This window comes from Zobellella denitrificans (assembly GCF_002407485.1).
GTDB classification, from domain to species: Bacteria; Pseudomonadota; Gammaproteobacteria; order Enterobacterales; family Aeromonadaceae; genus Oceanimonas; species Oceanimonas denitrificans.
The window spans coordinates 3,062,932-3,173,872 of sequence record NZ_CP012621.1 but is presented as its reverse complement, the minus strand read 5'-3'; the positions used below and the strand labels follow the sequence as shown (position 1 = coordinate 3,173,872).

108 protein-coding genes, 1 tRNA gene, 1 pseudogene and 1 other annotated feature (2 of these 111 running past the window's edge) are annotated in these 110,941 nt (G+C 64.7%); of the genes and pseudogenes, 85 read left to right on the top strand and 25 right to left on the bottom strand.

The features are described 5' to 3' along the window. The 16 genes from flgG to AN401_RS14900 all read left to right on the top strand — a co-directional run. On the top strand, window positions 1–56 hold the 3' end of the coding sequence (gene flgG, locus AN401_RS14975; protein ID WP_094040711.1) for a flagellar basal-body rod protein FlgG. The gene continues 730 nt to the left of window position 1, outside the view; 56 of the gene's 786 nt are visible here — the last part of the coding sequence; its start codon lies off the left edge, out of view; its stop codon occupies window positions 54–56. Next, window positions 53–727, top strand: a complete 675-nt coding sequence (gene flgH / locus AN401_RS14970; protein WP_094040712.1) for a flagellar basal body L-ring protein FlgH — start codon at window positions 53–55, stop codon at window positions 725–727. The genes flgG and flgH overlap by 4 nt, the downstream gene beginning before the upstream one ends. Window positions 728–741: 14 nt before the next feature. Next, on the top strand, window positions 742–1,845 hold the full coding sequence (gene fgIL / locus AN401_RS14965) for a lateral flagellar basal body P-ring FlgIL (RefSeq protein ID WP_408645776.1): 1,104 nt from the start codon (window positions 742–744) through the stop codon (window positions 1,843–1,845). 8 nt (window positions 1,846–1,853) lie between these two features. Beyond that, complete coding sequence (locus AN401_RS14960; RefSeq protein ID WP_096779789.1) at window positions 1,854–2,240, top strand: rod-binding protein; 387 nt, start codon at window positions 1,854–1,856, stop codon at window positions 2,238–2,240. A 5-nt stretch (window positions 2,241–2,245) separates the two neighbouring features. After that, complete coding sequence (gene flgK, locus AN401_RS14955; protein WP_096779788.1) at window positions 2,246–3,568, top strand: flagellar hook-associated protein FlgK; 1,323 nt, start codon at window positions 2,246–2,248, stop codon at window positions 3,566–3,568. A gap of 24 nt (window positions 3,569–3,592) precedes the next feature. Beyond that, on the top strand, window positions 3,593–4,489 hold the full coding sequence (gene flgL, locus AN401_RS14950; protein WP_096779787.1) for a flagellar hook-associated protein FlgL: 897 nt from the start codon (window positions 3,593–3,595) through the stop codon (window positions 4,487–4,489). Between the two features lie 18 nt (window positions 4,490–4,507). Beyond that, on the top strand, window positions 4,508–5,506 hold the full coding sequence (locus AN401_RS14945; RefSeq protein WP_096779786.1) for a hypothetical protein: 999 nt from the start codon (window positions 4,508–4,510) through the stop codon (window positions 5,504–5,506). 303 nt (window positions 5,507–5,809) lie between these two features. Beyond that, the gene (lafA, locus tag AN401_RS14940; protein WP_096779785.1) at window positions 5,810–6,643 is read left to right on the top strand and encodes a lateral flagellin LafA; all 834 of its coding nucleotides are present in this window, start codon (window positions 5,810–5,812) and stop codon (window positions 6,641–6,643) included. Between the two features lie 210 nt (window positions 6,644–6,853). Then, a complete protein-coding gene (gene fliD / locus AN401_RS14935; RefSeq protein ID WP_232513328.1) occupies window positions 6,854–8,185 on the top strand; it encodes a flagellar filament capping protein FliD in 1,332 nt (443 codons plus the stop codon). Window positions 8,186–8,204: 19 nt separating this feature from the next. Then, entirely contained in the window at window positions 8,205–8,600 is a 396-nt protein-coding gene (fliS, locus tag AN401_RS14930) for a flagellar export chaperone FliS (protein WP_094040719.1), read from the top strand. A gap of 88 nt (window positions 8,601–8,688) precedes the next feature. Beyond that, entirely contained in the window at window positions 8,689–9,018 is a 330-nt protein-coding gene (locus tag AN401_RS14925; protein ID WP_094040720.1) for a hypothetical protein, read from the top strand. Then, the gene (locus AN401_RS20330) at window positions 9,015–10,073 is read left to right on the top strand and encodes a flagellar hook-length control protein FliK (RefSeq protein ID WP_269769023.1); all 1,059 of its coding nucleotides are present in this window, start codon (window positions 9,015–9,017) and stop codon (window positions 10,071–10,073) included. Before AN401_RS14925 ends, AN401_RS20330 begins: the two co-directional genes overlap by 4 nt. Window positions 10,074–10,087: 14 nt before the next feature. Then, a complete protein-coding gene (locus AN401_RS14915; protein ID WP_176442082.1) occupies window positions 10,088–10,579 on the top strand; it encodes a flagellar basal body-associated FliL family protein in 492 nt (163 codons plus the stop codon). An 8-nt stretch (window positions 10,580–10,587) separates the two neighbouring features. Further along, window positions 10,588–11,310, top strand: coding sequence for a FliA/WhiG family RNA polymerase sigma factor (locus AN401_RS14910; RefSeq protein ID WP_094040721.1), 723 nt, complete (start codon window positions 10,588–10,590; stop codon window positions 11,308–11,310). Then, entirely contained in the window at window positions 11,310–12,176 is an 867-nt protein-coding gene (gene motA, locus AN401_RS14905; protein ID WP_096779784.1) for a flagellar motor stator protein MotA, read from the top strand. Before AN401_RS14910 ends, motA begins: the two co-directional genes overlap by 1 nt. Further along, a complete protein-coding gene (locus AN401_RS14900) occupies window positions 12,176–13,117 on the top strand; it encodes a flagellar motor protein MotB (protein ID WP_094040723.1) in 942 nt (313 codons plus the stop codon). The genes motA and AN401_RS14900 overlap by 1 nt, the downstream gene beginning before the upstream one ends. Before the next feature lie 319 nt (window positions 13,118–13,436). Here AN401_RS14900 and AN401_RS14895 read toward each other — a convergent pair whose 3' ends face one another. Next, window positions 13,437–14,360, bottom strand: coding sequence for a lytic transglycosylase domain-containing protein (locus AN401_RS14895; RefSeq protein ID WP_096779783.1), 924 nt, complete (start codon window positions 14,358–14,360; stop codon window positions 13,437–13,439). A 98-nt stretch (window positions 14,361–14,458) separates the two neighbouring features. On the opposite strand from AN401_RS14895, the gene AN401_RS14890 reads away from it, so the two are divergent. From AN401_RS14890 to AN401_RS14880, 3 genes are all read left to right on the top strand, one after another. Continuing rightward, complete coding sequence (locus AN401_RS14890; RefSeq protein WP_096779782.1) at window positions 14,459–14,752, top strand: hypothetical protein; 294 nt, start codon at window positions 14,459–14,461, stop codon at window positions 14,750–14,752. 128 nt (window positions 14,753–14,880) lie between these two features. Then, window positions 14,881–17,454, top strand: coding sequence for a putative bifunctional diguanylate cyclase/phosphodiesterase (locus AN401_RS14885; protein WP_096779781.1), 2,574 nt, complete (start codon window positions 14,881–14,883; stop codon window positions 17,452–17,454). Window positions 17,455–17,525: 71 nt separating this feature from the next. Further along, window positions 17,526–17,678, top strand: coding sequence for an entericidin A/B family lipoprotein (locus tag AN401_RS14880; protein WP_232513327.1), 153 nt, complete (start codon window positions 17,526–17,528; stop codon window positions 17,676–17,678). 77 nt (window positions 17,679–17,755) lie between these two features. Here AN401_RS14880 and AN401_RS14875 read toward each other — a convergent pair whose 3' ends face one another. Next, a complete protein-coding gene (locus tag AN401_RS14875) occupies window positions 17,756–18,592 on the bottom strand; it encodes an HpcH/HpaI aldolase/citrate lyase family protein (protein ID WP_096779780.1) in 837 nt (278 codons plus the stop codon). Window positions 18,593–18,715: 123 nt separating this feature from the next. Beyond that, complete coding sequence (gene hmpA / locus AN401_RS14870; RefSeq protein ID WP_096779779.1) at window positions 18,716–19,912, bottom strand: NO-inducible flavohemoprotein; 1,197 nt, start codon at window positions 19,910–19,912, stop codon at window positions 18,716–18,718. 200 nt (window positions 19,913–20,112) lie between these two features. Here hmpA and AN401_RS14865 point away from each other — a divergent pair, with 200 nt between their 5' ends. Continuing rightward, the gene (locus AN401_RS14865) at window positions 20,113–20,703 is read left to right on the top strand and encodes a DUF4202 domain-containing protein (RefSeq protein WP_096779778.1); all 591 of its coding nucleotides are present in this window, start codon (window positions 20,113–20,115) and stop codon (window positions 20,701–20,703) included. 9 nt (window positions 20,704–20,712) lie between these two features. Here AN401_RS14865 and AN401_RS14860 read toward each other — a convergent pair whose 3' ends face one another. Then, on the bottom strand, window positions 20,713–21,693 hold the full coding sequence (locus AN401_RS14860) for an AraC family transcriptional regulator (protein WP_096779777.1): 981 nt from the start codon (window positions 21,691–21,693) through the stop codon (window positions 20,713–20,715). A 300-nt stretch (window positions 21,694–21,993) separates the two neighbouring features. Here AN401_RS14860 and antA point away from each other — a divergent pair, with 300 nt between their 5' ends. From antA to AN401_RS14790, 14 genes are all read left to right on the top strand, one after another. After that, window positions 21,994–23,379: an anthranilate 1,2-dioxygenase large subunit gene (gene antA / locus AN401_RS14855; RefSeq protein ID WP_096779776.1), complete on the top strand. Its 1,386-nt coding sequence runs from the start codon at window positions 21,994–21,996 to the stop codon at window positions 23,377–23,379. 3 nt (window positions 23,380–23,382) lie between these two features. Continuing rightward, window positions 23,383–23,868 carry an anthranilate 1,2-dioxygenase small subunit gene (gene antB, locus AN401_RS14850; protein ID WP_094040059.1) on the top strand — a complete coding sequence of 162 codons (486 nt, stop codon included), beginning with the start codon at window positions 23,383–23,385 and terminating at the stop codon, window positions 23,866–23,868. Window positions 23,869–23,885: 17 nt separating this feature from the next. Further along, entirely contained in the window at window positions 23,886–24,899 is a 1,014-nt protein-coding gene (gene antC, locus AN401_RS14845) for an anthranilate 1,2-dioxygenase electron transfer component AntC (RefSeq protein WP_096779775.1), read from the top strand. A 39-nt stretch (window positions 24,900–24,938) separates the two neighbouring features. Further along, complete coding sequence (locus AN401_RS14840; protein ID WP_096779774.1) at window positions 24,939–25,847, top strand: acetaldehyde dehydrogenase (acetylating); 909 nt, start codon at window positions 24,939–24,941, stop codon at window positions 25,845–25,847. 13 nt (window positions 25,848–25,860) lie between these two features. Beyond that, window positions 25,861–26,892: a 4-hydroxy-2-oxovalerate aldolase gene (dmpG, locus tag AN401_RS14835; protein ID WP_096779773.1), complete on the top strand. Its 1,032-nt coding sequence runs from the start codon at window positions 25,861–25,863 to the stop codon at window positions 26,890–26,892. Further along, the gene (dmpH, locus tag AN401_RS14830; protein WP_096779772.1) at window positions 26,889–27,680 is read left to right on the top strand and encodes a 2-oxo-3-hexenedioate decarboxylase; all 792 of its coding nucleotides are present in this window, start codon (window positions 26,889–26,891) and stop codon (window positions 27,678–27,680) included. The genes dmpG and dmpH overlap by 4 nt, the downstream gene beginning before the upstream one ends. 68 nt (window positions 27,681–27,748) lie before the next feature. Further along, entirely contained in the window at window positions 27,749–27,940 is a 192-nt protein-coding gene (locus tag AN401_RS14825; protein ID WP_096779771.1) for a 2-hydroxymuconate tautomerase, read from the top strand. 48 nt (window positions 27,941–27,988) lie between these two features. Next, window positions 27,989–28,324 (top strand): 2Fe-2S iron-sulfur cluster-binding protein, encoded by a 336-nt coding sequence (locus tag AN401_RS14820; protein WP_094040053.1) that lies wholly within the window; start codon window positions 27,989–27,991, stop codon window positions 28,322–28,324. Between the two features lie 13 nt (window positions 28,325–28,337). Continuing rightward, window positions 28,338–29,261, top strand: a complete 924-nt coding sequence (locus AN401_RS14815; protein ID WP_096779770.1) for a catechol 2,3-dioxygenase — start codon at window positions 28,338–28,340, stop codon at window positions 29,259–29,261. Between the two features lie 119 nt (window positions 29,262–29,380). Then, window positions 29,381–30,841 (top strand): 2-hydroxymuconic semialdehyde dehydrogenase, encoded by a 1,461-nt coding sequence (locus tag AN401_RS14810; protein ID WP_096779769.1) that lies wholly within the window; start codon window positions 29,381–29,383, stop codon window positions 30,839–30,841. Window positions 30,842–30,850: 9 nt separating this feature from the next. Continuing rightward, window positions 30,851–31,636: a 2-oxopent-4-enoate hydratase gene (gene dmpE / locus AN401_RS14805; RefSeq protein ID WP_096779768.1), complete on the top strand. Its 786-nt coding sequence runs from the start codon at window positions 30,851–30,853 to the stop codon at window positions 31,634–31,636. Between the two features lie 87 nt (window positions 31,637–31,723). Then, complete coding sequence (locus AN401_RS14800; RefSeq protein ID WP_096779767.1) at window positions 31,724–32,710, top strand: TRAP transporter substrate-binding protein; 987 nt, start codon at window positions 31,724–31,726, stop codon at window positions 32,708–32,710. A 59-nt stretch (window positions 32,711–32,769) separates the two neighbouring features. Further along, a complete protein-coding gene (locus AN401_RS14795) occupies window positions 32,770–33,321 on the top strand; it encodes a TRAP transporter small permease (RefSeq protein ID WP_096779766.1) in 552 nt (183 codons plus the stop codon). Beyond that, window positions 33,318–34,577 (top strand): TRAP transporter large permease, encoded by a 1,260-nt coding sequence (locus tag AN401_RS14790; protein WP_096779765.1) that lies wholly within the window; start codon window positions 33,318–33,320, stop codon window positions 34,575–34,577. The genes AN401_RS14795 and AN401_RS14790 overlap by 4 nt, the downstream gene beginning before the upstream one ends. 63 nt (window positions 34,578–34,640) lie before the next feature. Here AN401_RS14790 and AN401_RS14785 read toward each other — a convergent pair whose 3' ends face one another. Further along, window positions 34,641–35,621 carry an AraC family transcriptional regulator gene (locus AN401_RS14785; protein ID WP_096779764.1) on the bottom strand — a complete coding sequence of 327 codons (981 nt, stop codon included), beginning with the start codon at window positions 35,619–35,621 and terminating at the stop codon, window positions 34,641–34,643. A 332-nt stretch (window positions 35,622–35,953) separates the two neighbouring features. On the opposite strand from AN401_RS14785, the gene AN401_RS14780 reads away from it, so the two are divergent. Genes AN401_RS14780 through AN401_RS14760 form a run of 5 tightly spaced genes read left to right on the top strand, consistent with a single transcriptional unit; the run spans window position 35,954 to window position 40,771 of the window. Beyond that, window positions 35,954–37,189, top strand: a complete 1,236-nt coding sequence (locus AN401_RS14780) for a dienelactone hydrolase family protein (RefSeq protein WP_096779763.1) — start codon at window positions 35,954–35,956, stop codon at window positions 37,187–37,189. Between the two features lie 14 nt (window positions 37,190–37,203). Then, window positions 37,204–37,992 carry an SDR family oxidoreductase gene (locus AN401_RS14775; protein ID WP_096779762.1) on the top strand — a complete coding sequence of 263 codons (789 nt, stop codon included), beginning with the start codon at window positions 37,204–37,206 and terminating at the stop codon, window positions 37,990–37,992. 35 nt (window positions 37,993–38,027) lie between these two features. Further along, window positions 38,028–39,269, top strand: coding sequence for a styrene monooxygenase/indole monooxygenase family protein (locus AN401_RS14770; protein ID WP_096779761.1), 1,242 nt, complete (start codon window positions 38,028–38,030; stop codon window positions 39,267–39,269). 1 nt (window position 39,270) lies between these two features. After that, window positions 39,271–39,801 carry a flavin reductase family protein gene (locus AN401_RS14765; protein ID WP_198401741.1) on the top strand — a complete coding sequence of 177 codons (531 nt, stop codon included), beginning with the start codon at window positions 39,271–39,273 and terminating at the stop codon, window positions 39,799–39,801. Between the two features lie 58 nt (window positions 39,802–39,859). Further along, window positions 39,860–40,771 carry a SphA family protein gene (locus tag AN401_RS14760; RefSeq protein ID WP_096779760.1) on the top strand — a complete coding sequence of 304 codons (912 nt, stop codon included), beginning with the start codon at window positions 39,860–39,862 and terminating at the stop codon, window positions 40,769–40,771. Here the strand turns inward: AN401_RS14760 and AN401_RS14755 are convergent, their stop codons facing one another. Then, the gene (locus AN401_RS14755; protein ID WP_096779759.1) at window positions 40,772–41,674 is read right to left on the bottom strand and encodes a LysR family transcriptional regulator; all 903 of its coding nucleotides are present in this window, start codon (window positions 41,672–41,674) and stop codon (window positions 40,772–40,774) included. A 103-nt stretch (window positions 41,675–41,777) separates the two neighbouring features. On the opposite strand from AN401_RS14755, the gene kynA reads away from it, so the two are divergent. From kynA to AN401_RS14735, 4 genes are all read left to right on the top strand, one after another. Continuing rightward, window positions 41,778–42,635 carry a tryptophan 2,3-dioxygenase gene (kynA, locus tag AN401_RS14750; RefSeq protein WP_094040045.1) on the top strand — a complete coding sequence of 286 codons (858 nt, stop codon included), beginning with the start codon at window positions 41,778–41,780 and terminating at the stop codon, window positions 42,633–42,635. Window positions 42,636–42,645: 10 nt separating this feature from the next. Beyond that, window positions 42,646–43,278 carry an arylformamidase gene (gene kynB / locus AN401_RS14745; RefSeq protein WP_094040044.1) on the top strand — a complete coding sequence of 211 codons (633 nt, stop codon included), beginning with the start codon at window positions 42,646–42,648 and terminating at the stop codon, window positions 43,276–43,278. Beyond that, window positions 43,275–44,513 carry a kynureninase gene (gene kynU, locus AN401_RS14740; protein WP_096779758.1) on the top strand — a complete coding sequence of 413 codons (1,239 nt, stop codon included), beginning with the start codon at window positions 43,275–43,277 and terminating at the stop codon, window positions 44,511–44,513. Before kynB ends, kynU begins: the two co-directional genes overlap by 4 nt. A 388-nt stretch (window positions 44,514–44,901) precedes the next feature. Further along, window positions 44,902–46,305, top strand: a complete 1,404-nt coding sequence (locus AN401_RS14735) for a sodium-dependent transporter (protein ID WP_096779757.1) — start codon at window positions 44,902–44,904, stop codon at window positions 46,303–46,305. A gap of 26 nt (window positions 46,306–46,331) precedes the next feature. On the opposite strand, the gene AN401_RS14730 is transcribed toward AN401_RS14735, so the two are convergent. Continuing rightward, on the bottom strand, window positions 46,332–47,237 hold the full coding sequence (locus tag AN401_RS14730; RefSeq protein ID WP_096779756.1) for a LysR family transcriptional regulator: 906 nt from the start codon (window positions 47,235–47,237) through the stop codon (window positions 46,332–46,334). Window positions 47,238–47,342: 105 nt separating this feature from the next. Here AN401_RS14730 and AN401_RS14725 point away from each other — a divergent pair, with 105 nt between their 5' ends. The 7 genes from AN401_RS14725 to AN401_RS14695 all read left to right on the top strand — a co-directional run bounded on the left by AN401_RS14725 (window position 47,343) and on the right by AN401_RS14695 (window position 56,126). After that, on the top strand, window positions 47,343–48,488 hold the full coding sequence (locus tag AN401_RS14725) for a CaiB/BaiF CoA transferase family protein (RefSeq protein ID WP_096779755.1): 1,146 nt from the start codon (window positions 47,343–47,345) through the stop codon (window positions 48,486–48,488). Window positions 48,489–48,597: 109 nt separating this feature from the next. Further along, window positions 48,598–49,737 (top strand): acyl-CoA dehydrogenase family protein, encoded by a 1,140-nt coding sequence (locus AN401_RS14720; RefSeq protein WP_094041441.1) that lies wholly within the window; start codon window positions 48,598–48,600, stop codon window positions 49,735–49,737. 12 nt (window positions 49,738–49,749) lie between these two features. Then, window positions 49,750–50,499 (top strand): electron transfer flavoprotein subunit beta/FixA family protein, encoded by a 750-nt coding sequence (locus AN401_RS14715; protein ID WP_096779754.1) that lies wholly within the window; start codon window positions 49,750–49,752, stop codon window positions 50,497–50,499. After that, window positions 50,499–51,431 (top strand): electron transfer flavoprotein subunit alpha/FixB family protein, encoded by a 933-nt coding sequence (locus AN401_RS14710; protein ID WP_096779753.1) that lies wholly within the window; start codon window positions 50,499–50,501, stop codon window positions 51,429–51,431. The genes AN401_RS14715 and AN401_RS14710 overlap by 1 nt, the downstream gene beginning before the upstream one ends. Window positions 51,432–51,550: 119 nt before the next feature. Continuing rightward, window positions 51,551–52,894, top strand: coding sequence for a YjiH family protein (locus AN401_RS14705; protein WP_096779752.1), 1,344 nt, complete (start codon window positions 51,551–51,553; stop codon window positions 52,892–52,894). Between the two features lie 51 nt (window positions 52,895–52,945). Next, window positions 52,946–54,592, top strand: a complete 1,647-nt coding sequence (locus AN401_RS14700; RefSeq protein WP_096779751.1) for an electron transfer flavoprotein-ubiquinone oxidoreductase — start codon at window positions 52,946–52,948, stop codon at window positions 54,590–54,592. A 193-nt stretch (window positions 54,593–54,785) separates the two neighbouring features. Continuing rightward, the gene (locus AN401_RS14695) at window positions 54,786–56,126 is read left to right on the top strand and encodes a Na+/H+ antiporter family protein (RefSeq protein WP_096779750.1); all 1,341 of its coding nucleotides are present in this window, start codon (window positions 54,786–54,788) and stop codon (window positions 56,124–56,126) included. A gap of 22 nt (window positions 56,127–56,148) precedes the next feature. Here the strand turns inward: AN401_RS14695 and AN401_RS14690 are convergent, their stop codons facing one another. After that, entirely contained in the window at window positions 56,149–57,048 is a 900-nt protein-coding gene (locus AN401_RS14690) for a LysR substrate-binding domain-containing protein (RefSeq protein WP_094039989.1), read from the bottom strand. Between the two features lie 92 nt (window positions 57,049–57,140). Here AN401_RS14690 and AN401_RS14685 point away from each other — a divergent pair, with 92 nt between their 5' ends. Then, the gene (locus AN401_RS14685; RefSeq protein WP_094039988.1) at window positions 57,141–57,953 is read left to right on the top strand and encodes a phytanoyl-CoA dioxygenase family protein; all 813 of its coding nucleotides are present in this window, start codon (window positions 57,141–57,143) and stop codon (window positions 57,951–57,953) included. Here AN401_RS14685 and AN401_RS14680 read toward each other — a convergent pair. After that, the gene (locus AN401_RS14680; RefSeq protein WP_094039987.1) at window positions 57,950–58,795 is read right to left on the bottom strand and encodes an AraC family transcriptional regulator; all 846 of its coding nucleotides are present in this window, start codon (window positions 58,793–58,795) and stop codon (window positions 57,950–57,952) included. The two genes, AN401_RS14685 and AN401_RS14680, sit on opposite strands and share 4 nt — an antisense overlap. A 120-nt stretch (window positions 58,796–58,915) precedes the next feature. On the opposite strand from AN401_RS14680, the gene AN401_RS14675 reads away from it, so the two are divergent. After that, complete coding sequence (locus AN401_RS14675; protein ID WP_094039986.1) at window positions 58,916–59,548, top strand: HAD-IA family hydrolase; 633 nt, start codon at window positions 58,916–58,918, stop codon at window positions 59,546–59,548. Window positions 59,549–59,699: 151 nt separating this feature from the next. Here the strand turns inward: AN401_RS14675 and AN401_RS14670 are convergent, their stop codons facing one another. From AN401_RS14670 to AN401_RS19850, 5 genes are all read right to left on the bottom strand, one after another. Next, the gene (locus AN401_RS14670) at window positions 59,700–60,011 is read right to left on the bottom strand and encodes an AzlD family protein (RefSeq protein ID WP_094039985.1); all 312 of its coding nucleotides are present in this window, start codon (window positions 60,009–60,011) and stop codon (window positions 59,700–59,702) included. After that, window positions 60,008–60,718 (bottom strand): AzlC family ABC transporter permease, encoded by a 711-nt coding sequence (locus AN401_RS14665; RefSeq protein WP_094039984.1) that lies wholly within the window; start codon window positions 60,716–60,718, stop codon window positions 60,008–60,010. The genes AN401_RS14670 and AN401_RS14665 overlap by 4 nt, the downstream gene beginning before the upstream one ends. A gap of 216 nt (window positions 60,719–60,934) precedes the next feature. Continuing rightward, on the bottom strand, window positions 60,935–62,602 hold the full coding sequence (gene ettA / locus AN401_RS14660) for an energy-dependent translational throttle protein EttA (RefSeq protein ID WP_094039983.1): 1,668 nt from the start codon (window positions 62,600–62,602) through the stop codon (window positions 60,935–60,937). A gap of 330 nt (window positions 62,603–62,932) precedes the next feature. Then, entirely contained in the window at window positions 62,933–63,991 is a 1,059-nt protein-coding gene (locus tag AN401_RS14655) for a BMP family protein (protein WP_094039982.1), read from the bottom strand. 234 nt (window positions 63,992–64,225) lie between these two features. Further along, a complete protein-coding gene (locus AN401_RS19850; protein WP_142995611.1) occupies window positions 64,226–64,417 on the bottom strand; it encodes a hypothetical protein in 192 nt (63 codons plus the stop codon). Window positions 64,418–64,677: 260 nt separating this feature from the next. Here AN401_RS19850 and AN401_RS14650 point away from each other — a divergent pair, with 260 nt between their 5' ends. The 21 genes from AN401_RS14650 (at window position 64,678) to AN401_RS14550 (ending at window position 84,812) form a co-directional block, all read left to right on the top strand. Continuing rightward, the gene (locus tag AN401_RS14650; RefSeq protein ID WP_094039981.1) at window positions 64,678–65,541 is read left to right on the top strand and encodes a sugar phosphate isomerase/epimerase family protein; all 864 of its coding nucleotides are present in this window, start codon (window positions 64,678–64,680) and stop codon (window positions 65,539–65,541) included. A gap of 225 nt (window positions 65,542–65,766) precedes the next feature. After that, the gene (locus AN401_RS14645) at window positions 65,767–66,555 is read left to right on the top strand and encodes an IclR family transcriptional regulator (protein ID WP_096779749.1); all 789 of its coding nucleotides are present in this window, start codon (window positions 65,767–65,769) and stop codon (window positions 66,553–66,555) included. Between the two features lie 234 nt (window positions 66,556–66,789). Then, window positions 66,790–67,098 (top strand): non-heme iron oxygenase ferredoxin subunit, encoded by a 309-nt coding sequence (locus AN401_RS14640; RefSeq protein ID WP_094039979.1) that lies wholly within the window; start codon window positions 66,790–66,792, stop codon window positions 67,096–67,098. A 14-nt stretch (window positions 67,099–67,112) separates the two neighbouring features. After that, a complete protein-coding gene (locus tag AN401_RS14635) occupies window positions 67,113–67,412 on the top strand; it encodes a recombinase-like helix-turn-helix domain-containing protein (RefSeq protein ID WP_094039978.1) in 300 nt (99 codons plus the stop codon). Window positions 67,413–67,444: 32 nt separating this feature from the next. After that, window positions 67,445–68,479, top strand: coding sequence for an aromatic ring-hydroxylating oxygenase subunit alpha (locus tag AN401_RS14630; RefSeq protein ID WP_094039977.1), 1,035 nt, complete (start codon window positions 67,445–67,447; stop codon window positions 68,477–68,479). After that, entirely contained in the window at window positions 68,472–69,230 is a 759-nt protein-coding gene (locus tag AN401_RS14625) for an SDR family oxidoreductase (RefSeq protein ID WP_094039976.1), read from the top strand. The genes AN401_RS14630 and AN401_RS14625 overlap by 8 nt, the downstream gene beginning before the upstream one ends. Before the next feature lie 29 nt (window positions 69,231–69,259). Beyond that, window positions 69,260–70,192, top strand: coding sequence for a VOC family protein (locus tag AN401_RS14620; RefSeq protein WP_094039993.1), 933 nt, complete (start codon window positions 69,260–69,262; stop codon window positions 70,190–70,192). A gap of 3 nt (window positions 70,193–70,195) precedes the next feature. Next, a complete protein-coding gene (locus AN401_RS14615) occupies window positions 70,196–71,416 on the top strand; it encodes an NAD(P)/FAD-dependent oxidoreductase (protein WP_094039975.1) in 1,221 nt (406 codons plus the stop codon). Between the two features lie 22 nt (window positions 71,417–71,438). Then, window positions 71,439–72,695, top strand: coding sequence for an MFS transporter (locus tag AN401_RS14610; protein WP_094039974.1), 1,257 nt, complete (start codon window positions 71,439–71,441; stop codon window positions 72,693–72,695). A gap of 88 nt (window positions 72,696–72,783) precedes the next feature. Continuing rightward, window positions 72,784–73,305, top strand: a complete 522-nt coding sequence (locus tag AN401_RS14605) for a cupin domain-containing protein (RefSeq protein WP_096779748.1) — start codon at window positions 72,784–72,786, stop codon at window positions 73,303–73,305. A 2-nt stretch (window positions 73,306–73,307) separates the two neighbouring features. Continuing rightward, window positions 73,308–74,156 (top strand): alpha/beta fold hydrolase, encoded by an 849-nt coding sequence (locus AN401_RS14600; RefSeq protein WP_096779747.1) that lies wholly within the window; start codon window positions 73,308–73,310, stop codon window positions 74,154–74,156. Then, the gene (locus AN401_RS14595; protein WP_096779746.1) at window positions 74,153–74,947 is read left to right on the top strand and encodes an SDR family oxidoreductase; all 795 of its coding nucleotides are present in this window, start codon (window positions 74,153–74,155) and stop codon (window positions 74,945–74,947) included. The genes AN401_RS14600 and AN401_RS14595 overlap by 4 nt, the downstream gene beginning before the upstream one ends. An 8-nt stretch (window positions 74,948–74,955) precedes the next feature. Beyond that, window positions 74,956–75,747, top strand: a complete 792-nt coding sequence (locus tag AN401_RS14590; protein ID WP_096779745.1) for an aspartate dehydrogenase — start codon at window positions 74,956–74,958, stop codon at window positions 75,745–75,747. A gap of 11 nt (window positions 75,748–75,758) precedes the next feature. After that, window positions 75,759–77,225 carry an aldehyde dehydrogenase gene (locus AN401_RS14585; protein WP_096779744.1) on the top strand — a complete coding sequence of 489 codons (1,467 nt, stop codon included), beginning with the start codon at window positions 75,759–75,761 and terminating at the stop codon, window positions 77,223–77,225. Window positions 77,226–77,262: 37 nt separating this feature from the next. Beyond that, entirely contained in the window at window positions 77,263–78,903 is a 1,641-nt protein-coding gene (locus AN401_RS14580) for a thiamine pyrophosphate-binding protein (protein WP_096779743.1), read from the top strand. A gap of 736 nt (window positions 78,904–79,639) precedes the next feature. Beyond that, window positions 79,640–80,620 (top strand): Bug family tripartite tricarboxylate transporter substrate binding protein, encoded by a 981-nt coding sequence (locus tag AN401_RS14575; RefSeq protein ID WP_094039300.1) that lies wholly within the window; start codon window positions 79,640–79,642, stop codon window positions 80,618–80,620. A 102-nt stretch (window positions 80,621–80,722) separates the two neighbouring features. Continuing rightward, complete coding sequence (locus tag AN401_RS14570; RefSeq protein ID WP_094039301.1) at window positions 80,723–81,172, top strand: tripartite tricarboxylate transporter TctB family protein; 450 nt, start codon at window positions 80,723–80,725, stop codon at window positions 81,170–81,172. Between the two features lie 87 nt (window positions 81,173–81,259). After that, window positions 81,260–82,780: a tripartite tricarboxylate transporter permease gene (locus AN401_RS14565; protein ID WP_094039302.1), complete on the top strand. Its 1,521-nt coding sequence runs from the start codon at window positions 81,260–81,262 to the stop codon at window positions 82,778–82,780. A 132-nt stretch (window positions 82,781–82,912) separates the two neighbouring features. Further along, window positions 82,913–83,749, top strand: a complete 837-nt coding sequence (locus AN401_RS14560; RefSeq protein WP_094039303.1) for a hypothetical protein — start codon at window positions 82,913–82,915, stop codon at window positions 83,747–83,749. 165 nt (window positions 83,750–83,914) lie between these two features. Beyond that, window positions 83,915–84,514: a YitT family protein gene (locus AN401_RS14555; RefSeq protein WP_094039304.1), complete on the top strand. Its 600-nt coding sequence runs from the start codon at window positions 83,915–83,917 to the stop codon at window positions 84,512–84,514. A gap of 49 nt (window positions 84,515–84,563) precedes the next feature. Beyond that, on the top strand, window positions 84,564–84,812 hold the full coding sequence (locus AN401_RS14550) for a hypothetical protein (protein WP_094039331.1): 249 nt from the start codon (window positions 84,564–84,566) through the stop codon (window positions 84,810–84,812). Between the two features lie 15 nt (window positions 84,813–84,827). On the opposite strand, the gene AN401_RS14545 is transcribed toward AN401_RS14550, so the two are convergent. From AN401_RS14545 to AN401_RS14535, 3 genes are read right to left on the bottom strand one after another with little or no spacing between them, the layout of a single operon-like run. Beyond that, complete coding sequence (locus AN401_RS14545) at window positions 84,828–85,253, bottom strand: ExbD/TolR family protein (RefSeq protein WP_094039305.1); 426 nt, start codon at window positions 85,251–85,253, stop codon at window positions 84,828–84,830. Further along, window positions 85,250–85,870 carry a MotA/TolQ/ExbB proton channel family protein gene (locus AN401_RS14540; RefSeq protein WP_094039306.1) on the bottom strand — a complete coding sequence of 207 codons (621 nt, stop codon included), beginning with the start codon at window positions 85,868–85,870 and terminating at the stop codon, window positions 85,250–85,252. Before AN401_RS14540 ends, AN401_RS14545 begins: the two co-directional genes overlap by 4 nt. A 5-nt stretch (window positions 85,871–85,875) precedes the next feature. After that, entirely contained in the window at window positions 85,876–86,520 is a 645-nt protein-coding gene (locus AN401_RS14535) for an energy transducer TonB (protein ID WP_198401740.1), read from the bottom strand. A 272-nt stretch (window positions 86,521–86,792) separates the two neighbouring features. Between AN401_RS14535 and AN401_RS14530 the strand changes: the two genes are divergently transcribed. Beyond that, a complete protein-coding gene (locus AN401_RS14530) occupies window positions 86,793–87,233 on the top strand; it encodes a CBS domain-containing protein (RefSeq protein ID WP_094039307.1) in 441 nt (146 codons plus the stop codon). A gap of 65 nt (window positions 87,234–87,298) precedes the next feature. Here AN401_RS14530 and AN401_RS14525 read toward each other — a convergent pair whose 3' ends face one another. Both AN401_RS14525 and AN401_RS14520 read right to left on the bottom strand, forming a co-directional pair. Continuing rightward, complete coding sequence (locus AN401_RS14525; protein ID WP_096779742.1) at window positions 87,299–87,892, bottom strand: DUF502 domain-containing protein; 594 nt, start codon at window positions 87,890–87,892, stop codon at window positions 87,299–87,301. Window positions 87,893–87,987: 95 nt separating this feature from the next. Continuing rightward, window positions 87,988–88,281 (bottom strand): hypothetical protein, encoded by a 294-nt coding sequence (locus tag AN401_RS14520; protein ID WP_094039309.1) that lies wholly within the window; start codon window positions 88,279–88,281, stop codon window positions 87,988–87,990. 240 nt (window positions 88,282–88,521) lie between these two features. Between AN401_RS14520 and AN401_RS14515 the strand changes: the two genes are divergently transcribed. Both AN401_RS14515 and tyrA read left to right on the top strand, forming a co-directional pair. After that, window positions 88,522–89,592 (top strand): 3-deoxy-7-phosphoheptulonate synthase, encoded by a 1,071-nt coding sequence (locus AN401_RS14515; RefSeq protein WP_094039310.1) that lies wholly within the window; start codon window positions 88,522–88,524, stop codon window positions 89,590–89,592. Between the two features lie 126 nt (window positions 89,593–89,718). Next, the gene (gene tyrA / locus AN401_RS14510; protein ID WP_094039311.1) at window positions 89,719–90,849 is read left to right on the top strand and encodes a bifunctional chorismate mutase/prephenate dehydrogenase; all 1,131 of its coding nucleotides are present in this window, start codon (window positions 89,719–89,721) and stop codon (window positions 90,847–90,849) included. A gap of 856 nt (window positions 90,850–91,705) precedes the next feature. Here the strand turns inward: tyrA and AN401_RS20175 are convergent. Both AN401_RS20175 and hpf read right to left on the bottom strand, forming a co-directional pair. After that, a pseudogene (locus AN401_RS20175) lies at window positions 91,706–92,854 on the bottom strand (chorismate mutase); the annotation flags it as partial. Between the two features lie 32 nt (window positions 92,855–92,886). Continuing rightward, window positions 92,887–93,008: a sequence feature (Phe leader region), on the bottom strand. A 143-nt stretch (window positions 93,009–93,151) separates the two neighbouring features. After that, a complete protein-coding gene (gene hpf, locus AN401_RS14500) occupies window positions 93,152–93,478 on the bottom strand; it encodes a ribosome hibernation-promoting factor, HPF/YfiA family (RefSeq protein ID WP_096779741.1) in 327 nt (108 codons plus the stop codon). A 357-nt stretch (window positions 93,479–93,835) separates the two neighbouring features. Between hpf and AN401_RS14495 the strand changes: the two genes are divergently transcribed. Beyond that, on the top strand, window positions 93,836–95,719 hold the full coding sequence (locus AN401_RS14495) for a transglycosylase SLT domain-containing protein (protein WP_232513326.1): 1,884 nt from the start codon (window positions 93,836–93,838) through the stop codon (window positions 95,717–95,719). Beyond that, window positions 95,709–96,521 (top strand): NAD(P)-binding domain-containing protein, encoded by an 813-nt coding sequence (locus AN401_RS14490; RefSeq protein WP_094039314.1) that lies wholly within the window; start codon window positions 95,709–95,711, stop codon window positions 96,519–96,521. The genes AN401_RS14495 and AN401_RS14490 overlap by 11 nt, the downstream gene beginning before the upstream one ends. Here AN401_RS14490 and yjjX read toward each other — a convergent pair. Then, window positions 96,487–97,026 (bottom strand): inosine/xanthosine triphosphatase, encoded by a 540-nt coding sequence (gene yjjX / locus AN401_RS14485; RefSeq protein ID WP_094039315.1) that lies wholly within the window; start codon window positions 97,024–97,026, stop codon window positions 96,487–96,489. The two genes, AN401_RS14490 and yjjX, sit on opposite strands and share 35 nt — an antisense overlap. Window positions 97,027–97,113: 87 nt before the next feature. On the opposite strand from yjjX, the gene yciA reads away from it, so the two are divergent. Next, window positions 97,114–97,545, top strand: coding sequence for an acyl-CoA thioester hydrolase YciA (gene yciA / locus AN401_RS14480; protein ID WP_094039316.1), 432 nt, complete (start codon window positions 97,114–97,116; stop codon window positions 97,543–97,545). Between the two features lie 107 nt (window positions 97,546–97,652). Here the strand turns inward: yciA and AN401_RS14475 are convergent, their stop codons facing one another. Beyond that, window positions 97,653–98,897: a LysM peptidoglycan-binding domain-containing protein gene (locus AN401_RS14475; protein WP_232513325.1), complete on the bottom strand. Its 1,245-nt coding sequence runs from the start codon at window positions 98,895–98,897 to the stop codon at window positions 97,653–97,655. 225 nt (window positions 98,898–99,122) lie between these two features. Then, a complete protein-coding gene (gloB, locus tag AN401_RS14470; protein WP_094039318.1) occupies window positions 99,123–99,893 on the bottom strand; it encodes a hydroxyacylglutathione hydrolase in 771 nt (256 codons plus the stop codon). A gap of 46 nt (window positions 99,894–99,939) precedes the next feature. Between gloB and AN401_RS14465 the strand changes: the two genes are divergently transcribed. Continuing rightward, complete coding sequence (locus AN401_RS14465; protein WP_094039319.1) at window positions 99,940–100,656, top strand: class I SAM-dependent methyltransferase; 717 nt, start codon at window positions 99,940–99,942, stop codon at window positions 100,654–100,656. Here the strand turns inward: AN401_RS14465 and rnhA are convergent. Continuing rightward, the gene (gene rnhA, locus AN401_RS14460; RefSeq protein ID WP_094039320.1) at window positions 100,644–101,105 is read right to left on the bottom strand and encodes a ribonuclease HI; all 462 of its coding nucleotides are present in this window, start codon (window positions 101,103–101,105) and stop codon (window positions 100,644–100,646) included. The two genes, AN401_RS14465 and rnhA, sit on opposite strands and share 13 nt — an antisense overlap. 132 nt (window positions 101,106–101,237) lie before the next feature. Here rnhA and dnaQ point away from each other — a divergent pair, with 132 nt between their 5' ends. The 5 genes from dnaQ to hsdR all read left to right on the top strand — a co-directional run. Next, window positions 101,238–101,975, top strand: coding sequence for a DNA polymerase III subunit epsilon (gene dnaQ / locus AN401_RS14455; protein WP_094039321.1), 738 nt, complete (start codon window positions 101,238–101,240; stop codon window positions 101,973–101,975). Continuing rightward, a complete protein-coding gene (locus AN401_RS14450; protein WP_094039322.1) occupies window positions 101,972–103,102 on the top strand; it encodes a hypothetical protein in 1,131 nt (376 codons plus the stop codon). The genes dnaQ and AN401_RS14450 overlap by 4 nt, the downstream gene beginning before the upstream one ends. A gap of 151 nt (window positions 103,103–103,253) precedes the next feature. Beyond that, window positions 103,254–103,330 (top strand) — tRNA-Asp (locus tag AN401_RS14445). A gap of 502 nt (window positions 103,331–103,832) precedes the next feature. Beyond that, window positions 103,833–109,334 carry a DUF4011 domain-containing anti-phage protein Hhe gene (hhe, locus tag AN401_RS14440; RefSeq protein ID WP_232513324.1) on the top strand — a complete coding sequence of 1,834 codons (5,502 nt, stop codon included), beginning with the start codon at window positions 103,833–103,835 and terminating at the stop codon, window positions 109,332–109,334. Between the two features lie 151 nt (window positions 109,335–109,485). Then, window positions 109,486–110,941, top strand: the beginning of a protein-coding gene (gene hsdR / locus AN401_RS14435) for a type I restriction-modification system endonuclease (RefSeq protein WP_096779740.1). It continues 2,048 nt past the right edge of the window; only the first 1,456 of its 3,504 coding nucleotides appear in the window; it begins with the start codon at window positions 109,486–109,488; the stop codon falls past the right edge of the window.

The following is a 110,941-nucleotide window of genomic DNA, read 5'->3' as shown; positions in this document are numbered from 1 at the left end:
CCAAGGTGGTGTCCGCCGCCGATCAGATGCTCAAGTTCGTGAGCCAGGCACTCTGATGAAAAAGCTCAGACACTGGCTCTGGGCCGGCCTGCTGGGGCTGGCCGGTTGCACCACCTATGAACTGATCCCGCCGGAGCCGGGCGAGGAGGACTGGGCCCCGACCCTGGGCCAGACGTCGCAGGCGGAGCCGGGCCGCGACGGCAGCGCCTTCAGCCAGAACTCCATGATCACCCTGTTCCAGGACCGGCGGGCCTACCGGGTGGGCGATATCCTGACCATCACCCTGGAAGAGCGCACCCAGTCCAGCAAGAAGGCCGACACCAGCATGGGCAAGAACAGCGGCATCGACATCCCGGCACCCATGGTGGGACGCAAGCTCAGGACCAACCTGACCCTGGAGGGATCGGTGGACCGGGATTTCCGGGGCTCCGCCAGCACCAGCCAGCAGAACACCCTGTCCGGCTCCATCACGGTGACGGTGGCCGAGGTGCTGCCCAACGGCGTGCTGCGGGTGCGGGGCGAAAAGTGGATACGCCTCAACCAGGGCGACGAATACGTGCGCCTGAACGGCCTGGTGCGGGTGGACGACATCGACGGCCAGAACCGGGTCTCCTCCCAGCGCCTGGCCGATGCCCGCATCACCTACGCCGGTCGCGGTGCCCTGGCGGACACCAACCAGGCCGGCTGGCTGACCCGTTTCTTCAACAGCAGTTGGTTCCCCCTCTAGGAGTTGTCATGAGAATGCCGATATTGATGGTGCTGTTGCTGGCCTGGCTGCCGGTGCTGGCCGAAGCCCAGCCCCGGGTGCGCCCGCTGCTGGACGTGGTGGACGTGCAGGGCATCCGCGACAATCAGCTGGTGGGCTACGGCCTGGTGGTGGGCCTGTCCGGCACCGGCGATCGCAGCCAGGTCAAGTTTACCGGCCAGTCCATGACCAACATGCTGCGCCAGTTCGGGGTGCAGCTGTCCGACAGCACGGATCCCCGCCTGAAGAACGTGGCGGCGGTGTCGGTGCACGCCACCCTGCCGGCCCTGGCCGGGCGGGGCCAGACCCTGGACGTGACCGTTTCCTCCATCGGCGATGCCCGCAGCCTGCGCGGCGGCACCCTGCTGCTCACCCCCCTGCGCGGGGTGGACGGCCAGGTTTACGCCGTGGCCCAGGGCAACCTGGTGGTGGGCGGCCTGCAGGCCGAGGGCAACAGCGGCTCCTCGGTCACGGTCAACGTGCCCACCGCCGGCATCATCCCCAACGGGGCGCTGATCGAGCAGGAAATTCCCTCCACCTTCGCCAGTGCCCCCATGGTGACCCTCAACCTCAAGGACGCCAACTTCCGCACCGCGCGCAATGTGGAGCAGGCCATCAACCAGGTGTTCGGCCCCGACGTGGCCAGGGCCACCGGCCCCCGGGCCATCGAGGTGCAGGCGCCGGCCGACAGCCGCCAGCGGGTGACCTTTATGTCGATGCTGGAGGATATCCGGGTGGAAATGGGCCAGAACAGGCCCAGGGTGGTGTTCAACAGCCGCACCGGCACCGTGGTGGTGGGGCAGGATGTGAAAGTGCGCGCCGCGGCGGTGAGCCACGGCAACCTGACGGTGACCATCACCGAGCGCTTCAACGTCAGCCAGCCCAATCCCCTGTCCCAGGGCCAGACCACGGTCACGCCCGAGTCGGACCTGCGGGTGGAGCAGGAGGATGGGCGCATGTTCGTCTGGCCCGAGGGTACCTCCCTCGACGAGATAGTGCAGGCGGTCAACAGCCTGGGCGCCAAGCCGGACGACCTGATGTCGATACTGCAGGCGCTTAACGAGGCCGGCGCGCTGGAAGCGGAACTGGTGGTGTTGTAGGAGAACAGATGAAAACCCAAACCGCGACTTACCTGCAATGGCAGGGGCTGGAGCAGCTCAAGCAGCAGCCCGTCGAACAGGCGGTGGAGCAGGCGGCGGAGCAGTTCGAGGCCCTGTTCCTGCAACAGGTGCTCAAGCAGATGCGCTCGGCCAGCGACGCCCTGCGGGATCCCGACGGCCCTTTCGCTCCCGGTCCCCGGGAGGAGATGATGCGCGACTGGTACGACGGCCAGATAGCGGTCGAGCTGGCCTCCCGGGGGCAGACCGGGCTCAAGGGCCTGCTGGTCGAACAGTTGAGCGGGGCGTTAAAGAATTCCGGCGCCGCGGTCGTTGCTAGTGGGGAGACGCCCATCGCCGCCTTCAGCCAGCCGCTGAGGACGCACAGGAACGGATAATTTCAATGGCAATGATCAACAACGCCCTGTCGGGGCTGCTGGCCTCCCAGACCGCCCTCAATACCATGAGCCAGAACGTGGCCAATGTGAACGTGCCCGGCTACAGCCGCCAGGAAGTGCAGCTGAGCGCCCGCCAGGCCGGCTTTGGCGTTATGGGTGGCAACGGCGTGCAGGTGACCGGCCTGCGCCGGGTGACCGACGACTTTCTCGCGGTGCAGCTGTGGCGCGCCGAGTCCGACGCCGGCTACCGGAGCCAGGTGAGCGCCTACCTGGAACAGATGGAAACGGTGCTCGACAGTCAGGACAGCAGCCTGCTGCCCGGCCTCAACAACTTCTTCGCCGCCCTGCACAGCGCGGCGGAAACGCCCCAGAGCATCGCCCCCCGCCAGCAGATCATCGCCTCCGCCGGCGCCCTGGCCCAGCGCTTCAACCACCTCGCCGCCCAACTGGACGCCCAGCAGCGGCGGGTGCTGGATCAGGCCGATGCGGTCAACAGCCAGGCCAACAGCCTGCTGGCCCAGGTGGCCGAGCTCAACGACCAGATCAAGAAGGTGGGCGCCAAGGGCGGCAACACCGGCATCCTCGAAGACAGCCGCGACGAGACCCTGCGCCGGTTGTCGGAGCTGGTGGAAATCCGTACCTCGCGCCAGCAGGACGGCACCGTCAACGTCAGCCTGAGCCTGGGCCAGCCCCTGGTGCTGGGCAACCAGGCGGCCCGCATCGAACGCCAGGATCAGGACATCAGCGTGCATTTCGGCAACCAGGTGTTTCCCCTCGACGGTGGCACTGGCGGCAGCCTGGGCGGCCTGGTGCTGCACCTGCACCAGCAGCTGCAACCGGCCCGGGAGGAACTCAACCGCATTGCGGCCGACCTTGCCACCAGAATCAACGATCAACTGGCCCTGGGCGAGGATCTCGACGGCCAGCCGGGCCGGCCCCTGTTCAGCCTGGAGGCGGGAGACGCCGCCGGCAGTATCCGGGTGACGGAGGGCCTGCGGGCCGAAGAGCTGGCCCTGTCCGGCACCAGTGCCGCCGGGCCGGGCAACAACGACAACCTGCGGGCCCTGCTGGCGCTGGAAGACGACAGTTACGAAGCCTTTCGCACCCTGGTGGGGGAACTGGCCATCACCAGCGCCCAGTGGCAGGCGGACGCGGCGGCGGCCAGGAATATCCGCGCCGAGGCCCAGGCCCGGCGCGACGGGGTGAGCGGCGTCAACCTGGATGAAGAGGCGATGAACATGATGACCTATACGCAGCACTACCAGGCCAACGCCAAGGTCATCAGCACCGCCGACCAGCTGTTCAACACCCTGTTGAACATGATGTAACCGCCCAGCGAGGACGATTCCCCCATGCGTGTAAGTACAGGACAAATCCAGCGGATGGTGATGCAGAGCCTGCAGCAGGGCGGTGCCGACTACGGCAAGCTGATGCAGCAGATGGCCACCGGCAACCGCCTGCTCAAGCCTTCCGACGATCCCCTGGCCACGGTACGGCTGCAGGGCATCGACAAGGAACTGAGCGCCCTCACCCAGTACGAGAAGAACGCCGTCCAGGTGAAGAGCCGGCTCGGCCAGCAGGAAACCCAGATAGACAGCATGAAGGAGATACTGCTTCGGCTGCGGGACATGACGGTGGAGGCGGGCAACGGCAGCTACGAGCTGGCCGAGCGCCAGGCCCTGACCCACGAGATGGTGTCCCTCAAGCAGGCCCTGCTCGACCTGGCCAACGCCCGCAACGAGGAAGGCCACTATGTCTTCTCCGGCTCCCGCACCGATCTGCCGGCGGTGGCCGAGACCGCCCCCGGGGTGTTCGACTACCAGGGCGACGACTACCAGCGCATGGTGGCCATCGCCAGCGGCGTTATGGTGCCGGCCAACGACAGCGCCGAACGGCTGCTGTTCAACGGCGGCAATTTGCTGCAGGATATCCACGACTTTATCGAACTGCTGCAAACCACTCCCGGCAATATCGGCACCGCGGTGGGTGATATGCTCGACAGCCTGGACCAGGGCATCGGCAACATCACCCGGGCGCTGACCGATATCGGCGGGCGCATCAACAGCCTGGATCAGGTGGTGGCCGCCCATGGCGAGATGAAGGTGTTCGGTCAGGGGCTGCACAACGAGCTGTCCGCCCTCGACTACGGCGAGGCGGCCATGAACATGCAGCAGATCCTGCTGGCGCTGCAGAGTACCCAGCAGACCTATGTGAACGTCAACAAGCTTTCCCTGTTCAACGCCCTGTAACGGATGACGGTAACCCCTATGCAAGTGAACAATGCCCGCCTCGGCCCGGTCCAGTCCGGGGTGGCGGCGCCGGCAACCATCGCCGGCAGTCCGGCCTCCGGCGAGGACAAGGCGGCGCGGCGGGAGCGGCAGGAAACGCCGCTCTCCGCGCCCGGCCGCTTCCAGCAGTGGGGCAGGCTCGGCCAGGCCCAGAACCGGGTGGCCCAGCTGCAGGCGGCGGAGCAGTCCCTGAGCCAGGTGTACCTGCAGCTGCGCACCCTGGCCCAGCGCATGCACGCCTCGGCCATGAGCCCGGAGCAGCAGGGGCGTTGGGGCGAACAACTGGCCCGGCTGTCGGAGCAACTGCAACGGGAAGGGCAACTGGACGCCCGGCTGCAGCCCAGGGCCCTGGAAGGGGACGCGGCCCGTTATCGCTACCAGCTCGACAAGGTGGATCTGCTGGGGCCGCGCCCGGTGCGGGAACGGGTGTCGCTGCTGCTGGCGGGCCAGCAGCAGGCCATGGGCATCACCATAGCCCCGGGCCAGCGGCCGGCGGAGACCCTGGCCCAGCTCAACCGCCACCTGGCGCCGCTCGGCATCAGCGCCGAGAGCGAGCAGGGCAGGGTGCAGCTGGTGGCGAAAGGCAAGGCGGACGCCGTGCTGCGCCAGCCGATACTGATGCAGGGCGAGGGGGTGCGGGTGCCGGCCGGCGAGCCGGTATTGATCAAGGCCAGCCCCGAGCCCGACGCCCTGGCGCCCCTGGCCGAGGCGGCGCGCAAGGGTGAGCTGTTGAGCGAGCGTGAGCACCTCAACCGGGTGATGACCCGCATCCAGGACTATGCCCAGCGACTGCAGGCCCAGCGCCAGCTGATACTGCAGCAGATGGCCGACGACTGGCCGGCCCCGGCCATCGAGCAGCGGGGCGACGCCGCGCCCCTGGCCGGCCCCGCCAGCCGCTTCGAGCAACTGGTGGCCGCCCTGCTGGCCCAGGCCAATGTCTCCCGCCATAACGCCGTGGCCCTGCTGCGCAAGGAATAAACCCGACGCCTCTGGGCCTGCTCCGGGCCGTAGGGCCCATTTTAATGGGCCACTCGCTACTGGAGCGCAGGCGGCCCGCCTACCTTCCCGCGCAGCGGGAAACCGGGGAGCCTATCCATGCGGGCGGGCCGCCCGCGCCCCATATTGCAAGCCTGTGAACCATGGTGACGGCGAAAGCGCTTGAACCCCCTCACCCCTCACTCCTCACCCCTCAAAAAATATTTCCGCCTTTATTAAAGTTGCCGTCCGGCGCCGCCGTTTTATCAAGGGGAACCAAGCAACCCTTTTTAAAAGGAAAAGATTATGGGCCTGTCCATTCATACCAATTACACCTCGCTGGTGACCCAGAACACCCTGAATTCCACCAACAAGATGCTGGGCAATGCCATGGAGCGCCTGGGCACCGGTTTCCGTATTAACTCTGCCGCCGACGACGCCGCTGGCCTGCAAATCGCCGTGCGCCTGCAGGCCCAGACCAATGGCCAAGGGGTAGCCATGCGCAACTCCCAGGATGGTATCTCCATGATGCAGACCGCCGAGGGCGCCTTCGACGAGATGACCAATATCCTGCACCGGATGAAGGATCTGGCCACTCAGGCGGCCAACGGCACCAATGGCGCCGACGAATATACCGCCATGGATGCCGAGTACCAGGCCCTGAAAGCAGAATTGGGTAATATCATGGATAATACCAGCTATGGTGCCGGCACCAAGTTGCTTAAAGGGGGCAAGTTTGCCGCTGCGGTTAACTTTCAGATTGGGGCCAGTGCAGCGGAAAGACTGGCTGTAGATATCAGCGCCAATATTACCGCAACTGATGCTGCGGTTACCGCGTTGGCCGATATTACCAGCGAAGCAAACGGTGTTGCTGCCATCGATTTGGTAAATACCACTCTGGGTGCGGTAAGCGCGGCCCGTGGTGCCCTGGGTGCCAATATCAACCGTCTGGAGCATACCATTACCAACCTGGGCAATATGCGTGAAAATGGCGAAGCCGCCAAGGGCCGTATTATGGATGCCGACTTTGCCCAGGAAGCTTCCAATATGACCAAGAACCAGATGCTGATGCAGTCCGGTATGTCGGTGCTGAGCAACGCCAACCAGATGAGCGGCCTGGTGATGTCGCTGCTGCGTTAAGCCGCCGTTTCTTTCCTGATGTTTGGACTCCCGCCAGGGAGTCCTCTTTGCTTTTACTGTGTTCATGTTCCATGTCCTTTGGATATGGCTCGTCTCTTGCGGCCCCCCGTGGCCGCCTTTTTTGTTTTTGCCCCGCCGATTCAAGTCCGCCGCCACCCCGGTCGTTAGCAGTAACCAGTGCACCCATCACAACACACCCCGGAGGTGGCAATGTTTGGAATGAACGGCATGGACCCGTCCACCATGGCCCAGATGCTGATGTCGGCGGAGCGTTCGCCGCTGGACAACCTGCTCAAGAGCCAGCGCACCCAGCTCAGCGCCCAGAAGGACGCCTACAGCAAGATCAAGGGCAAGCTGCAGGCGTTGCAGGATGCCATCAAGGCCCTGAAGGCCGGCAAGGGGCTGCAGAGCCAGGCGGCCAGCTTCTCCGCCGAGGGCTACGCCAGCGCCAGCCTGAAGAGCGGCGCGGTCAACGGCGACTACCAGCTTTACGTCAAGCAGCTGGCCCAGGCGGATCAGTATTCCCTGGCCCTGGATGAAAACTGGACGGTGCCGGCCCAGGGCGTGCTGGAGATCACCGTGGCCGGCCAGACCCTGAGCCTGGATTTGGCCGACCACGCGGGCAAGAGCCTGGCCGGCCTGCGCGACGCCATCAACCAGGCGGCGGGGGGCGCCGGGGTGCAGGCTTCCCTGGTACGCAGCAACGGCCAGACCCACCTGATGCTGACCGGCGCCAAAACCGGCGCTGACCAGGCCCTGAGCATCAGCCTGAACGGCGGGGATGGCAGCGCCGCCTACACCGAGCTGGAGGCGGCCCTGGCGGGCAAGACTCAACTCAGCCAGGCCCAGGATGCCATCGTCGAGCTGGGTGGAGCCGGCGGCCTGGAGCTTAAGAGCGCCAGCAACAGCTTCGACAACCATATCGATGGCCTCAACCTGACGGTGCAGAAGGCCCACGCCCGGGATGGCGGCGGCAACTATACCGACGCCCCCCTCACCCTGACCGTGGCCACCGACAAGACGGCGATAGAGGAATCCCTCAAGGGGGTGGTGAGCGCCTACAACGCCCTGGTGGCCGAGGTGGAGCAGCAGACCAAGGGTGGCGAGGGCAAAACGGCGGTGCTGAGCGGCGACAGCCTTAGCCGGGGCCTGGTGGGCCGGCTGCGCTCTATCCTGTCCAACCCGGGCGGCGGCCTGAGTCTCGCGGAAATCGGCATCAAGACCGACCGTTACGGCAAGCTGTCGCTGGATACCGAGGCCATGGCCAAGCTGCAGCAGAGCAGCCCCGGTGCCCTGGAGGAGGCCCTGACCGGCGCTGGCGGCCTGCTGACCCGGATGGAGACCGATATCAAGCCCTACTTGGATCGCAACGGCATACTGGTGCAGCGGGACCGCAGCCTCAAGCTGGGGCTGGATCGCCTCACCGACCGGCAGGAGGCGCTGGACAGCCGCATGGACAAGGTCTATCAGCGCTACCTGGCCCAGTTCACTCGCATGCAAACATTGGCACAACAAATGCAGCAAACCATGAGTATGTTCTAGATCGAGGCAGGAGCTTCCCATGTTTGATGCCGATTCCGGCTTTGATATTTACCAGCACACCCAGACCGATGCCCGGGCCGCCCAGGCATCGCCCAGGGAACTGGTGCTGATGTTGATGGATGGACTGCTGGACGAAATCGCCCGGGCCGAGGGCCATATGCAGGCGGGCCGCATTCGCGAGAAGGGGGCCTCCATCGCCAAGGCCATCGACATCCTCGGTGGCCTTGACAGCGCCCTGGACATGGAACAGGGCGGCGAGCTGGCCACCAACCTGCACCAGCTGTACGACTATTGCGGGCGGCAGCTGTTCGGTGCCAGCGTGAACAACGATGTGGCTCAACTGGCCCCCGTGGTGCGGGTGCTGCAGGATCTGCGCGAGGGCTGGGAACGGCTCGGCCAGGAGGCCGAAGCCTGATGGCGGTGCGGAACCTCTTGTCCACCCCGGCGGAAGCCGGGGCGGAAACGGGCATTCCGCCTTTGGGCCGGCACGGGAGCGGCAGGGCATGAACGGATCCTCGATAGCCCCGCTGTTCGGCCGGTTGCTGCAACTGCAGGTCAGTGTGCAGCAGGCGGTAAACGCCCGGCAATGGGGCTGGCTGGAAGAGCTGGACAAGCAGCTCAGGCTGCTGCTGGGCGAGCTGGAGCCCCACCGGGCCGGGCTGGACGAGCGGCAGCGGGCGGCCCTGGCCCAGTTCGGCCGCCAGTACCGCCAGGCCTGGCAGCAGGTTGATGAGGAAGCGAACCGGCTCGACGAGCAACTGCAGTCCCTGCGGCAACGGCGAGAGGGCGCGCTCGCCTACGACTGGGTCAGCCAGGCGGGAGGCGAAGAATGATATCCCCGCTGCCGGCTTCCTTTTCCCTGAGCGGGGGAAGCCTTGTTCAGCCATCGCCGGAACCGCATCCCGACAACATGGCGGGCGAGGGGTTCGAGGACATGGCCGGGTACCTGGCGGCGCTGCTGTTGCCGGGGCAGGCGGAAGAGGGAGCGGTCCCCCTGCCCGGGGAGCCGGCGCCGCTGGCCGAAGAGATGCCGGAGGTCAAGCCGGAAACGCCGGAGGCGCGGGAGGAAGGCTCCCCGGCCGAGGCGGCTTCCGGCGCGATAGCCCCGGTACCGGAGGGGGAGGCGCCGGCTTCGCTGGCCGGGCTCGTCCCGTCCGGCAACGACGAGCCGGCCAGGCCTCTGAGATTCCGGCATTTTGCCGAGACCGAACCGGCGGCAAGGGCCGAAGCCCTGCCCGGCGCCCATCGGCAACCCGACGGCCCGGTGCCGTCCGTTTCCGGGCCCGGCCGGCGCACCAGCGCCCTGGCCCTGCAGGGTGAGCTGGCGCTCAAGGCGTCGGCGCCAATGCCGCCCGCCGCCCTGGCCACCCAAAAGCCGGAAAGCACAGCCCCGTCCGCCGTCTCCGTGCCGTCGGCCGCCCTGGCGACCGAGCGGCCCCTGTCGACGGCCGTCCACGAGTGGGCCGCCATCAGGGTGGAAAACAGCGCCGCCGGCAACAAGGCGGCCCTGGGCGAGCAACTGCTGCACGCCCTCAAGGAAAAGGTGGAGCTGCAGCTCAACCAGCAGGTGCAGCAGGCCAGGATCAAGCTGGATCCGCCGGAAATGGGCCGGCTGGAGCTGACGGTGAGGCTGGAAGGCGATCGCCTGCATATCCAGCTTAACGCCAGCCAAGGCGCGGTACGCGAGGCGCTGGCCTCCCAACTCGACCGGCTGCGGGCCGACTTGCTGCCTCACCATGCCGGTGGGGTGGAAGTGAACGTGGGCCAGGACGATCGGCGCCAGCGGGGAGAGCACAACGAAGCGGCGATTGCCAAGGCCATCGCCGAAGAGGAAGACACCACCGGGGGCGGCGCCCGCGCCCGGGACTGGATCAATGCCCTGGCATAACAGAGGAGCAGAAAGTGGCAGAAAAATCCCGAGCCAAGACCCTGATGGTATCGCTGTTGGTACTGGCCGCCCTGCTGGGCGGCATGTGGACCGGCACCTTCGTGCTGGCCGATTACCGGGAAAGCTGGGCCCGGGGTGAACTGGTGGGCGGCCTGCTGGAACGCAAGGCCGGGCCCGAACCGGTGGCCGAGCCCCAGTTCAAGCAACTGGATCAGTTCGTGATAGGGCTGCCCGGCAGCGGGCGCAACCACTACATGGTGCTGGAGCTGGCCCTGATGAGCCGCCAGGCGGAACAGCTGCCGTTGTGGGAGGGGGTACTGCCGGCGCTGCGCAACACCACCCTGGGCTACTTCAGCGGCTTTGACCACGAGCGGGTACAGGAGCAGATGCAGGAAATGGGGCGGTTCGAGCAGGAACTGCAAATGGCGCTCAACCAACGGCTGGAAAGCTACGGCTATGCCCCGTCGGTGGAAGGGGTGCTGATCACCAAGCTGGTCATCCAATAGGAGACGCCATGTTGCTGGAGCTGGACTGGGCGGCGGCGGACGATGCCGGCCCCTTACCCCGGGTGGAAAACGAGAGCTACTGGCTCGGTCAGTACCTGCCGCTGGTCAAGCGGGTGCTGGGCCAGCTGAGAAACCAGGCCGGCACCGTGATGGACGCGGACGATCTGGCCCAGATCGGTATCATGGGCCTGCTCGAAGCCATTCGCCGCTATGGCGGCCCGCCCGACGAGGGGTTCGCGGCTTTTGCCTTCAAGCGGATCCGTGGCGCCATCCTGGACGAACTGCGCCGCCACGACTGGCGGCCGCGCCAGCTGCGCCAGCAGAGCCACCAGTGCAGCCAGGTCGAGCGGGAACTGCTGCGCCGGCTGGGGCGCCGGCCTACCGAGGCGGAGCTGGCCCGGGCCATGGGGGTCGGCATGGAAGAGCTGCGCGACATCCTCTACGCCGGCCAGATGGCGGAGATGGAAAGCCTGCAGCAGTTGCTGGAGCACGGGGTGGAGCCGGCCCAGGAGGCCGCCATCGGCCGGCTGGAGCAGCAGAGGACCATCGCCGGCCTGCTGGCCCGCCTGCCCGAGCGGGAGCAGCGGCTGATGTCGCTCTATTACCAGCATGAACTCAATATGAAGGAGATAGCCCTGGTGCTGGATCTCACCGAATCGAGGGTCTGCCAGTTGCACAAGCAGTGCCTGGCCTTGTTGAACCGTGAACTCACGGCGAATGGAGAACAGTAATGCAGAAGCTGGTAGGTATTCTGGTGGTCATGGTGTGCGTGTTCGGCGGCTTTGTCATGGCCAACGGCAAGCTGGTGGCCCTGTGGCAGCCGGCCGAAATCCTGATCATCGTCGGCGCCGGCCTGGGGGCCCTGATCATGGGCAATTCGATGGCGGTACTGAAAGGCATAGGCCAGCAGTTCAAGGCGGTACTGAAAGGCAGCAAGGACGAGGCCGAACTCTACCGCCAGTTGCTGCCCCTGCTGCACCAGTTGCTGGAAGAGACCCGGGCCAAGGGCCTGAAGGCGCTGGACGGCCACGTGGAATCGCCCAAGGACAGCCCCCTGTTCGGTCGTTATCCCCTGGTGGCCGACAACCCGGTGCTGCTCGGCTTTATCATCGACAACCTGCGCATGCTGGGCATGGGCAAGCTCAACGCCCACGAACTGGAGGCCCTGCTGGAAGCGGAAATAGAGGCGCTGGAGGAGAGCATGCTCAAGCCCTCCCAGGCCCTGGCCAAGACCGCCGACGCCATGCCCGGTTTCGGCATACTGGCGGCGGTGCTGGGCATCATCATCACCATGCAGCACCTGGATGGCCCCCTCACCTATATCGGCCTGCACGTGGCGGCGGCCCTGGTGGGCACCTTCCTCGGCATCTTCGTCTGTTACTGCCTGCTGGGGCCGCTCAGCAACGCCATGGAGCAGTGGGTGGGGCGGCGCATCACCGCCCTGGAGTGCGTGCGGGCCGTGCTGGTGGCCCATATCGGCGGCAAGTCGCCGCTGCTGGCGGTGGATGCCGGACGCAAGCTGATTGAACAGGACATCAAACCCAGCTTTATCGAGATGGAGTCCTGGATGGCGCAACCCGAAGCGGACGCCGCCTGATGCGCGATCACGGCACCGTTATCGTCAAGCGCAAGTCGCGCGGCAAGCACGAGGGGCATCACGGCGGCGCCTGGAAGGTGGCCTTTGCCGATTTCGCCCTGGCCATGATGGCGCTGTTTATGGTGCTGTGGATACTGGCGGTATCGAGCGAGCAGGAGCGGGAGCTGGTGTCCACCAGCCTGCGCGACTACTCGGTGTTCGAGGGCTCGCCCAGCCCCTACCTGCTGGGGGGCACCCCCTTTCCGGTGGACTTGCTGGGCTCCCCCGTCCTCCAGCCGTCGGGCACCGGCTCACCGCTGGCCGACAGCCTGGCCCAGGCCGGCCGGGAGCTGAGCGCCGCCGCCCTGCCGAGGGGACGGTTCGAGTCCGAGCAGGAGCGCCAGCTGCTGGCCATCCTTATCGGCCAACTGGCCGAGCGCCGGGGCATGGAAGACAACCTGTTGCTCGACATAGTGCCGGAAGGGCTGAGGGTGCAGATCCACGATCACAGCCAGCAGCCCATGTTCAGCCGGGGCAGCGCCCGGCTGTCCGCCCAGTTCGAGGCCCTGCTCAAGGATCTGGCGCCGGTGTTCGAGAAGGTGGAAAACCGGCTGATCATCTCCGGCCACACCGACTCGGTACGCTACGTCAGCCAGCATTATTCCAACTGGGACTTGTCCGGCGCCCGGGCCCAGAATGTGCGCCAGTTGCTGGAACTGTCCGGCATGCCGCCGGGCCGGGTGCTGCAGGTGGTGGCCATGTCCGATCAGGCCCTGCTCGACAAGCAGGAGCCGACCTCGGGCGCCAACCGCCGGGTGGAACTGCTGCTGCTGAGCCAACAGGCGGAGCAGTTGCTGGAGCAGCTGTTCGACGCCGGCCTGCCGAACGGAGTGTTCAACAAGGCCGAGCAGAGCGCCCGGCTGAGCGAACCGCCGGCGCCGCAGGAAGTGGCCGCGCAGTAGCCTGGCACAGGCCGGGTGGCTAAGCACCGAACAGTTTAAAACTTAGGCAGTGATGATTCTTGGGGCGCGGGCGGCCCGCCCGCATGAGGGTGGCACCGAGGTGGGCGAAGAAACAGCCCGACCCGCGATGCCTGTTCTGCCTCAAGCCTCTTTAAACCTGTGGTGTGGTAGGCCAGTCCGAGGGTTCGCGCTGCGCGCGAATGCAGGCGGGCCGCCTGCGCTCCGCCAGTCCGGTGCCAATCTGCAAACATCGTTTGCCGCCGACGAGAGGTAGGGATAGCACACGCCTGACAGCTTGATTTTTAAACTATATGGCGTTCTAGTACCCCGGCCAGCCCGGCGGCGGGGCGAAGTCGAAGGCCGGACCGGCCTCGCCGAACAGGCCGCCGGCCGCGGACAGATCCAGCCCCGCCGTCCTGGCCATAAACAGCGGCTGGGGCTGGATGCGGATAAAGCCGTCGTCGCCGTCCTGCTCCGTGGTCTTGACCAGGATCGAATACTCCCGCCGGGCCGACAGCCACTCCCCCTTCAGGGCCAGATTCCAGCGTTTCAACTGCTCGACTGTCACCCCCAGGCGGGCGGCCAGTTGCGGCAGGGAGACAGGGCCCTCCACCCTGTGCTCCCGAAGCACGGGGGCGGTGCCGGCGCGGGGGGGACGCAGCAGCCACTGCACCGCCAGGAAGCGGGGCACATAGTGGCGGGTTTCCTCGGGCAGGGGCAGATGCCAGAAGTCCCGGCTGCCGCTGCGCTCCATGGCGCGCCGGACCCGTCCCTCGCCGGCATTGTAGGCGGCCAGGGCCAGCAGCCAGTCGCCGTCGAAGTGGTGATGCAGCCAGGCCAGGTAGGCGAGGGCGGCCCGGCTGGCGGTCAGGGGGGCGAAGCGGCCATCGAAGCCGGTGTCCATCGGCACCCCGAAGCGCTCCGCCGTGGCGGGCATCAGTTGCCACAGGCCGGCGGCGCCTGCCGGCGACAGCGCGCCCGGCAGATAGGCGCTTTCCACCGCCGGCAGCCAGGCGAGGCTCGCGGGCAGCGCGCGCTCGCGGAGCAGCGGAAGCAGATGGGGAAGCCAGTTTTCCGCCCGTTCCCGCACCCGGGCCAGGTGTGCCGGATGGCGGCGCAGGTAGTCGAGCTCCCGCTGTATTTCCGGGCGCTGGTAGAGGCTGTCGGGCAGCGGCAGGGCCGCCGCCCGGCCGCCCAGCAGCAGGGCCAGCAGCAGGCCCAGGGTCAGGTATGTGATCTTCATGGCATATGCCAAGCAATTTGCATACCGCAACTTTATTTTCTGGCGCCGGGGTCGTTATAGAGGAAGTAGAGGTTGGTGGAGCGTTAACGGGCGGAGTGATGGCAGCCGGCAGAGTCGAGAATCCCATGCTGGGGCGTACCTTGCACAAGGTGACCCTGTACCTGATCCTGGTCAACCTGGGACTGGTCGCCGGTTTTGGCCTCAGGATGTCCGTCCTCGGCGTTTGCGCCTTTATGCTGACCGGCGCCCTGCTGGTGAGTTACCAACTGGTCATTACCCGCCTGATGTACCTGGAGGCCCGCCGCAGCAACGACGGTTACCTGATTTATCCGGTCATACTGGCGGGCCTGGGACTGGCCCTGCTGCTGCTGCTCTCCGTTATCGGTGACTGAGCCGGGCCGGCATGGTTAATCCCTTGTTTTTATTGTTGACGTGCATCAATAAAACGTTGCATTGGCCATGCATACTGTTACCCCCTTGGGTATAGTCTGCGCTTTGGTGACAAGGAGAGTACCCCGCCATGGCCGGACGTCCGACCACGATCAAGCGTTATCTGTTGAATCGTACCCTGCTGTTTTCCGTGATCGGCTTCCTGCTGTTGCTGGTGGTGGCCAACCAGGCCTATCAGAGCAGCATCCGGGAAAACGCACGGCAGGTGGCGGCCTCGGTGGCGGAGAATACCTTCAACTCCATGTACCTGATCATGAGCCAGGGCTGGACCCGGGGGCAGCTCGAGTCCTTTCTTGCGCAGCTGGAGGCGGGCAGCGCCGGCGGCAGCTTCCATATCGGCCTGTACCGGGGCGAACTGGTCAATGAACGCTTCGGCGAGATCGATCAACCGACACCGGATGCGGCCCTGCAACAGGCCCTGCAAAGCGGCACCATCGCCGCCTTCGACCGGGGCGAGCACCTGCGCTACCTCTACCCGCTCAACGCCAGCGAAAACTGCCTGGCCTGCCACACCAACGCCCGGCTGGGGGATACCCTGGGGGTGATCGAGGTCGGCCAGGATCTCTCGCCCCAGCTGGGGCTGGCCAACCGCAACCTGCTCTACTACCTGCTACTGTTGTCGCCGCTGCCGCTGTTGTTCGCCTTTTGGGCGGTGCGGCGGGTCAGCCTGCATATCAACGACTCGGTACAGCATCTTTCCCGCAGCATAGAGCAGGTGGAAAGCCTGTCGGATCTGTCGCGCATGGGGGAGGCGCGGCGCCAGTTCCGCTTCAAGGAGATGAACAACATCTTCGGCCAGGTGGAGCAGCTGGCGGACAAGCTGCGCAACATAGCGGTGGACAAGGATCTGCTGGAGTTCGAGATCCGGCTGCTGGAAAAATTCGTGATCACCTCGGAAGTGGTGCGTGACTGGCGGGAATACGTCAACGTGCTGATGCTCGATATCAACCGGGTGCTGGACATCTACACCATGTTCTCCATCTTCAAGGTGGACGACGAGCTGTTCGACCTGGAGATCTTCTGGCTGCGTCCGCCCAGCCCCCTCACCCGGGAGATGATGGAAAAAGCGGTGCTGACCCGGCTCAGGGCCCAGGATTCCTTCTTCAGCCACAGCGAGTTCAAGCTGCACCACAACATGGTGCAGGGCGGTGGCGAGGCCGTGATCGAGCTGGGCGCCCGCGACATCGAGCTGCAGACCAAGTCGCTGCTGGTGGAAACCCCCAAGATCGGCGGTATCGTCGGCATCGGGGTGCAGGCGGACATCGTCAAGGACAAGACCAAGGTGCTGGTGCTGGAGAGCATCCTTTCCACCCTGCTCAATGTGGTGGGCTCGGTCAAGGCCATCTACAAGTACACCCGGGATCTGGAGTACTACGCCACCCGGGATCCGCTGACCAACCTCTACAACCAGCGCATGTTCTGGGAGCTGCTCGAGTACGAGCTGGACCGCAGCCGCCGCCACGGCTATCCGGTGGCCATGCTGCTGCTGGATTTGGACAACTTCAAGTCAGTCAACGACGGCTACGGCCATGCCAGCGGCGACCGGCTGCTGACCGAGCTGTCGTTGCTGCTCAAGCAGCAGCTCGGCAACGGCGATGTGCTGGCCCGCTATGGCGGCGACGAATTCGTTATCGTGCTGCCGGAAGCCGACCTGGACAAGGCGGGCCGGGTGAGCGAGCGGGTGCTGAAGGCGCTGGACGGCTTCGTGATGGAGCACGAAGGTGGCGCCCTCAAGACCACCTGCTCCATCGGTGTGGGCATCTACCCCGATCATGCGGACAACGCCAAGGAACTCTTTATGTTCGTGGACAACCTGATGTACCGCGCCAAGGCCCAGGGCAAGAACCGGGTCAGCCTGCCGAAAGAGCAGGATGTGGCGGACATCTTCCGCGATATGAGTGAAAAAACCCAGCTGGTGAACCAGGCCATAGAGCAGCGTACCCTGCTGCCGGTATTCCAGCCCATACTGCCTCTGGCCGACGGCGAGCCGGGGGCGGTGGAGGTGCTCAGCCGGATCCGGCTGGCGGACGACAGCCTGATGAACGCGGGCGAGTTTATCGAGATCGCCGAGTCCATGGGCAAGGTGCACCTGCTCGACTACATAGTGATGGAAAAGGCTTTCGGCCAGGTGCGCGACACCGGCTATGGCGGCCTGCTGTTTATCAACCTGTCGCCCCGGGCGGTGCTGGTCAACGATTTCCTGGCCCGGGTCAATGGCCTGGTGCAGCAATACGCCATGGATCCCGGCCGGGTGGTATTCGAGATCACCGAGCGGGACACGGTGAAGAGCATGGTGCTGCTGGAGAAATTCATCCGGGCCCTGAAAGATGCCGGCTTTTTGCTGGCAATCGACGATTTTGGCTCGGGTTTCTCCTCATTTCACTACCTGAAGCATTTGCCCATCGACTTCGTCAAGATCGAGGGCGAGTTTATCGCCAACATGGCCAACGACAGCCGGGACATGGCCTTCGTCAGCAGCATCACCCAACTGGCGCGCCAACTGGAGGTGAAGACGGTGGCCGAGTACGTGGAAACCGAGGAGGTGCTGGCGCTGGTGCGGGCCACCGGCATCGACTATGCCCAGGGCTACCATATTGGACGGCCGACGCCGGAGCTGGCGTCCGTGATGGCGCGGATGGGCTGAGCGGTTGGTGTTGCACGATTGAGTCTATACTTTCGAATGGTCATTTACCCTCAAATCCTGGAGGAAGGCAGATGATGTTCAGAAAGATAATGGCGATGCTGATGGCGATGGGCCTGGCCGCCGGGCTGGCCGGCTGCAATACCTTCGCCGGCGCCGGCAAGGACATCCAGCGTGGTGGCGAGGTGGTGGAAGAAGCCGCCCGGGATGTGCAGCAGAAGATGTAGTCGCCGGACGCGGCATCAATACAACGGGGCGGCCCTTGGGCCGCCCCGTTGTTGTTGCGGGAAGGGGAGGCGGACGCCTACTCCTGCGCCACCTGCTGCAGGATGCGCCTGGCCCGGGCCATGACGGGGGCATCCACCATGTTGCCCCGCACCGCCACCACGGCGCCGTTCACCCTTTGCTCCGCTTCCAGTATGCGCCTGGCCCAGGCGACCTGGGCCTGGGTGGGCACCATGGCCCTGTGCGCCGGCGTTACCTGCCTGGGGTGGATCAGCAGCACGCCGCCGAACCCCAGCTTCATGGCCTGGCGGGCGTAATGCATCAGTCCTTCCGGGTCGTTGATGGCGGTGTAGATGGCATCCAGCGGCGCGGCCAGGCCGTGGGCCCGGGACGCCATCACCAGTTGGCTGCGGGCGAACAGGAAGGCCGACTCGTCGTGGGGTTCGCCTTCCGGCGGCGGGTAGTCCATGCCCAGATCCAGCGCCAGATCCAGCTTGCCGAACAGCAGTCGCCTCACCCCGGTGGCGGCGGCGATCTCGTCCAGGCGGGCGAAGGCCAGGGCCGACTCGATAAAGGGCAGCAGCGGCTTGTCGGTGAGGTTGGCCAACTCCGCCAGGGCTTGCGGGTCTTCGGCCTTGGGCACCACTATGGCGGCGATGGCCGGGGAGCGGCACAGCAGGGTGTCCTGGGTGAACCAGGGGCTGCCGGTGCCGTTAATGCGCACCAGCACCGAGGCGGGAGGCCGAGCGTCCAGCCAGCCGGCCAGGGTGGCGCGGGCGCCGTCCTTTTCCGCCGCCGGCACCGCGTCTTCCAGATCGACGATGACGGCGTCGGCACCGGCATTCAGCGCCTTCTCATAGCGTTCCGGCCGGTTGGCCGGCACGAACAACAGGGTTTGCAGAGCATTGATATCCATAAAAAGCCCCAGTAATCCGGGCACCGGGCCCGGGGATCCGCAAGGAGACTTCTATTTAGACCATGGACGGTGCTGCTGTAAACAGGCCGGTGCTCTTTGTGTGGATACTGTGACCCCGGGATGTCAGAGCTGCTGGTGCGGGCCGAACACCTCGTAGTGCAGCTGCTCGTCGGCGATGCCCCAGCCGGAGAGTTGCTCCTTGACCATGGCCATAAAGGGCAGGGGGCCGCAGAAGTAGTAATGAGCGCCGGGCAGCAGGATGCTGTCCTTGACCTTGTCCAGATCCATCAGGCCGGTGGCGTCAAAATCTTCTGCCGGGCGATCCTGGGCGGCGGGTTCGCGGTACCAGACGTGGGTCTCCAGGTTGGCGTGGGCCTGGCGGCGTTGCCGGATATCGTCACCAAAGGCGTGCTGGGCGCCGTTTTCGCAGGCGTGCAGCCAGTGGATGGGCGCCGGGTGGCCCTGCCTGAGCAGCTGATCCAGCATGGCGCGCATCGGGGTCTGGCCCACGCCGCCGGAGATCAGCACCACCGGGGTGCCGGCATCCACCGCCATAAAGAAGTCTCCCGCCGGCGGCAGCAGCTGCAGCACATCGCCCTCGGCTACCTTGTCGTGCAGGAAGTTGGAGCCGGTACCGCCGGGCTCGCGCTTGACCGCGATGCGGTAATCCCGCCCGTTGGGGGCCTGGCACAGGGAATACTGGCGGTATTCCTGGTGGGCCAGTTCAGCCGCATCCAGGTGCAGGCTGAGGTACTGGCCGGGCAGGAAGTCGGCCACAGGGCCGCCGTCGGCCGGGACCAGCAGGAAGCTGGTGATCTGCTCGCTCTCGGCCCGCTTTTCCTGCACCACAAAGGCTCGGGTGCCGCGCCAGCCGCCGGTTTTGCTCTCGTTGGCCCGGTAGATCTGCTCCTCCCGGCCGATGAAGATGCCGGCCAGGGCGCCGTAGGCCTGGGCCCAGGCGTCGATCACCTCGGGGGTGGCGGCGTCCGGGGCCAGCTCCTTGATGGTTTCCAGCAGGTGGTGGCCGACAATGTCGTACTGGGCCGGCTGAATGGCAAAGCCGGTGTGCTTGTGGGCAATGCGCTCCACCGCCGCGCCCAGCACCGCCGGGTTGTCGATGTTTTTGGCGTAGGCCAGCACGGCGGCGAACAGCGCCGCCGGCTGGCGGCCGGACGCCTGGTGGCTCAGGTTGAACACGTCCTTCAGCTCCGGGTTGTCGCGGAACATGCGCCGGTAGAAGTGCTCGGTCAGGGCGGTGTTGGCCGACTCCAGCAGGGGAATGGTGCTCTTGATGATATCGATGGTGCGGGCGTCCAGCATCTTGCTTCTCCGTTTTAATTGATATGTGAAGTGCAACTTTTTGCGCATCTTATAGGTACATTTGATATGCATCAATAAGATCGTGCGGCTTTTATGCATGGTCCGGCCAGTGGGGAAGCGGAGAAAACGGCATTTTCCCTTTGCAACGGCGGGCTTAGCGACAACAATACTGTTATTTGCCAACGAATGAGGACGCCCCCATGACCCAAGATTCCCGCCTGCAGCAGGTACTGGACGCCATCGACGCGGAAAACCGCCAGGATCCGCACCAGGAGCAGGCCGACGGCCAGAGCTGGCCCAAGGAATACCTGTACAGCCTGCGCATGAGCGAGCAGCTGGCCCGATTTGCGCCGAACGCCTCCGAATTACTGCAGATCGCCGCCCGGGCCCAGCACATCCGGCGCTGGACGGTGCCCCGTACCGACTATCCCATGGACAGGGCCGGCTATAAGCACTGGCGTACCGATCTGGCAAAATATCACGGCGAACTGACCGCCAAACTAATGGAAAATGCCGGTTACAATGAGATGGAGCAGGAGCGGGTGAAGGCCCTGCTGCTGAAGAAACAGCTCAAGCGCGACGACGAGGTGCAAACCTTGGAAGACGTGATCTGCCTGGTGTTCATCCACTATTACCTGGAAGACTTCGCCACCAAGCACGAAGAGGAAAAGCTGCTCGACATCATCCGCAAGACCTGGGGCAAAATGTCGGAAGCGGGCCACGCCGCCGCCCTCCAGGTGCCGCTCAGCCCGCCGGTGCAGAGCCTGGTGGGCAAGGCCCTGGCGGCCTGAGCCGGGCGCTCAGCGCCTGGTCTTGCCGAAGGTGGCCGAGGGCAGCTCGCCGAAGCGCTGCTGGTAGTCCTTGGCGAAGCGGCCCAGCTGGGTAAAACCGCAGTCCATGGCGATGCTGGAGACGCTTTCTCCGGCATCGGCCTGTTGCAGGCGCCGGCGCACTTCCTCGTAACGCAGGTTGCGAAAGTGCGCCACCGGCGAACAGCCGTAGAACTGGTGAAAGTCCTTGTACAGCCGTTCACGGCCGATGCCCACTTGCTGTTCAAAATCCGACAGATTCAGCGATTTATCCAGATTTTCCTGCATCATGGCTTCCAGTTCGTACAGGTAGGCGGGCCGGTTGAGTTGCCGGTCTTCCAGCTCGCGGGAATAGTTGTGCGGCTGGGCATAGAGCAGGCCGGTGATCAGGGTGTCCTGGAACGACGCCCAGACGTGGGGAAAGTCAAACAGGCTGCTCTGGTTTTGCAGCATGCCCTGCAGGGTGGCGACCGTGTTCCACCAGTCGCCCATGCCCTCGTTCAGCCGGATCCCGGGTTCGAAGATCACCGGTTTGGTGATCTCCCGGCGCAGCAGCGATGCCAGCTTCTGCTCCACCGCGGTGCGGGCGATGCGCACCAGCTGTTTGCGACAATCGGCGCCCAGTATCAGGCTGACCGGATGGCCGGGGGAAATGATCAAGCCCAGCTCGGGGCTGGATTCAATCCTGTCCTTTTTGTGTTCGACATACTGGCTGCCGGCCAGCGGCAGGCTGATGCTGTAGCTGTGCAGCAGATCCTGGGTTTTGACATGGGCGGCGGTGGAGTACTCGATCACGCCGAAGGAAAGCTGGCCCAGCACGGCACCCTGGTGGCGAAACAGCAGCTCATTGGGTTTTAGAATTTCCAGATCGTGGGGGCCGCAGACGCTCCTCATCCAGTCGCGGGCCGAACTGATGCTGTTCAGCTCCGCGGCCAGAAATTGTCGCTGTACCCTGTGGTGGTACTGGCTCATGGTCTTCCCTCTCGGACAGTGCTTCCAGTCTCGTCATCACCGGCATCCGGCCGTGATGAGTTAATGATTTTTTATTTTTTAACATCTGTTTTACGCGGCATCTTGTGCTCTTTGCCCCTGGCTGTCAACCAAGGGCGGGCAGGAGCGCCGCCTGACACCGGCCTGATGAAGGCTCACTTCGTTTAACATTTTAGACTCATAAAAACTGCATATCGTTAACCGGCAAACTGAATATTGGCCCTTTCCCCGAAGCGCTAGATTGGCAGCCATGGCAATCAGGTTCAAAAGGAGAGGACCCCCATGAGCACCCAAAGAAGCTTGACCCAATGGCAAGAGTTCATCGAGAACAGCCTGGACTTTCGCCCCGATGAGGGGGTGTTCCGCGTCGCCCGGGACATCTTTACCGACAGGGAACTGTTCGATCTCGAGATGGAGCTGATTTTCGAGAAGCAGTGGATCTTTGCCTGCCACGAAAGCCAGATCCCCAACCCCAACGACTTCATCACCATGCAGGCCGGTCGCCAGCCGATGATCATCACCCGCGACGGCAAGGGGGAGCTCCATGCGCTGGCCAACACCTGCCAGCACCGGGGCGCGACCCTGACCCGGGTGTGCAAGGGCAACCAGTCCACCTTTACCTGCCCCTTCCATGCCTGGTGCTACAAGTCCGATGGCCGGCTGGTGAAGGTAAAGGCGCCCGGTGAATACCCCGCCGATTTCGACAAGTCCAGCCGCGGCCTGAGCCAGGCGCGCATCGCCAGCTACAAGGGCTTTGTCTTTATCAGCCTGGACACCGAGTCCACCCTGAGCCTGGAAGACTTTCTCGGCGACACCCGCCTGTTCTTCGACATGATGGTGGAGCAGTCCGCCACCGGCGAACTGGAAGTGCTGCCCGGCCAGTCCACCTACACCTTCAACGGCAACTGGAAACTGCAGAACGAAAACGGCCTGGACGGCTACCACGTCAGCACCGTGCATTACAACTATGTCAGCACGGTGCAGCACCGCCGCGAGCTGGAAGCCCAGAAGCAGGGCGGCACCAGCGACACCCTGGACTACAGCAAGCTGGGGGCCGGCGACAAGGACACCGACGACGGCTGGTTCTCCTTCCGTCATGGCCACAGCCTGTTGTTCAGCGACATGCCCAACCCCGAGGTTCGCCCCGGTTACCGGACCGTGATGCCGCGCCTGCTGGAGCAACTGCCGGAAGAGCGGGCCAAGTGGACCATGCACCGGCTGCGCAACCTGAACATCTACCCCAGCCTGTTCTTTATGGATCAGATCAGCTCCCAGCTGCGCATCATCCGCCCGGTGGCCTGGAACAAGACCGAGGTGATCAGCCTTTGCCTGGGCGTGAAGGACGAGTCGGCCGCGGATCGGGAAAACCGCATCCGTCAGTTCGAGGACTTCTTCAACGTCTCCGGTATGGGGACCCCCGACGATCTGGTGGAGTTCAAGGAATCCCAGCGCGGTTTCGAGGCCCGCATCTCCCCCTGGAGCGACATTTCCCGGGGCTACCAGACCTGGCAATACGGCGAAACCCCCAACAGCAAGGTGCTGGGTATCCAGCCCGCGATCACCGGGGTCGAGTTCACCCATGAAGGGCTTTATGTGAACCAACACGGCGCCTGGCAGCAGATGATGCGGGAAGGACTGAAGAAGAAAGCACGTCAGGAGGAGGTGTAAGCCATGGAACATCAACTGTCACTCGAGCAGTTTCTTTACCGGGTTGCCGAGTATTGCGACAACCAGGACTGGGACAACTACCTGGAGCAGTTCGCCCCCGAATGCGAATTTCACATTCCCCAGTGGGACAGCGAGCACAGCTACACCCGGGATCCCAAGCGGGAAATGTCGCTGATGTATTACCCCAACCGGGGCGGCATCGAGGATCGGGTGTTCCGCATCCGCACCGGCAAGTCGGCGGCCTGTACGCCCATGCCGCGTACCCTGCACCTGATCGACAACCTGCGCTACCGGCAGGAAGAGGACGGCCGGTTCCTGGTGAAGGTGAACTGGGTCACCCATTACTACCGTTTCGGTGAGAGCCACCACTTCTTCGGCACCGCCAATTACCGGCTGCGTCGGGAAGGGGACGACTGGAAGATCACCTACAAGCAGTCCATTTTGCTGAACGACAAGATTGATTCGGTACTGGATTTCTATCACGTCTAACTTGGGCCGAGGTTGTTATGTCCTATTCTGCCGCCATCGTTTTCCGTGATGGGAACACCCGCTTCATCGAAGTGAAGGAAAACGAGTTCCTGATGGATGCCGCCCTGCGCCAGGGCGTCAAGCTGCCGGTCGACTGCCGGGAGGGGGTTTGCGCCACCTGCCGCGGGCGCTGCGAGTCCGGCGAGGTCGAGCTCGAGTACGTGGATGACGAGGCCCTGAGCGAAAAGGAACTCGAGGCCGGCCATATCCTGGCCTGCCAGACCCGGCTGACGTCGTCCGGCTCCTTCTATTTCGATGTGGACTCCACCCTGTGCAGCGTGTCCACCGAGCTGTTCGAGGGTACCGTCAGCGCCTTCAAACAGGTGTCGGACGCGGCTGCCCTTATCGAAATCAAGCTGCAGGGCGAGGGCGGCCGGCTCAGGTACCTGCCCGGCCAGTATGCGCGGGTACAGGTGCCGGGCACGGATGAGTGGCGGGCCTATTCCTTCGCCAACCACTCGGCGGCAGAAGGTTTTGTCCGTTTTCTGATCCGCCTGCTGCCGAGCGGGGTGATGAGCGACTACCTGCGCCAGCGTTGCCGGGTGGGCGACGCCATCCGCTTCGAGGCCCCCATGGGCGCCTTTTACCTGCGGGAGGTGGAGCGCCCCCTGCTGATGGTGGCCGGCGGCACCGGCCTGTCCGCCTTCCTCGCCATGCTGGAGCGGCTGGCGGAGCAGGGCGACTGCCCGCACGCCATCCGCCTGTGCTACGGCGTGACCCAGGACCAGGATCTGAGCGAGCTGGAGCGGTTGGACTCCTTCAGGGAGCGGCTGGTCGACTTCGACTACGAGGTCATCGTGATGAAGCCTTCCGAGCACTGGCAGGGCAAGCGCGGCGTGGTATGCGACCTGTTCGACCAGGACTTTTTGCAGCAGCCCTTCGACGCCTACCTGTGCGGGCCGCCGCCGATGATCGACGCCACCCAGACCTGGCTGGCAGCCACCCCCGTGGCCGATCACCAGCTCTATTTCGAAAAATTCGTGTCCAGCTGATCCGGCGCCATGGTCACAACGCATTCTGGAGATGTACCAATGAAAAAACTCAAGGCGGCCATCATAGGCCCGGGCAACATCGGCACCGACCTGCTGATGAAGATGCTGCGCTCCGACTGGATTGAGCCGGTGTGGATGGTGGGCATCGACCCCACCTCGGAAGGCCTGAAGCGCGCCCGCGAGATGGGCATCAAGACCTGCGACACCGGCGTCGACGGCCTGCTGCCTCATGTGCTGGCGGACGACATCCGCATCGCCTTCGACGCCACCTCGGCCTATGTCCACGCCGAGAACAGCCGCAAGCTCAACGAGCTGGGGGTCATCATGATTGACCTGACCCCCGCCGCCGTCGGCCCCTTCTGCGTGCCGCCGGTCAACCTCAAGCAGCACGCCGCCCAGTTGGAGATGAACGTCAACATGGTCACCTGCGGCGGCCAGGCCACCATCCCCATGGTGGCTGCCGTGTCCCGGGTGCAGCCGGTCGCCTACGGCGAAATCATCGCCACCGTCGCCTCCCGCTCGGTCGGCCCCGGCACCCGCCAGAACATCGACGAGTTCACCCGCACCACCGCCGGCGCGGTGGAGTCGGTGGGCGGCGCCCGCCAGGGCAAGGCCATCATCATCATCAACCCGGCCGAGCCGCCGCTGATGATGCGCGACACCGTGCACTGCCTGGTGGACGGCGAGCCGGACCAGGCCGCCATCACCCGCTCGGTGCTGGACATGGTCGAGCAGGTGCGCCAGTACGTGCCCGGCTACACCCTGGTCAACGGCCCGGTGTTCGACGGCAACAAGGTGTCGATGTTCATGGAAGTGGCCGGCCTGGGCGATTTCCTGCCCACCTATGCCGGCAACCTGGACATCATGACCGCCGCCGCCCTGCGCACCGCCGAGCTGTTCGCCGAAGAAGCGGCCAGCGGCGCCATTACGTTGCCGGCCCGGGGCTAAGGAGACAAGCGAGATGAACCTGAAAGACAAAAAGGTCGTGCTGCACGACATGAGCCTGCGCGACGGCATGCACGCCAAGCGCCACCAGATTTCCCTCGAGCAGATGGTGGACATCGCCACCGGCCTGGACCAGGCCGGCATGCCGCTGATTGAAGTGACCCACGGCGACGGCCTGGGCGGCGCCTCGGTCAACTACGGCTTCCCCGCCCATGCCGACGAGGACTACCTCAAGGCGGTGGTGCCGCGGATGACGCAGGCCAGGGTGTCGGCCCTGCTGCTGCCCGGCATCGGCACCGTCGACCACCTGCGCATGGCGCGGGACCTCGGGGTGAGCACCATCCGGGTGGCCACCCACTGCACCGAGGCGGACGTGTCCCAGCAGCATATCGGCCTGGCCGCCAAGCTGGGCATGGACACCGTCGGCTTTTTGATGATGGCGCACATGGCCAGCCCGGAGAAGATCCTGGAGCAGGCCCGGCTGATGGTGGACTACGGTGCCAACTGCATCTACGTCACCGACTCCGCCGGCTACATGCTGCCCGATGACGTGACCGCCCGCCTGGGGCTGCTGCGCGCCGAGCTGCCGGCGGCGGTGGAGCTGGGCTTTCACGGTCACCACAACATGGGCATGGCGGTGGCCAACTCCCTGGCCGCCATCGAGGCCGGTGCCGTACGCATTGACGGCTCGGTGGCGGGCCTGGGGGCCGGCGCCGGCAACACCCCGCTGGAAGTGCTGTGCGCGGTGCTCGACCGGCTGGGCGCCGACACCGGCATCGACCTGTACCGCATCATGGACGTGGCCGAGGACCGGGTGGTGCCGATGATGGACCAGCCCATCCGCGTCGACCGGGATGCGCTGACCCTGGGCTACGCCGGGGTGTACTCCTCCTTCCTGCTGTTCGCGAAGCGCGCCGAGGCCAAGTACGGCGTGTCCGCCCGGGACATCCTGGTGGAGCTGGGTCGTCGCGGCACCGTCGGCGGCCAGGAAGACATGATTGAAGACCTGGCCCTGACCCTGGCCAAACAACAAGGACTAACACGATGAGCAAGCTGACCCAAGCACAGATTGAGCACCTGGCTGAGCACCTGGAAACCGCCGAGCTCGAGGCCTATGAGGTGACCAAAATCACCGACGACTACCCCGAGATGAGCTACCAGGATGCGTTCGACATCCAGTGGGAAATCCGCCGCCGCAAGGAGGCCCGGGGCACCAAGATAGTGGGCATGAAGATGGGCCTGACCTCCTGGGCCAAGATGGCGCAGATGGGGGTGGAGCATCCCTGCTACGGCTTTCTGGCCGACTACTTCAGCGTGCCGGACGGCGGCGACATCAAGTTCGATGAGCTTATCCACCCCAAGATTGAAGCCGAGCTGGCCTTCGTCACCAAGGCCGAGCTGAAGGGCCCGGGTTGCCACATCGGCGACGTGCTGCGCGCCACCGACTTCGTGCTGCCGGCGGTGGAGGTCATCGACTCCCGCTACAAGGACTTCAAGTTCGACCTGAAGAGCGTGATTGCCGACAACTCCAGCTCCAGCCGCTTTATCACCGGCGGCCGCATGGCCGAGGCGAGCGAGCTCGACCTGAAGACCCTGGGCGTGGTGATGGAAGTCAACGGCGAAGTGGTGCAGACCGGCGCGGGCGCGGCGGTGCTGGGCCACCCGGCGGCCTCGGTGGCGATGCTGGCCAACATGCTGGCCGAGCGCGGCGAGGTCATTCCGGCGGGCAGCTTCATCATGATTGGCGCCATCACCGCGGCGGTGCCGGTGCAGAAGGGCGACAGCTTCGTAGTGCACTACCAAGGGCTGGGCAGCATCAGCGGGCGGGTGGTGTAACCGCCGCCGCGACCGTCAGACAGCGCGATAACGTGACAAACAACAGAGCCACAGAAGGAGACGCCGCCATGCCGATAGTTCTGGTGAACATGATGGAAGGGCGCAACGACGCCCAGAAGGAAGCGGTCATCGAGGAAGTGACCGCCGCCCTGGTGCGGGCGCTGGACGCGCCGCGGGAGTCGGTGCGGGTGCTGATTAACGAGCTGCCCCCGCAACACTTCGGCATCGGCGGCCAGTCGGCCAAGAAGCGGGGGCGTTAGCCCGTAGGGTCGAATGTGTTCGACCTCAATACACAACAGGAGGCCAGGATGCCCCACTACACCATCACCCTGCATCACCCGGACCAACCCTGCGAGCAGTTCCGGGTCGCCCCCGGGCAAAGCCTGCTCGCCGGGGCCGAGGCCGGGCTCACGCGGCCGGTGCCGGTGGGTTGCCGCTGCGGCGGCTGCGGGCTGTGCCGGGTGCGCATCCTGCAGGGCCCCTACCAACGGCAGTGCATGAGTCGCCGCCACGTCAGCCTCGAGCAGGCCGAGCAGGGCTACGCCCTGGCCTGCCGGGTGCTGCCCGAGGGCGACCTGGATATCGAGCTGGCCACCCCCTGCCTGGACACCCCGGCGGCCCGGCTCTGCAATGGACATGGATAAAGGAGTAAGGACGATGAAAAAAGGTGTAATCCGCCCCGGCCACGTGCAGCTGCGCGTGATGAACATGAATGACGCCCTGGCCCACTACCGGGACCTGCTCGGCCTGATTGAAACCGACCGGGACGACCAGGGCCGGGTCTATCTCAAGGGCTGGACCGAAGTGGACCAGTTCTCGGTGGTGCTGCGCGAGGCCGACGAGCCCGGCATGGACTTTATGGCGTTCAAGGTGCTGGACGAGGCCACCCTCGACCGCCTGCACCGGGACCTGCTCGCCTACGGCGTGGCAGTGGAGGACATCCCCGAAGGCGAACTCAAGGGCTGCGGCCGCCGGCTGCGCTTCACCGCGCCCACCGGTCATGCCTTTGAGCTGTTCGCCACCAAGGCCCAGCCCGGCCGCTACGGCATCGGCAACCACAATCCGGAAGCCTGGCCCCGTGACCTCAAGGGCATGAAGGCCCAGCGCTTCGACCACTGCCTGCTGTACGGCGACGACCTGGACGGCACCTTCCGGCTGTTCCACGAGGTGCTCGGCTTCGACCTGTGCGAGCAGGTGCTGACCCCGGACGGCGAGCGGGTGGCCCAGTTCCTCACCGTGTCGATGAAGTCCCACGACGTGGCCTTTATCAAACATGCGGAGAAGAACAAGTTCCACCACGCCTCCTTCTTCCTGGAAACCTGGGAGGACGTGCTGCGCGCCGGCGACCTGATTTCGATGACCAACACCTCCATCGACATCGGCCCCACCCGCCACGGCATCACCCACGGCCAGACCATCTACTTCTTCGACCCCTCGGGCAACCGCAACGAGGTGTTCTGCGGCGGTGACGCCTTCTACCCGGACCACCCGCCCATCACCTGGGATGCGGACAAACTGGGCAAGGCCATCTTCTACCACGACCGCCAGCTGAACGAACGCTTCCTGACCGTGCTGACTTAAGCGCTGGAAGCTTGAGGCTGGAAGCTGGACGTAAACAGCGCACCGCAACATACCGTCACTCCCGCGCAGGCGGGAGTCCAGGCCCCGGGCGCCGGGGCAACCCATGACGAGAGCAACACATGAACGAATTCAAGCACTTTATTAACGGCGAGTACGTCGCCTCCGCCAGCGGCAAGACCTTCGACAACCGCTGCCCGGTGGACAACAGCCTGATCGGCCGGGTGCACGAGGCCGGCCGTGACGAGGTCGATGCCGCCGTGCGCGCCGCCAGGGCTGCGCTCAAGGGCCCCTGGGGCAAGCTCACCCAGGCCCAGCGCACCGCCCTGTTGCACAAGGTCGCCAACCGCATCAACGAGCGCTTCGACGAGTTCCTCGAGGCCGAGTGCCGCGACACCGGCAAGCCCTACCGCATCGCCAGCCACATCGACATCCCGCGCGGCGCCGCCAACTTCACCGCCTTCGCCGAGACCCTGGCCAACCACCCCACCGAGGGCTTCCGCCTGGACACCCCGGACGGCAAAGGCGCGCTCAACGTCGGCCACCGCAGCCCCAAGGGGGTCATCGCCGTTATCTCCCCCTGGAACCTGCCGCTGCTGCTGATGACCTGGAAGGTGGGCCCGGCCCTGGCCTGCGGCAACACCGTGGTGGTCAAGCCGTCGGAAGAAACCCCCGCCACCACCACCCTGCTGGGGGAGGTGATGAACGAGTGCGGCGTGCCGCCCGGGGTGTTCAACGTGGTGCACGGCTTCGGCCCCGACTCCGCCGGCGAGTTCCTCACCACCCACCCGCTGGTGGACGCCATCACCTTCACCGGCGAGACCCGCACCGGCGAGGCCATCATGAAGGCCGCCGCCGTGGGCCTGCGCAACATCTCGCTGGAATGCGGCGGCAAGAACCCCGGCATCGTGTTCGCCGACTGCGACCTGGAGAAGGCGGTGGAGGGCACCATGCGCTCGGCCTTCGTCAACTGCGGCCAGGTGTGCCTGGGCACCGAGCGGGTGTACGTGGAGCGGCCCATCTTCGACGCCTTCCTGGCGCGGATGAAGGAAGAGGTGGCCAAGCTCAAGCTGGGCCGGCCACAGGACCCGCAGGCCAACTTCGGCCCGCTGGTGAGCCAGGAGCACCGGGACAAGGTGCTGTCCTACTACCGCCTGGCGGTGGAGGAGGGCGCCACCGTGGAAATCGGCGGCGGCATCCCGGACATGGGGCCCGAGCTCAACGGCGGCGCCTGGGTCGAGCCGACCATCTGGACCGGCCTGAGCGACGACGCCCGGGTCATCCGCGAGGAAATCTTCGGGCCCTGCTGCCATATCCGGCCGTTCGACAGCGAAGAGGAAGTCATTGCCCTGGCCAACGACACCGACTACGGCCTGGCGGCGGCCATCTGGACCGAGAACAGCAGCCGGGCGGTGCGGGTGGCGGAGCAGATGGAAGCGGGCATCGTGTGGGTGAACAGCTGGTTCCTGCGCGACCTGCGCACCGCCTTCGGCGGCGCCAAGCAGTCCGGCATCGGCCGGGAGGGCGGGGTGCACGGCCTGGAGTTCTACACCGAGCTGAAGAACATCTGTATCAAGCTGTAAGGAGCGACCATGAACCAGGAACAGATTATCCACCACGGCGACGAGCTCTACCGGGCCCTGCGCCAGCGCGAGCCCCTGGCGCCGCTCACCCGCCGCGTCGAGGACATCAGCATCGACGATGCCTATCACATCTCGCTGCACCTGCTCGACCGCCGCCTGGCCGACGGCGAGCGGGTCATCGGCAAGAAAATCGGCCTTACCTCCAAGGCGGTGCAAAGCATGCTCAAGGTGAACCAGCCGGACTTCGGCTTTCTCACCGACGCCATGGTGTACAGCCAGGGCCAGGAGGTGCCCATCAGCCAGCAGCTTATCCAGCCGCGGGCCGAGGGCGAAATCGCCTTTATCCTCAAGCGCGACCTGATGGGCCCGGGGGTGACCGCCGCCGACGTGCTGGCCGCCACCGAGTGCGTGCTGCCCTGCTTCGAGGTGGTGGACTCGCGCATCGAGCACTGGCAGATAAACATCCAGGACACCATTGCCGACAACGCCTCCTGCGGGGTCTTTGTGCTGGGCGACACCGCGGTGAGCCCGCGCAAGCTCGACCTGGCCACCTGCGGCATGGTGGTGGAAAAGAACGGCGCCATCATCAGCACCGGCGCCGGGGCGGCGGCCCTGGGCAGCCCGGTGAACTGCGTGGCCTGGCTGGCCAATACCTTGGGCCAGCGCGGCATCGGGCTGAAGGCGGGCGAAGTGATCCTGTCCGGTGCCCTGGTGCCGCTGGAGCCGGTGCAGGCCGGGGACCATATGACGGTGTCCGTCGGCGGCATCGGCAGCGCCTCGGTGCGCTTTAGCTGAGTTCCTCGCCGGGGCCGGCAGGCCCTGCCCCGGCAGAAGCAACCGTGAGTCATAAACGGACTGAATAACATCATAATGGAGTTGAACATGACCAGATTCAAAACAGCACTCACCCTGGTAGCGGCCGCCGGCCTGGCACTGGGTTCCGTCACCGCCCAGGCCCGGGATTTCCGCCTGGGGCTTATCACCCCGCCGGCCCATATCTGGACCCAGGCGGCCACCGACTTCGCCCAGGAGCTGCGCGATCAGTCCCACGGCCAGCACCGGGTGTCGGTGTTTCCCTCCCAGCAACTGGGCAACGAAGCCCAGATGGTGCAACAGCTGCAAACCGGCGCCCTGGACATGGCCTTCCTGACCATCGCCGAGATCTCCAACCGGGTGCCCGACTTCGGCGCCCTTTATGCCCCCTACCTGGTGGAGGACATCGATCAGGCCGCCGCCCTGCTGCAGTCGGACGCGGCTTCCCGCTTGCTGGATCAACTGCCGGGCAGCGTCGGCGTGGTGGGCATCGGCTACGGCATGGCCGGCATGCGCCAGGTGCTGAGCCGGAGCGCGGTGGAAGGCCCCGGGGATCTGAAGGGCAAGAAACTGCGTATCACCCCCTTCGAGCCCATCCGCGACTTCTATACCGCCCTGGGCTCGGCGCCCACGCCGCTGCCCCTGCCCGGCGTGTACGACGCCCTGGCCAACGGCCAGGTCGACGCCATCGACATGGATTTCGACTCCATCCTGGTGCTGAAATTCTACGAGCGGGCCAACCACCTGCTGCTGTCCAACCACATGATGTTCCCCATGGTGGGCGTGGTGTCCGGCCGGGTGTGGCGCGAGCTGGGCAATGACGACAAGGCGCTGATCCAGACCCTGATGAAGGCCCAGTTGGACAAGGTGATCGAGCAGTTCCGGCAACAGGAGCGGGATCAGGAGCAGCAACTGCGTGACCTGAACATCCAGATAGTCGAGGCGGATCGCGCCACCTTCGCCGACGCCATCCAGCGCTGGGAAGCCACCTGGTCCAGCAAGGCCAAGGCGCTGGATGGGCTGCGCCGGGCCGCCCAGGATATCAAGGGCAGCTGAGCCGATTTGTAACCAGGAGAGCCCCGGCATGCCATGCCGGGGCCGGGGAGAGTGGAGTAATGCTTAAGCGCATATCGGATAGGGTAGCGTCGGTGGAAATGACGGTCGCGGCCTTGCTGGCCGGGGCCGTCACCTTGCTGGTGCTGCTCAATATCGTCACCCGGGCCATGGGGCAGGCGATCTACTGGGTGGACGAGCTGGCCATCTACTGCATGGTATGGATGACCTTTATCAGCACCTCGGCGGTCTTGAAAAAGCGCCGGGGTGTTGCCGTTACCATCCTCACCGACCAGCTGCCGACCGCCCTGCGGCGCTGGCTGACGGTGTTCAGTGACCTGATGATCCTGGGTTTTGCCCTGGCTCTCTTCGTGCTGTGCTGGCGTTGGTACAGTCCCCTGGCCCTGATGCAGGCGGGGTTCGATTTCCAGGCCTTTCAGTCGGAAACCTTCAACTTTATGTACGCGGAAAACACCAATACCCTGGGCATCAAGAAGTTCTGGGTCTGGCTGGTGCTGCCGGTGTTCTCCCTGTCCCTGGGAATTCACGCCCTGCTCAACCTGTTTGACAGCCTGAGCGGTTCGCAACAGACAATGACGGGAGAGCCCACATGACCCTGGTTGTATTCCTGATACTGCTGTTTACCGCCGTGCCCATCGCCCTGGTGCTGGCGCTGACCGCCATCTGGTATATCGGCTCCTCCGGCAATACCGTGCTGTTCGAGTCTTATCCTCAGCAGCTGTTCGGGGCCATCGAGAGCTATGGCCTGCTGGCCATTCCCCTCTTTATGCTGGCCGGCGAGCTGATGAACGAAGGCGGCCTGACCAAGAGGCTGATCAACCTGGCGCGGATCCTGGTGGGCGGCTTCAGGGGCGGACTCGCCTACATCAACCTGGTGGCCAACATGATGATGGCGGCCATCATGGGCTCGGCGGCGTCGCAGATCGCCATCATGTCCCGGGCCATGGTGCCGGCGATGGAGAAGGAAGGCTACGACAAGCCCTTCTCGGCGGCCATTACCGCCGCCGGCGGCCTGCTGTCGCCCATCATTCCTCCGTCCATGCTGTTCGTGCTGTTCGGGGTGCTGGCCCAGGTACCCATCGCCGAGATGTTTATCGCCGGCATTGTGCCCGGGCTTATCATGTCGTTGCTGTTCTTCCTGGTCATCAGCCTGATGGGGCTGGTCCACCAGTACCCGAAAGGGGACTGGCCCAGCCGCAGGCAGGCCCTGGAATACCTGCTGATGGGACTGCCGGCCGGGGTGATCCCGGTGCTGATCATCGGCGGCATCCTCACCGGCCTGGCCACCCCGACCGAGTCGGCGGCGCTGGCGTCGCTGGGCGCCCTGCTGATCGGCCGGTTCGTGTACAAGGATCTGCAGTTTTCCCACCTGTTCGGCATCCTCCGGCGCACCGCCATCAACTCCGGCATGGTGATCCTGCTGATCGCGGCGGCCGGGGTGTTCGGCTGGGTGATAGTGTTCGAGGAAATTCCCCAGGGCGCCGCCGCCTGGATTGCCGAGCAGACTTCGGATCCCTTCGTGTTCCTGCTGATGGTGGTGGGCATACTGCTGCTGGTGGGCATGGTGCTCGACGGCATCGCCGCCCTGATCCTGGTGGTGCCTATACTGCTGCCCATCGCCCAGCTGCAGTTCGGCATCAGCCCCTATCAGTTCGGGGTGGTGGTGTGCCTGACCCTGGTGATGGGCCTGCTGACCCCGCCGGTGGGCGCCGGGCTCTTTATCGCCTCCTCCATGACCGGAGCTTCCCCCCTGAGCATCTTTCGTGCCCTGCTGCCCTTCCTGCTGGCGACCCTGGTGACCCTGGTGCTGCTGAGCTGGAAAGGCAGCCTGGTGACCATGTTGCTGTGATGGCTGAACAGCCCGCGCCTGGGGGCGGGCTGTTCTTCTGCCCTGCGTTGCCTTGCCGCCGGCTCAGGCTTTTCTTCTGGTTTCATTCGGGTTCTCACCGAACAGCTTTTTATATTCGGCGCTGAACCTGCCCATATGGCCGAATCCCCAATAGGTGGCGATGTCGGTAATGGAGCGGGTGGTTGCCGCCTCGAGCAGCTCTTTTCTGACACGGTGCAGCCGGACGTTTCTCAAGTGCTCCATCGGCGTGATATTCCTGAAACTCCTGAAGCCGCTATACAGGGTTCTCAGGCTGACTCCCGCCAGCTCGGCCAGCATGGCCGGACTGATGTCCTGCTCCGCATGAGCGTCAATATAGTCCTCCACCTTTTTTACATGACGCGGCGCGACCGAGGAGGCCTTGTTTAAATCCTGGGAATAGTTGTGCGGCTGGGTCAGCAGCAGGGTATGGATAATGAGTTGTTCCAGTTGCCCTTTGAGCAAGGCGGGGTAATCGGCCTGTTTCACCATTTGACTGAAGTACTGCATCATGCCGTGCCAGCAGAGGTCCGATTGCCAGCTCAGGCAGAGGTCGAACACCAGGGGTGCCTTGATGGGGCGGCCCAGGTAGCTGCTACAGCTTTGTTCCAGTTTCTGCCGGTCTATTTTCAGCATGATCTGGTCGCAGTCCTGGCTCCAGATCATGTCCAGCGGCAGGGTCGGACTGATGATGACTCCTCTGTCCCCCTGGGAGTGGAAGTCCTGGGTGCCGGCGTGGATCTGCGCTGCCCCCTTGAGCGGCATCTGGATCAGGAAAAAGTCGTCCAGCCGTCCGGGCTGGATACAGACTTCGTTGCCGTAACTGAGCCGGTTGAGGGACAGCTGGCCCAGTGGAATGCTGTGCAGGCAGGTATCGAGCCGGTCGGTGCCATCCGGGATGATCAGCCGATGGGGCTTGAACAGGGTGGCGATGGTGTGCTGCACCTCCGCCGGATCCTGGGAGGCGAGCAGCAACAGCTCGGGATCGTTCAGCCAGCCTTGGGGACCGGGGGGAAAAGATGACACAGAGACCTCCTTATCGATGTGTCGGCAGGTGCCGCCGCGGGCTCACGGGCGAGATGATATTGTACATGTTTAAATATTGTTAAATTAAGTGCTTTTTCCTTGATGGGGATCATTGCGGGCGCTTTTGTGCAGGGAAGGGATCCCGGCTGCACGGAATGGATCTGCTCTCGTCCTGGCGGCCCTGTCACCGCCGCCTGGCGCCCTTGCTCGCCGATAAAAACAACCTCAGATAGTTGCGCTGACCGGATAGTCACGGCACTGAGCGGCCCGCATTGTTGAATCTTTGTTATTAGGATGTAGCTACCCCGACATCAAGGCAAAGGAGAGACAAGATGGGTAGCTCAATTGATATTCGCGCCCGGGACGGCAGCGGCAGCTTTTCCGGTTATCTGGCGGTGCCGGCCTCCGGATCCGGTCCCGGCCTGATACTGGCCCAGGAAATCTTCGGCGTTAACGCCAATATCCGCGACATCGCCGATTACTACGCCGAAGAAGGCTATGTGGTATTGGCGCCCGACTTGTTCTGGCGCCAGCAGCCCAGGGTCGAACTCGGTTACAGCCCGGAAGACTTCGCGCAGGCTTTCGGCCTGTACCAGGGGTTTGATCAGGACAAAGGCATCGAGGATATCGCGGCCGCCATTGCCACCCTGAAAGGACGGCCGGAGGTCAAGGGCGGCATCGGCGTGCTGGGTTTCTGCCTGGGCGCCCGGCTGGCCTACCTTGCCGCCTGTCGTTGCCCGGTGGACATCGCCATCGGCTACTACGGCATGGGCATAGAGCAGCACCTGCACGAGGCCGAGGGCATCCGGGGGCGGCTGGTGCTGCACTTTGCCGGCCAGGATGAATACTGTCCGGCCGAGGCCAGGGAGGCGATTTACCGCCATTTCGAACATAACGACGCCGCCGAACTTTACCTGTATCCGGGCGTGGATCATGCCTTTGCCCGGGCCGGCTCGCCCCATTACCACAAGCCCTCGGCCCTGATGGCCCATCAACGCTCGGTGTCGGCGCTGCGGCGCGCCATAGGCCCGCACTACGATCTGTCGGCGCTGTGGGACAAGCACTGTGAGTATGAGTTCGATACCCGCAATGTGGACGACACCATGGCCACCATGGTGGCCGAGCCCTACGTCAATCACATTCCCACCATGACGGGGGGCGTCGGCTACCAGCAGCTCTACCGTTTCTACAAGCATCATTTCGTCGACAACAACCCGCCCGATACCAAGCTGACGCCCATTTCACGCACCATAGGCGACACCCAGATTGTGGACGAGCTGATCTTCAGCTTTACCCACAGCCGCGAGATCGACTGGCTGCTGCCGGGCGTGGCGCCCACCGGGCGCTACGTGGAAATTCCCTTGCTGGCGGTGGTGAAGTTCCGGGGCGACAAGCTCTACCACGAACACATCTACTGGGATCAGGCCTCCCTGCTGGTACAGGTCGGCCTGCTGGATCCCACCGGCTTGCCGGTGGCCGGACGGGAAACCGCCGCCAAGCTGCTGGACGAGTCCTTGCCGTCCAACACCCTGATGGCGAGATGGCAACAAAGCGAAGGCAAGGACTGAATGGGAGCTTTCAGATGCACGATTTCAGTAACAAGACGGCGGTGGTAACCGGTGGTGCCACCCTGATCGGCCAGGCACTGGTGGAAAAGCTGGTGGCCCGAGGCGCCCGGGTGGCGGTGCTGGATGTGGACAGGGCCCAGGGGGAGGCGCTGGCCGAACGGCTGGGCGAGCGGGTGTTGTTCCTGGCCACGGACATCACCCGGGATGAGCAGCTGCTCGACGCCATGGAGGCCACCGAGGCCCGCTTCGGCGGGGTGGATTTTCTCGTCAACCTGGCCTGCAGCTACCAGGACGACGGCCTGCAGGCGGACAGAAGCGCCTGGCTGTCGGCGCTGGACGTCAACCTGGTCAGCGCCGCCATGGCGACCCGGGCGGCCTTGCCGGCCATGCGTCGCCGGGGCGGCGGGGCCGTGGTCAACTTCACCAGCATTTCCGCCAGGGTAGCCCAGACCGGCCGCTGGCTCTATCCGGTCAGCAAGGCCGCCATGCTGCACCTGACCCGCTGCATGGCGCTGGATCTGGCGCCCGAGCGGATCCGGGTGAACTCGGTGTCGCCGGGCTGGACCTGGTCCCGGGTTATTGCCGAACTCAGCGGCGAAGACAGCGCCAAGGCGGACAGGGTCGCGGCGGACTACCACCTGCTGGGGCGGCTGGGCCGGCCGGAGGAAGTGGCCAATGTGGTGTGCTTCCTCTGCTCGGAGGAGGCCGGCTTCGTCACCGGCGCCGACTATGCGGTGGACGGTGGCTACTCGGCCATGGGGCCGGAGCAGAGCCGGCCGGCGATACCGCGGCTGGCCGAGTAGTTCTTTATTTCTCAATCACAGACAAGGAAACAGTCATGACACGACGTATTGCCATTGTTGGTGCCGGCCAGTCCGGCCTGCAGACCGCGATTGGGCTGCTGGATCAGGGTTACCGGGTCACCCTGGTTTCCAACCGCAGCGGGGAAGAAATCGCCAGCGGACGGGTGATGTCCAGCCAGTGCATGTTCAACAATGCCCTGCAGACGGAACGGGATCTGGGGCTGAACTTCTGGGAAGAGGAATGCCCCCCGGTGGAAGGGATCGGCCTGACGGTGCCGGATCCGGAGGTGGCGGGGAGCACCCTGATCGACTGGGCGGCCAGACTGGATAGACCGGCCCAGTCGGTGGATCAGCGCCTGAAAATGCCCAGGTGGATGGAGGTGTTCAAGCAGAAGGGCGGGGAGCTGGTGCTGCTGGATGCGGGCATCGACACCCTGGAAGAGCTGGCCGCCAGCCATGATCTGGTGATGCTGGCGGCGGGCAAGGGCGAGATAGTGCGGCTGTTTGAGCGCGATGCGGAGCGTTCCGCCTTCGACAAGCCGCAGCGGGCCCTGGCCCTGACCTACGTCAAGGGCATGGAGCCCGGCGAGCCCTTTTCCCGGGTGGCCTTCAACCTGGTGCCCGGGGTCGGCGAATATTTCGTGTTCCCGGCGCTGACCGTCAATGGACCCTGTGAAATCATGGTGTTCGAGGGCGTTCCGGGGGGCCCCATGGATTGCTGGCAGGATGTGACCACGCCGGCACAGCACCTGCAGCGCAGCCTGGAGCTGGTACGGCGCTTCGCCCCGGCTCAGGCCGGCCGCTGCCGGCACCTGGAGCTGACCGACGACAACGGCATTCTGGCCGGGCGCTTTCCACCCACCATTCGCAAGCCGGTGGCCCGGCTGCCGTCCGGCCGCTGCATCTTCGGCATGGCCGATGCGGTGGTGGTCAACGACCCCATCACCGGCCAGGGCTCCAACAACGCCGCCAAGTGCAGCAAGCTGTATCTGGAGGCCATTATCGCCCGCGCCGACGAGCCCTTTACCCCGGAGTGGATGCAGCAGACCTTCGAGCGCTACTGGAACTATGCCAAAGACGTGGTGACCTGGACCAATACCCTGCTGCGGCCGCCGGAGCCGCACCTGCTCGAGTTGCTGGGGGCGGCGCAACAGGCGCCGGGGCTGGCCGCCATGATCGCCAACGGCTTCGACAACCCGCCCGACTATTTCCCCTGGTGGACCTCGCCCGAGGCCTGCCGCTACCTGATTGGCCAGCACCTGAAGAAGGAAGCATAAGATGACGAGCGCCACTACCTTATTGAAGGCGGAACAGCCCCTCCAGCCAGCCATGGATACCCGGGCCTTGCGCAACGCCATGGGGCATTTCGCCACCGGGGTGACCGTGGTCACGGCCCCCGGCGAAGGCAATGCCCTGGTGGGCATTACCGCCAACTCCTTTTCTTCCCTGTCGCTGGAGCCCCCGCTGATCCTGTGGAGCCTGTCGCTGAACTCCCCCAGCCTGGCCGCCTTTCAGGAAGGGCAGCCCTTCGCGGTCAACGTGTTGTGCCAGGGGCAGGAAGATCTCGCCATGCAGTTCGCCCGGGCCAGCGATGACAAGTTTTCCGGGGTGGAGTATCACCTGAATCAACGGCAGGTACCCCTGCTGGCCCATACCCTGGCCCAGTTCGAGTGCGAGGTGGCATTTACCCGTTGCTTGGGCGATCACCTGCTGATCGTGGGACGGGTACAGGCATTCCGCTGCCAGGAAGGAGAGCCGATGCTGTTCTTCAAGGGCCAGTTCAAGACGCTGGAAGCGGTGCCGGCTTAAATCGTTGCCGCCATGCCGGTGGGCATGGTGGCGGGATAATCTGAATAAGGACGATCGGATGAAAAGGGAAAAAAATGGCAAAAGGGCGGCCTGCCTTTCGCTGGGGCTGTTGCTGGGCACCACCTTGCCGACCGCGGTGCTGGCCACCGAGAACGGGGGCTCGGTTTATCCCATGGGCGCGGAAAACTTCGGCATGGCGGCCTTGCCACCGGCCGGGTTTTACCCGCTGCTGTATGCCAATCATTATTCGGCCAACCGGCTGAACGGTCCGGACGGTGAACGCCTGCCGGTGGACTTCAAACTCAGGGCCAGCGTACTGGCGCCCCGGCTGGTGTGGGTCAGCGAGCGGCAACTGCTGGGTGGCCAGGTGTTTTCGGCGGTGCTGCTCCCGCTAGTGGATCTGAGCCTGACGGTCAACGGCAGGCACCAGAGCAAGCAGGGGCTGGGGGACATCGACATCACCGCCCTGGGGCTGGCCTACCACCATAGCCCGCAACTGCACTCGGCGGTGTCGCTGGACGTATTCGCCCCCACCGGCGGCTATAACCCCAACGATCTGGCCAATATCGGGCGCAACCACTGGACCATCCAGCCGGTGGCGGCGGTGAGCTACATGCAACCCCAGGGGCTCAACTGGGATCTGAAGTTGATGTACGACTACAACTTCAGGAATCCGGACAGCCGCTATCGCTCCGGCCAGGAGCTGCACGCCGACTATTCGCTGGGCTATGGCCTGAACCCGCACTGGATCCTGGGCGTGGGCGGCTATGCCTACAAGCAGCTGACCGAGGACAAGCTGCACGGCATCACCCTGGAGAACAGCAAGGGACAGGCCCTGGCCATAGGCCCCTCGCTGAAGTATGACGGCGGCGCCGGTTTCTCCGTCAGCCTCAAGTATCAGAAGGAGTTTGCGGTGGAAAACCGGCCAGAAGGCGATGCCTTCTGGGCCAAGGTGGTGATACCGCTCTGATCAACGGGTGCCCGGTGCCACCCGTGCCAGGCAGTCGGCGAAGCGGGCGGTGGGGGAGTCGGGGGCCTCGTCCCTGCGCAGCAGCAGCTGCCAGTCCAGGTGGAGCCCTTCTTCCGTCACCCGCACCGTGCTCAGCCCGCCCTGGGCCAGGTAGGGTGCCAGCACCCACTCCGGCATGATGGTCAGCCCGAAGCCTTCCTTCACCAGGGCGATCACCGCCTCGGTTACCCCGGCCCGGATCACCCGGGCCGGCAACAGCCGGTAGTGGCTGAACAGCTGCTCGTATTCCCGTCCCTTGCCCGGCTGGGTGTGGTAGGTCACGTAGGTGTGGGCCGCCACCTGCCCGGCGCTCACCCAGTCTTCCCCGGCCAGTTCATGCCCCGCGGGCAGCACCAGCCGCATCTCGTCCCGGAACAGCCGCCGGCACTGGAAGCCCTCGGGCGGCTGGCCCGAGGTCAGCGCCAGGTCTATGCGCCCGGTGCGCAGGGCGGCGTAAGGATCGAGGGAGACGTCGGGGATGATCTCCACGCTGATGGTGGGCTGCTCCCGGGCGAAGGCGGCCAGGCAGGCGGGCAGCCAGTGGTAGCCGCCGTAGGCCTCGTTGCCCAGGCGCACCACGTGCTCTATGCCCACCGACAGCTTGTTGATATCGGCCTCGGCCCGCTCCAGCTCCGCCAGCACCAGCCGGGAGGAATGCAGCAGCCGCTTGCCGGCGCTGGTGGGCACCAGTTTCTTGTGCTGGCGGTAGAACAGCTCGGTGTTGAGCAGCCGCTCCGCCTCCTTGATGCGGTGGCTCAGGGCGGACTGGGTCAGGCCCAGCAACTGGGCGGCTTCCACCAGGCTGCCGGCCTCGCTCAGGGCCACCATCATCTGCATATGCCGGGTACTGACTCGAACGCTCATCTATTAATTTATTTAATTAAAAAGTGAATTTTAATGAAATTTACACCAAGGCCGGGGGCGGCGTAAACTCAAGTTATCTTCAATTGTTAACGGGATGTTGGTTATGCGTGGCAAGGAATCGATCACCGCCCGCCAGGGCATGGTGGATCTGGACAACGAGGGGGTGCACTGGCAACAGGACCTCAGCTACGGCCAGTACCTGGATCTGGACGCCCTGCTCCACTGCCAGCGGCCCCGCTCCGCCGAGCACGACGAGATGCTGTTTATCGTCATCCACCAGGTGTCGGAGCTGTGGATCAAGCTGTGCCTGCACGAGGCCCATGCCGCCGCCGAGCATATCCGCCGGGACCAGCTGCCGCCGGCGTTCAAGATGCTATCGCGGGTGGCGCGCATCCAGGAGCAGTTGATCAAGGCCTGGGAAGTGCTGGTGACCATGACCCCGGCCGACTATGCCCGCTTTCGCGGCAGCCTGGGGCAGAGCTCGGGGTTCCAGTCCTACCAGTACCGGGAGCTGGAGTTTCTGCTCGGCAACAAGAACGCCCGCATGGTGGAGGCCCACCGGGCCCACCCGGAGCATTACCGGCACCTGAGCGCCATACTGGAAGCCCCCAGCATCTACGACATCAGCCTGCAACTGCTGCACCGGCGCGGTTTCGCGCTGCCCGCCCACTGCCTGGAGCGGGACTGGTCCCAGCCCTACCAGGCCTGCGCCGAGGTGGAGGCCGCCTGGTCCCGGGTCTATCACCATACCGAGCAGTACTGGGATCTGTACGAGCTGGCCGAGAAGTTGGTGGACATGGAATACAACTTCCAGAAATGGCGCTTCAGCCACATGAAGACGGTGGAGCGCATCATCGGCCACAAGAAGGGCACCGGCGGCACCGGCGGTGTTTCCTACCTGGTGAAGGCGCTGGACCTGACCTTTTTCCCCGAACTCTGGGCGGTGCGCACCAGCATCTGAGGAGAACTATATGAGCCGGATCTGGGACATCTCCCAAACCCTGCGCCCCGGCATACCGGTGTGGCCGGGCGACACCCCCTACAGCGCCGAGCCGAGCTGGGTGATGGAAAACGGCTGCCCGGTGAACGTGGCGCGGCTGTGCCTGTCCACCCACACCGGCACCCATGCCGACGCGCCCCTGCATTACCACGCCGAGGGCCAGGCCATGGCCGAGGTGGCGCTGGAGGCCTATATCGGCCCCTGCCTGGTGCTGGACCTGACCCATGCCCGCGGCCGGGTGGAGCCCGGCGATTTGCCCGCCGGGCTGCCGGCGCGGCTGGAGCGGGTGCTGCTGAAAACCTGCGCCCGTTTTCCCCATGATCAATGGCGGGCGGACTTTACCGCCGTGGCCGCCGCCACCATCGATCTGCTGGCCGAGCGGGGCGCCCGCCTTATCGGGGTCGACAGCCCCTCGCTGGACCCCCAGGACGCCAAGACCCTGGACGCCCACCAGCGGGTCTGGCATCACCGCATGGCCATCCTGGAAGGGCTGGTGCTGGACGACATCGAGCCCGGCCATTACGAACTGATAGCACCCCCGTTGAAACTGGCGCACCTGGACGCCTCGCCCGTGCGCGCCCTGCTGAGGAGAAGTGAAGCATGACCACCCTGACCCGCGACCATCTGGCCCGGCTGGATCGGGACGATCCCCTGGCCCCTTACCGGCAGCAGTTCGAGCTGGAAGAGGGGCTTGTCTACCTGAACGGCAACTCCCTGGGCGCCCTGCCCGGGGCCGCCCGCCGGCGTGCCGCCGAGGTGGTGGAGCAGGAGTGGGGCCGGGGCCTTATCCGCAGCTGGAACACCCACGACTGGATAAGCCTGCCCGAGCGGGTGGGGGACAAGATCGCGCGCCTGATCGGCGCCGAGCGGGGCGAGGTGGTGGTGGCCGATTCCACCTCGGTCAACCTGTTCAAGCTGGCGGCGGCGGCGCTGGAGATGCGCCCGGGACGCGGCAAGATCGTCTCCGAACCCGGCAACTTCCCCACGGATCTCTACATCCTGCAGGGGCTGGAGCGGTTCCGGCCCGGCGTGCGGCTGGAAACGGCGCCGCGGGAGGCGCTGGAAACGCTTATCGACGAAGACACCGCCCTGGTGGTGCTGACCCATGTGCACTACAAGTCCGGCGAGATGTTCGACATGGCCGCCCTTACCGCCCGGGCCCGGGCCGTGGGCGCGCTGATGCTGTGGGATCTGAGCCACAGCGCCGGCGCCGTGCCGGTAGACCTGAACGGCGCCGGCGCCGACTTCGCCGTGGGTTGCGGCTACAAGTACCTGAACGGCGGCCCCGGCGCCCCCGGCTTCCTGTTCGTGGCCCGCCGCCACCAGGAGGCGTTCCGCCAGCCCCTGAGCGGCTGGTTCGGCCACGCCAACCCCTTCGCCATGCAGGACAGGTTCGAGCCGGCCGCCGGCATCCGGCGCGGCCTGTGCGGCACCACCGGGGTGCTGGCCACCAGCGTGCTGGAGGTGGGGGTGGAACTGATGGTTTCCGCCGACATGGGGCAGATCCGCGCCAAGTCCCGCCGGATGGGGGAGATCTTCATCGAGCTGGTGGAGTCGCACTGCGGGGACTTTGGTTTCGGGCTTGCCTCGCCGCGGGACGCCGAACGGCGCGGCAGCCAGGTGTCGCTCACCCATGAGCAGGGCTTCGCCATCATGCAGGCGCTGATCGCCCGCAACATCATCGGCGACTTCCGCGCCCCCGACATACTGCGCTTCGGCTTTACCCCCCTCTACACCCGCTACGTGGATCTGTGGGACACGGTGCAGGCCCTGGCCGAGGTGATGCGCCGGGAAGAGTGGAAGCGGCCCGAATTCCGCAAACTGACCGCGGTAACCTGAGCCCGGTATCGGGCTTTGGTTCCTGTTTACTATCTTCACAAGGCTTATCCGTTGTAGCCCTGAGAAGAGGCAGCAGGGCTGCCTCCACCGACACGCTTCAAGCACATCCCTGTGTCGCTCGGCACATGCCATCCCTGGCATGTGACGGTCGGTGGTGGCAATCCCTGCTACCTCTTTCAAGCCCCGACGCCGTCTGATGGTAGTGCCGGCAGGCGGCATTGGATCGCTGGAGAGGACAAAGAGTGCTACTCCGACGACCCTTCGCGCCAGGGATGGCGCGGCGGAGCCCCCAGGGATGGGTTTACGGCGTGTCGGCGGAGTAGTGCGCTTTGGCCGCGTGCTGCAACTTGTGAATTGGCTTTTCTCAACCCCCAAGGAGAACACCGTTATGGAAAACAACAGTCTGACCCGGCCGCTCGGCGGCCTGGGCCAGGTGGCCGCGTCCAGCTCTGCCGCCAGCCCCCAATGGTCCGGCCGCATGGCCTTCGTGCTGGCCGCCACCGGCTCGGCGGTGGGGCTCGGCAATATCTGGAAATTCCCCTACATCACCGGCGAGCACGGCGGCGCCGCCTTCGTGCTGGTATACCTGGCCTGCATCCTGGTGATCGGCATCCCGCTGCTGATGGCCGAGGTGATGATAGGCCGGCGCGGCCGCCACAACCCGCCCCATGCCATGGCCGCCCTGGCCGGGGAGGCGGGGGCGTCGCCCCGCTGGCGCTGGCTCGGCTGGGTGGGGGTGCTCACCGGCTTCCTGCTGCTCAGCTTCTACGTGGTGGTGGCCGGCTGGGCGGTGGCCTATATCTTCGACACCGGCGCCGGCAGCTTCAACACCGCCACCGGCGAGCAGGTGGGCGCCCACTTCGGTGCCCTGCTGGGATCGCCGCTGACCCTGATCTTCTGGGGCAGCCTGGTGCTGGCACTGACCCTGGGGATTGTCGCCCTGGGGGTCCGGCAGGGGCTGGAGCGGGCGGTCAACCTGATGATGCCCGGGCTCTTCCTGTTGCTGCTGGTGCTGGTGGGCTACTCCATGACCACGGGCCACTTCATGCAGGGGCTGGCATTCCTGTTCAACCCGGACTTCGGCAAGCTCTCGGGCAACAGCGTGCTGGTGGCCCTGGGCCACGCCTTCTTCACCCTGAGCCTGGCCGGGGGCGGCATGATGACCTACGGCGCCTACCTGCCCGGCAAGGTGTCCATCGCCAAAACGGCGCTGACCATCGGCCTGCTGGACACCCTGGTGGCGCTCTTGGCGGGGATGGTGATCTTCCCCCTGGTGTTCGCCAACGGCCTGGAGCCGGGCGCCGGCCCCGGGCTGCTGTTCGTGACCCTGCCCATCGCCTTCGGCCAGATGCCGCTGGGTGCGCTGTTCGGCGCCCTCTTCTTCGTGATGCTGTCGGTGGCGGCGCTGACCTCGGCCATTTCGCTGATCGAGCCGGCGGTGGCCTGGCTGACCGGGCGCTACCGCATCAGCCGGGCGCGGGCCTGCCTGGGTTCGGGGGTACTGATGTGGCTGCTGAGCCTGGGCACCGTCTTCTCCTTCAACCTGTGGGAGCAACACACCCTGTTCGGCAAGACTTTCTTCGGCGGCCTGGACTACCTCACCTCCAGCTGGATCATGCCGTTGTCCGGGCTCTTTATCGCCCTGTTCGCCGGCTGGGTGATGAGCCGCACCGCCACCGAGCAGGAACTGGGCCGGGGCCCGGGCTACCGGCTGTGGCGCTTCACCATCCGCTACCTGAGCCCGGTGTTTATCGTGCTGATGTTCCTCAATGCCATCGGCGTCTTTGGCTGAGGCGCCGGTCTTCCGAAGCGCTTCGCCTAGGGTGTTGCCGGCTCCTCCGTAAACATCTGTTTTACCTCCGCCATCACCGCCTCGGCCACCGGGGTGGGGGAAAAATGGTGGGAGTGGGCCAGCACCAGCCGCTGCGACGGCAGCGGGTTGGCGATGGGGCGGCACACCAGGCGGGCGCCGTCCTGGGTCTGATCCGACAGCGGACGGGTGATCAGCAGGGCGACCCCCAGCCCCTGGGCCACCATGCCGCGCACCATTTCCAGCGAGGTGGTGCGGTAGGCGATACGGGGCTCCAGCTGGTATTGCCAGAACGGCGACATCAGAAACTCCCGGCTGTGCGGCAAGTCGATCTGGATCAGCGCCTCCCCGGCCAGATCCTCCAGCGACACGGCCTGCTGCCGGGCCAGCGGATGCGTCGGGGGCAGGGCGGCGTAGAACCGGCACTCCTTGAGCAGCTGCACCCGGGGGCGTTCGGTCATGCCCAGATCGTAGGTCAGCGCCAGCTCGACCTGGCCGGTGTCCAGCATGCGGCTGATGGAGCCGAGATCCCCCTCGCGCAGTTGTACTTCCACCCCGGGCAGCGTTTCCCGCAGGCGGCGCAGCAGGGCGGGCACATAGGGCGGCCCCAGGGAACTGAAATAACCGATGGTGATCTGGCCGCGCAGCTGGGGGCCGGCATCCTGCGGCTCGGCGAACATCTCGGCGCGGGACAGCAGGGCCCGGGCTTCTTCCAGCTTGCCGCGGCCGAAGGGGGTGATGGCCAGCCCCCGTGGCGGGTTGCGGATAAACAGCTCGGCCCCCAGCTCGGCTTCCAGGTTGCGCACGATCAGCGATACCGACGGCTGGGACAGGTGCAGCTGGCGGGCGGCAGCGGCGGTACCGCCGCTTTCGGCCACCGCCACGAACACCTTGAGTTGATGCAGGGTTATCACTACTAGAAAAATCTATATTGAATATATGTAACTAATATTTTACACAATATTCACCCACTGACAAACTCAGAGCCAAGACTTCACCACCACTCTGAGGCCCATACCATGGAACAGCAGCACCAGCGTCAGCCCCTGGCCGGGATTAAAATCGTCGATCTCACCCGGGTCCTGTCCGGCCCCTTCTGCACCGCCCTGTTGTCGGATCTGGGCGCCGAGGTCATCAAGGTAGAACCGCCGGGCGGTGATGAGTATCGCCATGTGGGTCCCTTTGAGCAGGGAGAAAGCGCCCTGTTCACCCTGATGAACCGCAACAAGAAAGGGGTGGTGGCGGATCTGAAAAATCCCGGGCACCTGGCTCGCTTGCTGGAGCTGGTGCGCGAGGCCGACGTCCTGGTGGAAAACTTCAAGCCGGGGGTGGCCGAACGGCTGGGGGTGGGCTTTGCGGCCATCAAGGCCATCAACCCCGACATCATCTACGCCAGCATTTCCGGCTTCGGCCAGCGGGGCGAGTCGAGCGGCCTGCCGGCCTACGATCTGGTGGTGCAGGCCATGTCCGGCATCATGGCCATCACCGGCGAGCCCGACGGCGAGCCGACCAAGGTGGGCGAGTCCATCGCCGATCTGGCCGCCGGGCTCTATGCCTCCTGGGCCATACTGGCCGCCCTGTTCGACCGGCAGCGCAGCGGCGAGGGGGTCCACCTGGATATCGCCATGCTCGACTGCCTGTTCTCGCTGATGCCGACCCCGGTGGCCCAATGGATGTTCGGGGGCGAGGCACCGGGGCGGGTCGGCAACCGTCATCCCTTGTCCACGCCCTTCGGCTCCTTCAACGCCGCCGATGGCCGGGTCATTATCGCGGTGCTCAACAACCGCCAGTTTGCCGCACTGTGCGCCGTCATGGGCCGGCCCGGGCTGGCGCAGGACGCCCGTTTCGGATCCGACGAGGCCCGCACCCGCCATGAGCCGGCGCTGCGCGACCTGATCGAAAGCTGGCTGTCCGGCCACAGCGTGGCGTCGGCCATCGCCAGCCTGGCGGCGGCGGGCATTCCCGCCTCGCCGGTGCTGGACATGGGCGAGGTGCTGGCGCGGGCCCGGCAGGGCGAACGCCGGCTGCTGCGTACCCAGCGGCACGCGCGCCTGGGCGAGATCCCCATGATGACGCAGCCGGTACGGGCCAGCGCCTGGGCCAGCCCGGCGCCGGCAACGGCCCCCGCCCTGGGGGAGCACGACGCCGAGTTGTTCCGACCCTAAGCCGGGCCATTCCCACTTTCATTACGCCACACCGGCGCGGCCGGTGGGCCCCGTTGCGCCCTGGTGTCAGGGGGCGACGGCATACCGACAACCCAAGGAGAGGATCACCATGAACATCACCATTACCGAAGACGATCGGATGCTGGCCGACGCCATGCAGCGCTTTTGCCGGGAGGTGATAGCGCCGGCGGCGGCGGACATAGACGAAGGCAGCCATTCGGCGGTCCGCCACCGGGCGGCGCTGTCCGACATCGGCATCATGGGCATGAACCTGCCGGAACACTGCGGCGGCACCGGGGTGTCGGCGGTGGCGCTCTACCTGGCGGTGGAGCAACTGGCGGCGGCCTGCGGCTCCACCGCCTCCATGGTGACCGCCCATTTCCTGGCGACCGACTCCATCCTGCACGGTGGCACAGAGGCGCAGCGCCGGCGCTGGCTGCCGGGGGCGGCCAGCGGCGAGCTGTTGGGGGCCTTTGCCCTGACCGAGCCCAACGCCGGCTCCAATCCGGCGGCGATGCGCACCCTGGCGGAAAAAACCGGCTCGGGCTACCGGCTGCGCGGGGTGAAGCACTTTATCTCCAACGCCGCCGAGGCGGACTTTCTGGTGGTGTATGCCAAAACCGACAAGAGCGCCGGCCACAGGGGCATCAGTGCCTTTATCGTCGATCGCCACGCGGCCGGGGTGGCGGTGAGCGCGCCCGAGCGCACCATGGGCCTCAGGGGCGGGCATGTGTTCGAGGTGGCGCTGGACTGCGAGGTGCCGGCCGACCGCCTGCTGGGCGGCGAAGAGGGCCGGGGTTTTCGCACCGCCATGCAGGTGCTGGACAACGGCCGGGTGGAAATTGCCGCCAGTTGCACCGGCATTGCCGGCGCCGCCCTCGAGGCGGCCCTGCACTGGGCCAGGACCCGCGAGGTCAACGATCACCCCATCGCCGAGTTCCAGGGGCTGCAGTGGATGCTGGCCGACATGGCCACCGAGCTGGAGGCGGCGCGGATGTTCGGCCTGCGGGCGGCCACCAGGCGCGAACAGGGGGAACGCTTTTCCCAGGAGTCGGCCATGGCCAAGCTCTACGCCTCGGAAGCGGCCGGCCGCATTGCCGACAGGGCGCTGCAGATCCACGGCGGCTATGGCTACACCCGGGAAATGCCGCTCGAGCGCTATGTGCGGGACCTGCGCATCATGCGCATCTACGAAGGCTCGTCCGAAGTGCAGCGCAACATCATAGCGCGCACCCTGCTGAACCACTGAGGAGCAACGGCGATGAAGATACTGGTCACGGTAAAAAGGGTCATCGATTACAACGTCAGGGTCAGGGTGAGGGCGGATCAGAAAGACGTGGAGCTGGCCAACGTCAAGATGGCGCTCAACCCCTTCTGTGAAATTGCGGTGGAAGAGGCGGTGCGGCTGAAGGAAGCGGGCGTCGCCTCCGAGGTGGTGGTGGTGTCGGTCGGGCTCCAGGAGGTGCAGGAGCAGATCCGCGCCGCCCTGGCCCTGGGCGCCGATCGCGGCATCCATGTGCACACCGAACAACTGCCCGAGCCGCTGTCGGTGGCGCGCTTGCTGGCGCGGCTGGTGGAGCGGGAGCAGCCGGGGCTGGTGATCCTCGGCAAACAGGGCATCGACGCCGACCACAACCAGACCGGGCAGATGCTGGCCGCGCTCACCGGCATGGGCCAGGGCACCTTCGCCTCGGCGGTGAAGATTGCAGGGCAGGAGGCACTGGTTACCCGCGAAGTGGATGGCGGCCTGCAGACCCTGGCGTTGCGGCTGCCGGCAGTGGTGACCACGGACCTGCGGCTGAACGAGCCGCGCTATGCCGCCCTGCCCAGCATCATGAAGGCGAAGAAGAAGCCGCTGGAGCCGTGCACCCCGGAGGAACTGGGGGTGAGCCTGCGGGCCCACAGCGAGCTGCTTGGGGTGACGCCGCCGGCGGAGCGCCAGGGCGGGGTCATGGTGGGCTCGGTGGAAGAGCTGGTCGACAAACTGAAACACGAAGCGAAGGTGATCTGATGGCTATCCTGATCGTTGCGGAACACGACAACCGTATCCTCAAGGCCGCCACCCTGAATACGGTGGCCGCCGCCCGCCAACTGGGCGGGGAACTCATCGTGCTGGTGGCGGGCCAGGGCTGCCGGGCCGTGGCCGAGGCCGCCGCCCGGGTGGAGGGGGTGGCCAGGGTGTGGCTGGCCGACCATGCCGCCTACGCCCATCAGCTGGCCGAAAACCTGGCGCCGCTGGTGGCGGAGCTGGGCCGGGACTGCAGCCATCTGCTGGCACCGGCCAGCACCGACGGCAAGAACCTGCTGCCGCGGGTGGCCGCCCTGCTCGGCGTGGGCCAGCTCTCCGACATCATCTCGGTGGAAGGCGCCGATACCTTTCGCCGGCCCATCTATGCCGGCAATGCCATCGCCACCGTCCGTTCCCTCGATCCGATCAAGGTGCTCACCGTGCGCACCAGCGCCTTTGCGGCGGTGGCCGGCGCGGGCGGCAGCGCATCGATAGAAGCGGTGAATTCGGTACATGACACGGGGTTGTCCCGTTTTGTCTCCGAGCAGTTGTCGGTGTCGGAACGTCCCGAGCTGGGCGACGCCCGGGTGGTGGTGTCCGGCGGGCGCGGCCTGGGCAAGGCCGAACACTTCGCCCTGATCGAGGCCCTGGCCGACAAGCTGGGCGCGGCGATAGGCGCTTCCCGCGCCGCCGTGGATGCCGGCTTTGTCGCCAACGATCGCCAGGTGGGCCAGACCGGCAAGATAGTGGCGCCGGAACTCTATATCGCCGTGGGCATTTCCGGCGCCATCCAGCACCTGGCCGGCATGAAGGAGTCCCGGGTCATCGTGGCCATCAACAAGGACGAAGATGCGCCCATCTTCCGCATCGCCGACTACGGCCTGGTGGCGGATCTGTTCGAGGCGCTGCCCCGGCTCACGGCGCAACTGCCCTGAGCGCGGGGACGGGAACGGCAGCAACGAAGGAGTGAAGGGGCGCCGCTACCGGTGGCGCCCTGTCGAGGGAATGACCCGCCTGGGCGGGTCCAGCACTAGCCTGTCAACGGAGAAGAAGGATGAATAACGTCGAGGTAATGCAAGGAAGACGCGGGGGCGCTGTCAAGGCGCTGCTGGGCAGTTTGATCGGATTGTTGATTTTCTTTATTCCCTTGTCGCTCGGGGGCGACAAGGCCACTATTCCCCTGGTGAGCCTGATCGGGGCCATCAAAGGGGCGCTGGGCGACAGCCTCCAGTACCTGACCCTGGCGCTGACCCTGTTGCTCTGTCTGACCTGGGGGGCTGCCCGGCTGACCGGCAATGCCGCCCTGACACGCTACCATCGCAAGGACAATGCCCTGGTCGGCCTGCTGTTCCTGCTGGGCGCGGTATTTGCGGCCTTGCTGGTGTTCCGGATTGGGCCCGACTGGTTCCTGCACAAGGACGTGGGCGGGCTGGCGCTCTATCTCGGGGGCAGCGTCTTCCTGACGGTGGTGGTGGCCGGCTTCCTGGTGCTGTTCCTAACCGAGTTCGGTTTTCTCGAATTTGTGGGCACCCTGATGGAGCCGCTGATGCGCCCGCTCTACCGCCTGCCCGGCCGCTCGGCGGTGGATGCGGTGGCCTCCTTCGTCGCCGCCCCGGCGGTGGGGATTTTCATTACCAACAAGCTGTACCGCAGCGGCCACTATACCCAGCGGGAAGCGGCCAGCATCGCCACCAACTTCAGTATCTGCAGCCTGGGCTTCTTCGCCCTGCTGGCGTCCATCGGCGGCATCATGGAATACCTGCCGCACATGATCGTCTCGTCCTTCGTCATCAACTTCCTGCTGGCCGCCGTGGTCACCCGGCTGCCGCCGCTGAACCGCAAGCCGGACAGTTACTTCGACGGGCGCACGGCCCGGCAGGACAGGGACGGCGGCAAACCGCAGGGTCCCATCCTGTTGCGCGCCTGCCAGGCCGCCGCCGAGCGGGCGGCCACCACCGGTCCCGAGGTGTTCGGCCGTTACCTGTGGGAGGCGGCGACCTTCGCCCAGAAGATAGTGGCCTATATCCTGTCGATCGCCACCATCGCCCTGGTGATAGGCACCTACACGCCGCTGTTCGAGTACCTGGGGCTGGTGTTCGAGCCCTTGCTCAGGCTGCTGCAACTGCCCGACGCGGACAAGATAGCGCCCACCGTGTTGCTGTCCATCGCCGAAATCGCCCTGCCCGCCATCATCATCGCCGGGGGCGAGGTGGCGCCGATGAGCGTGTTCTTCGTCTGCACCCTGTCCACCATCCAGATCATCTTCTTCACCGAGAGCGCCAACGCCATGCTGGAGTCGGACATCCCGCTGTCGGTGACGGATCTGGTGCTGATCTTTCTCATCCGGACCCTGCTGGCCATCCCCCTGGTGGCGCTGGCGGCACACCTGATCTTCTGAACCTGGAGCAGGGGCGGGCCGCCGCCCCTGCCGTTTTGACGGGAAATAGCAATGAACAGAGAAATCATGGAGTTCGACGTGGTCATCGTCGGTGCCGGCCCCGCCGGGCTGGCGGCGGCCTGCCGGCTGATGCAGCAGGCGCGGGAGACCGGCCGGGAACTGAGCCTCTGCGTGGTGGAAAAGGGCTCGGAAGTGGGGGCCCATATCCTCTCCGGCGCCGTGATCGATCCCCGGGCCCTGGCCGAACTCTTCCCGGACTGGGCCGAGCGCGGTGCCCCGCTGACGACCCCGGTGGCGGCCGACGAGCTTTACTGGCTGGCGCATGAGGGTACGGCCCGCCGTATCCCTGGCTGGCTGGCGCCCCCCAGCCTGCACAACGAAGGCTGTTACGTGGCCAGCCTGGGCAAGCTGTGCCGCTGGCTGGCCGAGCAGGCTGAAGCCCTGGGGGCGGAGATTTACCCGGGCTTTGCCGCGAGCGAAGTGCTCTACCACGACGACGGCGCGGTCAGGGGCATCGCCACCGGCGACATGGGCCTCGGCCGGGATGGCAAGCCCAGGCCCGGCCATGTGCCGGGCATGGAATTGCATGCGCGCTACACCCTCTTTGCCGAGGGCTGCCGCGGCCACCTGGGCAAGGAGCTGATCGCCCGCTTCCGGCTGGATGACAAGGCGGATCCCCAGCATTACGGCATCGGCATCAAGGAGTTGTGGGACATCGATCCGGCCAGGCACCGGCCGGGACTGGTGATGCACGGCACCGGCTGGCCGCTGGCGGGCGACACCGGCGGCGGCAGCTTTCTCTACCACGGCGAGCACAACCAGGTGGTGGTGGGGCTGGTGGTCGACCTCAACTATACCAACCCCTGGCTGAGTCCCTTCGACGAGTTTCAGCGCATGAAACAGCATCCGCTGTTCCGCCGGTACCTGGAAGGAGGCAAGCGGGTGGCCTACGGTGCCCGGGCCATCGCCAAGGGCGGTTTCAATTCCCTGCCCAGGATGACGATGCCCGGCGCCCTGCTGCTCGGCTGCGACGCCGGCACCCTGGATCCGGCCCGCATCAAGGGCACCCACACCGCCATGAAGTCCGGCCTGCTGGCGGCGGAGGCGGTGTTCGAGGCGCTGGCCGGCGGCGAGGACGGGCGGGCGCCGACCTCCTTCGACGCCCGTTTCCGCGCGTCCTGGCTGTACGATGAGCTGTACCGCGGCCGCAACTTCGGCCCGGCGTTGCACCGTTTCGGCCCCTGGCTGGGGGGCGCCTTCAACTTCCTGGAGCAGAAGCTGTTCGGCGGCCGCCAGCCCCTGACCCTGCACGATCGCCGGCCGGACCATGAAGGACTGAAGGCGGCGGCGGGCTGCCCGCCCATCACCTATCCCAAGCCGGATGGCAAGCTCAGCTTCGACAAGCCGTCTTCGGTGTTTTTGTCCAACACCAACCACGAAGAAGATCAGCCCTGTCACCTGCAACTGCAGGATGCGGCCATCCCGTTGGCGCAGAACCTGCCGCGCTGGGCGGAGCCGGCCCAGCGTTACTGCCCGGCGGGGGTGTATGAGGTGGTGGCGCACGCTGCGGGAGCAGGGCTGCAGATCAACGCCCAGAATTGCCTGCACTGCAAAACCTGCGATATCAAGGATCCGTCCCAGAATATCCGCTGGGCAGTACCGGAAGGAGGCGGCGGGCCCAATTATCCCAATATGTAGCCGAAGTTGGAGATATGTTTTTTGTACAGGCGGTACATCATATTGCTACTACATAGCCAAAAAGTTATGAGGTTCATATACAAACTATATTCATTTTAAATGTTTACGGAGTGTTAATTTTCCCCTGTGGGTAGCGGGTTCAGAGCCGGTGCGCCGCATTAAAAGGACGTAACAACACAGGGGAGAGGAACCTATGAATGCCATTGTTTTGGCTATTTTGGTGATGGTAGGGCTGTGTCTGGCCCGGGTATCGGTGGTGTTTTCACTGGTGGTCGCCGCCCTGGTGGGCGGGCTTTGGGCGGGGATGTCGGTGGAGCAGGTGATCGGCGCCTTCAACGAGGGGCTGGGCGGAGGCGCCACCGTGGCGCTGGCCTACGCCACCCTCGGCGCCTTTGCGGTGGCGCTGTCGCGTACCGGCATTACCGGCCTGGTGGCCGACAAAACGCTGGCCTGGGTCGGGGCCCGCCGTGAGCCGGGCCAACTGGGGGACATCAAGTGGTTGCTGTTCGGCGCCCTGGTTATCGTGGGCGCCGCTTCCGGCACCGTGGTGCCGGTGCATATCGCCTTTATTCCCATACTGGTGCCGCCGCTGCTGGGGTTGATGAGCATGCTGCAACTGGACCGGCGCGCCGTGGCCTGTGTGATCACCTTCAGCATCACCATCATGTACATGACCACCCCCGTCGGGTTTGGGACGATTTTTCTCAACGACATTCTCACAGGCAGCGTCAACCAGGCCGGCAGTGAACTGGGTTTGCAGGTGACTCCTGAGATGGCGCCCAGGGCCATGCTGATCCCGGCACTGGGCATGCTGTTGGGGCTGCTGGTGGCGGTGCTGTTCAGCTACCGCCGGCCGCGGGCATATCGGCATCAGCCGGTGGCGGCCGCAGCCCGGGAAAAGACCGAGCTCCGGCTCTCCAAACGACAGTTGGCGATGATACTGGTGGCGGTGGTGGGGGCCCTGGCGGTGCAGCTTGCTACCGGCTCCATGGTGCTGGGCGGCCTGCTGGGCTTTGCCCTGTTGTCGATGAACGGCCTGTTCAAATGGAAGGAGCAGGACGACGTCTTCACCCAGGGCATGCGGTTGATGGCGCTGATCGGTTTTATCATGATTGCCGCCTCCGGCTTTGCCGGGGTGATGAAGGCCTCGGGCGCCATTCCCGAACTGGTGGCGGGATCGGGGGCGCTGATCGGCAACAGCCCGGCGCTGGCGGCACTGGTGATGCTGCTGGTGGGGTTGTTCATTACCATGGGCATCGGCTCGTCGTTTTCCACCGTTCCCATTATCGCCGCCATCTATGTGCCGCTGGCGCTGAGCTTCGGCTTCTCGCCCCTGGCCACCCTGGCGCTGGTGGGTACGGCGGGCGCCCTCGGCGATGCCGGCTCGCCGGCCTCCGACTCCACCCTGGGGCCCACCGCCGGGCTGAACGCCGACGGCCAGCACGATCATATCCGCGACTCGGTGATCCCCACCTTTATCCACTACAACATTCCGCTGGTGATCTTCGGTTGGGTGGCGTCCCAGGTGCTGTAGCCCCGTTGTCTACCGGGTATGGCTAGCTGGCTTGCCCGGCGACCAGGCCGAGGAACAGCCGGGCCGGCACCGACAGCGGAAAGCGGCGGGAGTGGGCCAGCACCACCCGCTGGGGCTGGACCTCGTCGGCGAGCGGCACGCAGGCGAGGGCCGCGCCATCGTAGCTGCGGTCTCCCGCCGGCCGGGTGCAGGACAGCGCCACCCCGTGACCGTGGGCCACCAGGCCCCGTTGCAGTTCGAAGGACGCCGTGGTGTGGACGATGTCGGGCTTGAGTCCCCGGTGCCAGAACAGGGAGAGGAAATACTCCCGGGTGAGCGGCAGATCCTGCAGTATCAGCCGCTCCGCCGCCAGCTCTGTGAGGCTGAGGGAAGGGCTGGCCGCCCTGGGATGGGTGGTGGGCAGCAGGGCATGGGGGAGCAGTTCATCCAGCACCTCGGCGTCTATCTCCTGCGGCAGGCCCAGATCGTAACTCAGGGCCAGCTCGGCCCGGCCCTGCTCCAGCGCCCGGCTCACGCCGGCCAGATCCTCCTCCTGCATCAATACCCGGATCCCGGGGTAGCGGCGCTCGAAGCGGCTCACCAATCGTGGCAGGTAGTAGGGCGCGATATCCCTGAAACAGCTCAGCACCAACTGGCCCTCCACCTCGCTGTCGTCCTGCCGCTGACGGGCCAGCAGGTTGTGGGACAGGGTGAGGATATGGCGCGCCTCCTTCAACAGCGCTTCGCCGCCGGGCGTAAGGCTGACTCCCTGGCCCCGGTGGCGCTGGAACAGGGGCTGCTCCAGCAACCCCTCGAGCTGGGTGATGGCGATGGACACCGAAGGCTGGGACACATGCAGCACCTCGGCCGCCTTGCTGACGCTGCCCTGCTGGGCCACCGCGACAAAGTAGCTCAGTTGCCGGAAGGTAAAAGGTATAGCCATTGCTCTATGTATCCCATATGTAAACTGTATTTATAAGCTATGTGATGCCGATGCTAAAGTCGAGTCGTCGCTAACCACAGGGAGGAATCATCATGGGTCACACAACCACCACGACCTGGCTGACACAGGATCAACGGGACGCCTATGCGCGAGACGGCGCCATCGTCGTCAAGGGTGTGTTCAAGGACTGGATAGAGCCATTACGGGCAGGTTTTGAACGGGTGCTGCGCGAGCCTGGCGAGCATGGCCGGGAGAACGTGACCGGCAACGATGGCGGACGTTTTTTCGAGGATTACTGCAACTGGCAGCGGATACCTGAATTCCGGCATTGGATAGAGGCGTCCCCCGGAGCGGCGATTGCCGGGGAGGCTACCGGCTCACGGCAAATTCAGGTATTCCATGAGCATATTCTGGTGAAGGAGCCGGGCACCGCCAAGCCCACACCCTGGCACCAGGATTTACCCTACTACTGCGTGGACGGTGACCAGACGGCCAGTTACTGGATACCGCTGGATCCCATTACCCAGGAAAATGCCCTGCGGGTGGTGCTGGGCTCCCACCGCTGGCCCAAGTTGGTGCGACCGAGCAAGTGGTCCACCAATGCGTCCTGGTACCAGGATGACAGCCCTTTTATGGACATGCCGGATATCGACGGCGGGGACTTCGAGATCCTCATTCCCGAGCTGGAGCCGGGCGATGCGCTGTTGTTCAACTTCAAGACGGTACATGGTGCTCCGGGCAACCAGACATCCAACCGGCGCCGGGCCTTTTCTACCCGCTTTATCGGCGACGACGTGCGCTATGTCGACCGGGGCGGACCCACCTCGCCGCCGTTCGACGGCATCGGCCTGCAAACGGGGGAGCGGATGCGGGAGGACTGGTTCCCGGTGGTGTGGCGGCGTTAGCCCAGCCGGCGCCAGCCGAAGCGGCGGCGAAAGGCCAGGGGGCTCAGCCCGGTATGGGCGAGGAAGCTGCGGTTGAAATGGCTGGCGTTGTTGAATCCCGCCTGTTCGCGCACCAGCGCCACCGGCAGGGGGCTGGTGGTGAGCAGGTGGCAGGCGTGGCCCAGGCGCAGGCGGTTGAGGTACTGGCTGAAGCTGGTGTCGCAGTGCTGCTGCAGCAGCCGCTTGAGGGTGGCGGGGCTCAGGTTGCAGTGGCGGGCCACCTGCTCCAGGCGCAGGGGCGCTTGGTAGTGTTGCTGCAAATGGCCGAGCAGCCGATCCAGGCGCCGGTCCGGCGGTTGCTGCAACCGCCCGCCCAGGGGGCGGCAATGCTCGTCCGCGCGCAGCAGTTGCAGCAGCTCCAGCAGGGCGGCCAGGGCCGACAGCGAGCCCGGTTGCGCCATGCGCTCGAACAGTCGCCGGGCCCGGCGGGCGGTGGCGGTGCCGAACACGGCGCCGTTGCCGAGCCCGGCCAGCCAGTCGAGCAGGGGCGACAGCTCCACCAGTCCCGCCTCCACCTGGGCCTGCAGCCAGTGCCTGGGCAGGAACACCACATACACCTCGGGCGCGCCGTCCGAGGCCTTGGCGTCCCAGGTGTGGGGCACGTCCGGTCCCACCAGCGCCAGATCGCAATGCCCGAAGGGGGCCACGTCCTCGCCGATATAGCGCATGCCTTCCGCCCCCAGGGTCAGGGTGATCTCGTATTCCGGGTGGTAGTGCCACTGAAAGGGCACGCCGGCGTCCTTGAGGTGGGTCAGGGCCCAGGATCTGTGATGGGGCAGGCTCAGCAGTTCGCGTTTAAGCATTTTGGGCCACCTTGGATCTTGGTAATGAGCCAATAGTATCTTTTTTCGGGCCAAAGGAATAAACGGTGTGTCTCTGGCGGTTTAACATCAAGGTAACGACAACAGCATGAGGAGAGCACCATGAACACAGTGGCGGCCAAGGGCCTGATCTTCGATTTGGACGGTACCCTGGTGGATTCCCACCGGGCGGTGGAGCTGGCCTGGGCCCGCTGGTGCGACCGGCACGGCATCCCCCTGAGCGATGTGCTGGCCATCTGCCACGGGGTGCGCAGTGAAGAAACCATCCGCCGACTGGCACCGCAGCTGGACGTGGCGGCCGAGTCCGCCTGGCTGGAAGCGGTGGAGAAGAGCCTGAATGACAGCGTGACCGCCATCCCCGGCGCACGGGAGCTGCTGTGCTCGTTGCCGGATGACTACTGGGCCATCTGCACCTCGGGCAGCCTGCCGCTTTCCATGCCCAAGCTGGATCGCAACGAGCTGCCCCTGCCGCGGATCCGGGTGACCGCCGAACAGGTGAGCAGGGGCAAGCCGGATCCCGAGCCCTACCTGCTGGCGGCCCGGCTGCTGGGGCTGGCGGCACCGGACTGCCTGGTGTTCGAGGATGCCCCGGCCGGCATCGCCTCGGCCCTGGCCGCCGGCTGCCGGGTGGTGATAGTGGGCGGCTGCCGCCACGAGCACGAGCGGGTGCTGGGCAATATCCCCGACTACCGGAAGGTCAGCTACCGGGATGGGCGGCTCAGTCTGCCGATATAACCAGACAATGGCGCCGTTTCGGCGCCATTAGCTTATTAATCGCTGATATTTGCCGATATTGATGCCATCCCCGTGTCATTCCCGCGAAGGCGGGAATCCAGGACCAAGGGCGCCGGGCCTGCAGCCGGCACAGGCACAGATGATGGCGCTACTACCCCAGCTGCCTGGCCAGCGCGGCCACCAGGATGCCGGCGGCGATGGCCGGCAGCGGCTTTTTCAGCACCAGCATGGTCAGCCCGGTGGCCAGCAGCGCCAGGCGGGCGCCGGTGTCGCCGTTGAGGGCCAGGGGAGTGAGGATGGCCACCAGCACCGAGCCGGACATGGCGCCGATAAACTGCTGCACCCGGCGGTTGATGGGCACGAAGGACATCACCAACACCCCGCCCCAGCGGGTGGCCAGGGTGACCAGTGCCATCACGCCGATGATAAGCCAGGGCCCGAGGCCTGCTGTGTCCAGGTTCATGCGCTTTCCTTCTCCATCCACAGGGCGCCGAGCACGCCGCCCGACAGGGCGCCCACCACCACGTGGCTGTTGGCGGGCAGATACCAGTAGGCCAGCATGGCCGAGAGCGCGGCCACCGTCCAGATCGCCAGGTTGCGCAGATCCTTGCGCCCACCCACCACCATGGCCAGCAGGAAACAGCCCATCACCATGTCCAGTCCCAGGCTGACCGGGTCCTCGATGGCGTTGCCGAAATGCAGCCCGAGCCAGGTGCCGAGGATCCAGAATGACCAGATGGCGAGCCCGCCGCCGAACAGCACGCCCAGCGCCCGCTCGCCCCGGTGAAAGCCCTGCATGGCCATGGCCCAGTTGGCGTCGGAGGCGAACAGCATCACCCCGTAGCGCCTGGCCGGCGGCAGGTGGCGCAGCCAGGGGTAGAGGGTGGCGCCCATCAGCAGGTGGCGGGCGTTGATGGCGAAGGTGGTGATCACCAGGGGCACCAGCGGCACCTGGGTACCCCAGAGATCGAGGGCGGCGAACTGGGAGGCGCCGGCGAACACCAGGGCGCTCATCAGCACGATATCGGTATCGTTCAGCCCCACCTGGGTGGCGGCCAGGCCGAAGGCCAGCCCGAACACGGCGACGAAAAGGGAAAGCGGCACCAGCTGCCTGAAGCCGTGCCAGGTGTCCTGCCCGTCCAGCCGGGCGAGGGCGGCGTGGTGTTCCATGGAATATCCCGCTTGTGGTTCTGATCAGGGGCGACAGCATAGCACCATGGCGAAGGCGGAGCGAGCTGGCGGAAAGTAGTAAAGACCGGACGGGAAGGCGGTGTTGTTTTGGTTCAATGCCGCTGCCGGCAGTGAAAAATACCGGTGAGCGCCAGGCTTGCCTTGAGCATGAAAAAGCCCGCGTGATGCGGGCTTGGGAATAACAATGAGCAAACCTTACTTGGCGATGCGCTTGTACTTGATGCGGTGGGGCTGGATGGCCTCGGCGCCGTAGGTTTTCTTCTTCCACTCTTCGTACTCGGTGAAGTTGCCTTCGAAGAATTCCACCTTGCCCTCGTCCTTGTAGTCCAGGATATGGGTGGCGATACGGTCGAGGAACCAGCGGTCGTGGGAGATGACCATGGCGCAGCCGGGGAATTCCAGCAGGGCGTTTTCCAGAGCGCGCAGGGTTTCCACGTCCAGGTCGTTGGTCGGTTCGTCCAGCAGCAGCACGTTGCCGCCGGTTTGCAGCAGCTTGGCCATGTGCAGGCGGCCGCGTTCACCGCCGGACAGCTCGCCCACCCGCTTCTGCTGGTCGGTGCCCTTGAAGTTGAACCGGCCCAGGTAGGCGCGGCTGGGGATCTCCAGGTTGCCGATGCGCATCATGTCCAGGCCGCCGGACACTTCTTCCCAGACGGTTTTCTTGTCGTCCATGGCGTCGCGGAACTGCTCCACCGAGGCCAGTTGCACGGTGTCGCCCAGGGTGATGGTGCCGGCGTCCGGCTGCTCGGCGCCGGTGAGCATGCGGAACAGGGTGGATTTACCGGCGCCGTTGGGGCCGATAATGCCGACGATGGCGCCCTTGGGAATGCTGAACGACAGGTCGTCGATCAGCACCCGGTCACCGTAGGACTTGGTCAGGTGCTCGACTTCCACCACCTTGTCACCCAGGCGCGGGCCGGGCGGGATGAACAGCTCGTTGGTTTCGTTGCGCTTCTGGTAGTCCTGGTTCTGCAGCTCCTCGAACCGGGCCATGCGCGCCTTGGACTTGGCCTGGCGGCCCTTGGGATTCTGGCGCACCCACTCCAGTTCCTTCTGGATGGACTTCTGGCGCGCGGCTTCGGAGGACTGCTCCTGGGCCAGGCGCTGATCCTTCTGCTCCAGCCAGGAGGAGTAGTTGCCTTCCCAGGGAATGCCCTCGCCCCGGTCCAGCTCCAGGATCCAGCCGGCCACGTTGTCGAGGAAGTAACGGTCGTGGGTAATGGCCACCACAGTGCCTTCGTAGTCGTGCAGGAAGCGCTCCAGCCAGGCCACGGACTCGGCGTCCAGGTGGTTGGTGGGTTCGTCCAGCAGCAGCATGTCGGGTTTTTCCAGCAGCAGCTTGCACATGGCCACCCGGCGGCGTTCACCCCCGGACAGCTTGCCTATCTGAGCGTCCCAGGGCGGCAGGCGCAGGGCGTCGGCGGCCCGCTCCAGCTGGTTGTCCAGGTTGTGGCCGTCGTGGGCCTGGATGATGGCTTCCAGCTCGCCCTGGCGCTTGGCCAGCTTGTCGAAGTCGGCGTCCGGATCCGCGTAGGCGGCGTAGACCTGATCCAGCTCCTTGAGGGCACCGGCTACCTCGGCCACGCCTTCTTCCACTTCCTGGCGCACCGTGTGCTCAGGGTTGAGTTTGGGCTCCTGGGGCAGGTAGCCGATCTTGATGCCGGGCTGGGGGCGGGCCTCGCCTTCGATTTCGGTGTCGATGCCGGCCATGATGCGCAGCAGGGTGGACTTACCGGCGCCGTTCAGGCCCAGTACGCCGATTTTGGCGCCGGGGAAAAACGACAGGGAGATATTCTTCAGAATATGACGCTTGGGCGGAACCACCTTGCCCACGCGGTGCATGGTGTAAACAAATTGAGCCATTGTTACTTGTCCTGATAAATCAGTAAGTTAATAGGTTTTTTGGCGGGCCTGGCGGTTGCCTGGGGCCAACCGGACAGCCATGGCGGTATATGGTACTTGGCTGGGCGGGGAATGCCAGTGGCGAATGGGGTGAAAAAGTGAAGATCCTGGTTGCCTGACGGTGGGGCGCAGGCAGCACCGGAGTTTCACGAAGCCGCAACAGGGATTGCCGCGTCGCGTCAATTTGCAGGCGAGCCGCCTGCGCTCCATCTGAGCAGTGCGCTGGGTGGAGCGCGGGCGGCCCGCCCGCATGAGCGCCGCAGGCGCTCATTTATTCAAAGGCATGGTATATCAGGACTTGGCTTTCAGCTCTTCCTTGAAGGACTGCGGCACGAATTCACCGGTGGCCGGGTTGAACTCGGGGCCTTCGTAGCTGGTGTTGATGCGGATCTCGCCGCTGATGAGCTTGGCGGCCAGCTCGTCCAGTTGCTGTCTTATCTCGGGTGAGACGTCCTCTGCCAGGGTCAGTTTGACCACGTCGCCCTGGCCCAGGCCGATCTCGGTGATCTGGTCGGGCTGCCATTGGCCGGTGGTAAAGTCGCGGGCGGCGTTGAGGATGGCTACGCTGGCGTCGGCCACCGCCGAGCCCACGAAGCTGGTGTCCACCTGGGTCCAGTCGGACACGTTGCCGATATGGCGTACCTTGCCGTCATGGGATTTGATCTCGTCGATCACCCCCTGGCGGCCGGCGTTGAGCATGGTGTAGATCACATCGGCGCCCTGGCCGATTTCGGCGGCGGCCGCCTGGGCGTTGATGTCGGTATTGTCCAGATCGCCGGTAAACCAGGTCAGGAACTTGGCGTCGGGATTGACGTGTTTGACTCCGTCGTAAAAGGCGGCGCGGCCGATCAGGCCGGGCTGGGGCCAGGCACCGGAAATATGGCCGACCACGTCGGTCCGGGTGGTCAGCCCGGCCAGGGCGCCGGCCAGCCAGGCCGAGTCTTCCTGGCGAACCACATAGCTCGAAAGGTTGGGGCCCTGTACATGGCCCTGGATCACCACGAACCGGATGTCGGGAAACTCCTTGCTCACTATCTCTGCCGGGCCGTTGCACTGGCCGCCATGGGCGATGATGAGGTCGGGGCCTTCCTGCGCCAGCTTGCGCATGGCTTCGGTGAGCAATGCCGGATCGGACGTGGCGGAAATATTGGATACATAACTGGCGTTGACATCGAGCTCCGCCTTGATCTTTTCATAGCCCCGGTAGGCGGCCTGCATAAAGCCGTTGTCGTCGTGCTTACCCGGGATCAATACGGCGATCTTGTGCTGATCCTCGGCGGCCAGGGCCTGTCCGAGAGGAGCCAGTGTCATACCGGCGGCGATCAGTAAGGCGCTTCCAAGCTTGTGCATGCATTCTCTCCTTGGCAATGGGGTCTTCTGCGTGTGTACTTTTTTGTTTGCTTTTCTGTGAACAATAACTTCACAGACAGACCTTAGTCTTTGGTTGCTAAATTGTTAACATTTTGTTTCGCATGCTGTGGCGAGGTTCACAGAAATCATTGCCGGAGAGCCGGAAAAGGGGGATAAGGCGGTAGCGGATGGGAGGATGGAAAGGGAAGAAAGGGGCGCGTCCCTGCGGCCGGGTTATTCGTCTTCTCTGCTGCTCCAGCGGGTGAGGCTGGCGGAGATGACGGTGTTGCCGAAGAAAGCCCAGTCCATCCAGACCGGCTTGTCGGCGTACTTGTCCATGGTGGCGGCGGTGGCGAGCAGCGGCGCCCAGAGGGCGACCATCAGCGAGCAGGCCAGCACGCCTTTTCTGATTTTTCTTGTTTTCATTGGGCACTCCCGGATAAGGGGAACTCATTTATAGCATGGCCGGGGCGGGCCCAGAAGACGAAATTTGGCATCGGTCACACTTTGAAAACTTTTGTGGATTGAATGTTTCGATTTTTGGGTTTGTGTGGAATATTTATTTCATTGTCTGTGCCGGTGCGGCGCCTTATCGCCCGCAACCGGCAGCATCAATAATGGAAGGAGCCGGTTCCCGCCGCCGGGAGCCGCCGCTGTTTGGACTGCTGAGTCAAGGGAGCAGAGTTATGCGTTTGGTATACGATCCGTCGCACTATCGTGACAACACCGGCCTGAAGGAGACCATCGACACCGTGGCCCGGCTGGGATACGAATGGGTAGAGCTGTCTCCGCGCAAGGATTTCATCTGGTTCTACGAGTATCCCAAGGTCGATCGGCAGCTGATCAAGGATCTTAAAAAGTATTGTGCCGACGCCGGCGTCAGGATCTCTTCGGTGCTGCCGGTGCAGCAGTGGTCCTCCCCGGTGGAGGAAGAGCGCCAGGCCGCGGTGCGCAACTGGAAGCGCTGCATCGAGATCACCGCCGAACTGGGGGTGGATCTGATGAACTCCGAGTTCAGCGGCAACAAGCGCAAGCCCCAGGCCAGCGAGGATGCCTTCGTCCGCTCGATGGAAGAGCTGATGCCGCTGTTCGAGCGCGAGAGCATCAAGCTCAACCTGCAGTCCCATCCCCACGACTTTATCGAGCAGAACATCGAAGCGGTGCGCATGATCCGCGCCCTGGACAAGGACTGGATCAAGCTGGTCTATTCGGTGCCCCACGCCTTCTATTACGACGACGGCATCGGCGATGTGGTCAAACACATCGAGGAAGCCGGCGATCTGCTGGCCCATGTGCTGATCGCCGACACCTTCAACCACAAGGCCGGCTTCGGCCTGCGCTACATCATCAACCCGCCGGACGCGGACGTGACCATTCACCAGCACCTCAACCCGGGCGAGGGCGAGGTGGACTTCGACGCCCTGTACCGCAAGCTCAGGGAGATCAAGTTCGACGGCATCGTCACCAACGCGGTGTTCGCCTATCCCGACCGGCCCGAGTGGTCCAACGAGCTGACCCTGAAATCGATTCGCGAGGGCCTTCATCTCTGAAGCAGGCCCGGGCCGGAGGAAAGACAATCACAACCGTCATAACATCAACCAAAAACTATAGCCTTGCCCTTTACGCTGCCTCCTTAATGGGGGCGTTTTTTTGGGCGCTGGCCCCGCCAGCGGGCGGCGACGCCGGCCTCCCCTTAGCCGGGCGTTGACGAAAGGGCGGGGCCATGCTCCAATTTTGCCTTTATAAGGCAACAAATGTCGGGCACAGAGGAACCTATGGAAACCGATGACAGATACATAGTCCCCGGCCTGGTGCGGGGGCTGGAGGCGCTGCAGGCGTTCAGCGACGAGAAAAGGAATTTGAGCGTGTCCGAGCTGGCCGAGATTATCGGGGTCAACCGCTCCAGCGCCTTTCGTATCGCCTATACCCTGGAGCACTGCGGTTTTCTGCACAAGGAAGACAACTCCCGCCGTTACAGCCTGAACTCCAGGGTACTGGATCTGGGCTTCACCTACCTGTCGGGGCTGGATTTGCTGGAGCCGTCGCGCCCCATCATGCAGCGGTTGCGGGATCAAACCACCATCGCCTGCCACCTGGTGATCCGCCAGGGCACCGATATCGTGTTCGTGGATCGCTACCAGGCCACGGGCCCCTTCACCAGCACGGTGGGGGTCGGTACCCGCTGGCCGGCCCACGCCACCGTCACCGGCCAGCTGCTGCTCTCCGACCTGTCCGACGAGGCCATCACCGAATTGTACCGGGACTACCGTTGGGAAACCTTCACCGAGGGCACGCCCACCAGCCTGGAGGCGCTGTTGGCGCGTATCCGCGAGGTGCGCGGGCAGCCGGCCCTGATCAGCTGGGGCTACTTCAACCCGGCCATGGCCGCCTGTGCCGCGCCCATCTACCGGCAGAGCGACAGCAGCATGATCGCCTCGGTGTCGGTCAGCTGCCCGCTGGGCGGCATTGCCCGGGAAGAGTTCGAAGGCCGCATCCGGGACGAGGTCATCGCCGCCGCCCAGAGCCTGTCCCGCACCCTGAGCCTGAACAACGCCCATCCCTGATCCCGCGCCCTCAAGGCGCCGAGACTCCCCCACCAACGCCATGCGACCGCATGGCGTTTTTTATGGCCGGCTCCCGGCGCTAATAACTCCTGGTCATAAAACACCCGCCCAATCCCCTCAAAAAATTTAACAACAAAGAAACCTTGTGTTGACAGAGGTCAATGAACGGATCTAATCTCTGTTTCGTAGGTAAATCATAGTTTCATATATAAAACACAAAGGAGTGACGGAGCCATGAACTGGGTTTCCATTTGCAAGCTGGGCGACATCTCCGATGAGAGCCCGCTGGCCGTCAAGGTAGGCGACAAGGAGATCGGCGTGTTCAGGGTGGAAGGCCGCCTGCACGCCATCGAGGACATCTGTCCCCATGCCTATGCCCTGCTCACCGAGGGCTTTGTTGAAGGCCGCACCGTCGAGTGCCCGCTGCACGAGGCCATCTTCGATATCCCCACCGGCAAGCTGCAAAGTGGCCCCGGCTGTCGTGATCTCCACATCTACGAGGTACGGGTCGACGGCGACGACGTACTGCTGAACATGGCATGACAAGGAACAGCACCATGGACAACTTCAATCCCAAACTGGCCGCCTGGCTGAAGAACGAGCCCGCCACCGAGGCCGGCCTCAACAACATCCAGATCCCGGGCAAGACCCGCAACTTGGTGTGGCAGAACCGCTACCGCGAGCCCACCCGCTACGAGCAGGCGCTGGTCAGCCAGCTGGAAAGCGCCTTCGCCGAGGGCATCGCCGAACTGGACGAACTGGTGGCCGCCCTCAACCGGCGCGGGCTGCGCAACGAAGCCGGCGAGGCCTGGACCCCCGCCAATTTTCAGGACGAAATGGCCCGCCTCGGTTACTGAGCGGCGCCTCACAGGGAAGCTAGGAGAACAAAATGAATCAACAGCTTGCAGTCGAACGCCATCTGGATTTGGGCCTCAAGGATCTGTGGTATCCGGTGGTGGCCAGCTGGGAAGTGGGCAACAGCCCGGTCGGCATCACCCGCCTGGGCGAAAACATCGTGCTGTGGCGCGACGCCGAGGGCAAGGTCAACGCCCTGGAAGATCGCTGCCCGCACCGGGGCGCGCGGCTGTCCCTGGGCTGGAACCTGGGCGACCGGGTGGCCTGCTGGTACCACGGGGTGGAAGTGAAGGGGGACGGCGTGGTCGCCGAGGTGCCGGCGGTGAGCGCCTGCCCCATGACCGGCAGCAAATGCCTGCGCTCCTACCCGGTGATCGAAAAGCACGGCGCCATCTTCCTCTGGTTCGGCCTGGATCCGGACGCCGAGCCCGCCGATCTGGTGCTGCCCGAGCAGCTCGACAGCGAGGAGTGGAGCAGCTTCCTGTGCCAGGCGGACTGGGCGGTGAACTACCGCTATGCCGTCGACAACGTCATGGATCCCATGCACGGCAGCTACCTGCACTGCACCTCCCACTCCATGGCGGAAGGGGACAAGAGCGCCGACATGCGTGCCCGCAACACCGAGCACGGCTTTATCTTCGAGAAAACCGGCCAGACCGGGGTCAACTTCGACTGGGTCGAGTTCGGCAGCAGCGGCGCCTTCTGGCTGCGCCTGTCCATTCCCTACCGCCGGCAGTTCGGTCCGGGCGGTGAATTCTGGATTGTCGGTTTCGCCACCCCGGTGGACGAGCACCACACCCGGGTGTTCTTCTGGCGGGCGCGCAAGGTCAGCGGCTGGCAGCGCGACGTGTGGCGCTTCCTCTACCGTAACCACCTGGAAAAGCTGCACTGGGACGTGCTGGAGCAGGACCGCGTCATCCTCGAGCAGCTGGCGCCCAACGCCCGCGACCACGAGTTCCTCTACCAGCACGATGTGGGCCTGTCGCGCCTGCGCCGGCTGATGAAGAAAACCGCCGAACAGCAGCTGGCCCAACTGGCGGCCAGGCAAGAGGCCGAGAACCATGGATAAGTTGCTGCAGGGCAAGAAGCTGCTGATCACAGGCGCCGCCCGGGGCCTGGGGCTGGACTTCGCCCGCGCCGCCACCGCCGCCGGCGCCGAGGTGGCCATGGCCGACATCCTCGCCGGGCAGGTGATGGCGGAGGCCAGGACCCTGGCCGCCGAGGGGCTCATCGCCCACGGCCTGGCGCTGGATCTGGCGGATCCGGCTTCCATCGAGGCCTGCGCCCGGGACGCCGCCGGCCTGCTCGGCGGCCTGGACGGCCTGGTCAACTGCGGCGCCATCGCCACCGGCATCGGCGGGGTCGACATGACCGATCTGGACATCGAGGTGTGGGACCGGGTGATGACCGTCAATGTGCGCGGCAGCTGGCTGATGACCCGGGCGGCGGTGCCCTACCTCAAGGCGGCGGGCGCGGGCAAGGTGGTCAACATCGCCTCCGACACCGCGCTGTGGGGCGCGCCCCGGCTGCTGGCCTACGTGGCCAGCAAGGGCGCCCTGCTGGCGATGACCCGCTCCATGGCCCGGGAGCTCGGCGAATACCGCATCTGCGTCAACGCCGTCAGCCCGGGGCTGACCCTGGTGGAAGCCACCCAATACGTGCCCCAGGCCCGCCACGACCAGTATGTGGACGGCCGCGCCATCCACCGGCCCCAGTTGCCGGAGGACGTCAATGGCGCCGTGCTCTACCTGCTGTCGGATCTGTCGTCCTTCGTCACCGGCCAGAACCTGCCGGTCAACGGCGGCTTCGTCTTCAACTGACCCGGCTGCCAACAAGAGAGAGTATGACCATGAAGATTACCGGAATTGAAGCCCTGAAATTCGGGGTGGACGACAGGCCAAAGGCCGCCAGCTTCCTCGCCGACTTCGGCCTGAGCCGTGGCGAGAGCGACATCCCGGGGGCGGATCTGTTCCTCACCCTGAACCAGAGCCGGCTCTACCTGTTCGACATCGACGACGCCCGGCTGCCGGCTGCCTTCGAGCCCGGCTCCACCCTGCGTGAAGTGGTCTGGGGCGTCGAAAGCGCCGCCTGTCTGGAGCAGCTGGCCGGGCGCCTGGCCGGGGTCGAGGGCCTGGCCCGCGACGCCGGGGGCCTGAGCTGCCGGGATCCCAACGGCATGACCCTGCGTTTCCGGCCGAGCGCCGTGCAGCCGGTCGCGCTGCGGGTGGCCGCCATCAACCAGCACGGCGACATCCGCCGGGTGGACGAGGCCAGCCCGGTGTACGAGCGGGGCGAGCCCATCGGCGTGGGCCACGTGGTGTTCTTCACCCCGGACCTGGCCAGGACCGAGGCCTTCTACCGGGACCGGCTCGGCTTTCACCTGTCCGACTGCTATGAGGGCAAGGGGGCCTTCATGCGCTGTGCCGCCGAAGGCCACCACCACGATCTCTTCCTGCTGCACGTGCCGGGCAAGGCCGCCGGGCTCAACCACGTGGCCTTTACCGTGCGCGATATCCACGAGGTGATCGGCGCCGGCATGGCGATGAACCGCAAGGGCTGGTCCACCTTTATCGGCCCGGGCCGTCACCCCATTTCTTCCGCCTATTTCTGGTACGTGAACAGCCCCCTGGGTGGTGCCTTCGAGTACTACACCAACGACGACTACCTCACTCCCGCCTGGCAGCCCCGCACCATGGAGCACCGGCTGGAACTCTTTACTGAGTGGGCGATCGAGGGCGGCCTGGACGGCCACACCCGGCGCCAGGTCAAACAGGGGGGCTGAACCATGAACCAAGCGATTTCCCGCATCGTCATTATCGGCGCAGGCCAGGCCGGAGCCTGGGCCGCCCATACCTTAAGGCAACAGGGTTATGGGGGCAGGTTGTCAGTGGTGTCCGACGAAGAGCGGGTTTTTTACGAGCGGCCGCCCCTGTCCAAGCAGGTGCTGGCCGGCGACATGGCCCCGGCGGCGCTGCAGCTGTTCTCCGACGAGGCCATCGACGCCATGAGCATCGACTGGCACAAGCCGGCCCGGGCCACCGCCATCGACCCCCGCGGCCATGTGGTGACCCTCGACAACGGCACCGAGCTGGCCTACGACAAGCTGCTGATCGCCACCGGCAGCCGGGCCCGGGTGCCGGTGCGGGAATGGCTGAGCCTGCCCCAGGTGTTCACCCTGCGCACCCCCGAGGATGCGGCCCGCCTGGGCGAGCGGCTGGCGCCGGGCAAGCGCCTGGCCATCCTCGGCGGCGGCTGGATCGGCCTGGAAGTGGCCGCCACCGCCCGGGCCAAGGGGGTGGCGGTGAGCCTGTTCGAGCTGGGCGAGCGGCTCTGTGCCCGCAGCGTGCGGCCCGAGGTGTCCGACTTCCTGCGGGAGCTGCACCGGGAGCAGGGCGTCGAGGTAGAGCTGGACTGCGGCCTCCTCGAGCTGGTGGCCACCGACCAGGGAACCCTGCGCCTGCTCCGGGACGGACAGCAACTGCTGGAGGCCGATGCGGTGGTGGTGGGGGCGGGCGCCGAGATCGCCACCGAGCTGGGCCGCGACGCCGGCCTGGACGTGGCCCAGGGGCTGGTGGTCGACGAGCAGGGCCGGACCTCGGATCCGGACATCTACGCCGCCGGCGACGTGGCCATCCACCCCGGGCTGGGCTTTTGCATCCAGTCCTGGGCCAATGCCCAGAACCAGGCCATCTCGGCGGCGAAAGCCATGCTCGGCGAGGACAGCCCCTACCGGGACGAGCCCTGGATCTGGTCGGATCAATACGACTGCAACATCCAGATCCTGGGCATTCCCGCCAACGGCGACAGCCGCCTGGTGCGGCGGCAGGTCGGCGACCGGCAGCAGGCCTTTATCTACCTGGATGGGGAGGGGAGGCTGGAGTCGATGATCGCGGTCAACGACGCCAGGCTGGTCAAGCTCGGCAAGCGCTGGCTCAGGGCCGGCACCCTGCTGCCCGCCGAGCAACTGGCCGATCCCGCCGTCAACCTGATGGCGCTGAAACCGTAAAACGGAATAAAGGGTTATAAGTATGGAAACGCTGAAAGAAACCATCGGGACTGCCAAGATGCCGGTGCCGTCGAGCCTGATCAAGCAATGGTCCATCTCCGTCGTGCTGATGGTGTGCGTGGTGCTGGCCTTTTTCGACAAGATCAGCATCGCCGTGCTGTTCTCGGACCCGGCTTTCCAGGACGCCATGGGCATAGGTACCGACAAGACCCGGCTCGGCTGGCTGATGACCAGCTTCCTGCTGGCCTACGGCTTTTCCTCCATCTTTCTGAGCGTTGTCGGCGATCTCATCAATCCGCGTACCTGTCTGCTGGTGAGCGTGGCTTCCTGGGGCGTGCTGATGGCGCTGATGGGCCTGGCCACCAGCTACGAACAGCTGCTGGCGTTGCGGGTGCTGCTCGGCATCGCCGAAGGCCCGCTGTTCGCCCTGGCCTACAGCATCGTCAAGCAGTGCTACAGCGCCGGCCAGCAGGCCCGGGCCAGCACCATGTTCCTGCTCGGCACCCCCATCGGCGCCGCGCTCGGTTTCCCCATCACCGCCTTTATCCTCAACCTGTACGGCTGGCAGATGACCTTCTTCGTGATGGCGGCGTTGACCCTGGTGACCCTGGCGGTGGTGTACTTCGGGCTCAGGGGGGTGCAGCTGCGCGCCGAGGCGCAGCTGTCCGGCCCCCGTAAGCGGATGAGCTGGCAGCAGCACCTGCGCAACAGCCGGCAGCTGTTCGCCACCCCGGCGTTCTGGGCCCTGTGCCTGTTCAATGTCGCCCTGCTCACCTACCTCTGGGGCCTGAACGGCTGGCTGCCGAGCTACCTGATCGAGGAAAAGGGGGTGGACCTCAAGTCCTTCGGCGCCCTGTCGTCGCTGCCCTTTATCGCCATGCTGGCGGGGGAGATCGCCGGCGCCTTCCTGTCGGACAAGACCGGCAAGCGCGCGGCCCAGGTGTTCGGCGGCCTGCTGATCGCCGGCCTGTCCCTCTACCTGGTGTTGCAGCTGGAAGACGCGGTGTTGGCCATCCTCGCCATGTCGGTCAGCGCCATGAGCTGGGGTTTCGGGGTGTCGTCGGTGTTCGCCCTGCTGGCGCGCATCACCCCGGCCGAGGTGAGCGCCACCGCCGGCGGCATCTTCAACGGCTTCGGCAACTTCGCCGGCGCCGCCGCCCCGGTATTGATGGGCTACATAGTGACCCGCACCGGCGACTTCAACCTGGGGCTGCTGTTCCTGGTCTGGGTGGCGGTGATCGGCTCCCTGGTGCTGGTGCCCCTGATCAAAAAATACTGATTCAACCCACTGTTTGCTTGATTCCGCCGGCGCGGAAGGGACTCCCCTTGCCCGCGGACGGCGTAACACCACCGAAAGAGGAAATAAGATGAACGCGAAATTCGATACCTGGAACAAGCCCGCCGACAAGAGCCTGGGAGAATGGCTGGACAGCCGCATCGCCCGCTTCAGCACCCGTCGTTACGACTTCGAGGCCCTGAAGTTCCAGGCCGATTACGATCCCAAGTACCGCCGCGCCCAGATGCGCTACATGGGCACCGGCGCCACCGGGGTGCAGAACGACAGCAATACCGTGCCCTCCGAGCACTTCACCTTCTCCACCATGGTGCTGCCGGCCCAGTGCGAAGGCCCGTTGCACGTGCACCACGATGTGGAGGAGGTGTTCTTCATGCTGCGCGGCGCCATCACCCTGTTCGTGGAGCATGAAGGGGAGAAGTTCGAAACCCGGCTGGGCGAGCGGGATCTGATCTCCATCCCGCCCGGCATCTACCGCGGCCTGTTCAACCACGGCGAGGAAGACGCCCTGATGTGCGTGATGCTGGGGGCCAACAAGCCGACCATTCCGACCTATCCGGAAGATCACCCCCTGTCCAAGATCAAGCGGGCCTGACCATGAGCGCCCTGGTCAACAGCCTGTCCCGCTTCCCGCTGCGCCACCTCGACCTCGGCGGTCGCCGGCAGGCCTACCGCTGCGCCGGCCGGGGCCCGGCCCTGGTGCTGCTGCACGGCATCAGCTCCGGCTCCGGCTCCTGGGTCGGCCAGCTGGAAGCACTGGCCCGGGAATTCACCCTGGTTGCCTGGGACGCCCCGGGCTATGGCCAGAGCGCGCCCCTGGCGACCGCCACCCCGTCGGCCCTGGACTATGCCGCCGCGCTGCACGAACTGGTGGTGGCGCTGGAGCTGGAACGGCCGCTGCTGCTGGGCCACTCCCTGGGGGCGATGATCGGCGCCGCCTACGCCAGCCGTCATCCGGACGGGGTGCGTGGCCTGGTGCTGGCCAACCCGGCCCAGGGCTACGGCCGGGCCGATGCGGACACCCGCGAGCAGGTGTACCGCAAGCGCCCGGACATGCTGCGCAAACTGGGCCACCAGGGGCTGGCGGCGGCGCGCGGGCCGGTGCTCTTGTCCCAGCATGCCGGCCAGGACCAGCTGGATCTGGTGGCCCACGGCATGATGGGGCTGACCCTGGACGGCTTCGAGGCCGCTTCCTACCTGCTGGCTCATGACGATATCCGCGATTACCTGGCGGACTATCCCGCGCCCATCGGCGTTATCTACGGCGAGGAAGACGTGATCACCCCGCCCGCCGGCGTCCTGGCGCTGGCCGCCGGGCACCCCGGGGTCGGCATCGAGCCCCTGGCCGGGGCGGGCCACGCCAGCTATATCGACCAGCCCGACGCCTTCAACCGGGCCCTGTGCCGCCTGGCCGGGGCCTTACCGAATCGAGGAGTACAAGCATGAGTTTCAAGCTGCAAGGCAAGGTGGCGGTGGTCACCGGCGGTTCGTCCGGCATCGGGCTGGAAACGGTCCGGCTGCTGCTGGCGGAAGGCGCCCGGGTGGCCTGGTGCGGCCGCAACCCCGGGCGGCTGGCCGCCTCCCTGGAAGAGATGCGCGCCGCCTTTCCCGGGGCCGAGTGCCTGACCCGGCCCTGCAACGTGCTGGACAAGGCCGAGGTGGCCGCCTTTGCCGCCGCGGTGGAGGCCCGCTTCGGCGGAGCCGACCTGCTGATCAACAACGCTGGCCAGGGCCGGGTGTCGAACTTCGAGCAGACCGAGGATGAAGACTGGGTAGCCGAGATCCGGCTCAAGACCTTCAGCGTGCTCCACCCGATCCGCGCCTTCCTGCCCCAGCTGGAGCGCTCGGACTGCCCGTCCATCACCAACGTCAACTCGCTGCTGGCGCTGCAGCCGGAGCCGCACATGATCGCCACCTCGGCGGCGCGGGCGGCGCTGCTCAACCTGACCCACTCCCTGGCCCACGAGTTTTCCGCCCGGGGCATCCGGGTCAACTCCATCCTGCTCGGCATGGTGGAGTCGGATCAGTGGCGCCGCCGGTTCGCCGAGCGCGGCGACCGGGACCAGGACTGGGACGGCTGGACCGGGGCCATCGCCGAGCGCCGGGGCATCCCCATGGGCCGGCTGGGCAAGCCGGAAGAGCCGGCCCGGGCCCTGGTGTTCCTGGCCTCGCCGCTGGCGTCCTATACCACCGGCGCCGCCCTGGACGTGTCCGGCGGCTTCAACAAGCACCTGTAGGAGGGGCGATGAAACAGCTGATGATGATCGGGTTCGGCGCCATGGCGCGGGAAGTGCTGGCGCTGCTGCCGGCGGAGCTGAGCCTGAAATGGCTGCTGGTGCCGGCGGCCCGGGTGGCCGAGGTGCAGGCCGAACTGGGCCCGGCGGTGACCGTGCTGAGCCGGGTGGAGGACTGTGCCGCCACCCCGGATCTGGTGGTGGAATGCGCCGGCCAGACGGCGGTGCGCGAGCACGGCAGCGCCGTGCTGGCCCGGGGCTGGACCCTGGGGCTGATCTCGGTCGGCGCCCTGGCCGACGAGGCCCTGGCCCGGGATCTGCGCCTGGCCGCCGGCCAGGGCGGGGGCCGCATCCTGGCCCTGGCCGGGGCCATCGCCGGCATCGACGGCCTGGCCGCCGCCCGGGAAGGGGGGCTGGAGTCGGTCACCTACCAGGGCCGCAAGAGCCCCCAGAGCTGGCGCGGCAGCCCGGCGGAAACCCTGGTGGATCTGGACGGCGTCACCGCGCCGACGGTGTTCTTCAGCGGCACGGCGCGGGAGGCGGCGCGGCTGTTCCCGGCCAATGCCAACGTGGCGGCCACCATCGCCCTGGCCGGGCTCGGCATGGACGAGACCCGGGTCGAACTGGTGGTGGATCCGGACAGCCGGCGCAACCAGCACCGGATCCGGGCCAGCGGCCGCTTCGGCGAGCTGGACATCGCCCTGAGCGGCCTGCCGCTGGCCGCCAATCCCAAAACCTCCACCCTGGCGGCACTGAGCGTGGTGCGCGCCTGCCGGCAGTGCACGGATCCCCTGGTTATTTAAGGAGTCATGTCATGGTTAGACCCATTTTTATCGGCGGTGAATGGCGCCAGGGCCGGGGCCCGGTGAGCATCAGCCATTTCCCGGCGGACGGCAGCGTCAACGCCGAGGTCAGCACCGCCAGCGTCGAGGACGTGGAAGAGGCGGTGCAGGCCGCCGAGCGCGCCTGGCGCCATCCGTCCTGGCGCCAGGCCCTGCCGCACCAGCGCGCCGCCGTGCTGTACCGGGTGGCGGATCTGATCGAGCAGCGCAGCGAACAGCTGGCCGCCCTGCAGACCCGGGATAACGGCAAGCCGCTGGCGGAAACCCGGGCCCTGGTGGCCAGCGCCGCCGGCACCGCCCGTTACTTCGCCGCCGCCTGCGAGACCCTGGACGAACAGCTCAATACCCCGCGCGCCCCGGATTTCATGACCCTGAGCGTGCATGAACCGATCGGCGTGGTGGCCGCCATCACCCCCTGGAACTCGCCCATCGCCAGCGAGATGCAGAAGATCGCCCCGGCCCTGGCCGGCGGCAACGCCGTGCTGCTCAAGCCCGCCGACGCCACCCCGCTGGCGGCGCTGGAGCTGGCCAAGCTGTTCGAGGAGGCCGGCCTGCCCAAGGGGCTGCTCAGCATACTGCCCGGGCGCGGCTCGGTGGTGGGCGAGGCCCTGGCCCGCCACCCCCTGGTGCGCAAGATCTCCTTCACCGGCGGCACCAACACCGGCCGCCGCCTGGCCCACGTGGCGGCGGACAAGCTGATCCCCACCTCGCTGGAGCTGGGCGGCAAGTCGCCCACCCTGGTGCTGGAAGACGCGGATCTCGAGCTGGCCGCCAAGGGCGTGGTCTACGGCATCTTCAGCTCCGCCGGCCAGGCCTGCATCGCCGGCTCCCGGCTGTTCGTGCACAGCAGCCTCTACGAGCGCTTCCTCACCCGGCTGCTGGGCCTGACCCGGGAGCTGCGGGTCGGCCATCCGGAGCGGCCCGGCATTCACATGGGGCCGCTCATCAACGAGGCCCACCTCCAGTCGGTGGCCGACTACGTGGCCCTGGCCAGGGCCGAGGGCGGCCGGGTGCTGTGCGGCGGCGAACGGCTGACCGTGGGCGAGCTGGCCGGAGGCTGCTTCTATCCGCCCACCATCATCGCCGGCCTGGCCAACAGCGCCCGGGTATGCCAGGAGGAAATCTTCGGCCCGGTGCTGGTGGTGATGAGCTTCGACGACGAAGACCAACTGGTGGCCGAGGCCAACGACAGCGTGTTCGGCCTGGCCGCCGGCATCTGGAGCGAGGACTTCCGCCGGGCCTGGCGCCTGGCGCGCCGGCTCGAGACCGGCACCGTCTGGATCAATACCTACAAGAAATTTTCGGTTTCCGCCCCCTTCGGCGGTTTCAAGGAAAGCGGCCTCGGCCGGGAAAAAGGCCGCCAGGGCGTGCTCGCCTACATGCAGCAGAAGAGCATCTACGTGGGCCTGAGTGACCAACCCAACCCCTGGTGCTGCTAAGCCCGGGCTAACGACTGAACAGAACAAGGACAGCATCATGAGCAACAGAGTCAATGTGGGCGAAGCCATCGCCCGGGTACTGGAAGCCCACGGCGTGAACAGCGTCTACGGGGTCATCTCCATCCACAACCTGCCCATCGCCGACGCCATCGGCCGGCGCGAGCGGATCCGTTTCGTGGCCGCCCGGGGCGAAGCCGGCGCCGTGACCATGGCCGACGCCCACGGCCGCTTCTCCGGCCTGGGCGTGGCCATCACCAGCACCGGCGCCGGCGCCGGCAACGCGGTGGGCGCCCTGCTGGAGGCGCTGAACGCCGCCAGCCCGCTGATCCATCTCACCGGCCAGGTGGAGCGGGAATACCTGGACCGGGACGCCAGCTTTATCCACGAAACCCGGGACCAGCTGACCTTCCTCAAGGCCAGCAGCAAGGCGGCCTTCCGCATCACCAGCCCGGAGCAGGCGGTGGGCGTGCTGCGCGAGGCGATCCGCGTGGCCACCACGGTGCCCATGGGGCCGGTGAGCGTGGAGCTGCCCATCGACGTGCAGGCGGCGGAGATCAGCCTGCCCGCCGAGCTGGGTCCGGTGCGCCCCCTGGCTGTGCCGGCGCCGGCACAGCCGGAGCTGGCCGCCCTGGCGGCGGCGCTGCAGGCGGCCAGGCGCCCGCTGCTGTGGGTGGGCGGTGGCGCCCTGCACTGCAGCGAGGAAGTGGCGGCGCTGGCGGATCTGGGGGTGGCGGTGATCTCCTCCACCCATGGCCGCGGCATCCTGCCCGATGCCCATCCGCGCAGCCTGGGCGCCTTCCACAACTCGGCGGCGGTCGAGGCGCTGATGGCCGAGTGCGATCTGGCGCTGGTGGTGGGCTCGCGCCTGCGCAGCAACGAGACCCGCACCTATTCCCTGGCCCTGCCGCGCCCCCTGTACCAGGTGGACGCCAGCCCGGCGGCGGCCCAGCGCAACTACCCGGTGGACCATTTCGTGTGCGGCGACGCCAAGGCGGTGCTGGCCGCCCTGGTGGCGGCGCTGCAGGGGCAGGCCAAGGCCAACCCCGAGTTCGACCGGGCCATCGCCGAGGCGAAAACGGCGGCGGTGGCGGCGCTCACCGAGCAGCTCGGCCCCTATGCCACCCTCTGCGGCCAGCTGCGGGCGGCGCTGCCCGATGACGGCATCCTGGTGCGCGACATCACCATGTCCGGCAGCACCTGGGGCAGCCGGCTGTTCCCCATCCAGGCGCCCAACACCAATATCCACTCCCTGGCCGGCGCCATCGGCATGGGCCTGGCCATGGCCATCGGCGCCGCCGTGGCCAACCCGGAGCGCAAGGTGGTGGGCCTGGTGGGCGACGGCGGCCTGATGCTGGGGGTGGGCGAGCTGGCGACCATGGTGCAGGAGCAGACCAACCTGATGCTGCTGGTGATGAACGACGGCGGCTACGGGGTGATGCGCGGCATCCAGAACCAGTACTTCGGCGGCCGCCAGTACTTCAACCAGCTGCACACCCCCGACTTCAAGGCCCTGGGCGAGGCCGTGGGCCTGGCCAGCTGGAAGGCGGCCAGCCTGGCCGAGTTCGAGCAGGCCATCGGCGAGGCCATGGCGGTGCAGGGCCCGGCCCTGGTGGAAGTGGAGATGAACGGCATAGGTCCGCTCAACTTCGCCGGCCCGCCCCAGAAGAAGCTGTACTGAGCGGGAGCGGGGGCCGACCGGGCACCGGGCAGGGTAAACGCTGGCCTGCATCAGGTGGTGGCGCGGGTCTTGTCCTCCGCAGAGAGGACGGCCGCCTGCTGGCTCAGCCATCCGACGACACTAGAGCACCGCTCAGTTTAAAACTTAGGCAGTGGTGATTCTTGGGGCGCGGGCGGCCCGCCCGCATAAGGATGGCACCGAGGCGGGCGAAGGCACAGGACAACCCGTGATGCCTGTTCTGCCTCAAGCCTCTTTAAAGCTGTGGTGTGGTAGGCCAGTCCGAGGGTTCCCGCTGCGCGGGAAAGCAGGCGGGCCGCCTGCGCTCCACCGGCAAGGCGCATATCTGCCAACGGCGGTGTTTTGCTGCCGGGGAGAAAGCGGAGCCAGGAGCGCCCTTTGTTTCACCGGAGCGTAACGGCCAGGCTTTGCAACCTTCATAAACAGGTGCCTGGGCACGCTGCGGCCCCGTCGTGCCCGCCGTTCTGGTGTTGCCGGCCGGCTTGCTTTTTACCGCTTGCGCGGTGGCTGTCGGCCCTGCCGGCAGGGGTCGGGATCCGGCCGGAGGGGTGTTAAAAAATTGTTTCAATTTTGGTTTGACAGGGGGAAACAAAGCGTTTTAGAGTTCGCATTGTCACATAAGAAACATTGTTTTGTATGTAAAACATTATGCCGGGGGCCGTTGGCACCCGGTGTCCTCGGATTCAACGGCACTTTTCAGGGTGCCAAGGAGAGCAAAATGGAATTGACTCGCAGACGCTTTATCGGCGCGGCCATGGCCGCCGCCGCCCTGCTGGCCGGAGGCGTGCAGGCCGACGGTTATCCCAGCAAGCCGGTGTCCATCGTGGTGTCCTACCCGCCCGGGGGCGACGTGGACGCCATCGCCCGGCTGTTCGCCGACAAGCTCACCAGCCGCCTGGGGCAGCCGGTGATCGTGGAGAACCGCCCCGGGGCGGCGGGCACCATCGGCAACAGCTATGTCAGCCGGGCCAAGGCCGACGGCCACACCCTGCTGTTCACCCCCAACACCTTCACCACGGCGCCGCTGGTGATGGCCCTGCCCAAGGAATCCCGCTACGACGTGCTCAACGGTTTCGAGCCGGTGATCCTGGCCAGCAAGCAGTCGGTGCTGCTGGTGGCCAACCCCAAGTCCGGCATCAGCAGCGTGGCCGACCTGGTCAGCCAGTCCCGCGACGGCAAGCGCCTCAACTACGCCAGCCCCGGTGCCGGCTCGCCCATGCACATCGCCGCCGAGTGGCTCAACAGCGCCGCCGACATCAAGGTGCTGCACATCCCCTACCGGGGCATCGGGCCCATCATCCCGGATCTGCTCGCCGGCCATGTGGACCTGGGTTACGTGGTCTACGGCCCCGTGGCCCAACTGATCGAGTCGGGCCAACTGGTGCCGGTGGCGGTGACCGATCCGGAACGCTCGCCGGTGCTGCCGGAGCTGGCCACCGTGGCCGAACAGGGCTACGACCAGGTGCGGCTCGGCGCCTGGCACGGGCTGATGGCGCCGAAGGGCACACCCGACGAGGTGGTGCGCCTGCTCAACCAGCACCTGAACGAGATACTGCAGCTGCCCGAGGTGGCGGAGCAGCTGGCGAGCTTCGGCGCCGTGCCGGTGGGCGGCGAGCCCGAGGCCCTGGGCGCCATCAACGCGGACGATCATGCCCGGCTGTCGGCCCTGATCGAGCAGCTCGACATCCGGGGCAGTTGAGTCCGGCCGACGGGGCCTGGGCCCCGCCGCCGGCGAGAGAGGAGTTCCCTGGCGGGGATAAATCCCGCCAGGGGATGGCGAAACAAGGAGGAGGGTTTTGCCATGTTGAAGCGAGACATCAAAGGCATTCTCGGGGGGGCCGGCCTTGCCGCCGTCGGTCTCTTCGCCGCCTGGTACGGCCAGGTGAATTATGAGTTCGGCGGTGTTCACAACATGGGGCCCGGCTTCCTGCCGGTGATCCTGGGCGGCGTGCTGGCGCTGCTGGGCGCCCTTATCGCCATACCGGCCTGGTTCCGTGCCGGCGCGCCGGTAAGCACCGAGTGGGGCAGCGCCGGTTTCGTCATCCTCAGCATAGCGGTGTTCGGCGGCCTGCTGGCCCTGGCCGGCCTGGTGGTGGCCACCCTGGTCGCGGTGTTGCTGGCCCTGGTGCCCGACCGCAAGCTGGGCTGGGGCACCAAGTGCAAGGTGGCGCTGGGGATCGCCCTTATCACCTATTCGATCTTCTCCCTGGGGCTGGGCATGGCGATCAAGACCTGGCCCTGGAGCGGCTGAGGTCCGCGAGGCTTACCGTCGTGGCCGCCACCTGCCTGGGCAGGTGCGCCGGCCGGTTCGAAACCTGAGGATAAACCGGAACAGACAATGGGTATTTTTGACGGACTATGGCTGGGGCTGCAGGCCGCTATCCAGCCGACCATGCTGCTGTATTGCTTCATCGGCGTGTTTCTGGGCACCCTGGTCGGGGTCTTGCCCGGGGTGGGCGCCATGGCGGCGATCTCGCTGCTGCTGCCCATCACCTACTACATTCCTTCCACCGCCGCCATCGCCATGCTGGCCGGGGTGTTCTACGGCTCCCAGTACGGCGGCTCCATCGCCTCCATACTGCTCAACCTGCCGGGCACCCCCTCGTCGGCGGTGACCAGCCTGGATGGCTACCCCCTGGCGAAACAGGGCAAGGCGGGGGTGGCGCTCTTCACCGCCATGACCGGCTCCTTCGTGGGCTCCATGCTGGGCCTGCTGTTGCTGATCGGCTTCGGCTCCGCCCTGTCCCGGGCCGGGCTGGCCTTCGGCCCGGCGGAGTACTTTGCGCTGATGCTGCTGGGGCTGATCGCCGCCTCGGCGGTGGGCTCCGGCTCGCCGGCCAAGAGCCTGGCCATGGTGGTGCTGGGGCTGCTGCTGGGGGTGGTGGGCACCGACGTGAACACCGGCCTGCCGCGCTTCACCTTCGGGGTGCCGGAGCTGATGGACGGCATCAACCTGGTCGCCCTGGCCATGGGGCTGTTCGGCATCTCCGAGGTGATCACCAGCATCAGGGCGGGGGGCGCGGGCAGCGTCAACGCCCGCTTCAGCCTGCGTTCCATGCTGCCCGGGCGGGACGAGGCCCGGCGTTCGGTATGCCCCATGCTGCGCGGCACCGCCATCGGCAGCTTCTTCGGCGCCATGCCGGGCACCGGGGCGGCCATCGCCTCCTTTATTGCCTACGCGGTGGAGAAGAAGGTGTCCCGGGAGCCGGAGCGTTTCGGCAAGGGTGCGCTGGAGGGCGTGGCCGGGCCCGAGGCGGCCAACAACGCCGGCGCCATGACCGCCTTTATTCCCACCCTGACCCTGGGCATTCCCGGCGACGTGGTGATGGCGCTGATGCTGGGCGCCATGATGATCCACGGCATCCAGCCCGGGCCGCTGATGGTGTCGGAAAACCCGGCCATGTTCTGGGGGCTGATCGTCAGCTTCGGCCTCGGCAACCTGATGCTGCTGGTGCTGAACCTGCCGCTGATCGGCATCTGGGTGTCGCTGGTCAGGATCCCCTTCAGCATGCTCTACCCGGCGATCCTGGTGTTCATCTGCCTCGGGGTCTACAGCGTCAACAACAATGTGTTCGACATCTACGTGGTGGCCCTGGTGGGGGCGGCCGGCTACCTGCTGGCCAAGCTGGGTTTCAACCCGGCGCCCCTGCTGCTCGGCTTCGTGCTGGGGCCCATGCTGGAGGAAAACCTGCGCCGGGCCCTGCTGTTGTCCCGCGGCGATCCCATGACCTTCGTCGAGCGGCCGCTGAGCGCCGGGCTCTTGTTCCTCTGCGTCGCCCTGCTGTCCTGGGCGGCCTGGGGCGCGCTGCGCAAGCTCATCCGCGAGCCCAAGCCGCTGGCCGACCCACAGGTTTCCTAACCCCTGGCATCCCTATCCATCCCCGGGCCCCGTCGGCCCGGGCGGGCGGCCTTTGTCCCGCACAGGGCGCCGCCGGTTTTTTTCAGGAGTATTCCGGCCATCCGGGCCGGTATTTAACGGAGTAAGTAACAGATGAAATTGCACAAACTGGCCACCGCCGTCACCACCGTTCTCGCCCTGTCCGCCCCCTTGCAGGCGGCCACCTGGTCCGACACCTTCGTCGGCTACCGCTACGGTTCGGATTTTACCGAGCCGAACAACCCCGAGAAGGTGAGCAAGAACATAGTGCAGCTGACCCACGCCAGCGGTTATTCCCTGGGCCAGAACTACTTCAACCTGGACGTGCTCAAGTCCGGCAGCGAGGATCCGGCCAGCGGCAGCAGCGACGGCGCCACCGAGTTCTACCTGGCCTATCGCCACCAGCTGCACCTGGGCAAGCTGTTCGACACCGATCTCGGCTTCGGCCCGGTGAAGGATGTGGCGCTGACCGCCGGCTTCGATCTCAACACCAAGAACTCCGCCTTCGCGCCGCGCAAGCGCTTCCTGGCGGTGGGGCCGACCCTGAAGTTCGACGTGCCCGGTTTTCTCGACCTGAGCCTGTTCTATGCCTACGAGAGCAACCACTGCGGCCTGGCGTTCTGCACCCACAAGGATCTGAGCTTCGATCCCTACTACCAGATCAACCTGGCCTGGGGTCTGCCGTTCGAGGCCGCCGGCCTGCCGCTGAAGTTCCAGGGTTTCACCAACTACAACGGCGCCAAGGGCAAGGACTATTTCAACAACGAGACCAAGCCCGAGCATCTGCTGCGCACCTCGCTGATGCTGGATGTAGGCCAGTTGGCCTTCAACAAGAAGAACACCTTCTGGGTCGGGGTGGGCTACGAGTACTGGCGCAACAAGTACGGCAACCACGGCAAACCGGGAGTCGATACCGACGCCCCCACCCTGAACATGGAATGGCATTTCTGAGCCGGCTGACCTTGCCGGGGGAGACCCCTGCACTGTCATGAAATCGTGACAACGGCCGTCATGAAAGCGTGACGGCCGGGGGGGCGGCCGCAGGGGGCGGCTCTCTTGGCGGCCGCCCCCTGCGGCCTTAGGATCTCGCCCCCTTGTGTTGCAGCCGTCGCCCCTATGAACAGCCGCCATCCCCTGTCCGAAGACATCATCGCCCTCCTGTCCGGTACCCTGCTGGTGGCCCTGGGGGTGTTCCTGCTCAAGCAGGCCGGCCTGCTTACCGGCGGCACCGCCGGCATCGCCCTGCTGCTCGCCCATTTCAGCGGCACCGGCTTCGGGGTCTGGTTCTTCCTGATCAATTTACCCTTCTATGCGCTGGCCTGGCTGCGGATGGGGCCGGCCTTTACCTTCAAGACCTTTGTCAGCGTGTCGCTGGTGTCCCTGTTCAGCGAGCAGCTTCCCCATTTCCTGGCGGTGGCCTCGGTGTCGCCGCCCTTCGCCGCCCTGATGGGCGGCCTGCTGATCGGGGTGGGCATGCTGATCCTGTTCCGCCACCAGGCCAGCCTGGGCGGCATCGGCATACTGGCGCTCTACCTGCAGGGCCGCTTCGGCATCAGTGCCGGCAAGCTGCAGATGGCGGTGGATTCCCTCATCGTGCTGGTGTCCTTCACCGTGGTGCCGCCCTGGCTGTTGCTGCTGTCGGTGCTGGGGGCCGTGCTGCTCAACCAGGTGCTGGCCTTCAACCACAAGCCGGGGCGCTACAGCGCCCCGGCCTGAGGCAGCCCCCGCCGCTATACTTGTAATGACCGGCGGGGAGGGGAACATCATGACCACAAGCGAACTGCGCGAGCTGTATCAGGCGGGAAAACTGCGCTCGGCCCGGGTGTGCCACGACACCCTGAGCATGGGCTGGCTGGTGACCTTTTACGACGACGAGGGCAACCAGTTCGAACTGACCGACACCCTGGGCTGCCGGGTCAGTTACGAGAGCCCCAAGGCTGCGGAAGACAAGGTGCACCAGGTGGCGGATTGCCCGACCCGGGTCGACAGCCTGTACCGTTTCTTCGAAGTCTGAGCCGGAGAGCCCGGCTCAGCGTCCTTCTTCCATCAGGATCTGGGTGGCCTGGATCTCGTGTTCCTGCAGGAAGGCGAGCAACTTCATCATGTTGTCCACCGTCACCTCCCGGTCGGAGGCCAGCACCAGCTCGGCTTCCTTGAGTGCGGGCAGGCGCTCGAGCAGCACCGGCTTGAAGCTTTCCCAGTCGGCGTATTTCTCCCCCTGCAGGGCCCAGGCGGGATCCCCGGCCAGCAGGTTGATGGTCATGGCCTTGTTGTCCTGCACGCTGTTCAGCGCCTCGCTGTCGGTCTTGGGCAGATCCACCTCCAGCGATTGCAGCGGGATATTGGCGGTGAGCATCAAAAACACCAGCACGATAAAGATGATGTCGAGCAGGGGGGTGATGTCGGGAGTGAGCGCCCGCCAGCCGGACTGGGCGGGCTCGGGGCGGCCTATCATGCCTTGCCTCCCAGCGCCACGCCTTCCAGGTAGAGGTTGCACTGGTTCAGCTCATGGGTGAGCTTGTCGAGCAGGCGGTCGGCCCAGAGCCCGAACAGCTGGGCGCCGGCGATGGCCGGCAGGGCGATCAGCAGACCGGCGGCGGTGGTGCTCATGGCCAGCCCCAGGCCGTCCGCCAGCAGCGACGGGGTCACCGGATCCTGGCTCTGGCTGATGCTCCTGAACATCTCGATAAGTCCCAGCACGGTGCCAAGCAGGCCCAGCAGCGGGCTGATGACGCCCACCAGGGTGAGCACCCGCAAACCGGCGTGCAGCCGGCGGCGCTGCTGCTGCAACCAGACCGAGGCCAGATCCTCGCGGGTGGACTTGTCGCATTGCCGGTGCCGGACCAGCAGGGAGCAGCCCTGCAGGGTCAGCGACCTGGCATGGCTCATTTCCGCGTCCGGATAGGCGTGGCCCTGGCGGCGCAGGCGGCGCTTTTCCTGCTCGCCGCGCAGGCTGGTCCACAGCAAAGTCAGGCCGCGCTCCAGCCAGAGCGCCAGGGTGAGCACCGAGCAGAGGATCAGGGGCCAGCTCATCGGGCCCAGTTGTTGATGCAGTTGGTTCAGAAACGACATGTGTTTTAGTCCAGTTTGAAACGAACGGGGATCTGTACGCGGTGCGCCAGGGCGCGGCCGTTTTCTACATAGGCGGAGAAATGCCATTTGGCGATGGCGGTCAGCGCCGTCTGATCCAGCACCTTGACGCCGGACGACCTGGCCAGCAATCGCTTGGTCTGCCGGCCGTTTTCATCCAGCCAGACCTCGACTACCACAGTGCCTTCGAGTCCCCGGCGACGGGCCTGGGACGGATAGGGGATGGGCGCCGGCCGGGTCTTGAAACTGGGGGTGTCAATCCGCTTGGGCGCGCTGCTCTGGGTCACCTGGGGCTGCGGCTTGGGATCGACCTTGGCGGTTGGCTCGGACACGGGCTCAGGTGCCGGTTTGGGCTCGGGCTTGGGCACCGGCTTGGGCTCGGGTTTGGGCACCGGCTTGGGCTCGGGCTTGGGCACCGGTTTGGGCTTGGGCTCCGGCTTGGGTTCGGGCTCCGGCAGCGGCGGTGTCGGTTCGGGCCTGGCCACGGCAGGCAACATCTGCACGCTGATCGGGCCCGGGTTGCTGTCGGGCGCCAGGGTTATTTCCAGCTCCTGGCGCTCCATGGCCTGAACCATCAGCCCGTGCAGGATAACGGAAGCCAGTGCGAACAGGGTGTAGCGACGAAAACTCAAGGTAAATCCCCGGATCCAGATAGCGATGACATACTGGGGCAATAGAATACGTATTTTAAAAAGGATGTCTATTGTTATGGCTAATGATAACCACTTTCATTTGTTTTGGCGGCACTTGTCCCGCTGCGCAACAGGCCTGACCACAAGCCAGGGAAGTGACTGAATTTCCCGGGCTTTTTTGTTTTTTTGTTTGCAAGAGCGGGGCCGCTGTGTCACAACATGGTGCATACTATGATGAGCCCCAACGCGAACAAACGAAAAGGAAGACCCTCATGGCTGTAGAACATGTCGGCGATATCATGGCCCGCCAGTTGTTGACCCTGAGCCAGGATGCCACCCTGAAGGACGCCCACGATCTGATGCGGGAGAAAAGCATCCGCCATATTCCGGTGGTGGACAAGGACAGCGGCAAGCTGCTCGGGGTGTTGACCCAGAAGCGGATGATCGCCACCGTCATGAGCCTGCTGGCGGATTACGGCGTCAGCGCCCTGGAGCGGCGCGAGCGCCAGGTCCGGGTGATGGACATCATCGACTCGGACTTCGAGAGCGTTGACGCCAAGGCTCCGCTGACCGAGGTGGTGCCCTTTTTCCTTAGCAACAAGCACGGTTGCCTGACGGTGGTGGACCAGGACGGCCGGCTGGAGGGCATGGTCACCTCCTCCGACTTTGTGCGACTGTGCGCCGAGCTGCTGAAGGAAAGGTCTAAAGCCTGAAGCCTGATGCCGGAAGCCAGAAGCTGGGGGCCGGAAGCAAAAGCAGGGCGTTTCCGGCCTCCAGCCTATGGCTTTCCGGTCACGCCGCCGCTGACGATAAAGGTGGTGACGGTGCCGGCGGGGATGTCCAGCGGCCGTACCTTGTCCTTGTCGACGATCAGCACATTGCCGGCGAAGTTGTAGGACTGGGGCAGGTAGACGGCGACCTTGTCCTTGAGTCCGAATTCCTCCATTTCCTCCCGGGTGATAAAGCCCAGCACCATCACTTCTCCACTCATCAGGCTGACCGCCACCGGCTTGTCGAAGCGTTTGTTGTCGCCGAGCAGGGCATTGAACAGATCCCGCAGGGAATTGTAGAGCATCTTCACCAGGGGAATGCGGGTGAGGACGGCGTCGAACAGGTTGAGGAAGAAGCGACCGAGGTAGAAGGAGGCGAACATGCCGGTGAGGATGATCAGCGCCAGGGTCACCAGGCCGCCGGCCAGATCCGACACCCAGCCCGCCTCCAGCGCCGGGAACACCAGTTGCAGCAGCGAACCCAGGGCCGAAAACAGGGTTTCGTTGAGCATGGTGAAGATCAGGTACACCAGGTAGACGGTCAGCACGAAGGGCAGCAGGATCAGCAGGCCCTGGAAGAAAAAGCGGATGAGTCGTTGCATGTCCGGGTTCCTTGAAAGGGGAAGGAGCATGATGGCAGAACTTTGGCCGAATGCCAGCCCGGCCGGGCCTGGCAGAGTCAGGACGGGTCGTGGGGCTAGTGCCGGCCTGCCAGGCCGCGCAGGACGTTCAGCCAGCGGGCGTACCAGGGCGGGCTGAACCGCCGGCTCTGCTCGGCGGCGAACAGCGCCTTCTGCAGCAGCAGGGAGCTGGGCCTGTGACCGTAGTGGGCGTGCCAGCTGCGAGCCACTTCATCCAGGATCAGCCGGCACTGGTGATCGTAGAGGGTATCGTTGTTGTAGGAAGGCGGGCTCCGGCGATAATCCACCCCGTAGTGATCCAGGATGCGGCGAAAGCTGGCCACCAGTTGCCGGTATTCGTGTTGGTTCATGCGCGCTCCTCTGTTGCTTCAAGTATACGCCGCCAGCCGTGCCATTCTGGCTCTTTTCTGCCCATTCGCCGCCATCAGGGTAAAATAACCGGTTTTTCACCGACATCAGGCTTTGCAAGGCCGCCCGGCCTTGGTATGGTGGGGGCGGTTGCGTAAAAGAGAAATCACTGTATGTCAAATAACGAGTGATTTTTCTTTAAGTTTGGTTGTAAAGATTTGTTTACATGTGAGGATGTCATCATGCAGAAAGACACACTGAATAATATCCATATCCAATCCGAACAGGTGATGATCACCCCGGCGGAGCTCAAGGCCAAGCTGCCCATCTCCGAGCAGGCGCTGGCCTTCATCGGCCAGGCCCGGCAGACCATCTCCGATATTATTCATCGCAAGGATCACCGTCTGCTGGTGATCTGCGGTCCCTGCTCCATCCACGATATCGACGCAGCCAAAGAGTACGCAACCCGCCTCAAAAAACTGCATGATGACTACCGTGATAGCCTCTATATCGTGATGCGCGTCTATTTCGAGAAGCCGCGCACCACCGTCGGTTGGAAAGGCTTTATCAACGATCCTCACCTGGACGGCAGCTTCGACATCGAACTGGGCCTGCACAAGGCGCGTGAGCTGCTGTGCTGGCTGGCCGAGCTGGAGCTGCCCTTGGCCACCGAAGCACTGGATCCCATCAGTCCCCAGTACCTGGCGGAGCTGTTTTCCTGGTCCGCCATCGGCGCCCGCACCACCGAGTCCCAGACCCACAGGGAGATGGCTTCGGGGCTGTCCATGCCGGTCGGCTTCAAGAACGGCACCGACGGCAACCTGGGCACCGCCATCAACGCCATGAAGGCGGCGGCCGAGCCCCATGCCTTCATGGGCATCAACCAGGAAGGGCAGGTGGCCCTGCTGGTGACCCAGGGCAACCCGGACGGCCACGTGATACTGCGCGGCGGCAAGCAGCCCAACTACGACTCGGTCAATATCGCCCTGGCGGAAAAGGCGATGACGGCGGCGGGCCTGGCGCCCAAGCTGGTGGTGGACTGCAGCCACGGCAACTCCAACAAGGACTACAGCCTGCAGCCGCTGGTGGCGGAGAACGTGGTGCACCAGATCCAGGAAGGCAACCAGTCCATCATCGGCATCATGCTGGAGTCGCACCTTGCCGAGGGTAACCAGTCCAGCGAGCAGCCCAAGGGCGACATGCGCTACGGGGTGTCGATCACCGACGCCTGCATTGGCTGGGACACCACCGCCGAGCTGCTGGCCAAGTGCCGCGAGCAACTGGCCGCGCCGCTCAAGGCCCGCCTCGGCTGAGCCGCCGGCTCGCCTCCTTGAACCTGAGCCCGTGCCGGCGGATGACTGTCGCCGGCGGCCAATAGCGGGCATAATAGAGCACCGTGTCCGGGAAGGGCCGGTGCTTTTGTAATTGGGATGAAGCCAATGGTAGATGAATTGCAGGTCCTGCGGGATCAGATTGACGAGGTCGACCAGCAGTTGGTCGAACTGTTTGCCCGCCGGTTGAAACTGGTGGCGGGCGTGGGTGAAGTAAAAAGCCGCCAGGGCGTGCCCATCTATGCGCCCGACCGGGAAGCCGCCATGCTGGCCCGGCGCCGTGCCGAGGCCGAGGCGAAAGGCGTACCGCCAGACCTGATTGAAGATGTGCTGCGCCGCGCCATGCGCGAGTCCTACGCCAGCGAGAAGGATACCGGCTTCAAATGCATCAAGCCGGAGCTGTCCAAGGCGGTGGTGATCGGCGGCGCCGGCCAGCTCGGCGGTCTGTTCGCCCACCTGCTGCGCTTGTCCGGCTACCCGGTCGAGATCCTGGAAAAGGATGACTGGGACGGGGCCGACGCCCTGTTGGGCGACGCGGGCCTGGTGGTGATTGCCGTGCCCATCGACCAGACGGTGGCGGTGATCGAGCGGCTGCCGGTGCTGCCCGCCGACTGCCTGCTGGTGGACCTGACCAGCGTCAAGAGCGAGCCGCTGGCGGCCATGCTCAAGGCCCACACCGGCCCGGTGCTGGGGCTGCACCCCATGTTCGGCCCCGACGTGTCCAGCCTGGCCAAGCAGGTGATCATCTACAGCGACGGCCGCGGCGCCGGTCAGTACGAATGGCTGCTGGCCCAGATGCGGATCTGGGGCGCCCGGCTGCAGGCGGTGTCGGCGCAAGAACACGACCAGGCCATGAGCCTGGTGCAGGCCCTGCGCCACTTCACCAGCTTCGCCTACGGTGCCCACCTGTGCGCCGAGCAGGCGGATCTGGCCCAGCTGCTGCGCCTGAGCTCGCCCATATACCGGCTGGAGCTGGCCATGGTGGGCCGGTTGTTCGCCCAGGATCCGGCGCTGTACGCGGACATCATTTTGTCCTCGCCCCGCAACCTGGAGATGATAAGACGCTACCACCGCCGCTTCGGTGAGTTGCTGGATCAGCTGGAAAATGGCGGACGTGAGGCTTTTATCGAGCAGTTCGCCACCGTTAGCGCCTTCTTCGGCGACTATGCCGACATCTTCCTCAAGGAAAGCCGACTGCTGCTGGCCCAGGCCAACGACAGCCGCCACCACCAGGACTGACGCGACCCAAAAAGGCCTGGGTCTCCCGGGCCTTTGGCCGACTTATTCGGTCATTACAACGCCTTTGTCATCAAACTGAAAAGGCCCGGTTTCCCGGGCCTTTTTACTGTCCGCGTTATCCCCGGTACAGCCGGTGGGCGAGGGGGGCGAGGGCATCTGCCTGCTGGCCGTCGGCCAGTTCGACGCAGAAGCCCTGCAGGCCCGCTTCCTTCAGGGCGTGGGCGAGCCCGGGCGCCAGCGCATCGTTGCCGTCGAGCCGGCCGAGCAGGGGCAGGTGGGTCTGCTGCTGCAGGGCCAGCAGTCCGGCCAGGGGCAGCCCCCGCTCGTCGAGCAGGGCCAGTTGCTGGTTGCCTTCGCTCAGGATGAGCTCGGCGTCCGCCAGCGAGGCGGCGGCGTCCTGCTGCAGGGGCAGCAGCAGGGGGCGGGTACAGCGGCCGGCGGCGATCAGCAGTTCGCTCCGCAGGGCCTGCTCCGGCTGCAGCAGCAGCAGGTCGAGGTATTCCGCCGCCCGGTTGAGTTCTTCCGCCTTGCTCACCCTGGTCATGGCCGCCAGATCGAAGCGGGCCGCCACCTCGCGCAACCGCTGCAGGTGCTGCAGCCCCTGCTGGATATCGCCGTTGTCGAAGCAGGGCACGGCCAGCACCTGGCCGCCGCTTTCCTTCAGCTTGCGGGCGGCTTCCTGCAACTGCTGATCCCCGGGCCAGGCGGGCAGCATGGCGATCAGCAGGGGCTCATCGGTGCCCAGGTAGAAGCGGCCCACCTGCAGGCGGGTGTCGTCGTGCTTGTAGGCTCGGCTGTGGCGGGGCTGCTTGTCCTCGGCCGGCGCCGCGGCCTGGCCCTGGCTGAGGGCGCCGGAGGGGATCCGGGTCGGCGCCACTTCGGCGCTGGGATAGCAGCCCAGCACCTTGATAAAGCGGGTGATGCGGCCCAGCTCCTTCAGCGCCGACTGCATCTCGGGACTGTTGACGTTGGCGGCGACGTCCACGTAGAACATCTCTTCCCAGGGATTGCCGATGATGGGGCGGGATTCCAGCTTGGTCATGGTGATGTCGTGGCTGCGCAGCACCAGCAGGGCCTCCACCAGGGCGCCGCTCTGCTGGCCGGTGGACATGATGAAGCTGGTCTTGGCCGGGATTTGCTCGGCCACGTCGATGGGCTTGCGCGCCACCACGATAAAGCGGGTCATGTTCTGCTTCTGGTTGGCCAGGCCGCGCACCAGCGGCTTGAGACCGTGCAGCTCGCCGCCGTCGGCGCTGCCCATGGCGCCCACGTCCGGGCGCTTGAGGCCGGCCACCAGCTCCATGGCGTTGGAGGAGGCGGCGCAGAACTCCACCTTGACCCCGGGCAGCGTCTTCAGGTACTGGGAGCACTGCTGGTACACCTGGGGGTGGGTGTAGAGGGTCTTCAACTGGCTGACGTCGGTGTCCACCGCCACCAGCAGGCAGTGCTCTATGGGCTGGGTCAGCTCGCCGACGATGGACAGGCTGGTGTGCTGCATCAGATCGAAGACGTCGTTGATGGAGCCGGAGCTGGTGTTCTCGATGGGCAGTATGCCGTACTGGGCCTGGCCCGATTCCACGGTGTCGAGGATCTGCTGGAAGGTCTCGCAGCTGTGCTCGATGATGCCGGCCTGGAAGCGGGACAGGTACTTGCGGGCCGCCAGGTTGGAGTAGGAGCCGCGCAGGCCGAGGAAGGCGACGCTGATGGACGGCACCTGGTCCTGGGGGTTGAGCAGATCCTGCAGCAGCGCCTGCTGGGACAGCACCGAGTCTTCGATGATGGTGTGGTAGAGGCGGGTAACATAGTGGGCGTCCAGGCCGAGCTGCCGGCCCTGGTTGACAAGCTCCACCAGCAGCGCCTGCTCCCGCTCCTGGTCCCGTATCGGCCTGGGGTTTTCCAGCTTGGCGCGGGCCACCTCCAGGCTCAGGGCCTTGCGCCTGGCCAGCAGGGTCAGCAGCTCGCTGTCCAGGCGGGTGATGTGGGTTCTGATCTCGTCCAGATTCATGAGTAGGGCTTCCTTCGTCGCCAGTCCGGCTGAATAAAAAAGCCTCCCGGTGGGAGGCTTGGCGGTTCGTCTTTCGCTTGTTTCTTGCTTGCGCCAATGCCTCCCGTGTCAGGATGCAAAAAAGAAGTGAAAGAAAAACAGGGATACGGGCATCTTAGGGTCGCAACGGCCATGGGTAACCCCCATAGGAATACTGAAAAGCGCCGGCGCTGGCAAGCCCTTTGCCGGATTTTTTGGCCTTCGATCCGGTAAAAGCACAAAAACGGCCTTGCGGCCGTTTTTGTGCGGATGAGGGGATTATTCGTCTTCTTCGATTATCGGTTGGGTCACGTTGGCCCGCTGGGCCAGGGGTTTTTCCGCGTAGCGGCCGAGCTGGCGTTCCAGCTTCTGCCCCAGTTCGTTGATGGCGGCGTAGAGATCTTCATGTTCCGCCTGGGCAAAGAGGGTGTCGTTAGGCACTCCCGCCTTGGCTTCCACCAGGTAATTCAGGCCTTCTTTCTGAATCACCACATGGGGGTTGATAAGCACGATTTGGCGCCGGTTGAGTTTGTCGAAACGACTTTCGATCCGTTCACGAATGGCGGGAGAAATGTCGACGACATGGCTGGTAATCGCAATAGACATAGGGACCCCCTTGCTGTTTCTTCGTTTGTGTTCGACTTCAGGTTACCCGGGCGGGGAATTAATTTTGTGATTGAAATCAAGTTTTTGTCGGCCGATACCGGGCTGCGGCAATATTTGTGAGCCAGCCGCGGCTCCGGCCAAAAAGCCCTTGTCAGCTGGGTGCGAAACAGGACAGACTCGAACGGATAAACTCTCCGTCCACTCCTGCCGGTCGTCCGCTGACGAGTCACCGCCGCCGCTGTCTCAGGATCGGGGAGAATTTGCCGTGCCCCATTGGCAGCCCTCCCCGTATTCCTTAGGATAGCGCTATCTTATTAGAAGAGGGGTGGAGCCGTGAAAAGCTGGGTTGGAGTTGGATTGCTGCTATTGAGCCTGGGGAGCCTGGCCGAGGCCTCACCGTTGCGCGAGCGCTATCAGCAGGCCGAGCAGGCGTTGAAAAAGAACGAGGTCTCCCGCTACCAGCAATTGCGCCAGGGGCTGGATGCCTACCCTCTCACCATCAACCTCGATTACCAGTACCTGGCCGATCGCATCACCCAGCTGAGCACGGCCCAGATCCGCGACTTTATGGCCCGTTACCCCGACTCCCAACAGGCGGATCGGCTCGAACGGCAGTACCTGTTCCGCCTGGCCCGGGAACAGCGCTGGCAGGAGTTTCTGGCCTTCTATCCCCAGTTGCCCAACAGCGTCGAGCTGCAGTGCGCCCACTACCAGGCCAAGTGGGCGACCGGCGATCGGGCCACCGCCATCGCCGGGGCGGAGCGGCTGTGGCTGCATGGCCAGTCCCGGCCCGGTATCTGCGATCCCCTGTTCGAAACCTGGCGCAGTGTTGGCGGGCGCAACGACGAGCACATCTGGCAGCGCATGCTGCTGGCCTACGAAAGCGGCCAGGAGGGGCTGATCGCCTTCCTGAGCCGTCTGCTGAGCCCTTCGGTCCGCCCCGCGGGGGAACTGCTGCAATCTCTTCACCAGAACCCGCGACAGCTGGACCGGCCCGAACGTATCCAGGCCCCCTCGGCGCGGCACAAGGCCGCGGTGGCCATGGCCCTGGCCCGGCTGGCGGACTCGGAGCCCGAACTGGTGATGAGCCTCTATCCCAAGTATCAGCGCAGCCACCATATCGACAAAGCCCAGATGGCGGTGGTGGAACGGGCCCTGGCCCGCCGGCTGATGTTCAACCGTACCCGGGACTATCGCAGCTGGCTCGACAGCCGGCTGCCGGAGGTGGGGGACGCCGAGCTGTTCGAGCTGCGGGCCCGCCTGGCGATCTGGGAGCAGGACTGGCCTCACCTGGTCGGCTGGATCGACCGGCTGCCGGCCGAAGCCCGGCAGGACAGCCGCTGGCTGTATTGGCGTGGCCGTGCCCTGGCGGCCCAGAACAAGGCGGCGGAAGCGGACGCGGCCTGGCAGAAGGCGGCCCAGTCCCGGGATTATTACGGTTTTCTGGCGGCCCAGCAGAGCCGGCGCGACTACGCCCTGCAGAAGAAGCCGCTGGCGCCGGCGCCGTCCTGGAGCCAGGCCAGCCGGCAATGGCCGGCCCTGCTGCGGGTCGAGGAATGGCTGGCCCTGGGCGACAGAACCGCCGCTCGCGGCGAGTGGCATCATCTGCTGGGCAAGGTCGACGAAGCGGCCGGGGTCGCCCTGGGCAGCCTGGCCCTGAGCCGGGGCTGGTACGACAAGTCGATCACGGCCAGCATCCGGGTGCAGGCCTGGGATCACCTGGATCTGCGCTTCCCGGTGGTATACCGGGACATCTTCCAGCGCCAGGCCCGGCGCCTGGGGGTGGACGAGGCGACCCTGTTCGCCATCGCCCGCCAGGAAAGCGCCTTCTATGAGCTGGCCCGCTCCCCGGTGGGGGCCGGCGGCCTGATGCAGCTGATGCCGGCCACCGCCAGGGAGACCGCCCGCAAGCACGGCATCACCCAGTTCCGCCACCCCGCGGACGTCTATCGGCCCGAGGTGAACGTGCAGCTCGGCTCCAGCTATTTCAAGGAGTTGCTGGAGCGTTACAACCATAACCGGATCCCGGCCATCGCCGCCTACAATGCCGGCCCCGGCCGGATCAGCCGCTGGCTGAGCGAGAGCGGCAGCCGGCCGCTGGATGTGTGGGTGGAGAACATTCCCTACCGGGAAACCCGGGGCTATGTGCAGAACGTGCTGGCCTTTTCGGTGATTTACCAGGATATGCTCGGCCAGCCCAAGACCTTCCTCAAACCGGCGGAACTCGCCTATGTCTACTGAGCCGAGCGTCGCCATCCTCGGCCTGGGCTGGCTGGGCGAGCCCTTGGCCGTCACCCTGGCCGGCCTGGGCTACCGGGTGGCCGGCACCACCACCGATGCAGCCAAGGCCGAGCGGCTGCGGCAAGCCGGCATCGAGGCCGCGCTTTGGAACATCAATGATCCCCTGCCGCCGGCCTGGCCGACGGCGCTTGCCGCCGATACCCTGGTGTTGTGCGTGCCGCCGGGCAAGGTGTCCGACTATGCCGCCACCCTGGGGCGGGTGACGGCGTTGGCGGCCAGGGCAGGGGTGCGCCGCCTGCTCTTTACCAGCGCCACCTCTGTCTATGGCGGCACCGGCGTCAAGACCGAGGCCGATACCGGGCCGGATTCCGAGCGCGGCGAGCGCATGCTGGCGGCGGAACTAAGGGTGCGCGCGAGCGGCATCCCCCGGGTGCTCTGCCTGCGGCTGTCGGGCCTGGTGGGCGGCAGCCGCGAGCCGGGGCGTTTTCTCGCTGGCCGCCGCTTCGAGGGCGGCGAGGAGCCGGTCAACCTGGTGGCGCTGGAGGATCTGCTGCGCTTTATTCCCGCCATACTGGCGCGGGAAGACTGGCCGGAAACCCTGAACGTCAGCGCCCCCCATCATCCCCGCCGGCAGGATTTCTACCGCCAGGCGGCCGAGCTGCGGGGCCTGCCGCCGCCGGACTTCGACGGCGGCGGCGAAGGCAAGAGCATCGACGGCGGCGCCCTCTGCCGCTGGCTGGGCCTCGACTACGAGGTGACGGACTGGTTCAGCTGGCTGGCTGAGCGTAAGGCGCGGGGCTGATCAACGGCGCCAGGGCCAGGATCAGGGCGTCCCGGTAGACGCTGCGCCTGTCCAGCAGGTTGCCGGTCAGCACGCCGATGGCGCCGCCCTGCTGCTTGCAGTTGGTTAAATTGAACAGGCGATCCATGGCCTGGCCCAGTTCCTCCCCCTGAGACAGGGCGCTGGCCACGAATGGCGGCAGGGTCAGGCTGGCGCTGCGGGCGGCGTTGTCCAGCCCGGGGCCCAGCACCTGCAGCCAGGCGAAGGTGAGCAAGCGTTCTCCCCGCCGTTCGACGCCCCCTTCCATTCCTATCCACAGCTCCGCGTCGGGGCGGCATGCCCGTGCCGCCAGCGCCCGGTTGCGGGCGCCGGTCAGGGTTTCCTCGTCGCTCATGGGCTGACTGGCCACGCCCGAGGGCACGGCCAGGCCATGCAGGCTGATGGCCCGCTCGGGAAACAGCAGCTCGAGCGCCTGGCGGGCGGCCGCTATCTTGGCCGGGTTGAGGGAAGCGACGATGACGTTCATGGGCAACCTTTGGTGTGGACAATTGCGGGTACAGGTCAGGCTGATTATTATGCCAGTTTACTTGCCAGATTGGAGCAATTGACGGAAATGAGTGAAGAGCTGAGCCCGAGGGGCGAGCTGTTGCTGCGCACCATGGCCATGCCGGCGGACACCAATGCCAACGGCGACATCTTCGGTGGCTGGATCATGTCCCAGATGGATTTGGGCGGCAGCCTGCTGGCCAACGAGATCGCCCTGGGGCGGGTGTGCACGGTGGCGGTGAACGAGATGACCTTCACCCGTCCGGTGCAGGTGGGCGATGTGGTGTGCTGCTATGGCGAGCTGCTGAAGCAGGGCCGCAGCTCCATGACCATCAGGGTGGAAGTCTGGGTCAAGCCGGTGCTGGTGCCGGAAAGCGGCCCCCGCTACCGGGTGGCCGGGGCCCAGTTCGTCTACGTGGCCATCGACGGGGACGGGCGCCCCCGTGCGGTGTCGCAACCGGCACTGGGCGGAACGGGAACGGCTGCCGGGGGAGCATGACCGCGGCGGCCTCCGGCCAGGCCCCCTGGCGGCGGTGCTCCGGCTGGGAGAAGAACATTAAAAAGGGAGCCTCAAGGCTCCCTTATGGTCATACTGACGCCTGAATCTCAGCCCGAGTTGACCGAAACGATCAGGGTCTGGCCGGCGCGCAGGCTGTGCTTGTCGTTCAGGCGGTTCCAGCGCAGCAGATCGTTGATGCTCACGCTGAAACGGCTGGCGATGGCCGACAGCGAATCACCCGCCTTGACCAGGTAGACGCCATCGGAAGGCGCCGGCTGGGCGGCCCGGGCGGCGGAGGGCAGCATCAGGGTCTGTCCCACCCGGATGGTATTGCCGCTCAGGTTGTTCGCCTGCCGGATGGCCTCTATGCTGGTGCCGTGGCGGCGGGCGATGGCGCCCAAGCTGTCGCCGCCCCTGACCTGGTAGCGCTGGAACTCCCGGCGCTCCTGCTGGGGCAGATCGGCCATGGCCAGCTCGAAGCCCTGGGCATGGTTGACCGGCACCAGGATCTCCGCATTGCGGGCGGGCGAGGTGGCGGCCTTCTTGAAGCCGGGGTTCAGGGCCTTGAGCTGGTTGCGGTTCATCCCGGCCAGGTCGGCGGCCATGTTCAGATCCACCTGACCTTCCACTTCTACCACCGCCAGCTGGGGACGGTTGGGGACTGCCGGCACGTCCATGCCGTAGTGGCTCTGGTGCTTCAGGATATCGGCCAGGGCCAGCAGCTTGGGCACGTAGTTCTGGGTTTCCTTGGGCAGGGACAGGGACCAGTAGTCGGTCGGCTTGCCCTGCCGGCGGTTGGCCTTGATCGCCTGCTGCACCCGTCCTTCGCCCGAGTTGTAGGCGGCCAGCGCGTGCAGCCAGTCACCATCGAAGAAACCGTGCAGGTATTCCAGATAGTCGAGCGCCGCCCGGGTCGAGGCCATGACATCGTAACGGCCGTCATACCAGCTGTCGTAATGCAGGCCGAAGTTCTTGCCGGTGCCCTGCAGCATCTGCCACAGGCCGGCCGCGTGTCCGCGGGAATAGGCCTTGGGATCGAAGGTGCTTTCCACCACCGGCAGCAGTACCAGTTCCATCGGCATGTTCCGCTTCTCTATCTCTTCCTTGATGAGATAGAGAAAAGGTCTGGCGCGTTCGGATACGGAACGCATGTATGCCGGGTGTTTCAGGTACCAGTTGCGCTGGGCGACCACCCTGGGGTGATCCAGCGGCATTTCGAGCTGCATCTGTTCGGCCAGTTCGAGCCACAGATTTTGCTGCTGGGCAGCCGTCTGCTGGCGGAACTGCCGATTGCTCGACGAGTGGGCGACGGTGCGGTAAGTGCCGCCGTCGGCGGATGCTTTGCTTTGCACCCTGAGCGACGAGTACGCCGCCGATTTCGGGTAGAGCTGGCTGTGTGTTGCCTGCCCTCCAGCTGTTTCCTGATGGCCATAGGGATGCCGCGCCGAATCGGCCGGCATCGCCTGGCAGCCCGCCAGGAGCAAGGCACTGGATATAATACAGAGTCTTCTCATGGTGTCTGCGTCTCACAAAAACGGCGGCCAGTGTATGCTTTGTGAGCAGTTTAATCAAGTTCGTTAAAAATCGTCCTTCCAGCGGCGAAGTGCGGCGAACACCTCGGCGTCTTCATTTAACTCCGCCATGGCATGGTGCCGGGCCGCGGCGCGAACCCCCGCCAGATGGGGGCGGAGGAAGACGTTGACGGCCTTTTCCAGGCCGATGGAGCTGGGCAGGGTAGGGATCCCCTGCTGGCGCAATTTGGCCACTTTTTGCAGATATTTTTTTAATTCGGGGTTGTTTGGCTCCACAGCGTGGCAAAAAGCCAGGTTGGCCTGGGTGTACTCGTGGGTGCAGTAGACCCGGGTTTCGTCGGGCAGGGCGGCCAGGCGGGAAAGGGACTGGTGCATCTGCTGCGGGCTGCCTTCGAACAGCCGGCCGCAGCCCCCCGAGAACAGGGTGTCGCCGCAGAACAGCAGCCCCTGGCCATGATAGGCGATATGGCCCAGGGTATGGCCGGGCACGGCCATCACCGCAAGTTCGAGCCCCAGCTCGGCCAGTTGGACCCTGTCGCCTTCCTGCAGGGCCGAGCCCCCGGGGGCCGGCATCGGCTCGGCGGCGGGGGCGTAGAGGCGGGCCTCGGGCCACCGGGCGAGCAGGGCCTTTACGCCACCGGTGTGATCCCGGTGATGGTGGGTGATGAGGATGGCGTCCAGGGTCAGGCCGCGCTCCGCCAGGGTCCGCTCGACCGGGGTGGCGTCGCCCGGATCCACCACGGCCGCGTGATCGCCATTGCTTATCAGCCAGATGTAGTTATCGTTAAAGGCGGGGATGGGACTAATGTTGAGCATGATGTGTCCTCGAGGTCGTGTTGTGCATTAGCTTATCAGAGGCGCCATGAAATCAGCCAGTACACCGCAGGTTCCTGACAGTTGGCGGCGATTGCCGCGCGGCGGCCAGCTTGCCGAGCAGTTGCAGCAGCGCCTGGACGAGTGGGCGCCGGGCCTGTTCGGTTTCAACCTGCTCAAGATCGACGCCCTGGGGGCCGCCCTGTCGTTGGACAAGAGCCGGATCCGCCAGTCGGTGGTCATGGGGCAGCGTCCCTTCGAGGGCATGGATCTGCTGGCGGACGCCACCGCCATGCCTTTTGCTCCCGGCAGCCTGGACGCCTGCCTGCTGGCCCACGTGCTCGATTACAGCGACCATCCCCATGCCATCCTGCGTGAAACGGAAATCGCCCTGCGCGATGATGGCTGGCTGATCCTGACCGGCTTCAACCCCTACAGCAGCGCCGGCCTGGCCTGTGCCCTGCCGGCCCTGCGCCGCCGCCTGCCGTCCTGGCACCGGATGCTGGCACCGGGACGGCTGGAGGACTGGCTCAAGTTGCTGGGATTCGAGGTGGTGGCGCGGGATTACCTGGGGTTCACCCGCGTCATGCAGTTTGCGTTACCCGGCCAGTGGCGCGGCCGGCTCTGTCCGCGGTTCTGTCCGTCGCTGGCGGCGGTCTATGTCCTGCTGGCCCGCAAGCGGCGTTTTCCGCTGACCCCGGTGCGGGAGCTCAAGCCGGTGCGCAGTGCCCTGACCCAGCCGGGCATGGCCCGTCAGCGCGAGTAGCCGGTGTCTTCATTGACGGCCTGGTGCAGGGCGGCTTCCCTGGCCAGCTCGTCGCAACGTTCGTTTTCCGGGTGGCCGGAATGTCCCTTGACCCAGTGCCAGCTTACCCGGTGCCGCTGGCACAGCTCGTCGAGCTGCTGCCACAGATCCGCGTTTTTCACCGGCGTCCTGGCGGCGGTCTTCCAGTTGTTGCGCTTCCAGCCCTTGATCCACTGGGTGATGCCCTGGCGCACGTACTGGCTGTCGGTGGTCAGTTCGACCTCGCAGTCGTGGCTGAGGGCGGCCAGGCCGGCGATGGCCGCCATCAGCTCCATGCGGTTGTTGGTGGTCAGACGGAAGCCCCGGCTCAGCTCCTTGCGGTGCTGCTTGTAGAGCAGCACGGCGCCATAACCGCCCGGGCCCGGATTGCCGAGGCAGGAGCCATCGGTATAAAGCTGGATCTGTTTCATGGGTGTTCATGTCTGGAAAATTGAAGGCGAAGTCTGCCACAGGGGCGGGGTCCGGGCCAGTGCCACCGCCCCGGTAGCGCGAGCGGGCCCGGTTATTTATACTGGCGGCCGTATTGTGCGGAGGAAACAGCGATGAGCCAGCAAGGCCACCAGCGGCAAATTGTCCTGGATACGGAAACCACCGGTATGAACATGGGCGCCGGGCCCCACTATCTCGGGCACAGGGTGATCGAAATCGGCGCGGTGGAGGTGGTCAACCGGCGCCTGACCGGCCGGCATTTCCATGTCTATCTCAAGCCGGATCGCAAGGTGGACGAGGAAGCCATCCAGGTGCATGGCATCACCGACGAGTTTCTGGCGGACAAACCGCTCTTTACCGCCAAGGTGGGCGAATTCCTCGCCTTTATCGCCGGGGCCGAGCTGGTGGCCCACAACGCGCCCTTCGACGTCGGCTTTCTCGACTACGAAATGGAGCTGATGGGGCGGCCGGAGCGGATGGCCCAGTTGTGCAAGGTCACCGATACCCTGGCCCTGGCGCGGCAACTGTTTCCCGGCAAGCGCAACAACCTGGATGTGCTCTGCGACCGCTACGGCATAGACAACAGCCACCGCACCCTGCACGGGGCCTTGCTCGATGCCGAGATCCTGGCCGATGTCTACCTGCTGATGACCGGCGGCCAGACCAAGCTGAACCTGCAGAGCGACACCGGCTCGCAGGAGGACAGCGGCCGTCAGGGAATACGGCGCCTGAGTGCCGAACGTCCGGCGCTCAGGGTGATCCGGGCCGGCGAACAGGAATTGCAGGCCCACGAGGCCAGGCTGGATCTGGTGATGAAGAAGGGGGGCAGTTGCCTATGGCGGGGAGAATGAGCCGGCTGTGGCTAGTGGCGCTGCTGGCGCCCGTCCTGGCCAAGGCCGCGGAACAGGAGAGCCGCTGGCTGAGCAATACCTTTCGCATCGACCCCTCCATTTCCGCCGTGACCTTGTTTATCGAGCGGGAAGATGACAGCACCCCCGTGGTGCTGATCCGTCCCGACGGCAGCAAGTATTACTACCAGCGTCATCCGGACACCATCAGTTGGGCGTCCACCGCCAGCCGCGACATCATCACCCTGTGGCAACCCGAACCCGGACCCTGGCAGGCCACCGGCAGGATCAGCGCGGAACGGGGGCTTTCCCTGGTGAGCCCGTTCCGCCTGCAACTGGCCCCCTTGCCCGCGCGCCTCTACCGGCAGGAAATCATCAAGCTCGACGCCGAACTCAGCCACGAGGGGACCCGGCTGGACGCGGCCTACTACCTCGAGGGACTGTCCCTGACCGCGCAACTGGTCGGCCGGCGCGATGCCGATACGGATCCCTTTGCCCTGGCTCCCCGGGTGATCGGCGTTTTTGCCGACGATGGCACCGGCCTGGATGCCTATCCCGGCGATGGCCGGCTGACGGCCGAAGTCCTGGTCGATGCGCTGCCGGGGCCGTACCTGTTTCAGGCGCAGACCACCAACCAGGTACTGGCGCGTACCCACGAGCAGGAGCTGCTGGTGTACCCCACGCCCCTGAGCCTGCGGATGACCACGCCGAACGAGGACGGGAGCTGGCAGATGCTGCTGGAGGTGGACAGCGAACTGCAACCCGACAGCCTGGTGGTAACGGGAACACTGACCAACCCGCTGGAGCAAAGCATCGCCGTGTCTGGTAGCGGACGGGTGATCGAACTGCCGCCGGCCGTGCAGCCCGGCAACTACCGCTGGCAGGGGCGAGCCTTCGCCACCACCCGGGAAGGGCGGGAGGTCCAGTTCCAGCTGCCGGAGCAGGTGATACGGGTCAGCCCCCCGCTCGCCGCGACCACTCCGGCGGCTCCCCCCTCGTTCTGGCTTTCCTGGCCGGTGCTGGGCGGGATCTCGGCGGCCGTGTCCGCGCTGCTGCTGGTGGCCATCTGGCGCTGGCGTCGCAAAGCCCGCGGCAGGAAAGTGTCGGGGAAGAAGGCCGCCGGGGGCTGAGCCTGGCGACCGGCGCGGAGGGAAAAAACCGTTCCGCTCCCGGTTCGGTTTAAAAAGTGTTCGAACGGTCGCAATGCAGCACTTTGCGCTTGACCCCGGCACTCGCCGAAACTATGATGCCTCCCGCCTGAAGCAAGCAGTATCAGGCCTCGGAGCGGTAGTTCAGTTGGTTAGAATACCGGCCTGTCACGCCGGGGGTCGCGGGTTCGAGCCCCGTCCGCTCCGCCAGATTAAAGCAAAAAGCCACCTCAGGGTGGCTTTTTGCTTTTATGTCCTCAGTGAAATTACACTTCATCAACCTGTCAAACCATTCCTCGTGACCCAGCCCCTGTTTAGACCCGATGTCAAAATGGATCTTCAGTGGAGTCACCTTTCTTTTTGGTGCCCAGCTCTGCAGCTCTGTAGGTGGTTGACTGAATTACTAAATCGCAGCCCAGCATCACCATTTTGCGATATATGCTGGTATAGTCTTTAGTTCTTGTACATGGCCATGTAAATAACTGTTCCGAATGGTAGATCACTACCGGCAGCGACTGGGTTCCGCTAAGCAAACCCTCCGCGGCGGAGCCCCCAGGGATGGGGTCATGGCGTGTCTGCGTGCGGGGACCGGTCGATGTAGCACTATTAGGATCAGTTATTTAGCTTGCAGTAACCAACAGTCAGCAAGGCGTATACCCAGCCATCGAGGAGATGGTTGCCTGCCGTGGCAAGCGGGCCCGGTGAACTACTTATGGTAGAGCAGATGACAACGACTCAATTCGAAAAATTTGCACAACAAGTTGATCCCTTCATCCTCGAATCTCTCGAGAATATGCGTAGGAAGTTGCTTGATCTGACTAGCAGGAACCGGCTGCTCAACTTTCCGATTGATCAGAAAAATCTAAAAAGTAGTTCGTTGCGTATTGTCAACGAGCTTCCGGACCAACTCTACCAAACCTTGCTCAGTGAGCAGGAAATGCAGTTTGTTGCTGTGCCTGACCCGAAGCGCAAGCAGCTTATCGCTCAGGGCTATCTGGGGATTGAAGAAGACGGCAGCGAGAAACGACTGAAGCCCGATCCCAGTGCGCGAGAGTGGGCCAGAGTCCTGGGGATCGATAACAGTTATGAACTGCCCAAGGCTGACCCGGAGCATACCAAGCCTGAGCATTGTGACAATGACATTCAGGTGCTGTTGTTTCCCAATGAGATGGAAGCCCGGTTGCGGGGTATCCGTAACAAGGCACAGACTGCGATTGAAGAAACCGGGGCTGGGATCCTCTATTTGGCGCTGGGATTTCTCGAGTGGTTTGAGTCTCCCATCTCAGACAAAAGCAGACTAGCACCGTTATTTACCGTTCCGGTCATGTTAGAGCGAGGCAAACTGGATGCCGCCGCGGGGGTGTACCGGTACCAGATAAAATACACGGGTGAGGATATCATCCCTAACCTGTCGCTCAGGGTTAAACTGCTCAACGATTTTGGTATCGAACTGCCGGAGCTGGAAGAGGATATGCTGCCCGAGCAGTATTTTTCCAAGGTTGAAGCCATCATCGCTCAATCCCAGCCCCGGTGGTCACTCAAGCGCTATGCATCCTTGGCCCTGCTCAACTTTGGCAAGATGCTGATGTATCTGGACCTTGATCCGGCGCGTTGGCCACTGGATAACTGCAATATCACTAAGCACCCGGTAGTGACTCGCTTCTTTACCAGTAAGGAGTCGGACGAAAACGGCGGTGACGGAACGGGTCTTGAGCATAAGATAGATGAGCTTGATGATATCCATCAGCGTTTTCCGCTCATTGATGATGCGGATAGCTCCCAGCACAGTGCCCTTATTGATGCGGTAGATGGCCATAACCTGGTCATTGAAGGCCCGCCGGGCACCGGAAAATCACAGACCATTACCAACCTGATTGCTGCCGCCATGCTGAGCGGTAAAAGAGTGCTCTTTGTTGCCGAAAAGCTGGCGGCTCTAGAAGTGGTCAAGCGGCGGCTCGACAAGGCCGGATTAGGCGATTTTTGCCTTGAGCTGCACAGTCACAAGTCGCAGAAGCGAAAAGTACTGGATGAGATAAACTCCCGAATCGTTGGTCAGTCAAAGCTGCAAAGTATCCAGAAAATCGATGCCGAAGTGGCCCGTTATGAAGAGCTGAAAGAGCAGCTGAATGACTATGCCAAAGAGATAAACGGGGTCTGGGGAGCAACAGGTAAAAGCATACATGACATTTTCAGTGGTGCTTCACGCTATCGTCGTAAGTTGACTATCGACCCTACTCGCTTACATGTAACCGGCCTGTCCGGGGCAGACCTTGATGAGGTTAAACTGCTCAGGCTGCGTGATCAGATCAAGGCATTCAAAGGCATTTATGCTGAAGTTCGTCAGCAGATTGGCGATGATGCGGCCATATACGATCACCCTTGGAGCGGTGTAACCAATACCGATATTCAGATCTTTGACAGTGAACGAATAGTCCTGTTGTTAAGCGGCTGGCAGCAGTCACTTGATCAGTTGCTTAATGCCACGGAAGAAATGCTCTCGAACTGGCGGCTTGATCCGGAAGAGCTCAAGACGTTGTCACAGCTTGCCAGCCTGAGCCAGGACTCTGCTCAGTTGCCGGAGTTGAATGGTCAGGAGCACTTCCCTGTCTTGAGTCAGTTGAGTCAAGAAACTATCGATGAAATTGACCGCTATGTGAACGACTTTATCGCCCTTCAGCAGTTGTATGAGGTGCTGGGAACGGAGCTGGTCCGGGAAAAACTCCCCCTGCTTGAGAGCGGCGAGGTGCCACCGGAATTTTCAAATCCTGTCGTCTGCTTTGGATCATCAGATCAGTTATTGCTGTCGGATGTTGTCAGGTCCGTGCTCAACCTGAGCAAAGTCTCAGAAAAACTGTCTGCGCTTGTCGTTAATCAACAAGAGTTAAAAGTGGCACTACCGGAGCCGCTTGCAGCCCTGATGACCAACAGCAAGCAGGGGCTGTCAGCCTTTGTCGAACTGATTGAGCTGGTGGCCGAGCTCCCGGTTGAGTTGGTGAGGTTACGGACAAGTTGTTTTGATGATGATGAACTGGATGCGGCTCTTGCTGATTTGAAGCAACAGTTGCAGGAGCTTTTGCCACTGCGAAACACACTGCAAAACACCTATCGCCTGGATGCACTGCTGTCTCATGAAGACTTGCTCCACATGCAACAGCAGTTTGCTAATGCAGGCATGTTCAAATGGTTCAGTAGTGATTGGCGTGCTGCCCGTAAATCTCTTAAAAACATGGCAAAGAGCCCTGACATTAAGGTAACGGAACTGGCCGGGCAACTGGACACGCTGATCGACTATTCCGAGCGGGTAGGGCGCTTGGAAGAATGTCATTTCAGCAAGTTCCTTGGGGAGCACTACGCCAGTCTGGACACAGATATTGAGTCATTACTGGCACTTAGAGCCTGGTATCGCCGGGTTCGGGAGACTTATGGCGTTGGCTTTGGTGCAAGAGTGACAGCCGGCAGTGCGTTGCTCGACCTTGACGCTCAATTAATCAAGGGCATCCAGCAACTCCATAAACAAAATATGGTTACTTCTGTTCGTGACACCATGACGGGATTCGAACAGATTTTAAGGTTCTATCCCAAGCTGCAGCAGTCATTTAGTGAACAGGAGCCGTTGACAGGTGCAGCGGGTCAGGTTGAACAGATCATTATGTCTCTTTCCTCCGTGCTCGAGACGATCCAGGCCTGGTTTGTGAAGCAGGATATTTCTTTGCTGGAGCTGGGGCAAAGAGTGTCACACCTTGAGCAGTTAGCCGGATTGCAGCAGCAACTGAGCCATAACCCGGTCGTCGCCAGTCTGTTTGGTGATGTTGCGCCATTGAACTGGGGGCTGGACAAAGATAACCAGGCTGCCCTAAACACCATTCGAAGTACACTGACCTTTGCCAGAAAACTGGAGCAGCTTTCGGTGATGTCGCTGGCACATACCATTACCCAGATGCAATCAGCCGAACAGTTTCAGCAGTTGCGGCGGGAGGCTCTCAAGTATCAGCAGCAATGGCGGCAGCAGGAAGCCAGCTATAACGCTTATGCAGAAGCCACTCAGCTTGATAAACATCTCTGGCTGGCGTCCACCGACTGTACCATCTCCGGAATTACTCAACGTAATGACAGAGCCATCTCCAACCCTCGCTGGCTGAACGGTTGGGTTAACTTTGTACGCTCAGAGCAAGAAATGTCCGCTAACGGTCTGGAGAAAATCTGGAAGGAAGTCATGGCGGGCAATCTCTCCGTTGATCAGGTTGATGAAGGCTTGTCACTGGCCATCTATGACCAGCTGGCCAGAGAGGTCATTGCAGCCAAGCCTCACCTGGCGCGTATCTCTGGCCTTAGCAAGAATCAGGATCAAAAAACATTCCGCCATTACGACAAGGAGCTGCAAACGCTGCAGCGCAAGCGTATTGCCAGTATTGTCGCCCAGAGAAAGGTATCGGACGGCGTGTCTGGTGGCCGCAAGTCGGAATACACCGAGCTGGCACTGATAAAGCACGAGCTGGGCAAGAAAACCCGGCATATCCCCATACGCCAGTTGATCAACCGTGCCGGCAGGGCCCTGCAGGAACTCAAGCCTTGCTTTATGATGGGACCCATGTCTGCGGCTCACTACCTGCAGCCGGGTGAAATCCATTTTGATCTGGTGGTAATGGATGAGGCCTCTCAGGTCAAGCCTGAAGACGCGCTGGGTGTTATTACTCGAGGTAGTCAGTTGGTGGTGGTGGGGGATCCCAAACAGTTACCGCCCACCAGCTTTTTCGACCGTTCCGACATGTCGGGTGAAGATGAGGATGTGGCAGCCGTGGTGCAGACCGACAGTATTCTGGATGCCGCCTTGCCGCTGTTTCCCATGCGCCGGTTACGCTGGCACTATCGCTCACAACATGAGCACCTGATTGCTTACTCCAACCGACACTTTTACGACAGTGATCTGGTGGTGTTCCCGTCGCCTCATGCCCAGTCGGGCGAGTTTGGTATCAAGTTTACCCATGTAAAACAGGGGCGATTTGTAAATCAGCACAACATAGAAGAAGCAAGAGTTGTGGCCGAAGCCGTGGCCCGCCATGCCGTTCGCAATGCTCAAGAATCACTGGGCATTGTTGCCATGAACTCAAAGCAGCGCGAACAGATAGAAAGAGCAGTGGATGAGCTTTGCAAAACACGGCCGGAGCTCAGCAACGCCATCGATGCCCTGCGCAATCAGGAGGATGGCCTCTTCATCAAGAACTTGGAAAACGTTCAGGGGGATGAACGGGATGTTATTTTTATTTCCTTTACCTATGGCCCTGCCGAAGTTGGAGGCCGGGTATATCAGCGCTTTGGGCCCATTAACTCCGATGTTGGCTGGCGTCGCCTGAACGTATTGTTCACCCGTTCTAAAAAGCGCATGCATGTGTTCAGCTCCATGAAGTCCGAAGACATTCTGGTGAGTGAAACAACCAAAAGTGGTGTGCGAGCCTTGCGTGGCTTCCTGCATTTTGCCGAAAGGGGCAACATGGATGGCATCAGTTACGCTACCGGCAAGGCACCGGACAGTGATTTCGAAATTGCGGTCATGGAGGCACTGCAGGCTGCCGGCTTCCATTGTGATCCTCAGGTTGGCGTGGCAGGTTTCTTCGTCGATATTGCGGTCAGGGATCCGGGTAATCCGGGGCGCTACCTGATGGGCATTGAATGCGATGGCGCTACCTATCACTCGGCAAAATCGGCCAGAGACAGAGACCGCCTTCGCCAGGAGGTTCTGGAGCGATTAGGCTGGCGCATTCGACGCATCTGGTCCACCGACTGGTTCAGTAATCCGGATGGGGAGTTGGACCCGATTATTCGAGAGCTGGATCAGCTGAAAACAGCCACCACACAGCAGCCTTTTGCCGAAGAAGCGATAGCAGATGAGGTGGATGAGCAGCACGAACCAGTTGTTCAGAGTGAAGGTCCGCAAGGGTTTGATTCAGGAGGTGAGCCTCTAACCGTGCGCCTTAAACGCTTTGCCGAGCAGGTGATTGAAGTGGCGTTCCCCGATACACCAGCCGAGCGGCGGCTGCTGCGCCCAGCCATGATAGAAGCGCTGGCCGAGCATCAGCCCTACTCGCGTTCCGAGTTTGTGGAGATGATCCCCAAGTATCTGCGTGACGCCACTGAGCCCAGGGAAGCGCATCGTTTCCTCGACCGTATTCTGGAGATCCTGGAAGGTAATGAAGTAAACACTGAAGTATTGCGCTAAACCCTCATCATGGGTCTGAACTGGCAGGCCCGTGATAATGCTCAGCATGCTTTGACCTTCACCGACGAAGCGGATAACTTACCCATAGGCATGGAGCCAATCGAATTATTCTATAAATAATCATAAAAAATGCACGCTTGGCGGAAGGCACATGGAACACAACTCCAACTTCGATTTTCTCAGCGAACACGATCCGCTGTTTTTGCAGCTGGCCCGGGCCGCCGAGCAGGCTTTTGCCGGTGATCCCAACACTACGCTTATCAAGCTGCGTCAGCTGGGCGAGGCGCTGGCTCAGCACATGGCCGCCCGCATCGGTCTGGAGCTGGAGGAGCGCAACACCCAGGCCGACTTGCTGTACCGGCTCAGCCGGGAGCTGGGGCTGGACCCGTCCGTGCGGCAGATGTTTCATGTGCTGCGCGTTGAAGGCAACCGCGCCACTCATGAGTTTCATACCCGCCATAAAGAGGCGATGGACGCCCTCAAGCTGGCCCGGGAGCTGGCGGTTTGGTTTCATCGTGCCTTTGGTGCCGAAGGCGATGGGTTCAGGCCCGGTGCCTTTATGCCACCCGCCGACCCCAGTGCCGAGCTGCGCCAGCTCAAGGCCCAGATTGCCCAGCTGAATGCTCAGCTGGAAGGCGCCAGCGAGCAGCTGGAAAATCAGCAGCAGGAAGCGGAAAAGCAGCAACAACTGGCCGAGCTGATGGCCAGGGAAAGCTCCGAATACGCCGAGCTGGCCAGCCTGATGGACCAAGAGGCCAGAGCCATGGCCGAGTTGGCCCGGCAACACGAGCAGGAGCTGGCGCGCCAGCAGGCCGCCTTTGAGGCCCGGCTCAAGGCCGAGCTGCAACAGCAGGCCGAGCAAAGCAAGGCCGTGGCGGAGGTATCCCGCCGCACCCAACAGGCAAGCAAGCAGCTGAACCTGAGCGAGGAGGAAACCCGCGTACTTATCGACATGCAATTGCTGGAGGCCGGCTGGGAAGCCGACACCGAGCAATTGACCTGGGCCAACGGCACCCGCCCGGAAAAAGGCAAGAATCTTGCCATTGCCGAATGGCCCACCCAGGGCAAGGCACCGGCAGACTATGTGCTGTTTGCAGGGTTAACTCCCATCGCGGTGGTGGAGGCCAAGCGCAAGAACCTGGATGTGGCCGGCAAAATCCATCAGGCCGAGCGTTATTCCCGCGGCCTGCAAATGGAGCAGAGCTGGCAAGCCCCCTGGGCGCTGGCGGGCTTGCCTCAGCCCTGGCAGGACGGCAATGGCCATAGCTTTCAGGTGCCCTTTGTCTATTCCTGTAATGGCCGCCCCTTTGTAAAGCAGCTGGCCGAGAAGTCCGGCACCTGGTTTCGCGATGCGCGCGCCGCCGCCAACCTGGCCCGGCCCCTGCAACAGTTTCACAGCCCACAAGGCCTGCTCGACTTGCTTACCCGCAGCCAGAGCGAGGCCGAGGCTCAGCTTGCGCAGGAGCCCTATGGTTACCTCAAGCTGCGGGACTACCAGCAAAAGGCCATTGAATCGGTAGAGCAGGCCCTGGCCCGGGGGCAGCGTCATTGCTTGCTGGCCATGGCCACCGGCACCGGCAAAACCCGCACCATCATTGGTTTGATGT

Bases quoted from the DNA above. Each gene is read 5' to 3' on its own strand.
- fgIL (WP_408645776.1), top strand. From the start codon at position 742: ATGCCGATATTGATGGTGCTGTTGCTGGCCTGGCTGCCGGTGCTGGCC.
- AN401_RS14960 (WP_096779789.1), top strand. From the start codon at position 1,854: ATGAAAACCCAAACCGCGACTTACCTGCAATGGCAGGGGCTGGAGCAG.
- flgK (WP_096779788.1), top strand. From the start codon at position 2,246: ATGGCAATGATCAACAACGCCCTGTCGGGGCTGCTGGCCTCCCAGACC.
- flgL (WP_096779787.1), top strand. From the start codon at position 3,593: ATGCGTGTAAGTACAGGACAAATCCAGCGGATGGTGATGCAGAGCCTG.
- AN401_RS14945 (WP_096779786.1), top strand. From the start codon at position 4,508: ATGCAAGTGAACAATGCCCGCCTCGGCCCGGTCCAGTCCGGGGTGGCG.
- lafA (WP_096779785.1), top strand. From the start codon at position 5,810: ATGGGCCTGTCCATTCATACCAATTACACCTCGCTGGTGACCCAGAAC.
- fliD (WP_232513328.1), top strand. From the start codon at position 6,854: ATGTTTGGAATGAACGGCATGGACCCGTCCACCATGGCCCAGATGCTG.
- fliS (WP_094040719.1), top strand. From the start codon at position 8,205: ATGTTTGATGCCGATTCCGGCTTTGATATTTACCAGCACACCCAGACC.
- AN401_RS14925 (WP_094040720.1), top strand. From the start codon at position 8,689: ATGAACGGATCCTCGATAGCCCCGCTGTTCGGCCGGTTGCTGCAACTG.
- AN401_RS20330 (WP_269769023.1), top strand. From the start codon at position 9,015: ATGATATCCCCGCTGCCGGCTTCCTTTTCCCTGAGCGGGGGAAGCCTT.
- AN401_RS14910 (WP_094040721.1), top strand. From the start codon at position 10,588: ATGTTGCTGGAGCTGGACTGGGCGGCGGCGGACGATGCCGGCCCCTTA.
- motA (WP_096779784.1), top strand. From the start codon at position 11,310: ATGCAGAAGCTGGTAGGTATTCTGGTGGTCATGGTGTGCGTGTTCGGC.
- AN401_RS14900 (WP_094040723.1), top strand. From the start codon at position 12,176: ATGCGCGATCACGGCACCGTTATCGTCAAGCGCAAGTCGCGCGGCAAG.
- AN401_RS14895 (WP_096779783.1), bottom strand. From the start codon at position 14,360: ATGAAGATCACATACCTGACCCTGGGCCTGCTGCTGGCCCTGCTGCTG.
- AN401_RS14890 (WP_096779782.1), top strand. From the start codon at position 14,459: ATGGCAGCCGGCAGAGTCGAGAATCCCATGCTGGGGCGTACCTTGCAC.
- AN401_RS14885 (WP_096779781.1), top strand. From the start codon at position 14,881: ATGGCCGGACGTCCGACCACGATCAAGCGTTATCTGTTGAATCGTACC.
- AN401_RS14880 (WP_232513327.1), top strand. From the start codon at position 17,526: ATGATGTTCAGAAAGATAATGGCGATGCTGATGGCGATGGGCCTGGCC.
- AN401_RS14875 (WP_096779780.1), bottom strand. From the start codon at position 18,592: ATGGATATCAATGCTCTGCAAACCCTGTTGTTCGTGCCGGCCAACCGG.
- hmpA (WP_096779779.1), bottom strand. From the start codon at position 19,912: ATGCTGGACGCCCGCACCATCGATATCATCAAGAGCACCATTCCCCTG.
- AN401_RS14865 (WP_096779778.1), top strand. From the start codon at position 20,113: ATGACCCAAGATTCCCGCCTGCAGCAGGTACTGGACGCCATCGACGCG.
- AN401_RS14860 (WP_096779777.1), bottom strand. From the start codon at position 21,693: ATGAGCCAGTACCACCACAGGGTACAGCGACAATTTCTGGCCGCGGAG.
- antA (WP_096779776.1), top strand. From the start codon at position 21,994: ATGAGCACCCAAAGAAGCTTGACCCAATGGCAAGAGTTCATCGAGAAC.
- antB (WP_094040059.1), top strand. From the start codon at position 23,383: ATGGAACATCAACTGTCACTCGAGCAGTTTCTTTACCGGGTTGCCGAG.
- antC (WP_096779775.1), top strand. From the start codon at position 23,886: ATGTCCTATTCTGCCGCCATCGTTTTCCGTGATGGGAACACCCGCTTC.
- AN401_RS14840 (WP_096779774.1), top strand. From the start codon at position 24,939: ATGAAAAAACTCAAGGCGGCCATCATAGGCCCGGGCAACATCGGCACC.
- dmpG (WP_096779773.1), top strand. From the start codon at position 25,861: ATGAACCTGAAAGACAAAAAGGTCGTGCTGCACGACATGAGCCTGCGC.
- dmpH (WP_096779772.1), top strand. From the start codon at position 26,889: ATGAGCAAGCTGACCCAAGCACAGATTGAGCACCTGGCTGAGCACCTG.
- AN401_RS14825 (WP_096779771.1), top strand. From the start codon at position 27,749: ATGCCGATAGTTCTGGTGAACATGATGGAAGGGCGCAACGACGCCCAG.
- AN401_RS14820 (WP_094040053.1), top strand. From the start codon at position 27,989: ATGCCCCACTACACCATCACCCTGCATCACCCGGACCAACCCTGCGAG.
- AN401_RS14815 (WP_096779770.1), top strand. From the start codon at position 28,338: ATGAAAAAAGGTGTAATCCGCCCCGGCCACGTGCAGCTGCGCGTGATG.
- AN401_RS14810 (WP_096779769.1), top strand. From the start codon at position 29,381: ATGAACGAATTCAAGCACTTTATTAACGGCGAGTACGTCGCCTCCGCC.
- dmpE (WP_096779768.1), top strand. From the start codon at position 30,851: ATGAACCAGGAACAGATTATCCACCACGGCGACGAGCTCTACCGGGCC.
- AN401_RS14800 (WP_096779767.1), top strand. From the start codon at position 31,724: ATGACCAGATTCAAAACAGCACTCACCCTGGTAGCGGCCGCCGGCCTG.
- AN401_RS14795 (WP_096779766.1), top strand. From the start codon at position 32,770: ATGCTTAAGCGCATATCGGATAGGGTAGCGTCGGTGGAAATGACGGTC.
- AN401_RS14790 (WP_096779765.1), top strand. From the start codon at position 33,318: ATGACCCTGGTTGTATTCCTGATACTGCTGTTTACCGCCGTGCCCATC.
- AN401_RS14780 (WP_096779763.1), top strand. From the start codon at position 35,954: ATGGGTAGCTCAATTGATATTCGCGCCCGGGACGGCAGCGGCAGCTTT.
- AN401_RS14775 (WP_096779762.1), top strand. From the start codon at position 37,204: ATGCACGATTTCAGTAACAAGACGGCGGTGGTAACCGGTGGTGCCACC.
- AN401_RS14770 (WP_096779761.1), top strand. From the start codon at position 38,028: ATGACACGACGTATTGCCATTGTTGGTGCCGGCCAGTCCGGCCTGCAG.
- AN401_RS14765 (WP_198401741.1), top strand. From the start codon at position 39,271: ATGACGAGCGCCACTACCTTATTGAAGGCGGAACAGCCCCTCCAGCCA.
- AN401_RS14760 (WP_096779760.1), top strand. From the start codon at position 39,860: ATGAAAAGGGAAAAAAATGGCAAAAGGGCGGCCTGCCTTTCGCTGGGG.
- AN401_RS14755 (WP_096779759.1), bottom strand. From the start codon at position 41,674: ATGAGCGTTCGAGTCAGTACCCGGCATATGCAGATGATGGTGGCCCTG.
- kynA (WP_094040045.1), top strand. From the start codon at position 41,778: ATGCGTGGCAAGGAATCGATCACCGCCCGCCAGGGCATGGTGGATCTG.
- kynB (WP_094040044.1), top strand. From the start codon at position 42,646: ATGAGCCGGATCTGGGACATCTCCCAAACCCTGCGCCCCGGCATACCG.
- kynU (WP_096779758.1), top strand. From the start codon at position 43,275: ATGACCACCCTGACCCGCGACCATCTGGCCCGGCTGGATCGGGACGAT.
- AN401_RS14735 (WP_096779757.1), top strand. From the start codon at position 44,902: ATGGAAAACAACAGTCTGACCCGGCCGCTCGGCGGCCTGGGCCAGGTG.
- AN401_RS14725 (WP_096779755.1), top strand. From the start codon at position 47,343: ATGGAACAGCAGCACCAGCGTCAGCCCCTGGCCGGGATTAAAATCGTC.
- AN401_RS14720 (WP_094041441.1), top strand. From the start codon at position 48,598: ATGAACATCACCATTACCGAAGACGATCGGATGCTGGCCGACGCCATG.
- AN401_RS14715 (WP_096779754.1), top strand. From the start codon at position 49,750: ATGAAGATACTGGTCACGGTAAAAAGGGTCATCGATTACAACGTCAGG.
- AN401_RS14710 (WP_096779753.1), top strand. From the start codon at position 50,499: ATGGCTATCCTGATCGTTGCGGAACACGACAACCGTATCCTCAAGGCC.
- AN401_RS14705 (WP_096779752.1), top strand. From the start codon at position 51,551: ATGAATAACGTCGAGGTAATGCAAGGAAGACGCGGGGGCGCTGTCAAG.
- AN401_RS14700 (WP_096779751.1), top strand. From the start codon at position 52,946: ATGAACAGAGAAATCATGGAGTTCGACGTGGTCATCGTCGGTGCCGGC.
- AN401_RS14695 (WP_096779750.1), top strand. From the start codon at position 54,786: ATGAATGCCATTGTTTTGGCTATTTTGGTGATGGTAGGGCTGTGTCTG.
- AN401_RS14690 (WP_094039989.1), bottom strand. From the start codon at position 57,048: ATGGCTATACCTTTTACCTTCCGGCAACTGAGCTACTTTGTCGCGGTG.
- AN401_RS14685 (WP_094039988.1), top strand. From the start codon at position 57,141: ATGGGTCACACAACCACCACGACCTGGCTGACACAGGATCAACGGGAC.
- AN401_RS14680 (WP_094039987.1), bottom strand. From the start codon at position 58,795: ATGCTTAAACGCGAACTGCTGAGCCTGCCCCATCACAGATCCTGGGCC.
- AN401_RS14675 (WP_094039986.1), top strand. From the start codon at position 58,916: ATGAACACAGTGGCGGCCAAGGGCCTGATCTTCGATTTGGACGGTACC.
- AN401_RS14670 (WP_094039985.1), bottom strand. From the start codon at position 60,011: ATGAACCTGGACACAGCAGGCCTCGGGCCCTGGCTTATCATCGGCGTG.
- AN401_RS14665 (WP_094039984.1), bottom strand. From the start codon at position 60,718: ATGGAACACCACGCCGCCCTCGCCCGGCTGGACGGGCAGGACACCTGG.
- ettA (WP_094039983.1), bottom strand. From the start codon at position 62,602: ATGGCTCAATTTGTTTACACCATGCACCGCGTGGGCAAGGTGGTTCCG.
- AN401_RS14655 (WP_094039982.1), bottom strand. From the start codon at position 63,991: ATGCACAAGCTTGGAAGCGCCTTACTGATCGCCGCCGGTATGACACTG.
- AN401_RS19850 (WP_142995611.1), bottom strand. From the start codon at position 64,417: ATGAAAACAAGAAAAATCAGAAAAGGCGTGCTGGCCTGCTCGCTGATG.
- AN401_RS14650 (WP_094039981.1), top strand. From the start codon at position 64,678: ATGCGTTTGGTATACGATCCGTCGCACTATCGTGACAACACCGGCCTG.
- AN401_RS14645 (WP_096779749.1), top strand. From the start codon at position 65,767: ATGGAAACCGATGACAGATACATAGTCCCCGGCCTGGTGCGGGGGCTG.
- AN401_RS14640 (WP_094039979.1), top strand. From the start codon at position 66,790: ATGAACTGGGTTTCCATTTGCAAGCTGGGCGACATCTCCGATGAGAGC.
- AN401_RS14635 (WP_094039978.1), top strand. From the start codon at position 67,113: ATGGACAACTTCAATCCCAAACTGGCCGCCTGGCTGAAGAACGAGCCC.
- AN401_RS14630 (WP_094039977.1), top strand. From the start codon at position 67,445: ATGAATCAACAGCTTGCAGTCGAACGCCATCTGGATTTGGGCCTCAAG.
- AN401_RS14625 (WP_094039976.1), top strand. From the start codon at position 68,472: ATGGATAAGTTGCTGCAGGGCAAGAAGCTGCTGATCACAGGCGCCGCC.
- AN401_RS14620 (WP_094039993.1), top strand. From the start codon at position 69,260: ATGAAGATTACCGGAATTGAAGCCCTGAAATTCGGGGTGGACGACAGG.
- AN401_RS14615 (WP_094039975.1), top strand. From the start codon at position 70,196: ATGAACCAAGCGATTTCCCGCATCGTCATTATCGGCGCAGGCCAGGCC.
- AN401_RS14610 (WP_094039974.1), top strand. From the start codon at position 71,439: ATGGAAACGCTGAAAGAAACCATCGGGACTGCCAAGATGCCGGTGCCG.
- AN401_RS14605 (WP_096779748.1), top strand. From the start codon at position 72,784: ATGAACGCGAAATTCGATACCTGGAACAAGCCCGCCGACAAGAGCCTG.
- AN401_RS14600 (WP_096779747.1), top strand. From the start codon at position 73,308: ATGAGCGCCCTGGTCAACAGCCTGTCCCGCTTCCCGCTGCGCCACCTC.
- AN401_RS14595 (WP_096779746.1), top strand. From the start codon at position 74,153: ATGAGTTTCAAGCTGCAAGGCAAGGTGGCGGTGGTCACCGGCGGTTCG.
- AN401_RS14590 (WP_096779745.1), top strand. From the start codon at position 74,956: ATGAAACAGCTGATGATGATCGGGTTCGGCGCCATGGCGCGGGAAGTG.
- AN401_RS14585 (WP_096779744.1), top strand. From the start codon at position 75,759: ATGGTTAGACCCATTTTTATCGGCGGTGAATGGCGCCAGGGCCGGGGC.
- AN401_RS14580 (WP_096779743.1), top strand. From the start codon at position 77,263: ATGAGCAACAGAGTCAATGTGGGCGAAGCCATCGCCCGGGTACTGGAA.
- AN401_RS14575 (WP_094039300.1), top strand. From the start codon at position 79,640: ATGGAATTGACTCGCAGACGCTTTATCGGCGCGGCCATGGCCGCCGCC.
- AN401_RS14570 (WP_094039301.1), top strand. From the start codon at position 80,723: ATGTTGAAGCGAGACATCAAAGGCATTCTCGGGGGGGCCGGCCTTGCC.
- AN401_RS14565 (WP_094039302.1), top strand. From the start codon at position 81,260: ATGGGTATTTTTGACGGACTATGGCTGGGGCTGCAGGCCGCTATCCAG.
- AN401_RS14560 (WP_094039303.1), top strand. From the start codon at position 82,913: ATGAAATTGCACAAACTGGCCACCGCCGTCACCACCGTTCTCGCCCTG.
- AN401_RS14555 (WP_094039304.1), top strand. From the start codon at position 83,915: ATGAACAGCCGCCATCCCCTGTCCGAAGACATCATCGCCCTCCTGTCC.
- AN401_RS14550 (WP_094039331.1), top strand. From the start codon at position 84,564: ATGACCACAAGCGAACTGCGCGAGCTGTATCAGGCGGGAAAACTGCGC.
- AN401_RS14545 (WP_094039305.1), bottom strand. From the start codon at position 85,253: ATGATAGGCCGCCCCGAGCCCGCCCAGTCCGGCTGGCGGGCGCTCACT.
- AN401_RS14540 (WP_094039306.1), bottom strand. From the start codon at position 85,870: ATGTCGTTTCTGAACCAACTGCATCAACAACTGGGCCCGATGAGCTGG.
- AN401_RS14530 (WP_094039307.1), top strand. From the start codon at position 86,793: ATGGCTGTAGAACATGTCGGCGATATCATGGCCCGCCAGTTGTTGACC.
- AN401_RS14525 (WP_096779742.1), bottom strand. From the start codon at position 87,892: ATGCAACGACTCATCCGCTTTTTCTTCCAGGGCCTGCTGATCCTGCTG.
- AN401_RS14520 (WP_094039309.1), bottom strand. From the start codon at position 88,281: ATGAACCAACACGAATACCGGCAACTGGTGGCCAGCTTTCGCCGCATC.
- AN401_RS14515 (WP_094039310.1), top strand. From the start codon at position 88,522: ATGCAGAAAGACACACTGAATAATATCCATATCCAATCCGAACAGGTG.
- tyrA (WP_094039311.1), top strand. From the start codon at position 89,719: ATGGTAGATGAATTGCAGGTCCTGCGGGATCAGATTGACGAGGTCGAC.
- hpf (WP_096779741.1), bottom strand. From the start codon at position 93,478: ATGTCTATTGCGATTACCAGCCATGTCGTCGACATTTCTCCCGCCATT.
- AN401_RS14490 (WP_094039314.1), top strand. From the start codon at position 95,709: ATGTCTACTGAGCCGAGCGTCGCCATCCTCGGCCTGGGCTGGCTGGGC.
- yjjX (WP_094039315.1), bottom strand. From the start codon at position 97,026: ATGAACGTCATCGTCGCTTCCCTCAACCCGGCCAAGATAGCGGCCGCC.
- yciA (WP_094039316.1), top strand. From the start codon at position 97,114: ATGAGTGAAGAGCTGAGCCCGAGGGGCGAGCTGTTGCTGCGCACCATG.
- gloB (WP_094039318.1), bottom strand. From the start codon at position 99,893: ATGCTCAACATTAGTCCCATCCCCGCCTTTAACGATAACTACATCTGG.
- AN401_RS14465 (WP_094039319.1), top strand. From the start codon at position 99,940: ATGAAATCAGCCAGTACACCGCAGGTTCCTGACAGTTGGCGGCGATTG.
- rnhA (WP_094039320.1), bottom strand. From the start codon at position 101,105: ATGAAACAGATCCAGCTTTATACCGATGGCTCCTGCCTCGGCAATCCG.
- dnaQ (WP_094039321.1), top strand. From the start codon at position 101,238: ATGAGCCAGCAAGGCCACCAGCGGCAAATTGTCCTGGATACGGAAACC.
- AN401_RS14450 (WP_094039322.1), top strand. From the start codon at position 101,972: ATGAGCCGGCTGTGGCTAGTGGCGCTGCTGGCGCCCGTCCTGGCCAAG.
- hhe (WP_232513324.1), top strand. From the start codon at position 103,833: ATGGTAGAGCAGATGACAACGACTCAATTCGAAAAATTTGCACAACAA.